The organism is Rhizobium sp. SG741, assembly GCF_012275435.1.
GTDB lineage: Bacteria > Pseudomonadota > Alphaproteobacteria > Rhizobiales > Rhizobiaceae > Rhizobium > Rhizobium lusitanum.
The window spans coordinates 1-115343 of record NZ_JAAZQP010000006.1; the positions used below are offsets into that span (position 1 = coordinate 1).

The window sequence follows — 115343 nt, forward strand, 5'->3', positions numbered from 1 at the left end:
TCCATATGTGAAACACCGTCTATATTGCCGTCTATATAGACAGAGCATCCACACTCTCACTCACTGCACAATGCGGCCCAACTCGGATGCGTACGTTCGATCATACAAGCGTAGGCTTGATGGCGTGTGTTGCGACCATTCACGGCCCTCGATCTCAAGACATATGGTTTGACCTCAGACGAGGTGGCGATACGCCGCCAGACAACAGCAAGTGCGGACGTCGACAGGATCACCGTGCCTCAACAACCTTGTGTTCAGTCAATACGGGCCATCCGTCGCCGATCTGAATGCTATCGCCGGCCTCGCACCTCATTGAGACATGTCAAAGTGTCCGTTCAAGCGCCTTGCTAAGCATGACATGTGCAACCATTCCGGTGGGATTTGCCCGCCCTTGCGTGGTTGCTGGTGTTATCGCGCTGTGGAGACTATGCGCTATGAAATGGCATACATCGCATCAGTTTCCCGCACTGAGGCTTATCGTGCGCTCCGGTGAGAAATGCAGGGTCGTCAAAACCGTTTGGGATGCGGCGGTAACTTTGATCTCGGACTGGCCAACCGACGATGGCGAGGAATATGTCGTGGCGATCAGGGCATGCCTAGATGCCTTGCATGACGTCATCCCCCCGGAAGCGGTCAGGGAAGCTCTCATCCGCGCCGCTGCAGAAGAGCGGATCTTGTATATTTCGGTCATCGAATGACGAGGCTTGGCGCACACGAGGCTTACTCGCTTCACCCAACGACGCCGAACTTTGACCTGTTGATGTATATCAAGGCCCCAAGTCCCAAGAGCGCCTATCAATTAGTGACGAATGCTCAGCGGAAATCTCATTGTTTGCTGTGGCTTCAGGACGATAGATTCGTGACAAGGAGAAGAACATGCGTGCAGCTTTGCTGATCGCTGTGATAGCCGGTGCTATCTTCGGTGCCTACGCGTACCAATCCAGCGGCTCCGACAAACCAAAAGAACCGAGCCAACAGTCGTCGACCAATACGGGTAACGGTGCTGCCAAGCCCAAGCTCGGCTACCCCGATCCCTATATTCCCCCGACAAAGGGTAATGGCTTTTGACTTCTGACGACATTCAAGGGATTGGATAATGTCAATACGTAGCCCGATCATTGTGGTCAAGCGTCGGCGCCCCCGCGCGCCGAGATTGGCCAGGAGCCTATCCGAGACTTTGAACTCCCGGCCACCAGATGGTTCTCCCTCGAATACGCAAAATCTGCGAACTCGTCGGGTGCTCCATCTGTCGGCCGTTCCTTCCAACGATGTGACAGCTCGTTTGCCGTGGCTAAATGCCCGAGCCCAGGCTTCTGACGAAGCCTGACGCCCTATCGATCTTCAGGTCATCCACATCAGGCACTGCAATTTTCACAGCCATCGGCCGAATTTCTAAGACACACAGGCGGGGAATACGCTCCCTATCGATATCGGGGACCTCCTCAGGCACGCTGTCGCTGTGCACTGGTCGGACGCGAGATCCCTGATCAACATCGGCGAGAAGTGCAGTTTGCAGCACGGCTGCTCGACCGATCAATCCAGATACAGGTTTGCCACTTTCCGCAACATCCTGATCCCGGTGTTCGAGATCACCTGCGGAGGCAATGAGCCATTTTCAAGTCTCAGGAGCGAGCCGCTGGAAATGGGGCAGAGCCTGGTAATTCGCCCGCTATAGCGGTGCCAACCTGAGCGGAATTGTATATGAGGCCATACTTCACCTGTGTCACACGCAGATCGCGATACCAGTTGACGAGATCGCCCCATGGGTCGTTTATTTTTGACAGGCCGGATACGAAGGCGACGACAGTCCCGATTTCGGTCTTCCCGCTGACCACGAAATACCCGCCCATCGCGAAGATTCCTGCGTAACCCATCTGGGTCATCAGGTTCATCATGAAATTCATCGTGAACTTGATTTTGTAGATGCTCATGTTGATCCGGAAGACACCTCCGATACGCGACGCCTGAAGGCCGTTTGTGTCAATTGCTTGCCCCATTTGGACGATATCCTCGCTGACGTTGCGCATGATGCCGATCCTTTTCCCGACGCGCCGGTTGATCGCTGCCTGCATGATCGGGACGAAGCCACTTTGCGGAAGAAAGATCGTGACGACGATGATCGTCATGAGTGGCTGCAGATAAACCAGATAGCCGCAAACAGCTGTTAATATGCCGATCTGCAACAAAGGCTCCGAGACACTCGTGCCAACGAAGCCACCGACAGGCTCGGCTTCGGCCAGGATGATCGAGAGCTGGACACCTTCGCTGGCCATCATGGTGCCGTCCGTCAACGATGTTTGTGATGCCTCGAATACTTGGAGACGGAGCCATCGGACGGCCGCTTCTCCGATCCAACTGCTGTAGATATTGAGCCCAAGTTTCACGGCTCCCTCGATCAGAGCTAAAAGGACGTATATCAGCACCAGAATGGCGATCGTTCGATAGGAACCATTCTCCGTTGCTGCATTCACGATCCGTCGCTGTATCTCCAGCGGTATGGTTCCTGCCGTAAAGAGCACGATGGACAGCATTGCGACGGCCAGCTGATGCCATCCCGATACTCGAAAGACGAAACCGTAGAGCGTCCGGGGCAGAACTATTTCTTTCGGGATCTGGCGCGATGTCGCCGCCTTCGAACCTCGAAATTTTTTCAGGATGGTCATTGCGTCGCCGATTTCTCAAGCGCCGCCTGTCGCCCGGTACCGGCGATCGGCTCCACCCACAAAATGCCGATGATCGTGGCGATCATGACGATCAATATGATCAGCAATAGCTTTTGCACCGATGCCCTCCTGGCGTGCCATACAATTTGCCCTGTCTTTGGACGTTTTCACGTTCTTGCTATGCGCGCGTTGATCCGGGTCAAAGCCGAGGCAGCATTTGTGTGGGAGGAGAAGGGTGGTAGATCAAACTGCTCGCCGGAGTGATCCAGTGGCGGAAAAGGTTGCTTGAAACGCAGATGGGCGCGCCGTTTCCTGGCTTCTTCTTCCGACATTGAGCTTCGAAACGAGCCCCAATTTGGATGGGCTTCAGCCATGAAAGCGATGGTTCTTCGACAAATCGGGAAACCGCTGGTATTTGTCGAACGTGATGATCCAAGGCCTAGCCCAGGCGAGCTGAGGATCAAGGTTGAGGCCTGCGCTGTCTGTCGTACTGATCTTCATGTTGTAGACGGTGACCTCGACAATCCAACGCTTCCGCTCGTACCGGGTCATGAGATCGTGGGTATTGTCGATGCTGTGGGCTCCGGCATCGAAAGCGCCAAACTTGGTCGCCGCGTCGGCGTTCCCTGGCTTGGCCACACATGCGGAACATGTTCTTTCTGTCAAATGAAGGCTGAGAACCTATGTGACCGGCCGCAATTCACCGGCTACACCCGCGACGGCGGTTTCGCGACGCATGTCGTGGCCGACGCGGCCTTTGCGTTTGATCTCGATGCAGACGCCGATCCGGTATCGCTCGCGCCACTTCTGTGTGCCGGATTGATTGGCTGGCGTTCGCTCAAGAAGGCCGGCAATGGCAAGAGCATCGGTCTCTTCGGCTTCGGCGCCGCCGCGCATATCCTGACCCAGATCTGCATCTGGCAGGGGCGCGACGTCTATGCGTTCACGCGCAGCGGCGACCATGCAGCGCAGCAGTTTGCGCTGGAGCTTGGCGCGGTATGGGCCGGCTCGTCGGAAGAGAACGCTCCAATTCTGCTCGACGCAGCCATCATCTTTGCGCCCGCAGGCGATCTGGTGCCGGCAGCGCTCAAGGCGGTTCGCAAGGGCGGGGTAGTTGTGTGCGGCGGAATTCACATGAGCGACATACCGTCCATGCCCTACGCTGTTCTATGGGGGGAACGCGAGCTTGTCTCCGTCGCCAATTTGACACGCGCGGACGCAGCTGAGTTTTTCCCGATTGCCAAGAGCGCCGGCGTGCGAACCCACACCACGGCCTATCCACTCGAGAGGGCCAATGAGGCGCTCGCAGATCTGCGCGCCGGGCGTCTTGTCGGTGCAGCTGTATTGGTGCCCAAGGCAAGCTGAACGGATATGAAAATGGGCTTTATCATACTGCCGACACCATCATCCCCGGCGGAAATAAATTCGTTTCACCAGCTCGAGCGTCGCCGCGTAGATTGCCGAGATCGCGATCAGCCCTCCCATCAACGGAATTGGGAGCGGTGTGAAATCGAATATGCTCGCAACCGGCGAAAAATAGGGCAACACGAGGGCGATGAGGGTGATAAGCGCCGTCGACCAAAGGAGTAGGGGACCGGGCCTATCCTTCCATGCCGCCATGGTCGTGCGAACGATTAGCATGGTCACGAGCTGCGTAATGAGTGATTCGACAAACCAGGCCGTGCGGAACTGATTGGTCGTCACGTGCACGACAAACAACAGAAATCCGAACGTCACGAAATCGAACAACGAGCTGACTGGGCCAAAGAAGATCATAAATCGTTGGATGCCGCGAATGTCCCATCGCCTCGGACGCTGCACTTGCTGTCGATCGACCCTATCCGTGGCGATTGCCATAGATGGAATGTCGGCAAGCAGGTTGTTGAGCAAGATCTGTTTGGCGAGCAGCGGCAGGAACGGGAGGAACAGAGAGGCGATCGCCATGCTGATCATGTTGCCGAAGTTCGCGCTCGTCGCGATCGATATATATTTCATGGTGTTGGCGAAGGTTCGCCGACCGTCGTCCACGCCGCGAATCAGCACGTTGAGGTCCTGTTGCAACAGCACGAGATCAGCAGCCTCCCGGGCGACATCGACTGCGCCGTCGACAGAAATGCCGACGTCGGCGTCATGGAGGGCTGGAGCGTCGTTGATACCGTCACCCATATAACCGACCACATGACCGGAACGCCGCAGCGCTTTGATAATGCGCTCTTTCTGGTTGGGATCAATCTCGACAAACAGATCTGTTTTTGGCGCACGGGCGAACAATGCGTCGCTGCTCATCGATGCCAGCTCTCCGCCGGTCAAAACATGTTTCGTTCTCAGCCCGATCGTGTCGGCCAGGTGTTTGACGATGTAGCGATTGTCGCCGGATATGATCTTGATGCCGATGCCGCGATGTTTCAGTCCTGCCAGCGCATCCTTGATGCCTGCCTTCGGCGGATCAAGAAACAGGAGAAAGCCCTCGAGGCAGAGCTCGCGCTCGTCGCCAACGTCATAAGATCCCTTGTCTTGAGCGAAGCGCCGAGTGGCGATTGCGATCACGCGAATGCCATCCTCGCCCCATTTGCGATAAAGCGCGTCGACGGCCGCACGTGACCGGTCATCGAGAGGCCCGACAGCGTCGCCTGTCCTGACGGAGGTACAGACGGAAAGGATATTGGCGACGGCGCCTTTGCAGACCATCATCGTATCCTGGCCGGCGCTATTGACGATGACCGATAACCGTTTGCGCATGAAATCGTATGGAATCTCGTCTTTCTTCACGAAGGCTTTCAGATCTGCGCCAATCTCGCCGGATGCCAGTATAGCATCGTCGAGCGGGTTTTTGAGGCCGGCCTGCAGCGATGCGTTCAAAACGGCGAGTAAGTGGACCTGCTGCGAGCGCTTGCCGCCCGGATCGACGAAATCGTCGAGTTTTATGATGCCTTCCGTCAGCGTGCCGGTCTTGTCGGTGCACAGAAGGTTCATGCTCCCAAGATTTTCAATAGCGTCGAGCCGACGAATGATGACGCCGCCGGCAGCCATGGCGCGCGCGCCGCGGGCGAGCGTCATGCTGATAATCGCCGGCAGAAGCTCGGGAGTCAGCCCGACGGCCAACGCCAGAGAAAATAGCAGTGAGTCGATCAGCGGCCGGTGCAGGAGCAGGTTGGCAACAAAGACGGTAATGACGATCACCAACATGATGCGCGTCATCAAATAGCCGAAGCGACGTATACCTCGTGAAAAATCCGTTTCGGGTATCTGTTTCGCGATTGCGCCGGCGATGGTCGCGTACTCGGTGCGTCCACCTGTTTCGACAGCGATGACAGTTGCCGTGCCGCTGCGAACCGACGTGCCGGTGAAAACGCAATTGGACCTGGCGGCGATCGGAGCGTCGGGTGGACAGACACCGGCAAGCTTGCCGACCGGGAAGGTCTCACCCGTCAGGGTGGCCTCGCTGACGTTCAAGTCACGTGACGAAAGGATCACACCATCGGCCGGCACAAGACTGCCAGCTGCAAGCTTGATGATGTCACCGGGGACGATGGTGTTTGCCGGCACGAGGGATTCTATTCCGCCCCTTACAACTGTTGCGGACAACGAAATGCTTTTCTTCAGCGCCTCCAACGCCTTCGTCGCTCCGTACTCTTGAGAAAAGCCGAGCAGACAGCTCGCAAGGACGATGAGGCTTATGATGATGGCATCATGCATCTCCCCGACCAGCGAAGATACCGTCGCGGCAAAGATGAGAATGAGAACGAGGGGATTCAGAAATTGCCGTGCCAGAATATGAAGCGCATTCGTGTGCGTCATAGCGACGACGGTGTTCGGGCCGTAGCTCCTTAACCGGTACGCTGCCTCCTCGGGGGAAAGACCTCTTGTCTGTGAGCCGAGATCGTGCAGCAGAAGGTCTTCGGCCTTCGACCAATAGGGCGAGGTCGACGTCGTTGCATCTTGGCTTGCGGAAGCCCGATCTTTAAGCGGAGCGTTCATGTCAATTGACCCCTTGAGTGTAACTGACGTTAGCCGGTCCATCCCCAGCGCTTCATTGACGCTCATCAAAACTCGCGGTTCATAGCGTTCGACGTCTTCCCGTTCAGAGACGTCGCGCGGGAGAAAACGCCGAATAGGTCGAAGCGGGCGTCAATCGAGCGACTTGCGAAACCGCATCACACTCAGTGTCAGCATTCCAGTTCCGAGGATTGCCATCGCGGCGAAATCGGGCCAGAGAACATCGATACCGGCTCCTTTGAGGAACACGGCGCGGATGACGACCAGGAAATAGCGCAGCGGATTGATGATGGTCAGCCATTGCAGGACTTTCGGCATGGCTGAGATCGGAAATGCAAATCCTGAGAGAATGAACAATGGATTGAGCAGAAAGAAATTCAACGCGAAGGCTTGCTGTTGCGTCCGCGAAAAAGCCGACAACAGAAGGCCGAGGCCGAGTGCGGCCAAGAGGAAGAGACAGGCGCCCAGAAGCATGATCCAGGGACTTCCGACAAATGGCACGCGAAACCAGAGCACCCCGATCGTCGCCACGAGAGCGATGTCGCCGAGGCCGATCAGGAAAAACGGCAAGGTTTTGCCCAGGATGAATTCGAAGGGGCGAATGGGGCTGACCATGACCTGTTCGAGTGTTCCCACTTCCCGTTCACGCACGATCGCAAACGCCGTGAGGCTCATCACCTGCATCAATGTCAACGTGCCGATAACGCCGGGAATGAAGAACCAGCGATCGTCCAGGCTCTCGTTGAACCAGGGGCGCTCTTGCAGCGACACGGTGACCGTGCGAGGTGCCACTTGGGTGTCCGGGCGCCTGTCGTCTGTGGAATTTTCTGCTTCGAACTGGGCAACGATCTGACTGACATAGCCGGCTGCGATCAGTGCCGTGTTGGAATTGGTGCCGTCCACCACGACTTCGAGGGCTGCGGAGCGTCCATTGTTCAGGTCCTGCTCGAATCCGGGATGGATCAAAACCGCGACGGTTGCTTGATCCGTGTCGATATCATGGGTGATCTTGCGTTCATCGTCCGTGCGGTCGACGATGTCAAAACGCCCCGCAGCCGCGAAATGGGAGATGAGATTGCGGCTCGCCTGGCTTCGATCCAGATCGAGTACGGCGGTCGCCACATGATTGACGGTAAACGTTGCGGCATATCCATAGATGACCACCTGGAGGACCAGCGGGACGACCAGCCGGAAGATTGCCCAACGATCGCGCTTGAGTTCGATGAACTCCTTCATCAGCATGACGTACAGGCGCTCGAACATGGCTAATCCAACCGTTTGCGAAAGGCGATGGCGGCCAGATAGGCAATCACGGTTGCAAAGATCACCAGCCCGAGAAGCGGGCCTGCCAGATCCGCTAGGGAGCTGCCCTTCAGAAATATGGAACGAAGGATGCTGACATAGTACCGGGCATAAACGAGGAACGTCACGGCGCGGACGGGTGCGGGCATCTGGTCGATCGGGAAAGTGTAACCGGACAACATGGTGGTCGGCAGCATTGTAAGGATTAATGCAATCTGGCTGGCGCCGAGCTGGCTGCGAATGCGAACCGACAACAGGTATCCGATCCCCAGCACCACGACGGCAAACAGCGCGGTCGTCATCACCAAGGTCGTGACGCTGCCCCTGAACGGTACCTGAAACCAGAAAATCGTAACCAGAAGACAGAAGGCGGCATCGATCAGTGCAATCACAAAATAGGGAACCAATTTCCCGAGCATGACTTCGAATGCAGTGACAGGGGTGGAGATAAGCTGTTCCATCGTACCCCTTTCCCACTCGCGCGAAATGGTGAGCGAGGTCAGCCGAGCGCCGACGGCGGCAAGGATGACAGCAACCACGCCGGGAATGATAAAATTACGACTTTCCAGGCCGGCATTGAACCAGACACGCAGTTGCAGATCGATCTGGCCGATGGCGTCAGGCTGTAGGCCGTGCGCTTGCGCCCATCGGTTTTTGAAATCGGTCAAGGCCTCGGCAATCACCCCTTTTGCATAACCCGTCGCTATATTCGTGGTATTAGCATCGGTGCCGTCGAATATCGTCTGGATGTTGGCCTTGCCGGCGGAACTCATGCTCTTCGTGAAGGTTACGGGAATGACCAGCGCGCCGATGCAGGTGCCGCGGTCGATGGCCTGTCGAATCGCGCGGTCGCTGTCGAGCGCGTGGACCGCTTCAAACCATCCCGATGCTACGAAACGGCTGGTGAGATCACGGCTGGTCTGACTGTTTTCCTGATCGTAGACGCAAAGGGAGACGTTTTTGATGTCCAGGCTGACGCCGTAGCCGAGCAGCGCCATCTGCAACAGCGGCATCAACAACGCTATCGCAAGACTGCGTGGATCGCGGCAGACTTGCAGTGTCTCCTTGTAGGCAATGGCGAACAATCGACGTCCATTCATGGATGAGCGCCTTCGACGTGGCCGCGGGAGACAAGCTGGACGAAAACGTCCTCCAGACTTGCCGAGATGCGGTTGGGGGAGCCGGCGATGATGCCGCCTTGGCTAAGCAATAGGGGAAGACCTATCGCGGTGGCGCTATCGCGAAGCAAAACATGCAATTTGTCTCCAAAAATTGCTGCATCGATCACGCCTGGGGCCCGCCGCAGCTTTGCAAGGCCGGCTCCCAACATGTTGCAGGAGATCTCGAACAATTCGCCACCGAGTTCGCGCCCTCGCAGTTCGCCCGGGCTTCCGAGAGCAACCAGTTTGCCCGCATTGATCAGCGCAATTCGGTTGCAATACTCGGCCTCGTCCATGTAGTGCGTCGACACGAGGATGGTTACGCCGCTACCGGCCAGATTGTGGATCATGTCCCAAAAATGACGCCGTGCTTCAGGCTCGACGCCCGAGGTGGGCTCGTCGAGAAACAGGACTGGCGGACGGTGCAGAATGGCGCAGCCGAGCGCCAGCCGCTGCTTCCAGCCACCAGCCAACGTTGCGACGAGAGCGTCTTCACGGCCTTCTAGGCCGGCGGTCGCTATCGCCTGCGCCATTCGCGAGGCCATTTCCCGGCGGGGAACGTGATACATCCCACCGAAGAATTGCAGGTTTTCCCTGACCGTAAGATCGGAATAAAGAGAGAATTTCTGCGACATGTAACCTATATGCGCGCGAACATCCTCAGGATGGCGTGCAACGTCAAAACCCGCGACGAATGCCGATCCGGCGCTCGGCCGTAGCAGGCCGCAAAGCATGCGCAGCGTCGTGGATTTGCCTGCGCCGTTCGGACCGATGAATCCGACGATTTCACCCTTGGTGATGGTAAGATCAAGGTCGTCGACGGCCACAAATGTGCCGAACCGTTTGGTAAGTCCCTGCATCTGGACGGTTGGTGCCGATGGTGTCGGATCGAGGTTATCCATCCCGCCGCTCCTTGCCCAGAAGTGCGACGAAGACATCCTCGATCGCCGGCTCGACCGGCGTGATGGCCATCACGGGGATAGCGCGCCCGGCGAGCCGCTCACGCAGTTCGGGTTCTCGCATGTCGGCGTCGTCTACCCGGACATTGACCCTGTCTCCCATCAGAAGCAGGCCAAGAACGCCAGGAGCGCCCACCAAGGCATCGCGAGCGGCGCGAGGATTGTCGGCAGAGACGGCGAGAAGGGCACCCGGCATCGCTTGTTTCAATTTCGCGGGCGTGTCGCAATGGTGTATTTCGCCGCCACTGACAAGCGCCAGGCGCGAACAGCGCTCGGCTTCATCCATGTATGCCGTTGAAAGGATGATGGTGACGCCTTCTTCGCGCAGGCCATAAAGGATCGCCCAAAAGTCCCGGCGTGAGACAGGATCGACTCCAGTTGTGGGCTCGTCGAGGAGCAGGACTTTCGGGGTGTGTATGAGTGCGCATATGAGCCCCAGCTTCTGTTTCATGCCGCCGGAGAGCTGACCGGCAAGACGGCGTTCGAAGCCACGAAGGCCGGCTGCATCCACAAGTGCCTCGGTACGTTCTCGGCGGATCGCCCGCGGAACGGAAAACAGCTCCCCATAGAAGAAGATGTTTTCGGCAACGGTCAGATCCTCATAAAGCCCGAAGCGCTGCGGCATATAGCTGATCTGCGATTTGGCCAGCTCCGGCATTGAAACGACGTCGATACCCTCGATGGTGACTGTGCCGGCATTCGGACGCAGCACACCGGCGAGCACGCGCATGATGGTGGTCTTGCCGGCACCGTCCGGCCCAACCAGCCCGAATATCTCGCCACGCGCGATGTCGAGGTTGACGTTACTCACAGCCGACAGCGAGCCAAAACGGCGAATGAGGCCCTGCACGTGGACAGCGATGTCGGTTGCCGCGCCGATCATTGGCCTGACGCCAGGAGAGAAATGGTCGCATCGGCCGGCATGCCTGGCAGCAATTCATGTGTCGGGTTGTCGATCTCGATGCGGATCCGGTAGACAAGCGTGATGCGTTCGGCGTGGGTCTCGACGGTTTTCGGCGTGAACTCAGCCTGAGGGGAGATGAAGCTAATTCGGCCCTTATAGATTTTGGCAGGATAGGTATCGGTGACGACGTCTACCGCTTCACCCAGCCGCACCTTGCCAATATCGGGACCGTTCACATAAGCGCGAAGCCAGATGTGATCGAGGTCATCAAGTGTGAGGATGGCGACGCCCGGAGCGGCAAGTTGACCGAGTTCGGCTTCGCGAACGGCGACAACTCCGGTGAAAGGGGCGCGAAGCGTGGCGTAGGCTAGAGTCATTTCGTCCAGCTTGATCCTCGCTTCAGCTGTCGCGACGCTTTCCGTAGCGAGCCGGACGTTGGCTTCTGCCACACCGACCAGGGCTTGATCGTGCGAAAGAAGCGCTGAAGATTGCTGTTGCGCGGTCAATGCGAGATCTCGTGTCTGCTGCGAGACAACGTCACTCTTTGCCAGAGTTTCCGCGCGAGCGAAGTCGCGCTGTTTCTCGGCAAGATCGAATGTGTCGCTCACAACGCTATGCTGGGCAGCCGAGAGATTACTTTGGTTGACACTGACCTGGGCAATCGCGACGTTGAGATTGGTGTGGTCTATTGCCAGCTGCTGTCGATAAAGACGGTCATCGATCCGTGCGAGCACCGTGCCAGCCTCGACACGCGCCCCTTCGTCGAAAGGAAGCTCAATGATCGGAGCCTGTACTTGGGTAAAACTCAGGACGCTCTGATGTGCTTCGATATTGCCGGAGATCGTGATGTGGTCAACTGCGAGGGAGGGACCGAATAGGGCATTTTGGAGCGGCTGCCGATACCAGAAGCCTAAACCGGCCATTGCAACGATGATCGCGACACCCACAGCCAAGCGACGGTTTCGACGCATTCGCTCTCCAGCCCTATGATCTGCAGCTCGTCCAGTGATTGGATCATGCGGTGATCCATCGGGGGCGGGTGCGATCTTCATTGTCGCGATATCCCTCTGTCGATCGATCCCCTCCGCTTTGTTGACGGCGGTTTCAATCGATTTCTCCGCGGAGTTTTTGGTGGTTTCGTCAGTTTCAGTGGGCATCAGCGTTCACCTCTGATGCTTTGCTAACCATTGCCCGGCGCGCGCGCCTTGACCTTTGTCAACAGGCGATCGTCTGAACGCGTTGGCTGCGGGGAATGGGTTGAGTGCCAAGCGTCAAGCCGGCATGGAGGAGTAAACGCCTTACCGACCTTCCATTTGCTTGATCAGTGAGCGACAAGAACCGGCATTTCGAGATCGGCCAGCAATGATCGGGTGACGCCGCCAAGGACCAATTCACGCATTTTGGAATGCCCGTAGGCACCGGCGACAAGCAGATCCGCGTGAAGGGCTCTGGCGGCCGATTGGATAGCAACGGCCACCTCTTCGCCATTTGCACGAGCAACGACAACTTCGACATCCAGGCCGCTGTTGCGAAGGACATTCGCGTATCGGTCCCGAGCCTTCTCGTTCATTGGAGCCTCGTTGGTGATCGAGATCAAGATGATCTTCGAAGCACTTTCCAGGAATAATCGGGCCCCGGTCAACGCAGTTGACAGCGGCGCGCTCCCATCCCAGGCGATTGCTACTATATCGATCCGGCTACAAACATGGTTTGCAGGGAACAGGACGAGAGGTCGGCCGCTTTCGAACAGAAGGTTCTCAAGCAAAGGCATCATGGTCTCGGACGCTTCGACGATTGAGAGATCATAAGCGCGCGAGATTTCCACCAGAGTATCCGGGATCAGCGGCTCCGACGCTTCGAATGTCTGAATGACGGCCCTTATGTCTGCTTTGTTGGCGTAGTCGCACACTGCTTCGCTCAATGCGACACCGCTGTCGCGGCTGAAGCGCTTTGCCTGCGAACTCAATCGTTCAACGTCGTCCACCCATGGGGATGATTGTCCGACGAGCGGCGTCTTGATCTGCAGAACGCTCGCGGTGAGATCTGCTTTTTGATGTCGCGCCAAGTCGACTGCGTTTTGAACCACGGAAAGCGAACTGGCACTGGGATAGGTGATCAATGGCAGATGGAATTGCGGTTTCATGTCAGTGTCCTCCAACAGGCTGACATAATGATCGCGTCGCTGCCCCACCGCCGCTTTGATGAAGATCAAGGTTGTCCGGCCCCGAAGGGGGCCCCGATCGATTTCATGACCGGCAAGATGACGATCGCGATCGCCTCGGGACGCGCGACAGCGCGCCATTTTGATGCTGATCAATGAACAACGTCGCAACACTGTCTTTGATGATATCGCGTCTTACGAAGACGATTTGGAAAAGGGCCGGGGCAAGGTCGTCCTCCAATGGTCCTCGCAACGAAGAGGAGAAATGATATGGCCGATATGGCAAGGAAGCTCCCCGTGAGCACGGAGAAGAAGGCGGCGCCCGCTATGGAGCGCTGGGCGCCATTCGAGAGCCTGCGATCGGAAATTGATCGCGTCTTCAATGACTTAACCCCTGGCTTTTTCGATCGCACACTCGCGCGTTTCCCGAATGCTTTCGCGCGTGGCATGCCGGCCGTCGACTTCGTCGAGTCCGATAAGGCCTATGAGCTCACGGCAGAGCTTCCAGGTATCAATGCGAAGGACGTGGAACTGACGCTCGCGGACGGCATCCTGACGGTCAAAGGCGAAAAGCATGAAAGCAAGGAGGAAAAGGAGAAGGAATACTACCTCTCCGAACGGCGCTATGGATCGTTCCAGCGCAGCCTCCAGCTTCCCGACGGCGTCGATGCCGAGAAGATCGATGCCTCCTTCGCAAATGGTGTTTTGAAGGTCGTTCTGCCGAAGACAGCCAATGCGCAGAAGAATGACCGGAAAATTGCGATCAAGGCAGGCTAACCCATCTGGCCTCAATCCCGTGTCCGTCGCGGCTCAGCTGTGGGTTATCAAGGGGGCCGGCGGCACAGGAAGGGAGGGGCTCGCCCCTCCCTTTGGCGTCAACCCACATGAAGGTGATTTTCAACGATGGCGACGCCCGGAACCGACCACGCGGCCTGCTCTGCCGCCTGCCGCTCATTCCAGGCATGTACGTCGCCTTCGAGGACGACTTTATTTCCTCCTTGAAGACAATCGATTGAGGCTCACACTCCCGACCAAATCTCCTCATTCCATCATGCAGCGTCATTGCGTTGGGTCGACGACGAGGCTCGTCTCCCTCCAAGTCTGGCGGGGCTCCGTCATGACTGGCGGGCGAGTCCGAATCGTCTGGATCCAGGCCCCGTGCGCCGGGACTAGGGGAGATGGGTTGTCGCACTTCTGCCGACGGTCGATCGCTACCGGGTCTCTTGCAGTCTATCGGTCGGAGAGGTCGCTGGCGATTGAGAAATACCGGGCAAGCATCGAAGAAAGCCGTCGGCGCCTGTCGCTAATGCGCAAGAAACAGCGGAATGTCCGAGTCTTCCAGCATCGATCGCGTCACTCCGCCGAAAAGGCGCTCCCGCAGTCGTAGATGGCTGTAGGCTCCCATGACGATTATGTCGGCGCCGATATCGACCGCGTGTTGTCGCAGCGTTTCATCGACCAGTCGGCCGCCGCTCGCAATGCAATCGACACCGACGTTTACGCCATGCCGGGCGAGGAAGACGGCGATATCCGCGCCGGGCTGCTTGCCGTTGACAGACTGTGGGGCAAGCGGATCGACGATCGTGACATGCACCTTTCCGGCGGCTTGCAGCAAATCGATCGACTGCCGCGCGGCGCGCGCTGCCTCCTCGCTCGAATCCCAAGCCAGCAAGATTACTTTTGACGCAAACTGAAGCGTTTTGCCGCTCGCGTTGACAAGTACAGGCGTCGGCGACTGGAACAATGCCCCATCGATTACCCTTTGCTGAAGCTCCTCGTTACGGGCCGCCTGCGGACCGATGAGGACGAGATCGGCATAAAGGGCGCGGTCCGCGATATCCTCGTCAGCCCAGGGAAATTCCGTATAGACTTCCTGCACGTCATAAGATGCGATGTTCCCGCTGAGCTGGGATCTGATATCGGATGCCTTCTCGGTCAGACTATCTATTTCACGTTGTCGCTCGTTGAGCTTGGTGATGGAGAGAGCATCGTATGCGCTGTGGGGCGGCGTGCCACCCATTGAAACGATCAGCGCGGTTAGGTGCGCACCATGTGTCTGGCAAAAGTCAACGGCGCCCTTCAAGTCATTTTTAAATTGATTGACGTCGAGGATACACAAGACGGTTTTGATGGACATGGTCTAATCGCCTTTCTCATTCGGAGGTCGGCAAAGATAGTCACCATCGCATCCCCGTTTCCTTGATCCTCATCAAAGCGAAGGCGATCCGGCATGCATTAAAGTCGAGACGCATACGAGGAAAACCGATGACGGACCCCATATTACATTTCTACGGTGCAGCCGGATCGGTCACCGGATCGTGTTTCGTGCTTGAGCACGCCGGCGCTCGCACCATGATCGATTGTGGCATGTTTCAGGGTTCGAAGACCGAAAAGGAGTTGAATTACCGGCCTTTCCCGTTCGAACCGGCTCTGATTGACTCCGTCATCCTGACCCATGCCCACATCGATCACTCGGGCCTCATCCCGAAACTGGTCAAAGCCGGTTTCGAGGGGGCCGTCCATTGTACGCCGGCTACCTTGGATCTGTGTTCGATCATGCTGCAAGATTCGGGACATATTCAGGAATCGGAAGTCGAGCAGCTGAACCGCCGCAACCGGCACCGATCGCGTGACATGTTGCAACCCATTTACACAGCAGAAGACGCGCGCGCCGCGATGACGCAGTTTCGAACGGTTGCCTATAAAGAATGGCAAAGATTGGAAGGTGGTCTGCGGTTTCGGCTTTGGGACGCCGGACATCTGCTCGGTTCGGCCTCGGTCGAGATCGAGTTGGCGACCGAAACCGGACCGATCCGCATTCTGTTTTCTGGAGATGTCGGTCCGCAGCACAAGTTGTTGGAGGGCCGGCCAGATGCTCCGCAGGACTTTGACTATGTCATCTGTGAAAGCACGTATGGGGATCGGGAACGAGACGAAGTCTCGGACGTCGCCCGTCGCGGGCAACTTCGGGAGATCCTTCTCAATGCCTATCATTCCAACGGCGCCCTGCTGATCCCATCATTTGCGGTGGAACGCACGCAGGAATTGCTCGCCGATCTCAACGTACTCATGGATGCGGGCGAGATATCGCGCTGTCCGATAGTCATCGATTCTCCACTAGCATCCCGCGCAACCGCGATCTTCAAGCAGCACGCACATTCCATCCCCAATGGCGACCTGCTGATCAAAGCGCTGAATGCGAAAAACGTGCGTTTCACGGAAACGGCCGAGCAATCAAAAGCAATCGATTTCATTCGCGGCTTCCATATCATCATTGCTGCCAGCGGCATGTGTGAAGCCGGTCGCATTCGTCATCGTCTCAAGAATTGGCTCTGGCGGGATGAAGGCACCGTATTGCTGGTCGGATTCCAGGCAGCGGGCACGCTTGGGAGAATTCTTGAAGAGGGTGCGCGCACCGTAAAAATCCAGGGTGAGGAAATCATCGTCCGCGCGACTGTGCGATCACTAGATGCCTATAGCGGTCACGCCGACGCTAGCGAATTGAGAGCTTGGATAGAAGCCAGAGAGCCGATTCGATCAGGACTGTTTCTGGTTCACGGCGAGCCTGGCGCACGCGACAGTTTGAAATCCCGTCTGTTAGTCGGGAAGCCGGACACGACCATCATCGTACCATCGCTCGACGACAGCTATAGCCTGACGAAAACAGCCGCCGTATCGCTCGCACGCGTCGCGCCGCCGCCGCGCCTGGTGCCCCAGGATGTCGGCCATTCGGATTGGCACAATGACTATCAATCGATCGTCCTCGATCTGGAGGAGCGGTTGCGTAAAACCGCCGACAGGAAGGCGCGCTCCGTTATTCTTCGGCGCGTTAAAAGAGCTCTTGAGGAAGACGGACGTGGAAGCTAGCAGCAAAGGAGTAAGACCATGCTGACGACGGATCGCGATTGCAGAAGGGGAGGGCAGCGATTTGCCATTCCGACACTCGGAGAGGTCGAGGGCAAGCTTATCGCCTCGGAGATTGTCGCCACAAGTTGCCTCCACGAGCTTTTGGCCTATTCCAGTAGCAACGGAATGCTCTCGCTCAAGAGCAGGATCAGACAGGCCCTTGATGCGCGCTGCACAAACGCAAGCCTTTGTCGCGAGGATACCGATGCGGCGGTAGCATATGCCTTGGAGCTGCTTGATGCAGCAGCCGAGGTCGCAGGCAACCAAGCTGGAAACTCTGCGAAGTCCGGTGGCTGCGAGACGGTCCGCCGATTGCGTCGCCTGGCGAGCATGAGATGACAGCGCACGGCCGTAATCGGCCGGAATAAAGGGAGCGCGGCAAGCCTATTCGGTTCTCACATCGCCGTTTGCCGGTGTTCTTCTTTTTAAGCTACGCGGCGCTATTCGATTGCTGCGGGCGCTCGGGCCAGAGCGTTCCGAGAGAAGGATTCATCGCCAGTTTGACTCTTTTAATTACAGGCAGGCTCAAGTGATGATCCAGCAACTTGAAGACATTCTGTGCTGCCTGCTCGACGCCAATGTCGTTCAGCTTCACTGACCGCCTGCCTATGCTTGCAAAGAAGTCCATTCTATCTGAGCACGGCTGGGCGTGTTGAGGCTGCCAGTTTTCGTAGAATATTCCCCGGATCAATGGCGGCAGATGCGATGAAAAATCGGCCATCGCCTTCAGATCCATTGAATCTCGAAGCGCGTGCAGGACGGACCGCAGGCAATCGTAGGCCTCATTCCGTTCACAATGGAGATACTCTGACAACTCTACGACCCAGATTTCGGCTTGGTGCGCAGAATCCGAGAAGGTCTGGGAAGGGATAAAGCTCATGGTAGGCCTCCTTGATGAAGGGTATCCTCACCGAATTCCCGCTGATGCGCATTGTCTTGGGTCAACATCACGATTCTATTCGCATAGAACGTTGGGACGATGTCCCTCAAAGCTGGTTTCTATCTTTGCAATCGCGGGCATCCTGGGGTCAACCTTTCAACCTTTGCTCAATTTCCGGAATGGGAAGCATGGTGAAATCATTTGCTACCTCGCCTTTGACGACGGAGTGCACCGTCGGTGTCAAATGCGCTCGAAGGACGCCCAGGACTTTCGGCGGAGCGATGATGATCAAATGCTTGACTGTGCGGTTGCGGACCAGTTGATCAAGTCTGCGGGCGACATCGCTCACAAACGCCTCTTCGCTCTGCCATTTCAGATCGACCGCCTCAACGGAGCTGCGCGATCGGCCTTGTGATTGATAAATCCGACCGGGGCGATCCGAGGCGGGCGCCTGAAAAGCTGTTTTGTCACCGTAGATCTCAACTGGAATCAGATTGATGAGTTCGGCGTCGCCATCGTTGCGCAGAAACAGCGCCTTGACGCCGTCACAAACCAATACCCAACTGTCTCTCGGGATTCTGTGCTTTTCCATCTTTCGCTCCTGTTGGCACGATGTCGAATGCTACGACCAGACTGACCGTCTTCACGCATCGGCGGGTTGGTGTCTTGCGGTCGCGCCTGCCGCCGCTTGGACGGCCGCAGATTTCTTTCGTCGCTTTGAAGCTTCATCTGCGCCTGTCGCCACTGAATTGAAGGAGCAAGACGAAAAGGTTAATGAAATCAAGGTAAAGTGTGAGGGCGCCCATTAGCGCCATCTTCACAGTTGGCTCCGACGGATAACAGGCCTGATAGATCTGTTTGAGGCGCTGTGTGTCGTAGGCAGTCAGCCCGACGAAGAGAACGGCGGCCACTGCCGAGACGGCAATTTGCAGAATGGTCGAGGCCAGCAAAATGTTTGCGAAGCTGACAACAATGGTTGCAAGGAGTGCCATTGTCAAAATGGAACCAAAGCGCGAAAGATCGGCTTTCGTGGCGTAGCCGTAAAGGCTCGTGGCGGCGAAGATCGCTGCGCTGATGAAAAAGGTCCGCACAATGCTTTCATTGGTGTAGATCAGGAAAATGCCGGCGAACGATAGTCCCATCAGGCAAGCATAGATCCAGAACAGCGCCATGACTGAGGCGAGGGGCATCTTCTCCAGCCGGATGGTCAAAAACAGCAGTGCCACCAGCGGAGCGAAAATAACCAACCAGATGAAGCCAGTCCCGGCGATCTTTTGATAGAAGCCGGTCTCGATTGCCAGATATGCGGTAAGGCCGCTCAGGCACAGCGCTCCGGCCATATAATTATAGACTTGCAGCAGAAATTGCCGCAGCCCGAGATCGACATTGTCATTTGCGGACCGGTCGTGGCGAAGTGATGTTGCGGGGACGAAGCGATCTTGGGCCATAGTCATCTCGTGAACTGGGGTTTTCCGAAGGGGCCATGACGCTGGGCAAGCTGATGGCCAATAAGGCCGCACGCCATGGAAAGCGTCTTGAGAGAGCTACCACCAGGCGCCAAGCCGGTCTTTGATCCGTGTCAAGGACGTGGCTGCGGCCGCATGAAACCAATGAGGTGTCGATACGCTACGCCCGGAGGCACCCATGGACCGGAAACACACCTTCAGCATCGGTTATTTTCTCGTGGCGTTCCTGCTGCTCAGCCTTTTCCAGCTATGGTTCGCCTATCGCGACACGGCCGAGATATCCTACAGCGACCTGATGCACATGGTGGCCGACGGCAAGGTGCAATCGGTCACGCTGACTGAGACGATGGTCCAAGGTGTCTTCAAGGTTCCCCAAGATGGCAAAACGCTCTTCATATCCAACCGCGTGGACCCAGCCGCTGCTGCGACCTTCGAAAAGGCCGGGGTTCAAGTCTCCGGCGGCACCGACAGCAATTGGCTGACAACCATCCTCTCCTGGACGCTGCCCACGCTCTTCTTCCTTGGAATTTGGGTCTTCTTCTTTCGCGGCATGATCGACCGACAAGGCGTGGGTGGCTTGATCAACATCGGAAAATCAAAGGCGAAGGTCTATCTGGAGCGCAAGACCGGAGTCACGTTCGACGACGTGGCAGGCGCGGACGAGGCCAAGGCCGAACTGCAGGAAATCGTTTCCTTTCTGAAGGAGCAGGATAATTATGGTCGGCTCGGCGCGCGGATTCCCAAGGGTGTGCTGTTGGTCGGCCCACCCGGTACAGGCAAGACGCTTCTGGCGCGAGCTATCGCCGGGGAAGCGAACGTGCCGTTCTTTTCCATCTCCGGCGCTGAATTCGTCGAGATGTTTGTCGGCGTCGGCGCCGCCCGCGTCCGCGATCTGTTCGAACAAGCACGCAAGGCTGCTCCTTGCATAATTTTCATCGATGAACTGGATGCCCTCGGCCGTGCTCGCAGCCCGCTTGCAGGTTATGGCGGCGGCGACGAGAAGGAGCAGACGCTCAATCAGCTGCTGTCGGAACTTGACGGATTCGACCCGCGCGTCGGTATCGTGCTGCTCGCCGCAACCAATCGCCCCGAAGTTCTCGATGCAGCCTTGCTGAGAGCGGGCCGGTTCGACCGCCAGATCGTCATCGATCGTCCCGACCGAAAAGGTCGCGCCGACATTCTCAAGGTTCATATCAAGAAGATCGCGGTTGCCGCCGACTTCGACATAAACGACGTCGCCGCACTAACGCCGGGTTTTACCGGCGCAGATCTCGCAAACCTCGTCAATGAAGCTGCCATTATCGCCACCAGGCGTCACGGCGATACCGTCACCACCGAGGACTTTGTGCAGGCAACGGAGCGTGTCGTTGCGGGGTCGGAGCGCCGAAGCCGGCTGCTCAATGCAAACGAGAGGGAACGCGTTGCCTATCACGAGATGGGGCATGCGCTGGTCGCGACTTCGCTTGCCAAGACGGATCCCGTTCAAAAGGTCTCGATCATTCCGCGGTCGATCGGTGCGCTCGGATATACCTTGCAGAGGCCGACGGAGGATCGCTTTCTCATCACGTCGAGTGAATTGAAGGAACGCATGATCGCCTTGCTGGCCGGTCGGGCGGCAGAGGAGGTGGTCTTTGGAGAGGTATCGACCGGTGCCGCCGACGATCTTGGCAAGGCCACCGATATCGCGCGTGAAAGCATCACTCGATTCGGGATGAATGCCTCGGTCGGCCAGGCGGTCCTTGAACCCCAAAGAGCACAGTGGCTCGACGACAATCAGCTCGGCGTCCATCCGCGCGACTATTCCGAAGCAACCGCTCGGGAAGTCGATCTGGCGATAAGGGGGATGATCGACGAAGCATACCAGATGGCGAAGGAGATGCTTTCGGCCAACATCGAGAATCTGAAAGCCGGCGCAAAACTTCTGCTTGAAAGGGAGACCATCACGCCCGCAGATTTCGCACCGCTTCAGCGCCAGCCAAAATTGCCGGACACAGGTATTTCGCCTCGCCTTGCCGTTAGAGGGATTTGAGGGCGATCCAGCCCTTTTACATCATGGCCAAGTCAGCGAGCCGATCGGGCATTTGCCGACAGATGCGGATCGAACAAGGTTCCCTTTTCGCCGCGGACGATGGCGCTGGCGTCCTCGAGCTTGCCGATGCCAGCCGGTCTGTCCATTTCCACCGCGAACTGGATTGCGGCAGCGACTTTCGGCGCCATCGAGCCTGGTGGAAACCTCGCGCCGGATAACATCTCCGGAGCAATACGACCCAAGCTTCGAGCCTTCGGTGTCCCGTAATCCAGATAGACTGCGTCGACATCAGTTAGAAGCAGCAACATGTCGGCATTCAGCTGTCGCGCCAGGAGCGCACTGGCGGCATCCTTATCGATGACGGCCTCGATCCCGGTAAGTCCGCCGTCCGCCTGTTCGATCACAGGAATGCCGCCGCCACCGGTGCAGATGACGGTCACGCCGTGATTGACGAGCAAGGCGATGGTTTTGGCCTCGATGATTGCCAAGGGTTTTGGCGACGCGACGACACGCCGCCAGCTTTCACCGTCGGGCGCGATTCTCCAGCCGCGCTCTCTGCCAAGCCGGCGGGCGGTCGGCGCGTCGTAAACCGGGCCGATGAACTTGGTCGGATGTGAAAAGGCGGGATCGCCTGCCTCCACCCGTGCCATCGTCAGCAAGGTTGCAATTGGATGGTTCTTCAGGACATTTCCGAGCTCCTGTTCGATCATATAGCCGATCATCCCCTCTGTTTCGGCACCGAGAACATCCAACGGAATACCATTGCCGTTGGAGGCTTCTGCCTGCAAGGCAAGGAGCCCAACCTGAGGGCCGTTGCCATGGGTGATGACCAGAGAGTGACCGGCAAGGATGAGTTCGGCCAAGGCAGCGACGGCAAGCCGGACATTCGCCCGCTGGTGTTCAGCCGTCATCGGCTCGCCGCGACGCAAAAGCGCGTTTCCTCCCAATGCTGCGACGATCAACATCTCAACTTCCGATCGTCGCAACGAGCAGCGCCTTGATCGTATGCATTCTGTTTTCGGCCTGATCGAAGACAATGGAGGCGTGGGACTCGAAAACCTGGTCCGTCACCTCCATGCAATCGATGCCGTATTCCTTGGCGATGCGGGCACCGACTTCCGTCTCGGTGTTGTGAAACGCCGGAAGACAATGCATGAATTTCGCATAGGGATTTTCGGTCGCCTCGATCACCTGGGCGGTGACCCGGAAGGGAGAAAGAAGCCGGATGCGCTCCGCCCAAGCCGATTCATTCTCGCCCATTGAAAGCCAGACATCCGTGTAGATAAAATCAGCTCCCAGCACTCCGGAGCCGACATGTTCCATCAAAGCGAACTTGCCACCGCTTTTCCAGGCTTGCGACTTCACATGATCGACAAAAGCTTGGTCTGGCCACAGGGCGGTCGGCGACACGAGACGAAAATCTATTCCGACCTTGGCAGCGCCGAGCGCCAGCGACATCGCCACATTGTCGCGCCCGTCGCCAAGGAAGGTCACGACCATGTCCGACAGGTGCTTGTGGGTGAATTCGCGCATCGTCATGAGATCCGCGAGAATTTGCGTCGGATGAGAAACGTCGGTGAGCCCATTATAGACCGGCACGCCGGAATAGGTTTTCAGGGTCTCGACCGCACTCTGCGCGAAACCGCGATATTCGATGGCATCATAAATGCGGCCGAGAACACGCGCGGTATCCTTCATCGATTCCTTGTGGCCGATATGACTGCCGGTGGGACCCATGTAGGTGACGTGTGCACCCTGATCATAGGCTGCCACCTCGAACCCGGTTCGGGTGCGGGTCGAATCCTTTTCGAAGATCAGTGCGATATTCTTTCGCGTCAGGCGCGGCACCTCGTATCCGCCTAGTTTTGCGACCTTGAGATCGGCCGCAAGGCGCAGCAGATGGCGGATCTCCTCGGCTTCCAGATCATCGAGGGACAGAACGCTGCGACCATGGAGATTGATAGGCATGACAAATTCCTCTGTAGCTAAAGGGGGGCGCGATCAATCGGGCACGTCATGCAGTGTCCGCCACCACGGCCACGGCTGAGTTCTGCCCCTTCGATGGTGATCACCTCGACGCCTGCGCGGCGCAGCAGCGTATTGGTGTAGACGTTGCGGTCGTAGGCGATGACGACGCCGGGCTCGACGGCGATCACATTGTTGCCGTCATCCCACTGCTCGCGCTCGGCTTCGTAGCGGTCGCCGCCAGTCGCAATGATACGCAAGCTCTTCAATCCAAGCGCTTGCGCAACCACGTCCGTAAATGGAGATGTCTCCTCCCGGGTGTCCACCGAACCTTCGACATCACCTGGTCGCAGCGAGAAGCTCCGCAACCGATCGACGACGGGAGGATACATCGTCACCAGATCCCGGTCGCAAAAGGTAAAGACGGTATCCAGATGCATGAAGCTGCGATCGCGCGGCATCAGCGCCGCGATAATGCGTTTTGCGATACCAGCCGCAAAAAGACTTCGGGCCAGCGCGCCGACCGCCTGCGGGGTGGTGCGTTCACCCATGCCGATCAGGACGACCCCGTCGCCAACTGGCATGACGTCCCCACCTTCAAGACTGGTTCCGGTGACCGGGTTCTCAGGCGAGACGAATGTGAAGTCGGCGGCGTCGAAGCGAGGATGAAAACGATAGATCGCCTCGACATTTGCAGCCTCTGGCCGTCGCGCCTGCCAATACATGGCATTGACCGAAACGCCACCATAGATCCAGCAGGAACTGTCGCGGGTAAAGAGCTGGTTCGGCAGCGGCGGTAGCACGAAATCCTGCGGTGCCAGCGTGCGTCCGGTCAGCCCGAGGGGTTCGAATGGCAATTCGGCACGAGCAATGCCGCCGACGAGGTAGGTCGCCAGATGATCCGCCGGCATCTCGTTCAGCCAGCCGCGCAGTTCATCGACCATGTCACCTCCGACAACCGCGGATTCGACGCGGCGATCAAGTAGCCAGCGGCGCGCCTTGGGCAAAGCCATCGTTTCCGTGAGCAATTCGCCCAACGACTGCACAATCACGCCGCGTTCGCGCAAGGCATCAACGAAGATGTCGTGCTCCTGCCGGGCACGCTTGACCCACAGCACGTCGTCGAAAAGCAAGGCCTTGCAATTGTCCGGTGTCAGGCGCTGCAGGCTTAGGTCAGGGCGGTGAACCATGACTTCGCGAAGACGACCAACTTCCGAATGAACCCCAAGAATATTCATGACGCTGATCCCTGTTAAAACGGGCTGACAATGCCGGCCCACATTTCGTAGGCAGCAAGGAAGGCTACCGCGACAAGCGCGACGGCCAGGAGCGCCTCGAACGGCTGGAAGGGTCTTTGCCCCGCTTCTCGACGCGCAAGAAAAAAGAACAGAATGCCCGGCGCATAGAGGATCGCACACATGAACAGGTAAGCCGGGCCGGCGGCATAGACGAGCCACAGCCCGTAAAGCGTTGCCAGAAGCCCGACCAGCATCGGAGCTATTCGCTGTTCGTCCGGTGCATAGCCTTCTCCGGTTATGGCCAGCTTTGCGGCATAGGCGCCCGAGAAGATGTAGGGCACGAGGATCGCGGTCGATGCGATGGAAAACAACGCCTGATAGGTGCTGTGGGCGTAGAGGGTAACGACAAGGAACGCCTGGACGAGAAGATTGGTGATCAGGAGCGAGGCCCATGGGACGCCCCGTTCACTTTCCGAGGCGAGGAATTTCGGCATGGTCCCGTCCTTCGCCGCCGCGAAGGGAATCTCGGCTGCCAGAAGCGTCCAACTCAGAAAGGCACCGATCACCGAGATGACAAGCGCGATGTTGATGAGAGCCGCACCCCAGGGACCGACCACCACCTCAAGTACCCCAGCCATGGAAGGATTTTTCAGGGCAGCAAGTTCAGGTTGGTTCAGAATGCCGAGCGAAAGCAGGGACACGAGCGCGTAGAAAGCAAGGCAGGTGAAAAAGCCAAGGACCGTTGCCGTCGCAATGTCGCGCCGGCGCTCGGCGCGGGCGGAGAACACGCTGGCGCCTTCTATGCCGATGAACACCCAGAGCGTGACCAGCATGGTGCTCTTGACCTGCGTGGTGATCGAGCCGAGGCTTGCGTTGCCCAGACCGGTAAAATCGAGCGAGAAGACGTTCAGCTTGAAGGCGACGACGCCGACGCCGATGAACAATAGAATCGGTGCGATTTTTGCGACGGTGACGATAAGGTTCACGACCGCCGCTTCACGAATGCCCGCCAGCACAATAGCATGAATCAACCACAGCAAGATGGACGCACCAAGCACGGCCTGCCAGGTGTTTCCGTCGCCGAAGGACGGAAAGAAATAGGATAGCGCGCTGAAGACGATAACCGCATAGGAGACATTGCCGATCCATGCGCTCAGCCAGTAGCCCCATGCACTGTTGAAGCCGATAAATGGACCGAATCCGGCTTTTGCATAGGCATAGGGGCCGACGTTAAGGTCTGGTTTGCGGGTGGCCAGGGACTGATATACGAAGACCAGCGCCAGCATGCCGATCGCCGTAATCCCCCAGCCGATTGCGATGGCCAACGGGCCGGCGCCTGCCGCCATGTTCTGCGGCAGGCTGAAGACGCCGGAGCCGATCATCGAGCCGATGACTAACGCCGTTAACGAACCCAGCCGCAATTTCCTGCTAACCGCCACCGGCTCGGTCGAGGTGACAAGCTTTATGCCGATCGAAGTCATCGTCTTCTCCTAAGGATCGAAAATATCTATGGGAGACACTGGACACTGGGTGGCGGCGACAAACCTTGATCCTGGTCAAGACGGTTGTAATTTTTTGCAGGCTTGGAAACAGCACCGCTAGAATGTTGGCCAACGATCCCGGAGTTGGCCGCAGCTACAATGCGGCATCACCTGCCGTCCGTCTGGCTGACAGTACCTTGCGCGCCCGGGCAATGCAGTCTCTCCAGACGTTCCAGGAAGGGACGTTGACCGCCGACGATCTTTTGGCCCGCCTCGGAAAGGGTGAACCATTCGGCACGATCGATCTCGGGGAAGAACTCGAAGCGTCCGCTTCGTGGCGGCCACTCGATTTCAAACAGATTGCTGTGCAAGCAGGATGTGTCGAATACCCCCTCAAGGGCAAAGGCGGTGACGGTCTTTCCGCTCTTCTGGCGCAATTCGCCAAGAGGCTGCAGCGCACCTTCAGGCGCGGAACCTGTTTCCTCGGCGAATTCCCGTCGAGCGGCCGCTTCAGGTGCTTCAGCCTCGCCGTATTCGCCCTTGGGAATGGACCACGCGCCGTCATCACGTTTGCGCCAGAATGGGCCGCCTGGATGGACAAGCAGAACCAAAATACCGTCCTGCGCCTTTTTATACATTAGGATGCCGGCGCTCTTCTTCATGTCCGATCGTTCCTACGAATGGAACCCCATATGTCTTTGCCTTGTCTCCAAGATTTTGACCTCTCGACGGCGATCGAATGCAAGGAAAAAACGGATACGACACCAAAATTGGCCAACCGGCGACATGCCCCAGCTCGTGACTTCGGAAGCAAGTCGTGAAACGGTGGACAATCGCATTGTCATCTCTGGCCGGGATCAAGGCAAAGGGGCAAGCCCGCCGCTGTCTGAGCGGCACCTGTTCTCGAACATCCAATGACGGCGATCAACCATGTGTAGATGATGAACACCGACGGTCATCATCCGAAATCTCGCCGCAGCACGACGATCGTAGGATCGTCTTTGTCGTCATGGGCCTGGAAAGCCATGTCGCGCTCCAGCTCGATTGCGGCATGGTTTTCGCGGCTTTCTATGGATTCGATGCTTTTGAAATTATGTCGTTCCGCATAGCGGCAGATGTGCGCGAGCATTTCCCAACTTATACCCTGATGCTTGTAGTCTTCACGAATGGTCAGCGCGACCTCTCCGCGTTGAGCATCCTTGCCGACCGCCAGCATTGCCACCGCCAGCAAAGTCTGATCGGGTGAAAAGGCAAGGAAATTGACGCGCTTGGCATCGCCAGCGCTTGTCATTTCAACGAGCCTTTCATGAGAAACGGATTTCATTCCGGATAGGAAACGAAATCTGACGTCCTCTGGTGTCACATGATTGAAAAAATCAGCGACAATTGCTTCATCCTTCGGCTCGGCACCCCGAACGTGAAAGTGAAATCCGCTACGCGTGGTCAGGTCACCCTTGGTATCTTCGATTTCCATCATGCTTCTCCTTCAGGTTCGCGGAACAACTGCTCGCTGCGGCCGAGACGCAGGTAGTAATGCATTTATTATAGCAGTTAGGATTCATTGGCTTTGACTCAACTCAAGGCACGCGCATTTTCCGGAGGGGATGTAGCCTGACCGCCAGCGGTTTGGAGGCAGTGCGGATGATGATGCTGAACCAGGAAGCTATTACGGCTGCTGCAGTAGGCCAAACCGTCACAAGCAATCGTGGTAGGGTCCTCTGGAACGGTAGATGCCATGGTCCCCAATCTTCACGAAATCCAGGTTGCCCAAGCGCGTTTGTATTCGATTTTGGGAAATGGCGAGATGGCCGAGGACTACGGTCATGTCGGATTGACCCTGCGCAGCCATCCGCTTTCCTTCCTGAGCGCGGATCTGGGGAGGGGCCGTATCGTCACCTGTCGCAAGGCGATGCGGGCCAGCGATGGTACATGGCTCTCGAGGCTGCGGGGCCTTGTGCTCGTTCGCTAGCGGCCCGGTTCGGCCAAGGGTGTGATGTTCATCGCCATCGAGGACGAGACCGGCATTGCCAACCTCTTCGTCTGGCTAAAAACCTTCAAAAAATACCGCCGTGTGGTGCTCGGCGCCGGGATGATCCGCGTCCATGTACGCATCCGGCGGGCAGGGGAGGTCGTGCATCTTGTGGCACATCGGCTCGCCGATCTGCCGGCGGAGGTGGCAAGTGTCGGGGTGGCGTTTCCGTTGCCGCATGGACGAGGGGATGAGTTTCATCATGGATCGCCGGTGCCGGATCCGCGCGGGATTCCGAAGGGGTCGGAAATTCGGGCCGGCCTACGCAAAACAGCTCCGCCGCAAGCGACCTTCTTGCCGGGACATCTGGCACCTGGATGAGGTGGTGATTTCCATCGCCGGCCGAAAACACTGGCTTTGGCGCGCGCAGGCTGCCATTAACTACATGAATTTGCTGGCAAATCCATAACATGGGTGGGGTCATCATCGGGCGCCGATCGTGACCCCACCCAATTGTCATTTTCTGTCTGTAGATCAAAGCCTTAGACTCGTGTCACGAGGGGTCAGCCTCGGCTCCGACTCACAGTCTACCGGACGGTGAGAACAGAGACCGACATCTTTCCCTCCAGACGCCCATCGGAACCGTGTGATGTCTGAAGTGTTACCCCGCCATCGAAAGGAGTCGACCATGCCGTTTCCCTCGCCAACAACCGAAGACCCACGACAGCGCTTCGAAGAATTGAAGGTCGCCGCAAGGGCTGTATTGGAAGAGATCATCGCCTCCGCAAACGAAGCTGGATGGGGCACTCAGGAGATCGCTGTCGCGCTAAGCGAGGCAGCTCAGTCTCTCAAGGATGACAACACCGTCGATCCCGATCCGGCCGACGAACCGCCAGTGCCAGACGCCGTTCGCGGGCAGATCGGCCATGGCGAGCAGTTTGACTAGATTTGCCGCTCTCATTACACCAATTCGTTGGCTTGAACCGAGGAGCTCAGGGACAGAACGCGCGGAACACTCCGCGATCGTTGAGGTCAATGTGAGGCATCGAGCGGTTTTTCAATTGAACTTACAAGAATGCTGAAGCCGCCTGTGAGACGTGTCAAGGAGGCAGCCAGGTGTTCATGTGCGCCTCTGAACGGGCCAAAGCTCAATGTCGATCAGCGATTAGCAATCGCAGGGTGGAGCTTTTAGGAGGCCTGTGTAATCGATTTTGGCTCGGAGACACGCAATGCACGCGGCCGCTCCAATAATGTCAAGTTTGTTCAACTTGTTACGCTATAAAGCTCATTACTCACGAGCAAGCTTCCAGGGAAAAGTACGTTGGATTTTCCAAACTATCTTTCCCAGCGAGGGGATGGGGAATCATTTTGTTGGACGCGACAGGCAAGTCGCACTTCATTCTTGAACCCACCCGGCTACAGCATAATATCAGATAATCTATCTTATGGAACTAAATCCGATGCCGGCTTTGTGCCGCTTTTGCGGCTCTTCGTCATGCCAGTACGTTCATAGAGACGCGGATGACCAACACAACTCCATTCTGCCGCCCTAGCGTTTCTTTATAGCGAAAGCGGCTGCAACGATGCGAGTCTTGCAAAGACGGCATGCCTCATGTGCAGGCGTATGCATTTTATTTGGGCTAAGAACTGACTATCTGGCAGGCATAGTCAAAGGAGATGACGATGAGAGTGTTTGATAAAATTAAGCGGTTCGCTGAAAATCGCCGAGCCATCCGCGAGCTCGGAACGTTGGACGATCATGTTCTCAATGATCTCGGCTTATCGCGTTCGCATATCCGTTCGGCCGTCTTGGGCAACTCCCGTTCCTAAGTTTGCACGGCGCTGTTACGTTGTTTCGAAATGATGTGTTGGGAAAGCTGATGGTCCCCTCAAAACCAAAACTGCTGCATCGGCAGAAGCAGAGAGTCTAGCTGCCCATAAAGTGCAGGAAGCATCAACTTCCGCCCGCCGTCACCTCAGAACAGACCTTACTGTCCAAGGTTGCTTCAGCGCTCTCCAACGCCGGTCGCGAAGGTGACATGATCCGGAAACCGTTCCTGCCTGCCGATTTTACCTCGTATAAGACACGGTCCGCTTTCGCAAATATGTCTTTGGGCGATTGACCAGGTAGGATTATGGCAGCTCCAACGGACGCAGCGATCCGAATGTTCTGCGTTGGAGTTGAGATCGTCCAATTCATGCCTTTTACGACCCGGGCCGCGATCTTTGCGAGATCTTCGACCGATGAACATGGGTGGATGACAGCAAATTCATCCCCGCCTATGCGAGCGATCATGTCAGCCTGAGGTGCCGCCCGCGAGAGCCTGCGGCTTGCAACTTTGAGGCACTCGTCCCCGGCCTGATGCCCGAAAGTATCATTTACAGACTTAAAACCGTCGAGATCCGCCAAGAGCAAGGCTCGCGCCCCTTGGCCCTCGGCTCCGCATATCTCACTAAGGAAGGTTTCAAACCTGGTCCGGGAACTCAATCCGGTGAGCGCATCGCGTTCCGCCAAGTGACGAAGCTGCTCGACCACAGCCTTCTCGGCAGTGATGTCCTGTTTCACCCCGAATATTCTTGCGGCAGTGCCGTTCGCAAACTCGACACAAGCGGTTATTCTTATCCATCGGTTGTTACCTTTTGCGGTAACTATCTGAGCGTCCAGGGTAAAGCCTTCACCTGTGCGAATTGCCCTATCGCGGGCCTCGTTAAGCAGCTTGCGGGTTTCTGGCGTGTAGAGTTTGACGATTTCGTCCCGCGCCAATGGCGCTTGCGGAACAAGATCAAAGAATTCATAGACCGTATCCGTCCAACTTAGCGTTTGATCCGGCAAGCTGCATTCCCATACACCTATCCGAGCCGCCTTGAACGAGCGATCAAACAGCTCCCGCAAACGTATGAACTCCTCGGAGCCGATCGCGTGAGGCTGCGGTATTTCATATACATTGCAAGACATTTGGCTCCCTCGCCAGCTGAACGAAGATTGTTGCCAGTTTCATCAATATGCCCCAGACCACCATCCCAAACAGAGGATTACACATATTGCTTGCGTTCGGGTTTCTAAAATACGGACCGCACGAATTTCGTTCAATCAAGAATCGCATTCAAGCCCCCGTTCCGAAACTAATCTACAACCCGGCAGATCGCGACGCCCGCGCTCAAAGCGCGGCCAGGCTTTCGCCTGACACAATCAACCAAGACATTCGTTTGGAAATTTCGGAGCACTGGACATCGGTATTCGAACCGAAGAACAAACTCCTGCGCGGATTCATGACAATCCAGTTTCGCTTGACGCACAGACGAAGCAACTGGGCCGGTACTCAATGTGTGAAAATCGAACGCCTTGAGAGGACTCTAACCGGCGATACTTCCTCGCCAGTGCATGCTTGCGACGAAAACCGGTGTCGTTTGCAGCAGAATTCTAGCGGGTGATCTGATCTGGAATGCAGAATAGCGCAGGTATTCCGCCCGAAATTATCAGCCGGCAGTTCTGGTCCAGAGGTCGCGTGCCTCCTGCATGAGCATCAGGGATTCCGCCCACCGATCGGTCGTGTCCTCCCCGTCCCTCCCCGTGATCGCATAGGGTTTTGGCCCCAGCTCGCAAGTAAAGGCGAGAGTGTCGTTGCTGCCGGCGCGCTTTCGCCAGCTTCTGAAGCCGTATTCCCACCAGCCGAGGAAGAGATCGACCCAGGGCCGATGATGCGCAAAGGAGATTTCGATCTGGACCTGCTCGCGCGAAGCGACCCGGCCGTGAAAGGCCCATGAATTGTCGAGTATCTGATGGATGAGCGCATGATTTTCATCCGATACCGGCCAGGCGAATTCCCGGCCGACGAGGAAATGCGAGATATCGCCCAGCAGCCGCAAATCCGGCAGGCGATCGAGCAGATCGAGCGTGAAGAACAGATCGGTGGTCATCCGGTCGCGATGCGTCTCGATGAGGACGTCGATGCCGGCCTCCTCCCCAAGACGTTGCCAGCCCTCGAGCAGGGGGACGCAATCCTCCAGGCGGCGCAATCGCACATCGGGTTGCAGACAGATGTGATGCACATTGTATTCGGCGGCGATCTCGAGCGCTGGCTTAAGATCGTCGATGGTCTTGGGAAAGCATTGTCCTTCCGCCTGCAAACCGTGCTGCTTGAGCAGCCCTGCGACCCGGCGAACATAACTGCGGTCGTACCAATGGGTGCTGATGCCGTCGAAGCCGGCGACGGCGATCCTCTCCAGGTTCTCTTCGAGAGTCTGCTCCGGATAAACAGCGCTGCGTCGCTCCATGGCCCAGAGCGACTGAAAGATGAGCATGTTCTGCATGATGCCTCCCGTACCAGTGGACTGCACAGATCATGAATTCGCTGTCTTTGCGAGACCGTTTGGTGATGGGTTTTGATCATCGATGCGTTTCATTGCAAAGCGGATGCATTTACGCGCCGGCAGTCACCGGCATGATGGTTTTTCATCAAAATACTCTCGGAAGCCAACCGGCTCCATTAGCCCGCCCGGAGCTGCAGGCCATGATCAATTCTCATCAAATCTCTGCTGTCGTTCCGCACCTGTGTCGGAGACATTGAATGCATGATTTCGGGCAATTGGGAGGCAACACCATGGACGACACACTTTACGGCACGCGCGACAAGCGAGGAGACTGGAAACCCAACAAGCTCCTCAAATATCCGCCGGTTTTCGTTTGGCCGGCTCAGCCCATGGCCTTCCTGAAATGGTTCTTCGGCTATCCTGGCTATCTGATGCCCTGGAATACCGTCTATGCGATCGTCGGCACGCTGCTATGGCTCTATGCCACGCCCTCGATGGAAACGATGAAGACCTTCGCGCCGGGTTGGATTGCCTATCTTCTCCTTCGCAACGCCGCCCTCGTCTTCCTGTTCTTCGGCGCCTTTCATCTGCGCCTGTACATGCAAAAGAAGCAGGGAACGACCTTCAAATATAACGCCAAGTGGCCGTCGACGGGCAATTCCGCATTTCTCTTCGGCAATCAGACCGTCGACAACGTGATCTGGACATTCGCAAGTGCCGTGCCGATCTGGACAGCCTTCGAAGTCCTGACCCTCTGGGCTTTCGCCAACGGCATCATTCCCTATGTCGATTTTGCCGAACATCCGGTCTATTGCGCGGCGATCATGCTGCTGATCCCGGCATTCCGCGATCTGCATTTCTACCTCGTTCACCGCCTGATCCACTGGCCGCCACTCTATCATGCCGTTCACAAGCTGCATCATAACAACGTCAATCCCGGGCCATGGTCGGGTCTGGCGATGCATCCCATCGAGCATCTCCTCTATTTCTCCGGCGTGCTCATCCATTGGATCGTGCCCTCCAGTCCGATCCATGTCCTCTTCCATCTGACGCATACAGCTCTTGCGCCAGCGCCGGGCCATGCGGGGTTCGACAAGATCGTGATCGCGGACGACACCGCCATCGACACGCATGCTTACGACCACTACCTGCATCACAAGTTCTTCGAGTGCAATTACGCCGACGGCGTCATCCCGCTCGACAAATGGTTCGGCACCTTCCACGACGGCTCGAAGGAGGCAGAGGACCGCATGAACAAGCGTTTCATGGAACGGGCGAAGAAATATGCCGACAAGCAGGCGCGTCGTTCAGGGTCGGCGAACTAGGCCAAGCCCGGCCGGAATAGTCAGGCCGGGCAACGACCTCAAGGACTTGCCAAGAGCGTGGTGTGCTCCATATGCGACATTAGGTTCTCCCCCCGCCGCCGATCTTCAGGTCGTCGATGGCGGGAAATGCCGGAGCCTGCTGGCCCTCCTTTCGCAGGCTCCGGCATGACCAATCATGTCAGCCAAGATAAGGCTCTGGATCAGCCGCTTGGCCGCCGGCACTACGTTCTCAGCCGCCTGTGGTTTGACGTTTCCCCTTTCGTTGAAAACGCGCGACGGCCACAAGGCCGACCAAGCGAGGTTTCTTCATTCTGCTTCTCCTTGATGAAAAATGATCATGATCGGCGTGGAATGTGAAGGGTCATATCGCGCATGATCGAAATTGCTCGGGGGAGGAGAAAGCTGAGCGCGATCAAGGTTCAAGGCCGGAATGTTCCTCCAGCGAGACGATATCTTTTGTGCATGGCGGCAAGCCGCCGACGGACAGCAACGAGGAGGCAGAAAATGACGACATGGATCGATGCGTGTGCAGCCGAGGAGATCGATCAGGAGGACGTCGTCCGCTTCGATCACGCCGGGCGAACCTTTGCGATCTATCGAAGCCCGGATGACGAATATTTCGCGACCGATGGGCTTTGCACCCATGAAAAGATCCACCTGGCCGAGGGGCTTGTCATGGACGACACCATCGAATGTCCAAAGCACAACGGCCGTTTCAGCTATAAGACCGGCGAGGCTCGCGGCGCGCCGGTCTGCGTCGGCCTGAAAACCTATCCAGTGAAGCTGGAGGGCGATCGCGTCATGATCGGGATCGGAGCATGAGCAACGATGCGGGCATCATCATCGTCGGCGCGGGCGAATGCGGCGCGCGTGCCGCTCTGAGCTTGCGAGAAAACGGCTACCCGCATGCCATTACCCTCATTGGCGACGAGGCTCACCTCCCCTATGAGCGGCCGCCGCTTTCCAAGCAGATGCTGCTCGCCGAGGCAACGCCGCAGGCGCCGACCGTTCTCAACGATATCATGTTGGGCGAACGGGCGATCCGGCATATCGGCAGCGCGTCGGCAAGCGCTATCGACGCCACCGGCAAGCAGGTGATCCTGTCGGACGGCCGTGCGTTGGCCTATGACAGATTGTTGTTGACGACGGGCGCCGCGCCCAGGCGATTGCCGAATGTGCGAGCCAATGCGCGCATACTCTATCTCAGGACGATCAACGACGCGCTTGCGCTTCGCCCCTGGATCAGCGCCGACATGCATGTGGCGGTGCTCGGAGGAGGCTTCATTGGTCTGGAGGTCGCCGCATCGGCGCGCAACCGTGGCGCAAGGGTCACGGTGATCGAATCCCAGGAGCGCATTCTCAAGCGCGGCGTACCCGAACAGATCGCGGAGACGATCAGTTCGCTGCATCGTCGCAACGGGGTCGTGGTGAAATGCGGCCTAACGGTCAGCGAGATCGACGCAGACGACCGGCGCGTGAGCGTCCGTCTGGCCGATGGCACCGAGGTGACCGCGGATGTGCTCGTGGTCGGCATCGGCGCGCAGCCGCGCACTGAGCTCGCCGCACAGGCGGGCATAGCCGTCGACAACGGGATCTCGGTCAACGAGCGCCTCGAGACTTCGGTGGCGGATATCTATGCTGCGGGCGACTGCTGCTCGTTTCCGCACCCGCTGTATGGGGGACGCCGGCTTCGGCTGGAGGCATGGCGCAATGCGCAGGATCAGGGCATTCTTGCCGCGGCGAACTTGGCGGGCGCTGCGCGTGGCTATGATGCCGTTCCCTATTTCTGGTCCGATCAGTTCGATCATACCCTTCAGATCGCTGGACTTGTCGATGAAGGACGCACCGTAGTCCGAAGAGACCTGGGCGATGGCGCCTTCATCCTGTTCCATCTCGATGACGGACAGAGACTGGTCGCCGCAAGCGGCGTGGGTTACGGCAATAGGGTCGCCAGGGACATGAAGTTGAGCGAGATGCTGATCGCAAGGCAGGTCGTGCCGCCACTCGATGCGCTGGCGGCCGACGCTAACCTGAAATCTTTGTTGCCAAGAGCGGCGTAAAAGGCCGCTGCTGTTTGCCAACTCTAGCAAAAGACGTGAGCAGCGCCCGGGTCGAATTCCAGATTGACATGATCACCACGGCTGAGGCCCGAGATGGCCTCATGCCCGAAAGGCAAGCGAACGGACAAGGTCTCGTTGGCTGAAATCTGTGTCGTCACGTGCACGTTGTTGCCAAGAAAGGTTATGTCGTTGACGGTGGCGCTGAGGCCCTTGCCCGCCCCGTTGCTGCGCCCGAGCCGGATGCGCTCGGGCCTCAGCATCAGCGCGGCCTTGCCGCCCGTGGCCGCCCGGCCATGGACCGGGATGCGCTCGAAGATCGCCTTGTCGCCGAGTGAAATGGTCGCCTGTCCATTGTCCGATGACAACAGATGACAGGAGATGAAATCGCTGTCACCGATGAATTCGGCGACGAAGCGGGTGCGCGGATTGGCGTAGAGTTCCGGCCCGGTGCCGATCTGGTCGATCACGCCCTTGGAGAACACGGCGATGCGATCGGAGAGCCGCAGCGCCTCTTCCTGATCGTGGGTCACGTAGAGGATCGTCACTTCGGTCTGCTGGTGGATCCGTCTTATCTCGTGCTGGATTTCCTCGCGAAGCTTCTTGTCGAGCGCCGACAGCGGTTCGTCCATCAGAAGCACCGGCGGATCATAGGCGAGCGCCCTGGCAAGCGCGACACGCTGCTGCTGGCCGCCGGACATCTGTGCCGGCTTGCGATCCTCGAAGCCCTCGAGCCTGACGAGACGCAGCATTTCCTTCACCCGGCTGTCGACTTCGGCCTTCGACTTGCGGCGAACCTTCAGCGGAAAAGCGATATTTTCGCCCACGGTCAGGTGCGGAAACAGCGTATAGCGCTGGAAGACCATGCCGATATTGCGCTTGTGCGAAGGCGTCGACAGCAGCGTCCGGCCGTTCAGCAGGATGTCGCCCTTGGTGGGGTTCTCGAAGCCGGCCAATATGTAGAGCGTCGTGCTTTTGCCCGAGCCGGAAGGTCCGAGAAAGGTCAGAAATTCGCCGCGCCGGACGTCGAGATTGACATCATGCACGGCGACGACCGGGCCGTACTCCTTGCGGATGCCTTTGATTTTCAGGAAGGATTCGCTCATGATTTCAAAACCTTGCGTACGATCGCGGCCAGCGCCATCAAAGTGACCGTCAACAGAATGAGAAGCGTGGAGGCGGCAGCCACGACCGGGGTGAGGTCCTGCCGCAGCGTCGTCCAGACCTTGACCGGCAATGTCTGCAACGTCGGGCTCGCCATGAAGATTGCCACGACCACCTCATCCCAGGATGTCAGGAACGAGAAGACTGCCGCGGAGAAGAGCCCGTGGCTTATGGCAGGCAGCGTTACCCTGATCTTTGCCTCGAGCGGCGAAGCACCGCAGAGCACCGCCGCATCCTCGATGGACTTGTCGAAGCCTTCGAGCGCGCTTGAGATGGACAGGATGGAAAAAGGCAAGGCCAGGACGAGGTGGGAAAGGACGAAGCCGATCAGGGTTCCCCCGAGCCCGATCCGTAGGAAGAAGGCATAGAGCGCAACGGCGAAGACGACGACCGGAAGGATCATCGGCGTCAGGAACAGCGCCTTCAGCGCATCGCGAAACAGGAACTTGCCGCGCACGAGGCCGAACGACGTCACGAGCCCGAGCACGACCGAAAGCACCGTGACGATCGCCGCGATCCTGAAGCTCGTCCAGGCGGACTCCAGCCATTGCGGATCGGAAAACAGTTCGCCGTACCAGCGCAGGGTCCAGCCCGGCGGCGGAAAGATCAACCATTGCGACGAGCCGAATGACAGTGCCGCGATGAACAGGATCGGCAGCAGCAGGAAGGCAGCTGTCAGAACAGTGATGGTGAGAAGCACATACTTCCACCAGCCGAGCTGGCCGAAATTCAGGAGCATCTCAGCGCCCTCCCGTATTCTGTACGCCGAACAGCCGCAGTTGGACGGCGTAGAGCGACAGCGTGACGACAAGCAGGACAAAGGCCGCCGCTCCGCCCATGCCCCAATTGACGAGGGATTGCACGAACTGGGCGATAAGTTCCGCCAGCATCATGTTCGCCGTGCCGCCGAGCAGCGACGGGGTGACGTAGTAGCCGAGCGACATGACGAAAACCATCAGCGCACCCGCCATCATGCCGGGAGCAGCTAAGGGGAGCAGAACACGGGTGAGGCATTGCCAGCGGTTCGCACCGCAGAGAGCAGCTGCCTGCAGCACCGCCGGGTCGATCTTCTTGATGACGCCATAGAGCGGCAGGACGATGAAGGGCAGCATGATATAGGTCATGCCGATCGTGACGCCGGTCAGGTTGTTGACGAGCGCCAGGGGCTTGTCGATAAGCCCCATACCAACAAGCATCTTATTGATCAGCCCCGTCCGCTGCAGCAGCACCATCCAGGCATAGGTACGGGCAAGCAGATTGGTCCACATCGACAGCAGCAGGATCGCAAATACCAGCGAGGCCAGTCTCGCAGGCATGATCGCCAGCGTCCAGGCGACGGGAAAGCCGATCAGCAACGATATGATGGTGACCAGACCGGAGACGATGAAAGTATTGGCGAAGATCTTCAGATAGGTTGCGGATCCGAGCAACTCGGCATAATTGCCGAGCCCGAGCGTCGGCTCCATCACGCTGCGCAGAAGAAGCGCTACGACTGGAAAGGCGAAAAAGATCGCGATGAAGATCAGTGCCGGCGCCACCTGTCCAAAGCCGGTAGGCCTCGCCGCCTTGCGCGTCGGTGCGGTCCCGTCCGCAACGTCCATATATGTCGACATGGCAATCCTTTCCCACCGTGGGCACCGCCAGGCAGCCATAGCTGCCATGCAGGCCCGCACCTCGTATTGCCGCACCGCGGACATCGGTCCGCGGTGCTGTTGACAGCTCCCTGGAGCTTACTGTGCCTGCCAGGCGTACCACTTCTTGCCGATGGCATCCCGGTTTTCGGCCCAGTAATTCATATCGGCATTGACCTGGCTGGCGGTCTGCTGGTCCGGCAAGGTCTTGGCCGTTTCCGGATCCATCAGCTTCGCCGAACCGACATTGATCGGGGCATATCCCGTCGCCTTCGCCATATCGGCCTGCGCTTGTGCGGACGTCGCAAGCGCGATGAACTTCATCGCCGCTTCCAGGTTCGGAGCGCCCTTGGGAATGACGAGGGAATCGGCTGCCGTGATGTTCTGGCTCCACGACGTCTCGGTCTTGACACCGCTATTGGCGAGCGCGGTCATACGGCCGTTCCACAGGCTGCCGAACGGCGCTTCCGCCGATGCGACCAGCTGCTGCGACTGCGCGCCGCTCGACCACCAGACGATATCAGACTTGATCGTATCGAGCTTCTTGAAGGCGCGATCGAGATCGAGCGGATAGAGCTTGTCCGCGGGAACGCCGTCGGCCAGCAAGGCGGCTTCGATCACGCCGGGCGCCGACCACTTGTAGAAAGTGCGTTTGCCCGGAAACTTCTTCGTGTCGAAGAGATCGGCCCAGGTCTTCGGGCAGGCACTGACGGCATCCGCATTGCAGCCGATCACGAAGGAATAGTAGAAGCTGCCGACCGAATAGTCGCTGACGAAGCGCGGATCGAGCTTGGATTTGTCGATGACGGAGAAGTCCAGTTTCTCCAGCAGACCATTCTTGCCGGCCTGTGCGGCGTAATCGCCCTCGACGTCGACCACGTCCCAGGTCACGCGAGCCGCCTCGACCATGGCTTTCAGCTTGCCGTAATCTGTCGGGCCGTCCTGCATGACGCCGGTGCCGGTCTTTTCGGTGAATTGGTTCGCCCAGGCGACCTTCTGCGCATCCTGCGTCGTCCCTCCCCAGCTCGTGAAGACCATGGTATCGGCCTTGGCGGGCAAGCATGCGGCCATCATTGCGGCAAAGGCCGCGAGTGCAATTTTTGCTTTCATGTTCCCTTGTCCTTGTTTTTGCAGTCTTTCAGGTCATGCCTTATGCGGCCGCCCGCTCATCCCGCGGGAGAAAAGCTGGCCGGCTTCATAATCTTGTTCTCCGCCACCTCGATCAGATCGCGAATCCTGGGCAGGAAGGCTTGCCACTCAGGGTCGGCAGCCAGTCGCTGGCGTCGCGCCTCGCGGTCGTCGAGGCTCGCATAGGCCCAGATGTGGACGATCTCGTTGATCGTGCCGATCTCCGAATAGAAATAGCCGACCAGATTGCCGAGATGGGCTTTCTGGATGGCAATCCCCTCCTCCCCGACGACCTTGAGATATTCTGGGATCGTGCCGTTCTTCAGCCTGTAGGTGCGGATCTCGTAGAACATCGGCGTCACCTCATGACGAAAGGATCGGGGATCGGATCATCTGACGTGCGCAGCCAGATCGTCTTGGTGCGCGTGTAGTCGAGCGCCGCCGCCAGCCCGCCTTCCCTGCCCTGCCCGGAAAGACCGAAGCCGCCGAAAGGCGCGATCGGCGATACCGCGCGATAGGTGTTGACCCAGACAACACCGGCGCGAATGCCTTTCATCAGGCGATGGGCGCGGGTGAGATTCTGGGTGAAGACGCCGGAGGCCAGTCCATAGCGGGTGTCGTTGGCAAGCTTCAGCGCCTCGGCCTCGGTGTCGAAGGAGACGACCGAGAGAACCGGGCCGAAGAATTCCTCGGCGAGCGACGGCGAAGCGACGGCGTCGCAATCGAGGATCGTCGGCGGGAAATAATAGCCCTCGCCGTCTGGCCTCTGCCCGCCGGTGACGAGACGCGCGCCGCTCTGGACGGATTTTTCGACAAGGGCTGCCACATGATCCTGCTGCCGCTTCGTGGCGAGCGGGCCGACTTCGGTCGCCATTTCGAGCGGCGAGCCGATGCGGATCGCTTCCGCCTTGCGCTTGAGAATGGACAGGAAAGCATCCTTGACGCTGCGCTCGACGATCAGGCGGGAACCGGCAACGCAGCTTTGTCCTGTTGCTGCGAAAATACCGGCAACCTGGGCATTGGCGGCGCTTTCAAGATCGGCATCGGCGAAGACGATGAAGGGCGATTTTCCGCCGAGCTCCAGGGATGTCGAGGCAAGGTTCTCGGCAGAGTTGCGCACGACATGGCGCGCCGTCTCCGGGCCGCCGGTAAAGGCAACGTGCGCGACTTTCAGATGCCTCCCGAGAGCCGCGCCGCAGGACGGGCCGAAACCGGTGATGATGTTGACGACGCCGGCCGGAAAGCCTGCTTCATGAACGAGACGGGCGAATTCCAGAAGCGGCGCCGGCCCATCCTCCGATGCCTTGACGACCATGGTGCAGCCGGCCGCCAATGCCGGGCCGATCTTGACGGCGGAAAGAAAGAGCTGGCTGTTCCACGGCACCATCATAGCGACGACGCCGATCGGCTCGCGGCGGAGCCAGACATCCATGTCGGGCTTGTCGATCGGCAGGTAGGATCCCTCGATCTTGTCGGCGAGCCCGGCATAGTAGCGATAGTAATCGGCGACATAAGCGATCTGCGCCGAAGTCTCGCGAATGATCTTGCCGGTATCGCGGGTTTCCAGTTCGGCGAGCTTTTGGGCATTGGCCGCGACGAGATCGGCGAGCTTATAGAGCAGCTTACCGCGCTGGGTTGCCGTGGTCTTGGCCCAGGGTCCGTCATAAAGCGCCGTTTCGGCGGCATTGACGGCGCGATCGACATCGCTTTCGCGCGCCTCCGGCATCTCGGCCCAGATCAGGCCGGTGGCCGGATCGACGCTTGGATAGCGGGCCTCCCCGTCCAGAAATTCGCCATCGATATAATACTGGAAGCGCTGCATGGGGTTCACTCCGCAAATGCCGGCATGACCTCGGCGATGAAACGTTCGAGCGAGGCTTTCTTGCGCTCGAACGGCATGCCGGTGTCGATCCAGAAGGAATATTCGTCATAGCCCATCGCCTGGTAGGCCTTCAGCCGCGCAATCACCGTCGCGGCGTCGCCGACGACATTGTTGCTGCGCATGACCGCATCCGACAGCATGGCATTCGCGCGAATATCCTCATCGGGAATGCGCTCGATCAGGCCCTGATGGACCGGCTTCTCGTTCTTGAACCAGGCGAAGAAGTAATTGTAGTAAACGCTGAGCTCGTGGGCGGCCTCAGCGATATCGGCTTCCGAGGAGCCGACATAGGTGTGGCGTAGCAGCATGATCTTCGGCCTGTCGATATCAGGGTTCTTAGCGCAGGCGTCGTTGAAACGGCCCATCAGCGCCTCGACTTCGTCATCTCCTTGCCAGAGCGGCGTCACCTGAACATTGCAGCCGTTGGCGACGGCAAATTCATGCGAGTTCGGATCGCGTGCGGCGACCCAGATCGGAGGATTGGGCTCCTGTAGCGGCTTCGGCGCCGAGGTGGTCGCGGGGAATTTGAAGAATTCTCCGTCATGGGCATAGTCGCCCTTCCAGATGCCTTTGATCGCAGGGATCAGCTCGCGCATGCGCTGGCCGGCGCCCCAGGCGTCGAGCCCCGGCAAAAGACGCTCATATTCGAAGGAATAGGCGCCGCGGGCGATGCCGATATCGAGCCTGCCGTCGCAGATGATGTCGACCATGGCCGCTTCGCCGGCAAGCTTGATCGGATGCCAGAAAGGCGCGATCACCGTTCCCGTGCCTAGTCTCGCCCGCGACGTGCGGCGGGCCAGATCGGCGATCGTCACGAAAGGATTGGGAGCGATGGTGAAATCCATCCCGTGATGCTCGCCCGTCCAGATGGCGTGCATGCCACCCTTGTCGGCAATTTCGCAGAGCGCGACGAACTCGTCGTAGAGGCTCTTATGGCTCTGGCTCGCATCGAGGCGCTCCATGTGAACGAAGAGAGAGAATTTCATGCTCGTGCCACCTTCGTCGAGACCGGGCGGACCGTACCGGAGGTCTCGTCTCCAAAATAAACGCCGAAATTGCCGATCTGGCTTTCCAGTGCGAAACGAGCGACGATATCGGCTGTCGCACTCGTCTTGAAGCGGGTTTTGGTCAAAGCGTCCGGCTTGAAGAACCTGCCCTCGCGCGGCTCGCCTTGCGACGTGAAGGCGCGGTAGACGATATGATGCTTGCCATCGCTCTTGCCTTCATAGACCGAATAGAGAAAGCCGATCGTCACTGAAAGCCCGGTCAGCTCTTGCAGGTAGTCGCATAGAATTTCGGTCGGGCTCCCTTCCCTTCCCTCGCAGCTCGGCAGTGCGAAGATGTCTTCTCCGAGCAGCAGGATCTCGCCATCGCGCTCCAGAACGGCACCGAGCTCGATATTGCCCTCGGTTGCGGCCGAAACTGCCTTGCTCGCGAGGATCGGCGTGAAATAACCGCCGCGGGCATAGCCCAAACCGTTGCGGCCGCTGTTGTGGAAGGAGGCGATGCGTCCCATGAGGATGACATGGTCGCCGGCATCGATGACCTGCTCCATACCGCATTCGAACCAGGCGGCAACATCGGCAAGGATCGGACAGCCGTCGGCGGCGGCATTCCATTCGACAGTTGCGAACCTGTCTTCAACCGGACGCGCGAAGGTGTTGGAGATATCTTTCTGCGCTTCCGACAGAACATTGATAGCGAAATGCTTCGCGCTCGTCATGGTCGCGAAGTTGCGTGAGGTCTTCGCCAGGCAGACCAGAAGCAACGGCGGATCGAGCGAGACTGAGGTGAAGGAGTTGGCCGTGAAGCCGATCGGCAGACCGGCGTGATCTTGCGCGGTCACGACCGTGACGCCGGTCGGAAATGCGCCAAAGGCGTCGCGCAGCGCCCTTGCATCGATATTTTGCGCCGTCATCTTGCGTCCTCCCCGCATGAAAGCCACTCAGCAAGCAATTCGTTGACGATCTCAGGTGCCGTCAGGTTCACCATATGACGATGCCCTTCGACGATCCGGACCCAGCCTCTCGGGGTGGCAGCCGCCATCTGCTCGGCCATCTGCGGCGTCGAGTTGGGATCGTCCGAACCAGTCAGGAATAGTGCCGGCACCCGCACCTGCGGCCACCGATCGGCGTAGGTTTCGTCGCCGCCGGCAAATGCCGCATAGGCTGTCGCATATCCCTGCGGATCGACGAGGCCCAACCAGTTGCGGGTCAACTCCCGGGCGGTCGCACTTTGCGCATCGTCACCGAACCAGCGCAGAAGCGGCCCTTCCTTGTCGACGCCGGTCACCGGGATTGCCGCTGCGCGTGCCAGGACCGCCGCCTTTGCTTCCGCATCACGGCGATAGACGCCGTTGAGATAGGCGACGCGCCTGATCCTCTCACCGAAGGTTGCCGCGGCACCACCGGCGACAAGCGCACCCATCGAATGCCCGGCAACATTGGCAGCGTCGAGCGCCATCTCATCAAGGAAGCCGCCGAACCAGTCGACGAAGGCTTCCAGGCGGCTGCCGGCAGGCAGCGATCTGCTTTCGCCATGGCCAGGCATGTCGACGGCGATGACGCGATGGCTCCCGGAAAAGGCAGCGATCTGCGGCAGCCAGGCTTCGAGGCGCATGCCGACGCCGTGAATGAGAACAAGGGGCTCGCCTATGCCCACCTCGTGGTAGGCCGTCCCGCCTGCCGTGATCTTACGCGGCAATCCTTCTGCCTCGGGGACATTGGCTTTGCTCTGCGCTATGGTGTCCATCGTCGACATCTCCGCGCCCAATCCGTCAGACGCCGGCAGGATTTGAGACGTCCTGCCCCAGGTCCTTGAGGTCCTGATAGCGGTCGCCGATACGATGATGCGGCCGGCCGCCGACGGAAGCGCCGAGTGCGACGACAATCTCGTCGGCAGCGGGAGCATCGGCGATCGACGTCTGGATCGTCAGATAATGCGAACGGCGCCCCTCGTCATTCTTGTCCATCAGCGGGATCATGATCGGCGCGTTGGCCGGGCCACGCGTATTGCAGAAGGCGAGATAGGACTTGGCGCCGACGGCATGGCGATAATGATTGCCGAAACGCAGCGTATGGATCAGTGCAGACGCATGTTCGATCTCGCCGTCTAGGCCGACCACTGCCGATTTTCCATAGGCTTCGACGGCCTCGCCCGATCCGACCGCCTCGATGATCATGCTGGTGAGCAACTCACCGAGAACCGGCGCTGCGGCATGGATCTCGGGCTTCAGATCCTCGACAAAGCCGCGACCGGCCCAAGGGTTCTTCACGATCGCACAGGCCGAAAAGAGCTTCAGAGGCGTGGGCGCTGCTTTGCCCCCTTCAACCAAGGTGGTTTCGATCTGCAGGACGGTTTTACGGATTTGAAAGGTCATGGCTGCGCTCGTTTTTCTAGGTTATGTATGATGGTATGCCATAATACAAAACTGTCAAGCGGCTTCGCGCAAACGAGCGGAAAACTTAAGTGAACAGAAAGAAAATGTAATTATAACAGATGCTTATTCATCAAAGCGAAAGTGATTGATCATGGCATGCTAACCATCATCTTCATGCCAATATTCTGGGTGAGCCTGCAGGCTGCGACTGCATTCCCAGTTTTTTTGATGTTCCAATTTTGTATTATTGATTATGGCATACCGTCACATCGAACGCCGCGGAGAGTCAAGCCCGCATCGTGAGGGTGCCTTTAATTTGGTGAGGTCGCCGAGATGGCATTAGGTGCGATGCCGCCGTACATCGGCAAGGAGCGGCGTACCGGATCAATCGATCGGTTGGCGTCCTGAGAGAACCGCCTGTGCGATTGCGCTGGCGCTGGCGACATGCTCCATGGCTGCCTGGAAGGCGCCCTCGCCGTCTCCGCGCCGGATGGCATCGACGATCCGCGCCATCTGCACTGGCCCCTGAACATCGCGATTTTGCGTCTTGATCGTCATCGAGCGCAGATGATTGATGCGCACGGTCAGAAGATTGACGACGCCCCACGCGATGTGGCGGTCGACCATGCTGAAAAGCGTCTGATAGAAGGATGAGGTATGGGCGAGTACACCAGCCATATCCTTGTCCCGGTAGCTGTTTCTGATGTCCTCAAGGGATTTGTCCAGAGCATCGGCAATGGCGGGATTGCGCTGCTCGGCGCAAAGACGCGCGGCCATGCCTTCCAATGCGCCGCGGATCTCATAGATCTGCTTCGCCTCGTCATGGTTGAGCTGGGCGACGATCGGCCCCTTGTTCGGCAGATTGGCGACGAGGCCTTCGGATTCGAGGTGGCGCAGAACCTCGCGTACGATCGTGCGGCTTACACCAAGCTGGGCGCAGAGATCACGCTCCACCAGACGATCCCCCGGGCGGAAATAGCCATTGAGGATCGCCTCCCGCACTTTGTCGAGCGCCAGTTCGCGCAACGTCTTGGCCGGACGCTCCACGCGAATTGCCGTGCCGTGCGCATCATCATTCATTCCAACACCTCTGTTTCAGACGTCAACTTCCGTCCCTTGCCGCAGGGACGGTCAAGTTTCGGATACCATATTATGGCCTACCAAGATTATGCAATGGCGAGATGGAGTCAATGCAACTGGATAGACCGTTGCGAACAACCCCTACTCCAATGTCACCGACAAGGATATCAGGAACTTTTTCGCGACGGGCGGGGCGCGGAAGTCTGATTGGGAATATGAGTGGGGAGCTGATCCAGGCTCGACAAATTCCACTCCGCAGTCTTCCGACCACGGAGTTCTGCCCTTTTCTGCCAGGCATCAGTACGCAGCAACGGCGCCTCGGAACTGCAGGTCAGTTCAATCTGGCGAGCGGCCTGCCATCGGTATCGAAGAGGTGGCAAGCGGCAGGTTCCATGTCGAGAGACAGAGCTGTGTGCAGCGGAGTCGTATCCGTACCTTCCGTCTGCACGACAAGCGACTGGTTCGATCCGATATCCACATGCAGGATCGTGAGGCCGCCCAGCCGCTCCGCCAGCATTGCTTGGCCGGGGAAGCGTCCATTCGGGTCGATGCGGATATGTTCAGGGCGGATGCCAAGTGTCAGGTTGGCTCCTACCGTTCCGCCGAAGGCCGGCACAGTGATCCTGTGTCCGCCCGGCAGCGCGACGGATATGCCTTGAGGTCCGGTCGATTCGACCACAGCCGGAAGAAGGTTCATCTTCGGCGAGCCGATGAAGCCGGCCACGAAGATATTTGCCGGTCGGTTGTAAAGCTCAAGCGGCGAACCGACCTGCTCGATGCGACCGGAGTTCAGGACCACGATCTTGTCGGCCATGGTCATCGCCTCGATCTGATCGTGGGTAACGTAGATCATCGTTGCCGCCAGCCGCTCATGCAGCCGCATCAGCTCCAGCCGCATGTTGACGCGCAAAGCGGCATCGAGATTGGACAAGGGTTCGTCGAAGAGGAAGATCTTCGGATTGCGTACGATCGCCCGGCCGATGGCCACACGTTGCCGCTGACCGCCCGACAGGTCCTTCGGCCGACGGTCGAGCAGATGCGCGAGCTCAAGAACCTCGGCAGCTTCCCTGACCTTGCGATCACGGTCGGCCGGGGAAACGCCTGCGATCTTCAGCGCAAAACCCATGTTCTCGGCGACCGTCATGTGCGGATAGAGCGCATAGGACTGGAAGACCATCGCCAGGCCGCGTTGCGACGGGTCCACGTCGTTGGCGCGAGTGCCATCGATCATCAAATCACCGCCGGTGATCTTCTCCAGACCGGCGATCATACGCAAGAGCGTGGACTTGCCGCAGCCGGACGGGCCGACAAAGACCACGAATTCACGGTCGTCCACATCCAGGTCGATGCCCTTGATGACTTCGAGCGCGCCATAGGTCTTGCGGGCGTCACGCAGCTTGAGATTAGCCATTGCTGGCCTCCTTTCTTTCGATGGATGGACTGGCGCCAATGTCTGTCTCCTGCCCGAGGATGAGGCTGGCCGCGCCGATCAGGCCGGCGTGACGCCCGAGCTGGGCGGCAACAATGGGGACCCCGCGATAAGCCGGCATGGCGCGTTCGCGAACGGTCGCCACCACAACTTCCTGCAGAAGATCGAAGCCATGCGAGATACCGCCACCCATTACCAATATGTCTGGCGAATAGAGATGCAGCAGATTGGTAAAGCCGATGCCGAGCCAGCGCGCTTCCGCATCCAGCAATTCCATCGCCAGCACATCGCCCTTTCGTGCAGCCTCAACGACATGCCGCCCGCTGACGTCGCCATCGCTGGCAATCGCACGCATCAGCGAGCCGTCGAATTTCCGGGTCCGTGCCGTTGCATGACGCCCCAAAGCCGTTCCCGAGGCAACGGCCTCGAAACAACCGATCGCGCCACAAAAGCACCGCTCCCCTTCATTCGTGATGGTCATATGCCCGATCTCGGCCGCCAGGCCGCGCCGGCCGTGCAAAGTCCGGCCGTTGGCGATCACGCCGCCGCCGATACCCGTGGAGACCGTCACGAAAACCATCGAATCCGCGCCGCGACCCGCTCCGTAGTGCCATTCGCCGAGGGCTGCCGCATTCGCGTCGTTCTCCAGCCGGACCGGCAGTTCGAAGCGATCGGAGAGAATGGTCGCCAGCGGCACCTCATGCCAGCCGATAAGCGTCGGCGGCCCGATGACGATACCGGCCTCGGGGTCGAGCGGTCCCGGTGCGCCGACACCTATGCCGATGGGAGAAAGGTCGGGCGTTTGCGCCAGCACCTCGGCTGCGAGCTGTTCCATCTGCCGCGTCACCGCCGCAGGTCCATCGGCGGCCGCCGTCGGCATGGCCGAGAAGGCCAGAAGGCTTCCTGCCTCGTCGACGAGTGCGGCGCGAAGCTCCGTTCCGCCGAGATCAAAGGCGAGGGCAACCTTGTTCACGCAACCCCGCTTTCCAAGCCATGGAGCCAGGCGATGCGGCCGGCTAGATCCTTGTCGCCGAAGGCGAGCGAACCGAGAACAACCGTCTGCGCGCCGGCCTTGCGCAGGAGCGGCACAGTCTGCTCGCGGATGCCGCCATCGGCCGCAAGGATGATCTGGTCCTCACGACCGGATTGCTTGAGCAAGTCACGCGCTTCCAAGAGCCGGTCGCATGCCCTATCGGAAAGGCTCTGCCCCTTGACGCCGATGGATGTGCCAAGCAGCGTCACGAAGGCAACATGATCGATGAACGGCTTGATCGCCGAAACCGGCGTTTCCAGCCGCAGCACCACCCCTGCTTCGGCGCCAAGCTTTCTTGCGAGCCCTACAGCACGCAACCCCGCCTCGCCATTCTCGGCGTGGACGCTGATCAGATCGGCTCCCGCCTCGATGAATTGGCGCGTCTGTTCCTCGACGATTTCACCTTCGACCATCAGATGCACATGGATGGGCTTGGCGGTCGCTTTGGCGATGCGGGCGACGAAATCCGGAAAGAACAGGAAGCCCGGGGTAAAGCGGGCGTCGGCGACATCGATATGGTGCAGGTCGACAAGGGGCTCGATCCGCTTCAGATCGGTTTCCATATTGGCAAGATCCGCCGACCAGAGCGAGAACTCGCCGAGCAATCGGTTACGGGGCAGTGCGGCGATGGCAGCCGAGCCGGAAAGAGGTTTGGATGTCATGATCGAAAGAGGCTCCGGATTGAACTGGATGCAAGGAAATCGGTGATGGCGCCTTGGATTTCGGCGAAATGCCGCGCCTTGTCGGCGGTCTTGGCAGTGACTTCGATGTAGCGTGCGCCAGGAACGGTTTCGGCAAGCGTGAGGGCGCAGGAGAGCGGATGGATCGCATCCTGTTCGTTTCCGATGACCAGCGTCGGAACTTTGATGGCTGCCGTGTCGGCCTTCGATACGCCAGGCCCATCGGCGGCGATGTCGCCAAGGACGGATGCGAAATCGAAGGCGTCCGGCCGCTCGAAATAGCCGAGCAGCGAAGAGAAATTGTCGGGCGCCTCGGACGCGATCCGACGCCCGATTTCCGAGGCGATAAAGCGTTCCCTGGCTTCCGCAACCGGATGTGAACGGATCAGGGCCGCAACGGCGCGACCAGGCTCGAGATTGTCCGGTGATGCCTCGAATATCCAGGCGGGACGCACGAGAACGAGTCCCGCGACACGGTCGGGGTGATGATGGGCAAGATGCAGCGCAATGGCCGCTCCCATCGAAATGCCGCCGACAACGAAACGGTCAAAGCCGTATTCGGTGGCCGCTGCCAACACGTCCTCGGCGAACATATGGATCGAAAAAGGTCGCGCGCTGCCAAGCGACGAGGCGCCATGCCCGCGGCACTCCAGCGTCAGTCGATGGATATCCGCGGAGGTTGGAACATTCTGTGCTACCTGTGCCTCGTCAGCGCCAAGACCGTGCTGAAAGACGACCGGAAGCCCCTGCCCTTCGCGATAGACGGCAAGGCTTGCATCGGCACGCATGAATGACGTCTTTCCCATCAGATCAGCCCCTTAAGGAACGCTGCAACGCCGCGGGCCTCGGGCGCCGAGAGGCCATGCGTGACGAGTGGGCCGTCGAAGCCCACGGCCCGCAGCCGTGCAATGAAATCAGGAAAATCGACGACGCCCTGCCCCGCGATTGCGAAGCGACCATCGACTTGACGATCCTTGGCATGCGCGAGAGCTATATGGCCCGCCGCGGTTTCGACCGCCTTCTCGACGATCACCCGCGCCTGCTCCGGCGTCGCCTGCTCGAACAGATTGGCGGGATCGAGCACGATGCGCAGCCGTCGCGATCCCATTTCCTCGATCAGCCGCCTGGCGTCCTCAGCCGACGTGACAATATTGGCTTGCTCCGGCTCGATGCCGAGATCCACACCATGCCGCTCCGCCAGTTCCAGAGCTTTCGACATTTCAGCCGCCATGTCGGCCCAGGCGGCGGGATCGCCGTTGTCGGGATGATGGGCCCATTGGTCGTTCGGGTCGCGCGTACCGGTGCAAAGCGTCACGAGCGGAATGGAGAGTGCCGCTGCCGTCTCGACGACGACGGCGAGTTGGGCCATGCCCGTTCGACGCACGGATATGTCCGGATGGGCCATGTTGTAGGTGCCGGAGAGAGCTGCAAGCGAGATCCCGGTGGCGCGCACTGCCGTTCGGATTTCCGCAAGCGTCGTCTCAGCGACGGCATCGGGCATCGAGGGCAGTCCGCAGCAGGCGAGATTGAACTGCACACATGCGTAGCCGCTGTCGCGCACGGCCGAGAGAACACCGAGCGGCTCGGTCCCCGGAAAGGTCTTGGCGAAGATCCCGATCTGCATCAGACCGCTCCCGTGACCAATGCAAGTTCGACGCGCTCGCCCAGTTCTACCGATCGGGCGATCGCCACCATCGCGCGGATCGAAGCCAGGCCGTCCTCGACGTCGGCCCCGCGCATCGGCGTACCATTCAACGCCGTATCAGCGAGGCCTTCGAGCTGCCGGCGGAAGAAATGGCCGTCGGCACCGAGCGGCTTCCTAGTGGTCGCATCCTTCTCATGGAAAATCTCGACCTCGCTCGAGCGGAAGTACCAAGGATTGAAGGTCTTGGCGAGGATCGAGCCGTTTTCACCATAGAGCTGGAAGCCCTCATGCCAATCCATGCGCACGGCAACGGTCAGATCCAGATGGCCGAGCGCGCCACTGGCGAATTCGGTTTCCACGAACCAGCAGTAAGCACCGGCTCGTTCTAGAAGCCGAGCGCGCACTGCAACGATATCGCCGCAGAAGAAACGCGCGGTGTCGACCAGATGCGAGCCATGCGCCAGCATGAAATATTGCCGCAGGTCGGCCTTCGGATTACCGACCGGCTTGCGCGCAAGCTTGCTGGTGACAGGCAAGGGCTGCACCGCATCCGTATTGGTATAGCGATGGGTGGAATCGCAATACCAAGCCTTCATCGCAAAGATCTGGCCGATATCGTCGCGGACGAAATCACGCGCCGCCTCCAGCGCAGGATCGAAGCGCTTCATGTGCCCGACCTGCAGAATCCTGCCGGAGCAGCGCACGGCCTCGGCAAGTTGCAGGCCCTCCTCGATCGACACGCCAATGGGTTTCTCGCAGAGCACATGCTTTCCGGCTTCCAGCGCCTTGATGGACATCGGCACGTGATAGGCGTCGGATGTCGCGACGATCACGGCCTCGAGATCGGGATCGGCGAGCATTTCATCATAGTTGTCATACATCTTCTGCGGCTCGTAGGTCGCGCCCATGCGTGCCAGGAGATCGGGCGCCGCATCGCAGATCGCATAGAGATCGGCATTCCTGGCCTTCACGCAGGATTCCAGGTGCGCGAACTGGGCGATCGGCCCGCAGCCGAGCACTCCGACGCGAAGACGGCGATTTTCCTTTTCGATCATGGTTCTCTTCCTTATGCGCCGTAGCCGCGCATGGTTTCGCGGTTGGCTCTGACCGCGGCGGCAGGGTCGGCGGCTGCGGTTTCGGATTCTTCCTCCAACACCAGCCAGCCATTGAAACGCGGCGCTGTGGAGACGAGATCGATCACGGCAGGCGTGTCGAGAATACCCTTGCCGAGCATCGCCCATCGGTCATTGGCGTCGACGTCCTTGAGGTGCAGGTAGCGGATGCGATCCTGGTAGGCGCGCATCGTATCGAGCATGTCAGCATGTCCGCGCAGGATATGGCCGGTATCCGGCACCCAGCCGACCAGGCTCGGGTCGAGCAAGGCGAAGATGCGGTCATAATCGGCGCGGTCGAACAGCAGAGTATTGTGATGCGAACTCGGATGTACGGCGACATCGACGCCGCTGGCTTTGCCGAGTTCTCCGGCGCGATTGTAGAAGTCGCCGGCGATGGCGAACTTGTCATCGCGCGGGCCGTCTGAGACGACGGTGGCCGAGCCGATGGAGACGAGTGCGCCCGGAAAATGGGCGGCGTAGTCGATCCAGCGCCGCGCCGTCGCAAGATCGTCCTTAGTCGCATCGGCGACCGTGAAGCCGCTCTTCGAGCCGAAGGCGAAGGAAACGAGCGTCAAGCCGTGGCTTTTCAACGCGCTCGCGAAAGCATGGGGGTCTGCCGCGTAGCGGCCGATCATCGTATCGGTGATTTCGATGCCGAGATAACCGCCGGCGGATATGGCCGACAACAGATCGTCGGCCGTTCCTCGCCAGGCATCGCCGAGCATTTCCCACGTAAATGTCTGGCAGCCGACTTTTATGTCCTTGCTCATTCCCGCTATTCCTTGATTCCGCCTTGGGTCAGGCCTTCGATGATGTGTCGTTGGAAGAAGAGCACCAAGACAATGAGCGGCACGGTGACGACAGCCGATGCGGCGGCGATGTCTCCCCAGGGCACGTAATATTGATTGGTGAAATTGGCGATGCCGACCGGGATCGTCTGGCTGTCGCTATCCGAGGTGAAGGCCAGCGCGAAAAGGAACTCGTTCCAGGCGGTGATGAAAGCAAGCAGGCCTGTCGTGACCAGGCTCGGCAGCGACATCGGCAGGATGATATGCCAGAGCAGGCCGACCGGACCGACGCCGTCCATGCGGGCCGCCTCGTCGATCTCGCGCGGCAATGTCTCGAAGTAGCCGAACAGGACCCAGGTCACCAACGGCAGTCCGAGTGCGAGATAGGTGATGATCAACGCCGTATAGGTATCGAGCAACCCGAGATCGGACGCAATGAGATAGAGCGGGCCGACCAGCGCGATCTGCGGAAACATCGACACCGAAAGAATGACCGTGAGGATGCCGAAGCGCCCCCTCACATCGAGGCGCGACAGCGAAAAGGCGGCGAGCGAGCCGACGATCAGGCAGAGAGCCGTGGTCGACAACGCGACGATGAGCGAGTTCATCACATAGTGATGCAGGCCTTTTTCGATGAAGGCGTTATAGTAATGCTCCAGCGTGAACGGGTTCGGAATGAGCGAGGGCGTTCCCTCGGTCAGTGCCTTGTCGAGCTGGAACGAGGTTGAGAACTGCCAAAGGAACGGGCCGGCGGACCAGATGAGGATAAGCAGTGCGCCGAAGTAGATGACGAGGCTTTGAAAGACGGAGCGGCTTTCGTTCATGTCGTCTTCCTTATCTGCCGCACGAGGAAGATGCAGAAGACAACGGCGATCAGCCCCTCCGTGATGAACATGGCGGTCGAGACGGCCGAGCCATAGCCGAACTGAAGCGTCGAAAAGAGCACCTTGTAGGACAGCGTCGAAAGCGTCTCGGTGGAATCGGCCGGGCCTCCGCCCGTCAGCACATAGACCAGATCGAAGACACGGAACGCATCGAGCGCGCGAAAGAGGCCGGCAATCAGCAGCGTCGGCATCAAGAGCGGCAGCCGGATATGCCAGAAGATCGTCCAGGCTCGCGCGCCGTCCATGCGGGCGGCCTCGACCAGGGATTTCGGAACGGTTTGCAGCCCTGTCAGCAGCAGAAGCGCCATGAACGGCGTGGTTTTCCAGACGTCGGCAAGGATGATCGTCGTCAGGGCCGTATCGGGCGAGCCGTACCAGTTGACGTTCTGGTCGATCAGCCCCGCATGCAGCAGGATGAAATTGATGATGCCGTGCTGACCATCGAAGAGCCAGCCGAACATCTTCGATGTCACGACGGTCGGCATGGCCCAGGGCACGAGCATGGCGGCGCGGATCATGCCGCGGCCGGCGAAGGTCTCGCAAAGGATCAGCGCCATCGCAAGGCCGATGAACGTCTCAAGCCCGGTCGAGATCACGGTGAACCAGATGGTGTGCCACCAGGCATTCCAGAAAGGCGGATCGGCCAGCAATTGCACATAGTTGGCGATGCCGATGAAATCATTGTCCTGAGTGATCAGCGAGCGATTGGTGAAGGACAGATAGAGGCCGTTGAAGATCGGATAGAAGGATACCGATGCGAGCGAGATGAAAGCCGGTAACAGCAGCAGCCAGGGCCAGAGGGCGCTTGGCAGCGCCCTCGATTTGCCTGGGGTTCGCTCGGACGCGGGAACCGTCATCGTTACGGCCATTTCAGCCAACGATCTTGTTGATCTGGGTAGCCGCCGCCTGCAGTTCCGCCTTGACGTTGCCGCTGACCAGCGCCTTCGAGATGCTGGACTGCAATGCCAGCGTCACCTTGGCATATTGCGGCGTGATCGGCCGCGGTGTGGCGCCGGTGAAGACGCTCTGGAGGCTCGCCATGAACGGCTGCTCGGCCTTCAGCTTTGCATCCTGGAATATCGCCGGACGCGAGGGTGCAAGACCGAAATTAAGGGCCAGCCGGGTTTGGGTTTCCGGCGACGACATCCAGGTCAAGAATTCGATCGCCGCTTCCCGCTTCTTGGAATTGGCATTGATGCCCAGCTGGTAGCCGCCGAGGCACGCGGCACTCTTGCCGCCGGCAAAATGCGGCAGCGGAGCGACGGCAACCTTGTCGACGACATGCGAGGCCTTTGGATCCTGCGCGATCGGATAGACATAGGACCAGTTGCGCATGAACATCGCCTCGCCCGACGTAAACGGCTGGCGAGAAGGCTCCTCATCCCAGGACAGGACGTTCTGAGGGCTGACCTTCGTCTTGTTGATGGTGTCATAGAGGAACTGGATCGCTTCGACGGCAGCATCATCGCCGATGACCGAGGATTTACCGTCGGCGGAAAGGATGGAACCTCCGTTGGACGCGATGATTTCGACGGCGTCGCAGATCAGGACTTCCGCCTGTTTGCCCTGCCAGAGATAGCCGAACTTGGCGTCGCCGGCCTTCTGTGCCTCAGCCGCGATCGTTGCCATGTCGGCCCAGGTTTCCGGCACCTTGCCGCCATGCTTCTCCACCAGATCCTTGCGATAGTAGAACATGCCGGAATCGACGAACCACGGCAGCGCGGTGAGTTTGCCGCCATAGGTGCAGGCGGCGACCGTACCGGGGAAGTATTCGGCGCGCTTGTCCTTCGGGAAATATTCGTCGAGCGGCAAGGCCCAGCCCGCGGCCGCAAAGCCTGCGATCCAGATGACATCCTGGCTGAAGACATCAGGCGTCCCATTGCGGCGTGCCAGCTGCTGGACGAGCCCCTGATAGACTTCTGTCGACGAGCTTGGCGGCGGCAGCTCGATGAACTTGACGGTCACCCGGCTTTGCGACTCGTTGAAAGCCTTGACGAGATCGCCAAGCCCTTCCTTGCCGAAGAAGCTGGCACTGGCAAAGCTGATTTCCGTCCGGTCGGCGGCGCGCGCCGGGCGGATGCCAAAGCCGGACGCAACGCTAAGTGTCGCCGCGCCCGCCGCACCGAGCAGCAGCTGGCGGCGGTCGAGCATCATCGATTGGCTGATCATCTTGGAGTCAGCCGGCGTCTTCTTGAAACCTGTCATGTTTCCCTCCCAGGAAGACTGGCGACCTCCGTATCTCCGCGCCAGTATTCGCACATGTTTCATAAAAAATTGTCGCGCGTCAAGAAATAAGATGCTTTAAATCACATCTGGAATCGTCGTTCGGGTGCGTCGACGCGCCGCGAACGAATGAAGTGCATCAGGGAGGATTGAAAATATGACAGGAAATTCAAAGGAAAAGCTCGGCGTCGGAGTCATTGGCTGCGGCAATATCTCCATGACTTATCTGCGCAATGCGGCGCTGTTTGCCGGCGTCGAATTGCGCGCCTGCGCCGATATATCGGCCGATGCGGCCGCACTGCGCGCTCGTGAATATGGCATTCGCGCCTTGAGCGTCGACCAGCTGCTCGCCGATCCAGAGGTCGATCTGGTCCTGAACCTCACGGTTCCCGCCGTGCATTTCGACGTGACCATGTCGGCCCTTTCTGCCGGCAAGCATGTCTTCACCGAGAAGCCGCTCGCGACATCGGCGGCCGACGGCCGCCTCCTTGTGAAGGAAGCCAGGCGCCGCGGCTTGCGGCTGGGCTCGGCCCCCGACACATTCCTCGGCGCGGCGGGCCGTCGGGCACGGCGCTTGATGGAGGAAGGCGCGATCGGTCGTCCGGTCAGCGGTACGGCCTTCATGATGGGGCGCGGCATGGAGCACTGGCACCCCAATCCGCACTTCTACTACCAGCCGGGCGGCGGTCCTGTCTTCGACATGGGCCCCTACTATCTGACTATGATGGTGAACCTGCTCGGGCCGGTCGTGCGCGTCATGGCGATGGCGACGAAGGGCCAGGAAGAACGCCTCATCACCGCCGATGGCCCTTTCAAGAACACGAGCTTTAAGGTCGGCACACCGACCAATGTTCTCTCGCTGCTGGAATTCGCATCCGGCGCCACGGTCAATTTCGGCGCCTCGTGGGACGTCTTCCGCCACTCCAATCATCCGATCGAACTGCATGGCACCGAGGGGTCGCTGCGCCTGCCCGACCCCGACACGTTCGGCGGAACGGTATCCCTGTCCGAGCGTGGCGCCGATTGGCGTGATTTCGATAGTGACGGCGAGCTCTATGGCAAGAGGAATTGGCCATATGCGGCGCCGGATCGGGCAAATTACCGCATGCTTGGCGTTGCCGACCTCGCGCGCTCGCTTGAGGAGAACCGGCCGCCACGGGCATCCGGCGAGCTTGCGCTGCATGTACTCGAAATCATGGAGGCCATTCTGGCTTCAGGAGAAAGTGGACAATCCGTCAGGATTGCGGGCGATCTTACGCAGCCGCCATTGCTCGGCGAGGACGAAGCGCGCAGTCTTCTCGCCTGACGCCAGCCAGGGGACGCTGATATGACCAAACAGCCCGATGAAAACGCCCGACAGCTTCTCGATCTTGGCAAGAGATCGAAGCCTCGCGTATTCGAAGATGGTACGCCCGAACAAGCCCGCCTCGATTACAATGCCGGCTTCCTCTCGGTTCAAGGCGCCAAGGAGACCGTAACCTCGTTAGAGGACAGGCAGATCGACGGTCCGAACGGCCGGATCAATCTGCGCCTCTATCGTGGCATCGATACGCCATCGCGGGATGCCGCCGCCCTGCTCTATCTCCACGGCGGCGGCTGGATGCTTGGCAATCTCGATTCGCATGATGAGATTTGCCGATGGTTCGCCAATATCGCGCGGTGCGTCGTCATCTGCCCGGACTACCGTCTGGCGCCCGAACACAGGTTTCCAGTCGGCTTGGCGGACTGCGCGGCGACATTGACCTACATGGCTCGGAATGCGGCCGAACTCGGCATCGATCCCCTGCGCATAGCGGTCGCCGGAGATAGCGCCGGCGGCAATCTTGCGGCGGTTCTGGCGCTGATGGCGCGCTCTGGCGAAGTGCCGACGCTTGTGGCGCAGCTACTGATCTATCCCAATACCGATGCCGCACAGACGGCGGACAGCTATCGTCGCCATGGCGAAGGTTTTGGCCTGACGTTGTCAACGATGCGATGGTTTCGCGATCACTATGTCCGCAGCAGTGCGGATATCCTCGATTGGCGAGTTTCGCCGCTGCGCGCGGAAAGTCTGGCGGATGTCGCCCCCGCCTTCGTCCTCCTTGCGGAGTACGACATCCTTGCCGACGAGGGCCTCGCCTATGCCGAGCGTCTGCGAGAAGACGGTGTCCCCGTGGTACTTCGCCAATGGCCCGGGCAGATCCACGGCTTCGTCTCGATGGGCAAGTACATTCCCGTCGCACGCCAGGCGGTCGAGGAAGCGGTTGCGGCATGGCGCGGCTTCGAAGAGGTTTCCGATCAAACGAAGCCTTGAGGCAGCGTCAGGCCGATTGCCTCATGACCAGCGTGCCGTTCAGGCGGACCATGGGCGCGACCGCCTGAGCCGGCTCATCCGTATCGCCAAGAAGCGCCAGCAGCGAATCGACGCTGTTTGCCGTCATGGCGGCGAAATCCTGTGCCATCGTCGTCAGCGGCGGGCAGGTATAGCGGCTCAGCGGATGATCGTCATGCGCGGCTATCCGCAGATCATCGCCCTTCTTACGTCCGACTTTCAGCCCATGCGCGAAAGCGGCGGCCATGACGCCGAAGGCGAGACGATCGTTGGCGCACAGAATGGTCCGGCGCGGCAGGGTGTTCGCATTCAGGATGTCGTCCATCTGATGGTAACCGACATGCTCGAACTCCCAGGTGTAGGAGGCCGTCGTCTTGATCACCAACGGCTCATGGCCGGAGGCCTCCATCGTGGCGATGTAGCTCGCCAGTCTCTCCGGCGAGTTGTGATTGACATGAGGAATATCAAGATAGGCCGGCGCTTCGCCGGACCGGCAGAGATATTCGACGATCGTCGCGACGCTCTGCCTGTTGTCATTGCCGATGAAAGGCGTATTCCCCTCGATGTAGGTGTCGAAATAGACGATCGGCACATTTTGCGCCAACCTCTCGAACGCCCGCGGATGGGACGTCTGTCCGAGCGGCGCGGCCACGGCACCTGCGACCTTCAAGGAGAGCATCGTGTTGACGGCTTCCCTCTCCAGTTCCGGCAGACCATGCGAGGAAAACACGATCGGCCAATAGCCTTCGTCGCGCAGCCTCAACTCGAGACGATTGACCATCTCCGCATAGAATGGATCGGTCAACGCCGGAACGAGAATGCCGATATTGCGGGTTCTCTTCCGGTTGAGATTTCGTGCATAGATGTTCGGCTGATAGTTGGACGAACGGAGAGCAGCTTCGATCAGAGCACGCGTTACCGGCTTCACACTGGTCGGATCGTCGAAATATTTGGAAAGCGTGGGACGGGAGACGCCGCAGGACTTTGCGAAATCCTCCATTGTCTTATGCGTCATTTTTTCCATCGAATGCCGACCATCCTGCCTGAGCCGAACCGCTCGCTTTTCCCGTTATGCGTCCACCCGAAAGCAAGCGCAATCGACGACACAAATTCCGGTAAAGTTTTCCGGAACTTACGTCATGCAAAAATATTACGTGCGCAAATTTATTAATTGACGCACAAAAGTTCAAGTCTTAGAAACTTGGCCGGTTCAAAGGCTTCGCGCCGCCAAAATTGAAACCACCACGAAGTGAGTTCAGCCTGCATGAAAAAGCTCGTCAGTGCCGGAGAGATCGTCGTCGAAATCATGGCGGATCGGGTCGATCAAAGCCTTGCCGAGCCCGGACTGCTGCACGGTCCCTTTCCTTCCGGTGCGCCGGCGATCTTTATCGCCCAGGCTGCACGCCTTGGCCAGCCGGCTGGCCTGATCAGCGCGGTGGGCGATGACGATTTCGGCCATCTCAATATCGATCGATTGCGGGACTGGGGCGCGGATGTCTCCGCCATTGCCGTCCACAAGGGACAGGCGACGGGCACGGCCTTCGTTTCCTATCGGGCCGACGGTAGCCGCCACTTCGTCTTCAACATCAAGAACAGCGCGGCCGGATCGATCGAGATCGACGAAGCGGCCGTGGCACTTCTGGCCGGTGCCGATCATTTCCACGTCATGGGCTCCTCGCTATTTTCCGAGAGGGCGACGTCAGTCATTCTCTCGGGTATCGAAATGGTCAAGCGCAAGGGCGGCACGGTCTCCTTCGATCCAAACATCCGCAAGGAGATGATCGAGCTGCCCGGCATGCGCGAGGCGCTGACCAAGGTTCTGATGTTGACCGATATTTTCCTGCCGAGCGGCGAGGAACTGTTCATCTTCACCGATGCCGCCGACGAGGCTTCGGCGGTAACCGAAATGCTGGCGTGCGGCATTTCGGCGGTGATCGTCAAAAAAGGCTCTGCGGGTGCCGTCTATTACGACCGGCATCGTCAGGTCACGGCCCAGGGCTTTCCTGTCACAGAGGTTGATCCAACTGGTGCAGGTGATTGTTTTGGCGCGGGATTCGTCTCGCTCTGGCTCCGTGGCGCTCATCCCGAAGACGCTTTGCGCATAGCCTGCGCGTGTGGGGCGCTGGCCGTCACGCGCAAGGGGCCGATGGAAGGAATCGCAACGCTCGCCGAGGTGCAGGCATTCCTTGATGACGCAATCGGGAGGCCTTCGCCATGAATGCGACGCGACGGCTGGCAAGAATGCCGCAACGCCGCGCCGAGGGATTGACAACCGGTATCACCTCCGTCTGCTCTGCACACCCGCTTGTCATCGAGGCAGCGTTGACGCATGGCAAAGCCAGAAATGCCGATGTGCTCATCGAGGCGACCTGCAATCAGGTCAATCAGGATGGCGGCTACACCGGCATGACGCCTGCCGATTTCCGGACCTTCGTCGAGGCGATTGCCGCAAAGGTCGGGTTCGCTCCGGACAGGCTCATTCTGGGCGGCGATCATCTCGGTCCCAATCCATGGAAGCATTTGCGCGCCGATGAGGCGATGTCGAAGGCGAAGACAATGATCGACGCCTTTGCCGCTGCCGGCTTTACCAAGCTCCATCTCGATACCAGCATGGCCTGCGCCGACGATCCGCAGGCACTGCCCGATGCGACGATCGCGGCCAGGGCCGCGCAATTGGCCGAGGTATCGGAAGCCCGGGTCCGTCAATCCGGAACGCAGGCTCCAAGCTACATCGTCGGCACCGAAGTCCCTGTTCCCGGCGGCGCGGTCGAGGCGCTGGACCATATGCACATAACCACGCCGGACGATGCGCTCGCGACGGTGGAACTGCATCGCCAAGCCTTTGCTCAATTGGGTCTCGACGAGGCCTTTGCGCGGGCGATCGGCGTTGTCGTCCAGCCCGGTGTTGAATTCGGCAATGCCGAGGTGATTGGCTATCAGCGCCGGCCAGCCGCCAGCCTGGCCGCCACCTTGAACGACATGCCGCAATTCGTGTTCGAGGCGCATTCGACCGACTACCAGAGCGCCGAGGCGCTTCGAGATCTTGTCAGCGACGGCTTTGCGATCCTCAAAGTCGGCCCCTGGCTGACCTTCGCCCTTCGCGAAGCCCTGTATGGCTTGAACTCGATCGCCGAAGTGCTTGCTCCGCGCGCGATTGGCCAAACGCTGCCGGCAGCGATGGAACAGATCATGTTATCCTCACCCGAACACTGGCAAAAATACTATCCGGGCGATGCGCGCGAGCAGTTTATCCAGCGGCACTACTCTTTCAGCGACCGCATTCGTTATTACTGGGCTATGCCTGCTGCACAGGGGGCGGTGGATGAGCTGATGTCGGCCCTCGAAGGGCGCATCATCCCGCGCCCCTTGATAAGCCAATATCTCGGCCATCTGGAGCCCATGATTGCCGATGGATCGGTCATGCCGGAGGCGCGGGCTCTCGTGCTTGCCAACGTCGTCCGTGTGCTCGACATCTATGCCGGTGCGATCGACGGCGCGACCCGGCAATAGCGCAGCGTTGAACGGCTCATGCAAGCTTTCTCGAGATGAGAAGAGGCCCAGACGAGGCAATCTCCAGCGCCAGATGGTCATAGTTTTCGATGCTTGGATGCCGCGTGATGAGCGGCGCGCGGTGGGTCGCGCTGATCACGAGTACGGAAGCGCCGGCCGTTTCGGCGGCTTCGACGCCGGCGGGAGCGTCCTCGAAAACGAGACATTCCTCAATGGGTTGCGCCAATGTCTTCGCAGCCAGCAGAAAGCAATCAGGCGCCGGTTTGCCGTTCTGCACGTCCTCGCCGGCGATCAGCACCGGCGGCCAGGGAAGGCCGGCTGCCTCGAGGCGGACCCTGGCCAGTTCCCGTGGAGCGGAGGTGACGATCGCCCAGCGATCCCGAGGCAGGCTTTCCAGGAAATCAAGTGCACCCGTAATCGGCTCAACGCCGACCACATCGTCGATCTCAGCCTGTGTCAGAAACCTGACCTCCTCGGCCGGATCAATCCCCGACAGGCCGAGCCGGTTGATCGTTTCAATCGCCTTTCTGCCGTGAACGGTGGCCAACAGGCTTTCTGCATCGACACCTCGCCGCTCCGCCCACGCTGTCCAGACCCGCTCGGCAACCGCAATGGAGTTCAGGATGGTTCCATCCATATCGAACAGGAAGGCGCCGAAGGAGCGGCCGGAAAAAAGCGTCACGGCTGATCCTCGGTTTTCTGATTGGACGACAGTCGGTCAAGGATCGCCTGCGCGGTATTGGCATCGGTGACCAGCGCGTTGATCATCCCGGACCGCGCCGCTCCGATAATGCCGGGCGCCTTGCTCGGAGTGGCGGCAACGGCAATGCACAGGGGCACCTTTCGCAACTGTTCCGGCGAGGCCGCGATCATCCGTTCCTCGCCGTCCCAATGCAGGATCTCGCCGGCTTCGGTGACATAGTGGCGCAATACGTCGCCTGCGGCATGGCTCAGCGCCCTTTCTCCCGGCAGCGCTGCCGTCGCCTCGGATGGGTTCGACGCGTGCGTCAAACCGACGCCGACGATCGCCGCATCCAGCCTGTCCCAGAGCGACGTCACCTGCTGCACCGTGGGATCGGCGAGGAAAGCGTCCCTGAGTTCGGTGGAGGAGACATAGGGGGCATGCAGGAAATGCGGCATGCCGCCCATCTGGGCGGCCGCCTGACGCACGAATTCATTGATCTGGAAGTGTGCCGCTGCCTGCTGCATGCCGCCATTGAGGGCGACGGTAATAATTCCGGGCAATTGCGGCAAGCCGGCAAGCGTCACCTCCCGCACCGCCCTTCCCCAGCCGATGCCGAGCGTCGAGCCCGAGCGCAGCCCCGCCTGCTGCATGAGCGAGCCGACCGGAGCAGCAAGCGCGCTCAAGACGTTGGACGACGGCGTGTCGATCACCGCGGCCGTGCGCAATTTCAGACCATCGATCAGTGCGGCGCTCAGATCTTCCGACGGCGAATGATCGATTACCTCGATCCTGACGATCCCGACCGAGCGAGCCCGCTGCAGCAGCCGCGAGACCGTGGCCGTCGATAGGCCAAGCTTCTTGGCGATATCCACCTGCGACATGTCGGACTGGTAATGCAGCTTGGCGACGGTATGCAGCAAAGCACGATTTGCTGCAGCCTCCTGCGACTGAGATGAATTCAGGTTGAAATTCCTTTCTGCAATGTGTTACACATTTCCTGCTTGAGGAGTTATCGCTCAAAACAGCCGATTTCGCAACGCTTATGCGGCGGCACATGCGCACCCTCAATATCAGAGGTTTGGCCTCTCCTGGGAGTGGAGAAGTCAAACCGGCATCATTGCCGTTTCGCACGGCCGGAGGAAGGATCAGATGACGAGATTGACCACAGCGGAAATGCGCGGCTATCAGCAGATTTGTGGTAGCGATGGCGCCATGATGGTGATTGCCTGCGATCAACGCGGCGGCATGCGCAGCCTGTTGGCCAAGGACCCGGCGGAACAGGCCGCCATCTCCGACAAGGTATTGGGCGACACCAAGGCCGATATCGCCCGTTTCCTGGCAAGCAAGGCGTCCTGCGTTCTGGTCGACCCGATCTGCGCGGTGCCTGCACTGGTCGATGATCGGATCATCCAGCGCGATACCGCGCTCCTGATCGGCCTCGATGCCTCTGGTTGGGATACTTCGCCCGAAGGCTATCGTTTGTCGAAGCTGGTTCCCGGCATTTCCGCCCGCCGCGTGCGCCAGCTGGGTGCCACTGGCGGCAAGATCATGGTCTATCTCCGCTCGGATCGCGATGAGGCGAATGTCCGCAACATCGAGATTCTGCGCCAATGCATCGAGGATTTCGCGCGCGAGGATCTGCTGCTCGTCGTCGAGTTCCTCACTTACAAATTCGAAGATGAGGACGAAGCAGACTACAAGGCCAAGCTGCCCTCACTGATCGTCGGCGGCAGCCGGATCTGCCTGGATTGCGGCGCGAAGGTCTTGAAGATCCCCTATCCGGGCTCGACGGAAGCCTGCGCCGAGGTGACGCGCCTCGCGGGCGATGTCCCTTGGGCTGTCCTGTCCGCGGGCGTCGATCACGCAACTTTCCTCTCGCAGGTCGAGGATGCCATGCGCAACGGCGCCTCCGGCGTCATCGCCGGCCGCTCGCTCTGGAAGGACTGCATTTCCCTGGACCGCACGGTGACGAAGGATCGGCTTGAAACGGTTGCCGTACCGCGGCTTCGCGAAATTCAGGCTCTTATCGCCACACACTTCAAAGGCGCTGGCTCGAAGAGCGCCAATCAGGGGCAGCGCGCCAATGCCTGATATCGCCATCGGCGTGGACATTGGCGGCACGAATATTCGCGCCGCTCTCGTCTCCGATCGCGGCGAGATCCTCACGAAACTGTCGGAGCGGACACCGACCGATCCCCTTCAAGTCCTCGAACGCGTGATCGCCATGGCACGCCAGCTCGACCGACCGGACGTTGCTGGCATCGGTCTCGGCATCCCCGGCCGCGTCGATGTCGCCAACCGCGAGATCCTGTCGGGCGGCATCCTCAATCTTGCCGGTCTCAACTTTGCGGAGCGGATCGAGGCGGCTATCGGGAAGAGAGTGGTCGTTGAGAATGATTGCAGCATGGCGCTGATCGCCGAGATGCGCATTGGCGGCGCGAAAGGTTACAGAAACGTCGCCATGCTGACGATCGGAACGGGCATCGGCGGCGCTGTCGCCCATGCCGGCAGCATCTATCACGGCCACAGGGCGGCCGGACAGCTTGGCCATATCTGCGTTTCGCAGGATGGCCCGCCTTGCCCGTGCGGCAGACGCGGTTGTGTGGAGACGTTCAGTTCGGGAACCGCACTGCGCCGTCACATAGCCGAAGCCGGCCTGTCGGCCGCCACCGTCGGCGAGGTTTTCGATTTGGCCGCCGCAGGAAACGACGATGCCAGGCGTGTCTTGCACCAGTGGGCTGCACCGTTGCGCGCGGCCCTCGACAACATCGCAGCGACGATGGATCCGGAAGTCATCCTGCTCGGTGGTGGTCTCGGCTGCGACGCCGCGCGTGCGCTTGCCGACCTCCCGGCGGTCGCTCCATGGTTTTGCCCGGCAATATTGCCGGCCAAGCTCGCCGATGATGCAGGCGTCATCGGCGCCGGCCTGTCGATCTTCGGCAACGCCGGCGGGACGGCCGAAAAGCATGTCGTGCTGGTCAACGGCGTGCCGGCCTCGGGAAAGAGCCGGCTTGCCAAGGCGCTGTCCGAGCGCACCGGCTGGCCGATTCTCTCCCTCGACGGCATCAAGAATCCGTTCCTGCAGCATATCGGCCCCGTCGACCGCGACTTCAATCGCACCTTGGGAAAAGCGAGCTACCAGGCGATCTGGTCCTTCATTGCCGATGCGCCGGCCAGTTCGACATTTATCGTCGATGCCTGGTTCGGCTTTCAGCCGAAAGCACAGCTCGAGGCCTATATAGCGGATGCAAAGATCGCGCGGGTAGCCGAACTCTGGTGCAAGGTTCCCGGGACTGTTGCCGGCGAGCGCTATGCCAGCCGCCTGAAAGATCGATTGCCGGGCCATCCGGGCGCCGAATATGTACAGGAACTGATTGCGCTTGCCGATCGTGCCGAGCCCATGGGTTGCGGGGCCGTGATGACGATCGATCAGACGAAGGAGCTGGATATGGACGCTGTCGTGGCGTGGGTTTCGCAGGTGTTCGGCGGCAGCTAATGCGGCCGCCGTCTAGGCGGCCGGTACAGGGTTAGAACAATGTTTGACTGCCGCTCGACGCGATGTCTGCGGCAGATCGTAACGTTGCGGATAGCTTTAAATTGCCTAAACATATCAACCAGATGAACGAAATTCCTTGCAGAAAAAAATTACTTGACGAGCCGCAGTAAGCCACTGATTATCGCTTTGCCGGACGGGGAGGTTCGGCTTCAAGAGGAGGAAGTTATGGAGCGCCGCTCATTTCTAAAGGCTTCGGCCGTGGCATCGCTTGCCACCGGTGTTGCCGCAATCGCCGGCAGTGCCAAAGCCCAGGATAAGAAGTTTACGATTGCCCTCATTCCGGGCCTGACGACCGATGCCTTCTACATCACCATGCGCAAGGGCGCCGAAGCCGCCGCCAAGGCTGTTGGTGCAACCCTCGTGTTCCAGGGCGCACCCGACTTCAACCCGGTGACCCAGGTGCCGGTTCTTGACGCCGTAATCGCCAAGAAGCCCGACGCGATCCTGATCGCGCCGACCGACAAGGACCAGCTGATCCAGCCGCTGAAAAAGGCTGCTGACGCCGGCATTCCGGTCATCACCGTCGATACCTTCATCGGCACCGGCGTCTATCAGACCGGAAAGGGAGACGCGGATTTTCCGCTGGCCTACATCGCCTCCGACAACCTGCTCGGCGGCGCGATCGCCGCGCGTGCGCTGGCAAAGGCAGTGGGCGAGAAGGGCAAGGTCTACGTTTCCAACGTCAAACCCGGCATCTCGACCACGGACCAGCGCGAGCAGGGCTTCAAGGACGAGATGAAGAAATATCCGAACATCACCGTTCTGGATACGCAGTATAATGACGACGACGCCAACAAGGCGGCCTCGCAACTCCAGGCCGTCTATGCCCGCAACTCCGATCTCGACGGAGTCTTCGGCGCCAATCTGTTCTCGGCCCTTGGCGCAGCCAACGGCGTGCAGCAGGCAGGCCAGACGGGCAAGATCCGCGTGGTCGCCTTCGATGCGCCGACGACGATCGTCGACAACATCAACTCCGGCCTCGTCGATCTGGCGATTGCACAACATCCGGCTGAAATCGGCTATTTCGGCGTCATGGCGGCCTATGCGCATCTGACCGGCAACTCGATCCCGACAGCGATCGGCACCGGCTTCACGGTCATCGACAAATCGAACGTCGCCGACAAGAACGTCGCGAAGTTCATCTACTCCGACTAATCGGTTGAACTCTGTGCCTCGTCCATGGGGCGGGGCACGTCTCTGATCATAATGGAGGGAATGGCGTGACGACTTCTGTACGTCCTCGCTCGAGTTTGGATTCATCCATGAGTATCGAAGATACCGAGGCCCGCAAGGCGGACCAGCATGTGGCGCCGCAGGCGGACCACGGCGACCAAGCAAAAACCGTCATCAATTATATCGCGCAGTTGCGCGCGTGGCTCTTTCTTGCCGCGCTGATCGTGACTTTCGAGATCTGGGCCCGTATCGATTTCGGCGGCACCTTCATCGGCTCGAGTTTCAACTGGCAGTCCGTGGCGGTCTTCGCCGTGGCGCCGCTGCTTCTGGCGATAGGGCAGACCTTCGTCATCATATCGGGCGGCATCGACCTTTCGACCGGCTTCATCATGGGGCTCGCGGCCGTCGTTGCTGCCCATATCACCAATGTCGCCGGCCTCTACATGCCCCTGCCCGTGGCAATGGTATTTGGCGTTCTCGTCGCCATGCTGGCCGCGACCGTGCCCGGCTACATCAACGGACTGCTGATCTCGCGTCTTAAGGTCCCGCCCTTCATCGGTACGCTCGGCATGTTCGGCGTTGCCCGCGGCACGGCCTTCCTGCTTGCGGGCGGCACCACCGTGCCTGTCAAGAACTCCTATTTCGCCGAGCTCGGCAACGGCCGCTTCTACGGCGTGCCCTATCTTGTCATCGTCACGCTCGTCTTCGTCCTCATCATGCATTACCTGCTGAGCCAGACGCGCTTCGGCCAACATAATTATGCCATCGGCGCCAATGCGCAGGCCGCGCGCCGCGCCGGCATCGATATCAAATCGCACCTGCTGCGGCTCTATGTGCTCTCCGCTGCTTGCGCCGGCCTCGGCGGCGCGCTCTACGCGGCCCGCTTTACCGCAGGTGCCGCGCAGGCGGGCGAACCGCTGCTGCTCGATAGCGTCGCTGCCGTCGTCATCGGCGGAGCCAGCCTCTTCGGCGGCTCGGGCACCATCATCGGAACCGTCGCCGGAGCGCTCGTCATCGCCGTCATCCAGTATGGCCTCGTCTTCATGAACGTCGAGCCGTTCTGGCAGTTCATCGCCGTCGGCGTCGTCATCATCATTTCGGTGCTCATCGATCAGGCGCAGCGCCGGTTCAGCGGAGCAAAACAGGATGAATAGCGCAACACCTCTTCTCGAAGTCCGCAACCTCTCGCGCTATTTCGGCGCCGTCCACGCACTCGACAATTGCTCCATGGTCGTCCGTCCCGGCGAAGTCGTCGCCCTCGCCGGCGACAACGGTGCCGGGAAGACGACAATGATCAAGGCGATCTCGGGCGTCTATCCGCCGACGTCGGGCGAGATCCTGATCGAGGGCAAGCCTGTCACCTTCTCTTCGCCGCAGGACGCGCGCGAGAAAGGCATAGAGACGATCTATCAGGATCTGGCACTTGCCGACAATCTGACGATCGGTGCCAACATCTTTCTCGGCCGCGAACCGATGAAGAAGCTCTTCGGCTTTCTGCCTGTCCTCGACCGGAAGGCCATGGCGGAGGCGGCGCGCACGACGATGGCGCAGCTCGATTTCCATGTGAAAAGGCTCGACGCGCCGGTCAGTAACTTTTCCGGCGGCCAGCGTCAGGCTGTCGCGATCGGCCGTGCGGTCTACTGGAACGCCCGCATCCTGATCATGGACGAGCCGACCGCAGCGCTCGGGGTCCCGGAACAGCGCAAGGTCGTCGCCCTGATCAAATCATTGAAGGCGCAAGGGCGCGGCGTCATCTTCATCTCGCACAATCTGCAGGATATTTTCGCGGTCTCCGACCGGATCGTCGTCCTGCGGCGCGGCATCGTCGCCGGCGAGCGCAATATTGCCGACACCAATCATGAGGAAGTCGTCAGGCTTATGATCGGCGGTTAGTGTAGCAGCGGCACAATCTCGGATCGCGAATGGGAGCGGCGACGGCGGTGGCATGCTGTCGCCGCTCTGACTATTTGGGCACTTTCGGTGCTTGGTCGCCGTCCCATGAAATTGCATTCATAGGCTGGCCAGAGGGCCGGAAAGTCAATGATCGGCGGATAAACGACGCGGCCGGGAGCTGTCGAATTACCGCCCGACACCACGAACTGCATCCGTTTTAAGCAGCACTGATTATTGCCTTGCAAACACGCATTGGCTGTGCCTGTATATACAGCCAACGGCGGCTGGGTTGACTATGCAGATTATCACTTCCAATGATGCGGCAGCGCTTTTGAAGGATGGCATGACCGTCGCCGCCTCGGCTTTTGGCGGGTGCTGCCATCCCGAAGCCATCTCGGCCGCGGTGGAGGAACGTTTTCTGGCGGAAGGCGGTCCCCGCGGTCTCACGCTGCTGTTTGCGGCGAGCGCCGGTGATCGCAAGACGCGCGGCATGGGCCACTTCGGGCATGAGGGCCTCGCGAAGCGCGTCATTGCCGGTGGATGGCGCGGCACGCCACGGCTCGGGGAACTGGCGCTTGCGGAAAAGATCGATGCCTATTGCTGGCCGCAGGGCGTGATCGCGCAGCTCTATCGCGCCATTGCTGCCGGCCAGCCCGGCGTCGTGACTCATATCGGTCTTGGCTCCTTCATGGACCCGCGCAATGGCGGCGGTCGCATGAATGAGAGCACCACCGAAGAGCTGGTGGAGCGCATCAGCCTGCGCGGCCGCGACTGGCTGCTCTATCCTTCCATGCCCCTCGATTGCGTACTTTTGCGCGGCACGACGGCCGATGAAGACGGCAATATCACGCTGGAGGACGAGGCCTTTCCGGTCGATGTCCTCGCCATGGCCCAGGCCGGCCGCAACTCCGGCGGCATCGTCATCGTCCAGGTCAAGCGCATAGCCGAGCGCGGCTCGCTGCCGGCCGCCGATGTCCGCATTCCGAGCATGCTTGTCGACTATGTCGTCGTTTGCGACGATCCAACCCAGCACGGCATAAGTTTCGGTGAAGCCGATAACATAGCCTATACCGGCCGGCTGCGCTCCGCCGTCAGCCAGTTGCCGCCCCTGCCCTTGACTGTCGACAACGTCATCCAGCGCCGCGCCTTTCAGGAGCTGCTCGGCCGGAAGGGCGCCACGATCAATCTCGGTATCGGCATTGCCGCCGGCATCGGCCGCATCGCCAGCGAAGAAGCCTTCGACGACTATACGGTCACGATCGAATCCGGTGTTATCGGTGGCATCCCGGCCGAGGAGCTTTCGTTCGGGGCGGCCGTCAATCCGAGCGCGATCATCGCGCAAGCGTCTCAGTTCGATTTCTATGATGGCGGAGGCCTCGATCTCGCCTTTCTCGGCATGGCCGAGGTCGATATCCGGGGTGCAGTCAATGTCAGCCGCTTCGGCAAGACCGTCGTCGGCGTCGGTGGCTTTACGAACATCGCGCAGACCGCCGGCTCGGTCGTCTATATGGGCTCCTTCTCCCATGGCGGCGCCGATATTCGTGTTGCCGACGGAAAGCTTTCTATCGTTGCGGACGGGCGCAGCTGCAAGATCGTCGATAAGGTGGCGCAAGTGAGCTCCGATCCTCATGCGGCACCTGTTGGGCAGCGGCAGATTGTCGTGACCGAGCGCGCCGTCTTCCATGTCATCGACGGCAGGCTGACGCTGACGGAAGTCGCGCCGGGCATCGATGCGAGAACGGATGTCATCGAGCGTCTGCCCGCGGGCGTCGCCATCGCCGACAGGCTGGTGCTGATGGATACACATCTTTTCCATCCGTCCCCGATGAAGGATTTCGCCCATGAAGATTGAAGGTGCCGTCGTCATCGTCACGGGGTCGGCGACCGGCGTCGGCGCATCCTGCGCCCGGATATTTGCCGAGAAGGGTGCAAGGGTCGTCGTCAACTACAGCCGCAGCCGCGACGAGGCGGAGGAAACAGCGTCTGTCTGCAGGGCAGCCGGGGCGGAGGTCGAACTTGTCCAGGCCGACGTGTCGGATGATGTCGCCTGCCGAATGATGGTCGCAAAGGCCGTTGACCGCTGGGGGCGGCTCGATGCGCTCGTCAACAATGCCGCCGTGACAGTCAAATCCGATCCCTTCGATCTCGAGACCCTTTCGGCCGGCGATTTCCAAACGGTCTTCGGCGTCAACGTGGTCGGCGCCTACCAGATGTGCCGAGCCGCCCTCCCCGCCATGCGGGCAAACGAAGCCGGCGCGATCGTCAACGTCTCTTCGAACGTTGCGTTTACCGGTGGCGGCTCCTCGCTTGCCTATACCGCCTCCAAGGGCGCGCTCAACGCGCTTACGCTGGCGCTTGCCCGCACCTGCGGACCGGAGATTCGCGTCAATGCCGTCTGCCCCGGTGTTATCGATACGCGGTGGATGCGCCAGACGCTCGGCCCGGATGCCTATGAAGCGCTCGCGGCGCGGTTTTCCAGCACGGCGCCGCTCGGGCGGGTCGCGACACCGGAAGATGTCGCCGGAGCGGTCGTCTGGTTGGTCGAGGGTGCCGACTTCATCACAGGCGAATTGCTGCCGGTCGATGGCGGCATCCGGCTCGCCGGCGGCACCCGCAAGCCGGCCACCAAGGCTGAGGATTGATCATGGCGATATCCGCTCGATCGTTGATGGAGTTTCCGATCCCCGAGGCGCGGCAGACGGTGAGCGCGCGTGATGCCATCCTCTATGCACTCTCAGTCGGATACGGAACAGAACCGCTCGACACGGCGCATTTGCGCCGGGTGCTGGAACGGGATCTCTTGGTAGTGCCGACCTTGGCAAATGTGGTCGCCCATGCCGGTCCGTGGATGCAGGATGCGGGTGTCAACTGGCAGCAGCTGGTCCATGCCGAGCAGCGGCTGACGATCCATCGACCCCTGCCCCTCGATGGGCCCCTGCTCTCGCGGTCGCGCATGCTCTCGATCGTTGATCGCGGTGTTGATAAGGGCATGTTCGCGACCTTCGAGCGGTCGATCGTGACATTGCCCGAGGAGACACCCGTCGCAAGCATCGTTCAGACGAATGCTTGCCGGGGCGATGGCGGATGCGGATCGGCTGGAGTGCCGCTTGACCCGCTAACGCCTGTTCCGGAGCGCGTCGCCGATGCGATGTTTTCGATCAGGGTCCCTCGGGACGCAGCCCTTCTCTATCGTCTGAACGGCGATCTCAACGCTCTCCACGTCGATCCAGCCTATGCCGCGCAAGCCGGGTTCCCGCGTCCAATCCTTCATGGCCTCTGCACCTTCGGTTATGCGGGCTACGCCATTGGTCGCGCGCTGGGGGCCGAGGGTATCGCGGATGTCGGCTTCATCGCCGCTCGCTTTACATCAGTGGTATTTCCCGGCGACAGGCTGGAGGTCGATATCTGGCACGAAGATCGCGAGGTTTATTTCCGGGCACGTGTGCCGGAGCGCGGGGTGACGGCGCTCGACTATGGAAATGCGAGGCTGTCATGACGGGACCCAAGCCAAAACCGCCTGGCGACGCGCCGCATTATCTGCGGATCAAGGAACGGATCATGGGTTTGATTGCCGAAGGCAAGTTCAAGCCCGGCGACCGCGTCTTTTCCGAAAGCGAACTGGTATCCTCTTTCGGCGTCAGCCGCATGACCGCCAATCGAGCTTTGCGCGAGCTGATGTTCGAAGGCGTGCTGACACGCTCCGCCGGTCTTGGAACCTTTGTGTCCTCGCAGCGTCACGATATCGACCTGCTGCAGATCAAGAACATCGCTGACGAAATCTCCGGCCGGGGCCACCGCCACGCCACCAATGTACTGATCGCCGACCGCATCAAGGCGGATGCGAATGTGGCGCAGTCGCTCGATCTTAAGCCCGGCATCGAAGTCATGCACACCCTCATCGTGCATCTGGAAGACAACCAGCCGATTCAGGTCGAGGAACGCTATGTCAATCCGATCGTCGCGCCGGATTATCTTGCCAATGATTTCCGCTCGATTACCCCGAACGAATATCTGACGCGCGTCGCACCGATCACCGAATTCGAGCATTTCGTCGAAGCTATCAAGCCCGATGCCGCAGTCAGAAAGCTGCTGGGCGTCAAGCCTGACCAGCCCTGCCTGCGCGTCTTCCGCCGCACCTGGTCCGGCGACGCAGTCGTGACCTGTGCGTTGCTGACCTATCCCGGCGACAAGTATCGGCTGGAGGCCCGCTCCGGCAAAGATCGCAGGAAACCCATCGCACTTCTTGGAGGCAAACAGGAATGAGCAAGACCGGCAGCATCGTATCCTTCGCCGGAACTCCCCCGGCGGTGAGCGACATTGTCGCCATCGCGCGCCGTAATGCCAGGATCGCGATCTCACCTGATGTCGAAGAGAAGATTCGCGCCGCGCGCACTGTCGTCGACCGCTATGTGGCGGCCGATCTGCCGGTCTACGGCCTGACGACCGGGCTCGGCGCCGGTGTCGATACCAAACTTGCCACGGATGATCTCATCGCCTTCCAGATGCGCGTACCGCTCGCGCGTGCGGTCGGTGTTGGGGTGGCACTGCCACGCGAGGCCGTGCGGGCAATGATGGCGGTGCGGGTCGCCGGCATGGCAGCCGGCGGCTCGGGTGTCTCGCTGCCGGTGTTCTCCGGTCTGGTCGCAGCGCTGAATGCAGGCTTCCATCCGGTCGTCCCCTCTCTCGGCTCGATCGGCGCCGCCGATCTTGCACCGTTGGCGCATATGGGCCGGGCGCTGTTGGGGGACGGCGAAGCTGAAGTCGGTGGCGTCGTGATGGCGGCCGGAGAAGCGCTTAAAAAGGCCGGGCTGGAACCGCTGCTCATCGCGCCGAAGGACGGCCACGCCCTCGTCGTCGCCAACAGCCTGTCGGTCGGCAAAGCCTGCCTCTGCCTGGAGGATGTCGAGCGGCTGTTCGACTGGTCGCTTGCGGCCGTGGCGCTGAATTTCGAAGCATTCCGCGCCAATGTCACTGCCTTCGACGACCGGGCAATGGCGGCAAGGCCGGCTTTCGGCCAATGCGCGGCCGCAGCCAGGCTGCGCGACCTGCTTTCCGGAAGCTCGCTGCTTGTCGAAGGCGCGGCGCGACGCCTGCAGGATCCCTTAAGCTATCGTTGCGCCCCTCAGGTCTGGGGCGCGCTTCTTCATGCAATCGGCGAAGCCCGTGAGGTGACCGAGATCGAAATTGCCAGTTCGGGTGACAATCCGGTCGTGCTCACCGACGAAGGTCTCATCCTGTCGCACGGCAATTTCGACATGACCGCCTTCGTGTTGGCCTGGGAGCGCCTCGGCCAGGCGCTGGCGCATTGCGCGGCCGCGACGGCCTACCGAACCATGAAGATCATGTCGGCTGCCATGTCCGAGCTGCCACGGTTCCTCACGCCGTTCGGCCAGAGCCGCACCGGTTTCGCCACGGTGCAGAAAACCGTCTCGGCGCTCGAAGCCGAGATACGCCATCTCGCCGCGCCGATCTCGCTCACGCCGATCCCGGTGGCCGATGGCGTCGAGGATCAGGCATCGATGGCACCGAGCGTTCTGACGAAGACGGAAGCCATCATCGAGCGGCTGCGCTATCTCGTTGCCATCGAGCTCATCGCGTCGGCGCAGGCCATCGAGCTGCGTGGCGTGCAGGGGGAACTGGGCGCGGGTACGCAGCAGGCCTATCGGCAGGTCCGCGAGCTTGTGCCGCCGCTCGACGAGGACCGCGCCCAGGGGCCGGATTTCCTGAGACTATCGGAATTCATAGGAAGCACCCCTCAGAAGGAGGGCATCGCCCTTCATCAATGACAAAGAGCCAAAAGGCCGCAACCGATTTGAATATAGACCAACGAATCCAGAGGGAAAAATGAGACTATCGATCCTGTCCACCATAGCCGCCGCCGTGATGGTTGCCTCCGCAGTCAGACCCGCCGCAGCCGAGCCGATCAAGGTCGGCAGCAAGAACTTCACCGAGCAATATATTCTTGCCGAAATGTATGCGGCGCTGCTTGAGAAAGCGGGCTTCCAGGTCGAGCGAAAGATCAATCTCGGCGGCACGCTGATCGCCCATCAGGCCCTGACCACGGGCCAGATCGATCTTTATCCGGAGTATACGGGCACAGCGCTCTCCTCCGTCGTCAAGGGAACCATGTCCACCGATCCGGACAAGGTCTATAACGAGGTCAAGGACTTCTACGCCAAGAACTATAATCTCACCTGGCTGAAGCCCACCGGCATCAACAACGGCTATGTGATCGTCGTCCGCAACGAAACTGCGGATGCCAACAATCTCAAGAGCTTGTCCGATCTTGCTAAAGTGGCAAATACGCTCGTCTTCGGCGGCGGCGCTGAATTTCCCGATCGTGCCGACGGCCTGCCCGGCCTGAAGCGCGTCTACAATGCGGAATTCAAGGAGTTCAAGCAATTCGCCAAGCTTGGCCTGCGCTATGACGCGCTTTCGCAAAAGGATATCGACGTCGCCAATGGTGCCGCCACCGACTGGCAGATCGGCGCCCAGGGCCTCACGGCACTTGACGACGACAAGGGCCTCTTTCCGCCCTACTATGTCGCCCCGGTCGTTCGCCAACAAGTTCTGGACGCAAATCCCAAGCTGAAGGACGTGCTGGAATCGCTCGGATCCCATCTCGACAACGCAACCATGCGCGTCCTCAACGCCAAGGTCGAGACCGATCACGAAGAGCCCAAGGATGTCGCGGAGGCATTCCTGAAGGAAAAGGGCTTGCTGCCCTGATCATCATCGAAGCGGCGGGCTGGTTCGTACCTGCCGCTTCGCTTTCCGCAGACCCGCGCGGCCTGCACCCCTCGATAACCCGGCGCAGCCGGCAACTGGCCTGGAGAACGGCAATGCAGGAAATCTGGATCGACTATCTGAACGCCATCGATACGAAAGCCCTGGCGCTTTCCAACGATGAAATTCTTGACGCCGTGACCAAGGCACTCGATGCGCAGGGACGCGGTGAGACGGTGATCGAGCCTCGTGTCCACCTCGTTCCCGAGAGCTCCGACAAGGGCCACTTCAATGTGTTGCGCGGCTATGTGAAGCCGCTCGATTACGCGGGCGTCAAAGTCGTCGGCGATTTCGTCGACAATTACAAGCAGGGCCTGCCCTCGGAACTGGCCGTGCTCAGCCTGTTCGATCCGCGCACCGGGGTGCCGAAGGCGATTATCGACGCGACTGCAATCACCGATATGCGCACGGGTGCCGTCACGGCCATCGGCGCTCGCCATCTCGCCCGCAAGGACAGCAAGATACTCGGTCATATCGGCGCGCGCGGCACATCCTATTGGAATGTGCGCCTGCTCGATCATCTCTTCGATTTCGACGAGATCCGCGTGCATTCGCGCCGTCCGGAAAGCCGTAATGCCTTCGCCGCACGACTGGAGAAAGACCTCGGCAAGAAGATCATCGTCACGGACAATTGGGAAGACTGCCTCAAGGGTGCCGACATCATGATCGAGGCAAGTCGCCTGCCCGAGCCGACGCCGCTCTTCAAGACTGCCTGGGTGAAGAAGGGCGCCTTCGTCGTTCCCTACGGCACGATGAGCGCGCTCGAATTCGACCTGACCGACATCATGGACAAGGTCGTGGTCGACGATTGGGGCCAGTGCGGCCCCGGCCGTCCGTTCGGCGCGCTGCGCCGCCATGTCGATGAAGGCAAGGTGACGGCCGAGACGCTGCATGCCGAGATTGGCCAGATCGTCTGCGGCGCCAAGCCCGGCCGCGAAAGCGACGACGAGACCATTCTCTTCTGGCATCGTGGCCTCAGCACCACCGATGTCGCGCTGGGTGCCGCGATGGTCGACAAGGCCAAGCGGATGAACATCGGCCAGCGCCTTCGTTTTGCGTGACTGCCATGACACGCCCTTCTTCAGCCATTGCCTGCTCGCGAATGTACAATCTCAGTCCGAAAATATCCGGGCTGTGGGATCGCCTGTTCGGCTGGCTTTCCAGCCACTCCGGCGTCGATCTTGAGGTCATCGCCCATGCGGCGCCTGCGCCGTTGTCGGCGCTATGGGCACGGCCGGACATGGGCGCCGTCTTCATGTGCGGCTTTCCGTTTTCAAGGCTCGCAGCCGCGGAGCGTCCCGTGCCGCTGGCAGCACCTGTTTCCCTGGCGGATTGGGGAGAAGGGCGGCCGGTCTATGCAAGCCATATCGTCGCCGCTCACGACAAACCGCTCACGGAATCTGACCTTTCGGCCGTGCGCTGGGGCTGGACCGTGCGGGACTCGCAGTCCGGCTATAACGCACCACGAGAGTTCGTCGCCGCGCTTGGGAACGGACGTTCGGTGCGCGAGACCGTCGGCCCGCTCCTCAATCCGCGCGGCGTGGTCGAGGCGATCGGCGCGGGTACGATCGATGTCGGAGCGATCGACGCCTATGCCTATCAGCTGCTTGAGATGCACGAACCCGACATGATCGCGCCGCTGCGGGTCGTTGCAACGACAAGGCCTGCGCCCTTCCCGCTTCTCGTCGCCGCCAGGCAACAGTCTCCCGAGACGATCGCCGCGCTTCAAGGCGCACTTCTTGGTGCGCATCGAAACCCGGAAGGGCGGGATATTCTCCGCTCGCTCGGCCTTGCCGCCTTCGCCGAGCCGGATATCGCGGCCTATGAGCAGCTTCCGGCAAGAGCCCGCGCTATCGACGTAGCTCTCGGAGGGGCATGGTGAAGCTCCGATACACTTGTTGCCGCCGCGAGGGAGCTCGCCCATGAAGTGGGTTCCGAAGAATTTCGGCCGTTTGGCCGAAGCCCTGCTGGAACATCTCTACCTCGTCTTCTCCTCAGTCGGGATTGCTCTGGTGATCTCCCTGATCGTCGGCATATGGGCCGCGCGCAGGCCGCGAACCTTCGGTGCCATCGTCATCGTGACCGGTGTTCTGTTCGCCGTCCCGAGCCTCGCGCTTTTTGCTCTCCTCATCCCCGTGCTCGGCATCGGCGCCGCGCCCGCCATCACCGGCCTTGCCGCCTATTCGTTGATGATCCTCATCCGCAATATCGGGCTCGGCTTTCAGGCCATTCCGCGCGACGTGCTCGATGCGGCCAACGGCATGGGATATGACACGCCAAGGCGCATCTGGGAGATAGAGCTGCCGCTCGCCATGCCCTTCATCGTTGGCGGCATTCGCATCGCGATCGTGACAGTCATCGGTATCGCCACTGTGGCCGCCTACATCAATGCCGGCGGTCTCGGCGTCATCATCTTCGAGGGTATCGACCAGCGTTTTCCGGAAAAGATTCTTGCCGGCGGCCTGCTCACTTCGGCATTGGCGCTTTTTGCCGATTACCTTTTCGCGTCGCTCGAAAAATACCTGCGCCGCCGCAACGGAAGGCAGGCGGCATGATGCTGATCGATGCCATCAACTGGATTTCCCAGAACCAGAACACCTTCTTCAGCGCCTTTAACCGCCATGTGCTGATGTGCGCCATATCGCTCGGCATTGCCCTCGTCATTGCGATACCGCTCGGCTTTCTCGTCGCGCGGGCGCCGCGCGCCGCCTTCGTCGCCGTCAATATCGCCGGCTCGCTGCGTTCCATTCCGAGTCTTGCCATTCTGTCGGCGGCGATGCCCTTTCTCGGCATCGGGCTTTTGCCCTCGGTCATCGCGCTGATCGTGCTGGCGATACCGCCCCTGCTGCTCAACACCATCATCGGCATAAGGGAAATCGATCCGGCGCTTCTCGATGCCGCCAACGGCATGGGCATGGGGCGACGCGATATTCTCTGGCAGATCGAGTTTCCGCTTTCGGTGCCTTCGATCCTTGCCGGCGTGCGCACCAGCGCCATTCAGGTGATCGGCGGTGCGGCACTCGCTTCCTTCATCGGCGGTGGCGGGCTCGGTGATTTCATCAATGCCGGCATCGCCATCATGAACATGCCGCGCCTTCTGGTCGGCGCCCTTCCGATCGCGCTTCTCGCCATCGCGGCCGAACTCGTCTTCGGCCGGCTGGTGCGATTTTTCACTCAAAGACGATGACCGCAAAGGGCGCTTGATATGATCAGACTGGACAAGGTCTCGAAGAACTACGAGGGAAGCGGGCGCCACGCCGTCGACAGTCTCGATCTCATCATCGAAACGGGCACGACCGTCGCGTTGATCGGCCCTTCCGGCTGCGGCAAGACCACCACCATGCGCATGATCAACAGGTTGGAAACACCGACCGCCGGCCGTGTGCTGGTCAATGATCGCGACGTGGCCGCGACCGATCCGAAGGAGCTTCGCCGCAGCATCGGCTATGTCATCCAGCAGGTCGGCCTGTTCCCGCATATGACGATCGAGCGCAACGTCGCGACCGTGCCGCGCCTGCTCGGCTGGGGCAAGGCAAGGACGGACCGCCGCATCGACGAACTTCTCGAACTGGTCGGCCTCGATCCCTCGATCATGCGCAGGCGCCTGCCGCATGAACTTTCCGGCGGCCAGCGCCAGCGCGTCGGCTTTGCCCGGGCACTGGCTGCCGATCCCGCCATCATGCTGATGGACGAGCCCTTCGGCGCGATCGATCCGATTACCCGCGTGCGTCTGCAGGACGAGTTCCGGCAGATCCTGAAAAAGGTCAGCAAGACGGTCGTCATCGTCACCCACGATATCGACGAGGCGATCAAGATGGGCGACCGCATCGCCATCATGCGCGATGGACGCCTGCTGCAATATGATACGCCGGAAGCGATCCTGGCGCGGCCGGCCGACGAGTTCGTCGAGAGTTTCCTCGGTCCGGACAGGGCGATCAAGCGCCTGCGCCTGATTGCGGTCGCGAGCGTCATGGCGCCGCCCGCGCCTCAGGCTTCCGCCGTATCCATCAAGCCCGACGCCAGTCTTCATGATGCGCTGGCGCTGATCCTGGCAGGGGATCTGCCCGGTCTTGATGTCAGAGCGGAGAGTGGCGAAACGGTGGGGTATCTCTCCCGCGAGACGGTGCTTTCCGCGCATAGGTAGGGCAGTCAAGTCCGCTTTGAGGGCCGTGATTGGCATGGAGTCTTGGAAACGAGTGCGCGCATAATCTACGTTGAAATCAAAGTCCATCTACATGGATGGTGGCCGTGGCCATTAACGTCAATGATCCGGAGGCGGATGCGCTAACGCGCAAGTTTGCGCACATGGCTGGCGTCGCCATTTCCGAAGCGATCGTTATCGCTACGAAGGAGGCGATCGCATCGGCTAAAAACCCTATGACCTCGCCGATCGCCGTGCTGGAAGCAGCGCGTGGCCTTGCCCGTCCGGATAAATTCGATCTCTCGGTGGAGGCAGTAGAGTCCCTGCTTCTGGAATTCATGGACGAGCGCGGTATTGAAATCTGTGATCTGCCGCCGGCGGGAAACAACCCGTCTAGCGCTTGCGGCGGCGCATCGCTATCGCTCTGAACGTCATGGGCTCAATCTCGGCGATTGCTTGCATTACGCCTGCGCCAAATACTATGGCGTACCGATCCTAGCGCAGGCAGAGGAATTCCGGCGAACCGACGTTGAAACCGTCCTCTATCGGGAATGATGCTAGCCACGATTGGAATCTTGCTCCCCGTGGGCGGCGCGCAATAACGCCAACGGGAAATAGTAAAAGCAAATCCCCGCCGTGGCTCACACAGCGGGGACCGTCGATATCACCAGGCTCTTTATTATGCCGGCAGCTGGAATACCCAGTTGGCTATCAGTACGATAGCGAGACCGCCGACCAACGCTAGGTAAGGCAGAATACCCGCTTTTTTCACGCCGAGATCCTGACCGACAAGACCCAGATCATCCATGGCGCCGGCCGGGAACTTGCCGCCGTCGCGCACATAGTGCCTGTAGGCGAAAACCGGCAGGATCAACGCGGCGAACGCAAAGCCGATCCAGAGTGCGTTCGCATAGCCCCAGACCTTGGCGCCGGCACCGAGGAAGAGCGCATTGACGAAGGCAAGAACGGTGTTGAGGCCGATGAGCCAGGCCGGTGCCTTCCAGGGACGCTCGATATGGCCGGAATCCATGCGATGGATCCAACCGGAGTTGAGATTGAGGAAGTTGAAGATGATGTATCCGACGTTGGAGACGGCGAGCACGAAGAAATAGCCGCTGGTATCCGACGCTATGGCGAGAAGGGCGAGGTTGAAGGCGAAGTCCGTCCACATCGCTCTGGTCGGCGCGCCATTCTCGTTCACGTGGTCGAGATATTTCGGTAGCCAGCCATCCTTCGAGCCCTGATAGAGCGTGCGCGACGAACCGGCCATGGCGGTCATGATGGCAAGGAAGAGCGCCATGATCATCAGGATGACGAGCAGCTGTGTGACGATACCGCCGGCGCCGATCAGGCCACCGAGCGCTTCGCCGACACCCGTGCCATCGACGATGCCGGGCGCCAGCATGCCGGAATGGCCGAGCACACCCTGAAAGGCGAAGGGCACGAGGAAGAAGAAGACGCAGCAGGCGAGACCGGAATAGAAGATCGCCTTGAACGTATCCGTCTTCGGGTTCTTGAGCTCACGCGTATAGCAGACGGCTGTTTCGAAGCCGTAGGTCGACCAGGCCGCGATATAGAGGCCGCCGAGGAAGAGCGTCCAGCCGCCATTGCTCCAGGTGCCATCGGTCGCGGCATAGGCCGCCGTCGGCGGCACGAGGCCGGTGACGTTGGTGGAGAGAATCTGGCCGCTGACGATCGGATAGACGCCGATGATCAGCAACGGCACGAGAACGATGATCGCCAGCCACTTCTGCACGCTTGCCGTCTCGGAGATGCCACGATGCTGGATCGCGAAAATGATCAGCATCAGGATACCGCCGATGAAGAAAGTGGCGTTGATGTTGGCCGTTGCGAGGAAGGGAATGTTGAAGCTGACGAGAGACCAGTTGCGAACGGCAGGCGTCAGCGCGGCAACGCCATCGGCGCTGAGCAGCGCTGTTACGGCATCCTGCGGCGACGTGCCGGCGTGAGCCGCAATATATTCGGCAATCCGCGGGCTATCGGCCGTAATGGATGTTGCATGGGCGCTGATCCAGCTGAGCACGGCCTGCGAATCTGCCGCCGGGATCGGGTAGAAGGCATTGAGAATATAGCCCGCGGCGATGGCGCAGCCGAGCGATAGCACCGGCGACCAGGCGAACCAGTTGCACCAGACGGAAAGCGGCGCGATGAACTTCGAATAACGCAGCCAGGCGGTTGCGCCGTAGACCGAAGCACCACCGGACTTGTTGCCGAACATGCCGGCGATTTCCGCATAGGTGAAGGATTGCAGGAACCCCATGATCATCGAGATGATCCAGACGACGAAGGCGAGCTTGCCCGTCGTGCCGGCGATACCGCCGATGGAAAAGAGAACGAGCGGCGGCACGCCCGCAGCCACCCAGAACGCGCCCTTCCAATCGAGCGCGCGTATAAGCTTACCTTCGGTGCCGACAGAAGCGCCGGCGTCCACAATATCCGTCATTGGTGATGTTCCCCATCTTTGTTCCGGACGTATCTCTCCTACGTCTCCCCGAACGTGCCTCCCATGGCATTTTTGGCTTGCTGGAGGTTTTCGCGAGCCGCGTCTGTGCGCGGATTTCCAATTACCAAGCCTTTATACATAGTGAAGATATTTTCTTTCTAGTCAATATCCCTTTACTTTCCGATGGCATTTTGTCAGCATGATTCCGGTGCCGTAGCGCACCTCGTTTTCCCGAGAGGGCCACATGCGAGAACTCCATCCGCCGATCGCCGGGATACGGCCCGTTTCGGCGAGCATTGTCCGTTATCCGGGCATTCCGGCGCTGCCGTCTGACACCGAACGCTATCGCTGTAAGGGCGGCGGCACACTCGTCGTGCGTGTCGAGGCGGGCGATCGAATCACGCTGACCGACTGCGAAGGCGGCCAGACCTGCGAGCTGTCATTCCTCGATGAGAAGGGCCGCTTCCAGTCCGCCGGATTGGGTGCCGCCTTCACCGGTGCCGCCGAAGGATTGAAGTCTATCCTGTCCTCCAAAGACGCAAGCGCTTCGCGCGTGCGCGCGGCGCTCGAGCGCCGCGGTGCCGATCTCGCGTCGGCCGGCGCTCTCAGCATCTTCGGAGAAACCTCACCGCCCGGCAGCACGGCTGAATTCACCATCGCTCTGAAAGGTCTGCTCATCGCCTGCGCCCCGGGCGCGGCCATGTCGCCGGAGGCACAGGATACGGCAACGCCGGTGGAGATCAGGATCCGGCGCGCGACGATCCTCCGCGACTATGCCTCCGCCCTGCCCGAACCCCTGGCCGATCCGATCGAGGATATCCGCATCAAGGCGGCCACAGCCTCCGCCTATTTCGTTCGCGCCGGCGAATTCATCCAGATCATCGACGTCTATGGGCGGCAGTGCACCGACTTTCAGGCGTTTGCTGCCCGCAAGGTGGACAAGGGGCTGGATCTCGCGCTCGATTCCACCGTCACGCGCACCCTGCTCGGCCGCAGCTATCCGACGCCCGGCCTGCCCTCCAAGGCCTTCGACCGGGATTTCGAGCCGCTTATAGAAATCGTCCAGGATACGGTCGGCCGCCACGATGCCTTCGCCACCGCCTGCAATTCACGTTACTATGACGATATGGGCTATCCCGGCCACGTGAACTGCACCGACAATTTCAACGCAGTGCTCGCGCCTTACGGCATCGCCGGCCGCAAGGGCTGGGAGGCGCTCAACTACTTCTACAACACCAATATCGACCACAATAATCAGCTCTATCTCGACGAACCCTGGTCGCGACCGGGCGACTATGTACTGATGCGGGCGCTGACCGATCTCGTCTGCGTCTCCTCCTCCTGTCCGGACGATATCGACGCGGCCAATGGCTGGGACCCGACCGATATCCATGTCCGCACCTTTTCCGGCAAAGAAAAATTCACACGAGCGGTAGCCTATCGCATGACCCCTGACGCTGACGCCGAACTCACGCGGGAAACCGCGTTTCACCCCCGCCTCTCCGCACTGACGCGGGATTACACCGAATATCGCGGCTTCTGGCTGCCGAACCGCTTCTCTTCGGAGGGACCTGTCGAGGAATATTGGGCCTGCCGCGAGAGAGCCGTGGTCATTGACCTCTCGCCGCTGCGCAAGTTCGAGGTGACGGGACCGGATGCGGAGGAGTTGCTGCAATATTGCCTGACCCGCGACGTCCGCAAGCTATCGACCGGCCAGGTCGTCTACTCCGCCATGTGCTACGAAAATGGCGGCATGATCGACGACGGCACGCTTTTCCGTCTCGGCGACAAGAATTTCCGCTGGATCGGCGGCGATGACTATAGCGGCATCTGGTTGCGCGAGCAGGCGGAGAAAAAAGGGTTCAAGGCCTGGGTCCGCTCGTCGACCGACCAGATGCACAATATCGCGCTGCAAGGCCCGAAGAGCCGCGATATCCTGAAGGAGATCATCTGGACGGCGCCACGCCAACCCGCGATCGGCGAACTTGAATGGTTCCGTTTCACTGTGGGCCGCATCGGTCACTTCGAAGGCGCGCCGGTCGTCGTCTCGCGCACCGGCTATACCGGTGAACTTGGCTATGAGATTTTCTGCCATCCGAAGGATGCGGCCACCGTTTTCGACGCCGTCTGGAAGGCCGGCGAGCCATACGGCTTGAAGCCCATGGGGCTGGAGGCGCTGGATATGGTCCGCATCGAGGCCGGCCTGATCTTCGCCCATCATGAATTCACCGACCAGACCGATCCTTTCGAGGCCGGCATCGGCTTCACCGTGCCGCTGAAGTCCAAGCAGGATGATTTCATTGGCCGTGAGGCGCTGATACGGCGAAAGGAAAATCCGCGTCATCTGATGGTCGGTCTCGACATCGAGGCCAACGAAGCGGTCGGACATGGAGACTGCATCCATATCGGCCGTGCTCAGGTCGGCGTGATCACCAGCGCGACCCGCTCGCCGATCCTCGGCAAGACGATCGCGCTTGCTCGCGTCGATGTCCTACACGCAGGCATCGGCACCAAGGTCGAGATCGGCAAGCTCGATGGCCATCAGAAGCGCCTGCCGGCTGTGATCGTGCCACTCTCGCATTACGATCCGCAGAAGACGCGACCGCGTTCATAAAGCGTTTTTACTCCGCTTTCCTCTGCGCATTCGAGATCGCCCGCGCCGCCTCCTCGGAGGAATTGGCGAGCGTGCGCATCTCTGCCGCCAGCACCGCAAACCCCGACCCCGCCGTTCCGGCTCTCGCTGCCTCGATGCCGGCATTGACCGCAAGCAGCTTCAGGTAGCGCAACGACTGCAGGATCTCGTTGGTCTTGGAGGCCGTAACCCGCATGCCCGATGTCTGTTCGTCGATACGCTGATAGAGCGACTCGATGTTGATGATGCTGCCCTCCAAGTAGAGCAATTCCCCGGCCTCGTCCCATACGCCGCCGCCGGTCTCCGTCACCCAGATGAGATGACCGTCGCGATGGCGTATCCGGTACTCCATCGTCCAGTCGGCGCGGCTTTCCAGCGCCTTGCCGACAACCTCGTCCATGAGTGGAACATCCTCCTCGTACATGATGGAGGTGAAGGTTCGCGTGCGGTTGCCGATAATCTCGTCGACGGGATAACCGAAGATGCGTTCGACGCCGTCGGTCATTTCCAGCATCGTATAGTTCTCGTCAGCGCGGCAGCGATAAAGGAAGCCGCTCATGCGGCCAAGAACGCTAGTTTGGAAATCCATGGAGGCCGTACCCGAAGAAAAAGTTGCTGATCAAATCGCTTCGTCTCAACTCAAATACGCCAGCAAGGGCGGCGCTGAGCCTCCCTTGCCGGTCACGCGGGAATATGGCGGGCGCGTCAGTTGCGCAGATATTCTTCCATCGAGTCATCAAGCGCTTCGACCCAGGGTGTATGATGCTTGGGCGACATATTGCCGGTCATCAGCGAACGATAAGCATGGTCGCGGAAGCCCATGATGTTCTCAGCCTTGTGATGCTCCCATTCCATGAAGGTCTTGTTCGTACCTTCGATATCGAAACTCGGATAATCGGTCTCGGCGAGCAACTCCTTCACATAGTCGCCCTGGTACCAGATCATCTGTTCGGCATCCTCGAGCGTTTCCTCGCGGGCGCGCCACATGTCGAAATTCGCCTGCAGCTCTTCTTCCGGCGGCAGCTTGATGCGGCCCATCATGACGTCGCGCGCCCACCAGGCCTGTACGTCGAACATGTTGAAGGTGTAGAACTGGTCCTGCATGCCGATGTAGAATAGCTGCGGATTCTTGTCGAAGATCACGCCCTTGTAGAGATGATCGGCCCAGAGACGGTTGGCCGTCTTCAGGCGCAGATCGTCCGGCAGGAAGGGGAAGTGGTGCTGGTATCCAGTGCAAAGGATCAGCGCATCGACCTCCTTGGAGGAGCCGTCGAGGAAATGGGCCGTCTTGTTCTCGAGCCGCGTCAGCAGCGGCCGCTCCTCGAAATTATCAGGCCATTTGAAGCCCATCGGCTTAGAGCGGTAGCTCGTCGTCACCGATTTCGCGCCGTATTTCCAGCATTGCGAGCCGATATCCTCGGCCGAATAGCTGCGGCCGACGATCAACACGTCCTTGCCCTTGAATTCCAGCGCATCGCGGAAGTCGTGGGCATGCAGCACGCGGCCGTTGAAGGTCTTCACCCCTTCGAAATAGGGGACGTTCGGCGTCGAGAAGTGGCCGCTCGCGACCACGACGTAATCGAACTCCTCGTCATACATGCGGTCCTGGGCACGGTCATGCGCAGTCACCGTGAACTTCTTCGTCTCCTCATCGAAACGCACCATGCGCACGGGCGTGCTGAAACGCACCCATTTGCGCACATCGGCCTTCTCGACGCGACCCTTGATATAGTCCCAGAGCACGGCGCGCGGCGGATAGGAGGCGATGGGCTTGCCGAAATGCTCTTCGAACGAATAGTCGGCGAATTCCAGGCATTCCTTGGGGCCGTTCGACCATAGGTATCGATACATGCTGCCGTGGACGGGTTCACCATATTCGTCCAGGCCGGTGCGCCAGGTGTAATTCCAAAGCCCGCCCCAGTCGGACTGTTTTTCGTAGCAGACGACTTCCGGGATCTCAGCGCCTTTCTGCGCTGCCGATTGGAAGGCCCGCAACTGGGCCAGTCCCGAAGGACCGGCGCCGATAACGGCAACTCTTGTCATGAAGCATTCCCCTTCTCGATTGTATCGAAATTCTTATCGTATGCAGTCGTTTGGCACTGGGACGGGATCAATCCGGGAAGATGCCGGGGCTGGTCGGCGCCCCGTCGTCATAGGTCGAAAGCCAGTCGATGGTGGTCTCGCGGAAGCGTGTCAGGCCCTTGTAGTCGATGAGTTCCGGCGGCAAGGTTCGCAGCACGCGCGGGAAGCGGCGTGCCCATTTTGGCACCGTCACGAGTTCGTCCATGTTCATCAGATAGCAGCGGATCACGAAGAGGATGGCATTCGAACGCGGCAGGCGCCACAGGCTCTGCAATTCCACGCGCAGATGTACTTTCTCGCCGACATTCTCCGGTGTCACCGTTGTACGGTCCGGCCCCCATTTCGGATAGTTCTCGGGACTGGTGTCGAGGCGGGGATTGATCGTCATCGTCCAGTTGAACCGGCGCGTCGGCTTGCCCTGCTGCAGGTTCAGCAGGAACTTCAAAGCGCGGTCGAAGACGCCGATCTGGTGGGCGAGCGGCACCGGTCCGTGCCATTCCATGAAATTCATGCCGATGTCGAAGTCGAGCGACCAGTCGGCCTGGGTCGTGACCATGCCGGCATCCATCCAGAGATTGCCGTCCCGCTGGTCGACGATGCAGAAATCGCCCTGTGCCTGGCGGGTGATGTATTCGAAGGGCTCGTAGGGCAGCGTGGATGTATCGCCGAAGGTGAAGGTGTCGTCGATGCCGAGCGGCCGGTTGATCCAGCGCCACCGGTCGCCGTTCTTGGTGAGCGTAAAGTGCTCGGGATAGCCGGCAGCCTGCTCTTCCATCAGCAGTTCCAGCGTATCCCACTGCGCCGACATCATGTGCGGCAGCGCCTGATAGCGCAGCGGATCTTCCTTCAGAACCAGCGCCCGGTCGCGCATTTCGGCGACGTAGTGCTCGTCGACGTCGATCAGGCTTTCGTAGATCGTGTTCTTCTGACCCTTCACATGCGGTTCCATGTTGACGGAATACATGTACTCGTCGCGGTCGAAAGGAAACGGAAAGCGCCGGATGTTTTCCGGACTGTTGCGATAGCTGAAATCGTCCCGGAAGGTTTCCTGCTTGAAGGCGATTGCCATGTCCGTTCTCCTGAGTATCGGTCCGGTGCCTAAAGATCGAGATGCAGCGCGCTTCCCTCGAAACGGGAAACGCAGATCATCACCTTTCGGCCGGACGCCTTTTCTTCGTCGGTCAGATAGACGTCGTGGTGCAGAAGCTTGCCATCGCAGACGGCAACACCAGTCTCGCATTGTCCGCAGGCACCACCGCGACAGAGGAAAGGCGCGTCGACGCCGGCAGCCTCTATCGCCTCCAGCATGCTCTCGTGATGGCCGACATGAACCGTCTTGCCGGAGCGCGTCAGCTCGATCGAGAAGGGCTTGCCGGGTTGCGAGGACAGGAAGCGTTCGGAATGCAGGTTCTGCTCGGGCCAGCCGGCCTCCAGACCCGTTTTCAGCACGCCGTCAATCATCCCCGAGGGGCCACAGACATAGAGATGCGTGCCGAGCGGCTGGCTTTCGAGGAGACGGGCGACGGGGATGAAATTGCCGTCGGCGTCACAATAGATCTTCACCCGCTGCGAGCCATATTGTTCGACAAGTTCTCGGCAATAGGCACCGCGATCCACCGAGCGCACGGCATAATGCAGTTCGAAATTGGCGCCCTCGCGCGAAAACTGCTGCATCATCGCAATGAAGGGCGTGATGCCGATACCACCGGCAATCAGCAGATGCTTGCGGCCACGCCAATCCGGCTGGAAGAGATTGACCGGATAGCTGACCTTGAGCTCGTCGCCTTCGCTCACCTTCTCATGCATGAAGGCGGAACCACCGCGCGAATCCTCGACGCGCAGCACGCTGATCTCATAGGCCGAACAATCATGCGGCGGCGACATCAGCGAATAGGCGTTGCGCCGCATATGTCCTTCGTCGTTCATCGAAACGATCACATGGGCGCCGCCGGAAAAGTAAGGCATCGGCTTGCCGTCGAGACGCTCGAAGCGGAAACGCTTGATGCGATCGGCGACCGGTGTGACCTTCGCAACGCGGACCGGAATTTCTGTACCACCGCTCACAGGAACAACTCCTCGGGATCGGGCGCACTGCCGGGCTCTTCCGCATCGATATTGACGCCCTGGAAGGCGCCGAGACGGCGCGAATAATGATCACGCACCAGAAGCGGAAGCCCGCAATGGCTGCAGGTGAAGGGACTATGCGTGACATCCTCGGTGATGCCCTTGCAATGGACGCATTGCACGCGACGCGCCAGCGAGCCGCGATGTTCCGTGATGATCGAGGCATGGTCCATGCCGTAGTCGAGCGCTACCATCATCGCCTGGCCGATGAAGCCCTCGGTGCCGGCAATATAAAGCCGCGTGCCCATATGGGCGGTCGCAAGCGACCCTTTCAGGCGAAAGAGCAGCGTTGCGATCGTCGGCGCCGCGAAGAACATGTCGGCGCCTAGCTTGCGCAGGGCTTCGTCATGGCCCTTGCCCTGCGAGCCGCGCGCGACATAGAGGATTTCGCTGCGCGACAGGATCGTGTCGTCAAGCGCGGCCATCTGGTCGAGGAGAGCATTTGCCCCCTCGCCTTCCAACACAAAGATGTGCCGCCGGGCGTGCGGCTGGATGATGAGGCCTTTATAGACCGGTCGGCTCTTGATGCCTTCGACAAGCATGAGCGCCTCCTAACCGATGGCCGTCCTCTTCTTCTTTTCCGGATCATCGAAGGGCAGCGTGTGAGCAATGGCACTTGCCTTCAGGCTCTTGCCGCGCACTTCGAGCTTCGTGCCCTGAACCGCCTTGTCGACGTCGAGACGGGCGATCGCCATGGATTTCTTCGTCAGCGCGGAATAGCACGGGCAGGTAATGACGCCGACTTTTTTGCCGTCGGCAAAGACCTCGTCGCCGAGATCGGCCGGGCCATCGGCATCGATGAGCATGCCGAAGATCTTGAAGCGCTCCCTGCCCTTGAGGCGGGCATGTTCCTCGGCCCCCCTGAAGCCGGTCTTGCCGGGGCTGACGGTAAAGTCGAGGCCGAGTTCCCAGAGGCTGTCGCCGGGCGGCTGATCGGCGAAGGGATACATCTGCGAGTTATCATAGGGGTAGAAAAGCAGATAGCTTTCGACGCGCAGCATGTCGAGGACGCTGAAGCAGCAGGGAATGATCCCCATCTCCTTACCCTCAGCGACGATGCGATCCCAGACCATCGGGGCATCCTGACCACGCACGAAGATTTCATAGCCGCGCTCGCCGGTATAGCCGGTACGCGAGATCATCACGGGCGCGCCGAACAGCGTCGTCTGCATGTGATGGAAATATTTGAGGTCGCGGATGCCGGGCACGTATTTGGCGAGATAATCGACAGCGACCGGACCCTGCAGCGACAGATCATGCAGATCGTCGTCGAAGAGGACGGCGCAGTTGCGCCCTGCTGCCTGCTTGACGAGTTCCTCATGGCCGGAGCCTGAACCATGCACCAGCATCCAGGAATTCGGTCCGGTGCGATAGACAATGCAGTCGTCGGTGAAATAGCCGCGATCGTTCAGCATCGCGGCATAGACCGAGCGACCGGGGTAGATCTTCGACATGTCGCGTGTGGTGATATAGTCGAGCACGGCGATGGCGTGCGGGCCGACCAGGTGCACCTTCTTGAGGCCGGAAACATCCATGATGCCGGCCTTGGTGCGGATCGCGACATGCTCGTCCGACATGTCCTTCTCATAGGTCCAGGCGGTTCCCATGCCGCTCCAGTCTTCGAGTTTCGATCCGAGAGCACGGTGCCGGTCCGCCAAGGCGGAGAAACGCCATGATAATGCCATTTCGTTCCCTCATTTTCTTCTATGGAATATTTATTTCCTGACTATAATCGTCTTTCGTGTCTTGGCAAGCCGATCCGAGTGGTTTTTTGTCGCCACCCGGAAGGCATTTTCCTCAAAACTTCGGCGGCTGCTTTCCGGCGGCCCGATGGGCGGCAATGACGGTATTGGCCATCAGCATGGCGATCGTCATCGGCCCGACACCACCCGGAACCGGCGTGATGGCACCGGCGACGTCGGAGGCTTCCGCATAGGCAACATCGCCGACCAGCCGGCTCTTGCCCTCGCCGCGCTCCGGTGCGGCAATGCGGTTGATGCCGACATCGATGACCGTCGCGCCCGGCTTGATCCAATCGGCCTTGACCATCTCGGGCCGACCGACAGCCGCCACCAGGATATCGGCGGTGCGAGCCACAGATGCCAGATCCTTGGTGCGCGAATGCGCCGTCGTGACAGTCGCATTGGCATTGAGCAGCAATTGCGCCATCGGCTTGCCGAACAGATTGGAGCGGCCGATGACGACGGCGTTCATCCCCGACAGGTCCTCGCCATGAATGCGCCGCACCAACAGCATGGCGCCGGCCGGCGTGCAGGAGATCAGCCCGGTTGAGAGATCGCCGGTCGCAAGCTTGCCGGCATTGACCACATGCAACCCATCGACATCCTTCTCCGGCCGGATCGACTGGATGATCGCATCGGAATCCAGATGCTTCGGCAGCGGCAGCTGCACCAGAATGCCGTGAATGGACGGATCCTCGTTCAGGGACTGTACCAAACCAGCGAGTTCTTTCTGCGTCGTTTCCGCCGGCAGCGTGTGCTGGATGGAGTTGAAGCCGCATTCCTTGGCCATCTTGCTCTTGGAGTTCACATAAGCGTGGCTGGCCGGATCGTCGCCGACGATGACGACGGCAAGCCCGGTCCGAACACCGGTCTCCGTCTCTAGCCCGCCGGCGGCAACCTTCACCGCCTCGATCACCGAAGCCGCCGCAATCTTTCCGTCGATCACTGAAGCCAGCGCCATCCCTCAGCCCATCCGTTCGGATGCATAGCTTCCCGGGCTTGCCGGGAAGACGATGGTGCGGTTGCCGTTGAGGAAGGTGCGGTAGTGGATATGCGCATGGATGGCGCGGGCCAGCACCTGGCTCTCGACATCGCGGCCGATCGACACGTAATCGTCGGCCGACTGCGCATGCGTGATGCGGGCCGTGTCCTGCTCGATGATCGGGCCTTCGTCGAGATCGGCGGTGACATAATGCGCCGTCGCCCCGATCAGCTTCACGCCGCGCTCATAGGCCTGCTTGTAGGGGTTCGCCCCCTTGAAGGACGGCAGGAAGGAATGATGGATGTTGATGATGCGGCCAGACATCTTCTGGCACATGGAATCCGACAGAATCTGCATGTAGCGGGCCAGCACGATCAGTTCGGTGCCGGTCTGCTCGACCACCTCCATGATCCGTGCTTCCGCCTGCGGCTTGTTGGCCTTCGTCACCGGAATATGGTGGAAGGGGATGTCGTGGTTGACCACCACCTTCTGGTAGTCGAAATGGTTGGAGACGACGCCGACGATGTCGATCGGCAGCGCGCCGATCTTCCAGCGGTAGAGCAGGTCATTGAGACAATGGCCGAAGCGCGAGACCATCAAGAGCACCTTCATGCGCTTCTTGCCATCGTGGATCTCGGCCTCCATCTCGAACTTGGCAGCGACCGGCTTGAAGCCCTCGACCAGCGCCTCCAGGCCGACCCCTTGCTCGGAGATGAAGGAGACGCGCATGAAGAACTTGCCGGTGTCGAGATCGTCGAACTGGCTGGAATCGACGATGTTGCAGCCCTGGTCGGCCAGATAATTGGCTATCGCCGCAACGATCCCGCGCGTCGACTGGCACGATACAGTCAGTACATAGTTCTTCATGGTGATCTTCCTCCGCCGTCCCGGCCAAAAATCCGCGCCCGCGCCGGAGCTTGATACTCCAGCGCATGCGCTTATTCGGGCAATCGTCCGCTCCGCACTCAGATATCGAGCGTGCTGTCGCGCTCCCACTGCGTGAAATGCGAGCAGTAGGCGTTCCATTCCTGATGCTTGAGCTTCAGATAGGCAGCGGAAAACTCGGAGCCGATCGCCTCCTTCAGGCCCTCGTCCTCATCATAGGCCCGCAGCGCATCGAGCAGATTGAGCGGCAGGCGCGGCGCATCCTTCACCAAGTAACCCTCCGCATACATGTCGATATTGTGATGCGGGCCGGGATCGGCCTTGTTGCGCAAACCGTCGAGGCCGGCCGCGATGATGATCGCCTGGAGCAGATAGGGATTGACCGCCCCATCGGGCAGGCGCAGTTCGAAACGGCCGGGACCGGGCACACGCACCATGTGAGTGCGGTTGTTGCCGGTCCAGGTCACCGTATTCGGCGACCATGTAGCGCCCGATGTCGTGCGCGGCGCGTTGATGCGCTTGTAGGAATTGACTGTCGGATTAGTGATCGCCGCCAGCGACGAGGCGTGCTTCATGATGCCGCCTAGGAAGTGCCTGCCTTCGGCCGAAAGACCGAATTCCGCCTCCCTGTCGGCGAAGACGTTGGTCTTGCCGTCATTGCTCCACACGGAAATATGGCAGTGGCAGCCATTGCCTGTGAGACCTTTGAAGGGCTTCGGCATGAAGGTAGCGCGCAGTCCGTGCTTCTCGGCGACCGACTTGACCATGAACTTGAAGAAGGAGTGCTTGTCGGCGGTCTTCAAGGCATCGTCGAACTCCCAGTTCATCTCGAACTGGCCGTTGGCGTCCTCGTGGTCGTTTTGATAAGCACCCCAGCCGAGTTCCAGCATGTAGTCGCAGATCTCGGCGATGACGTCGTAACGGCGCATGACGGCCTGCTGGTCGTAGCAGGGCTTTTCGGCGGTGTCGTATTCATCCGAAATCTTCGAGCCATCGGCGGTGATCAGGAAGAATTCGGCTTCGACGCCGGTCTTGACCCGCTTGCCTTCGGCTTCAGCCTGCTTGACGAGCTTCTTCAGCACGTTGCGCGGCGCCTGGGCGACCAACTCGCCTTCCATCATGCAATCGGCCGCGACCCAGGCAACATCCTTCTTCCATGGGAGCTGGATAACAGAGGACGCGTCCGGCACGGCGAAAAGATCGGGATGGGCAGGCGTCATATCGAGCCAGGTGGCGAAGCCGGCAAAACCAGCGCCCTCTTCCTGCATGCCGGCAATCGCCTGCGCCGGCACCAGCTTGGCACGTTGGCCGGAAAAAAGATCGGTATAGCTGATCATGAAATATTTGATGCCTTTGTCTTTCGCAAAAGCAGCAAGGTCCAGTGTCATTCTCGTTCCCCTTTGGATTTCTCAGAGACACTTCGGTTTATGCGTGAAGCCGCCGGGCTCTTCGGCCCGGTCGGAAATTCAATAGCCTCCCTTGCCCGGATACCAATTCGTGCCGGCAAGTGGAATCTGCGCCATGGCGGCCGCTTCCATCGTCAACGCACACAGATCTTCCGGTTCCAGATTATGCAGATGGTTCTTGCCGCAGGCGCGCGCGATCGTCTGCGCTTCGAGCGTCATGACCTTGAGATAATTGGCAAGACGACGGCCCGCCGCGACCGGGTCGAGCCGCGCGGCGAGCTCCGGATCCTGGGTAGTAATGCCGGCCGGATCCTTGCCTTCATGCCAGTCGTCATAGGCACCGGCAGTCGTGCCGAGCTTCTGATATTCTTCCTCCCAGCGCGGATCGTTATCGCCGAGCGCAACCAGCGCTGCCGTGCCGATGGCAACCGCATCGGCGCCAAGCGCCAGTGCTTTCGCGACGTCCGCGCCGGAGCGAATACCGCCGGAGATGATCAGTTGCACCTTGCGGTGCATGCCAAGATCCTGCAGTGCCTGGACGGCCGGGCGAATGCAGGCAAGCGTCGGCATGCCGACATTTTCGATGAAGACGTCCTGGGTCGCGGCCGTGCCGCCCTGCATGCCGTCAAGGACGACGACGTCGGCGCCGGCCTTCACGGCCAAAGCCGTATCGTAATAGGGACGCGCACCACCAACCTTCACATAGATCGGCTTTTCCCAGTCGGTGATCTCGCGCAGCTCCATGAGCTTGATTTCAAGATCGTCAGGACCGGTCCAGTCCGGATGACGGCAGGCCGAGCGCTGGTCGATGCCCTTCGGCAGATTGCGCATGTGAGCGACGCGGTCCGAAATCTTCTGGCCGAGCAGCATGCCGCCGCCGCCGGGCTTTGCGCCCTGGCCAACCACCACTTCGATCGCATCGGCGCGGCGCAAATCCTTCGGATTCATGCCGTAGCGCGAAGGGAGATATTGATAGACGAGGGTTTGCGAATGGCCGCGTTCCTCATCAGTCATGCCGCCATCGCCGGTCGTGGTCGACGTGCCCGCAAGCGTGGCGCCGCGGCCGAGCGCTTCCTTGGCGTTGCCGGACAAGGCGCCGAAGCTCATGCCTGCAATGGTGATCGGGGTCTTGAGAGTGATGGGCTTCTTGGCAAAGCGGCTGCCGAGAACGACTGTCGTATCGCATTTCTCGCGATAGCCTTCGAGCGGATAGCGGGAGATCGACGCACCGAGGAAGAGAAGATCGTCGAAATGCGGCACCTTGCGCTTCGTGCCGGCGCCGCGAATGTCGTAGATGCCGGTCGCCGCCGCACGGCGGATTTCGGCCAGGGTATGGTCGTCGAAGGTTGCTGATTTGCGTGGCGGCGTAAAAGGATTGTGATAGCTCATGATGTCTCTTTCGCCTCAATACGCGTCGGCATTGTCGATGTTGAAATTATAGAGTTTGCGCGCCGATCCGTAACGCTTGAACTCTTCCGGCCTGACACCGCTGACGCCTGCCTTGTCGAGAAGCTCGGCAAGCTTCTCGAGATGCTCCTGGCGCATTTCCTTTTCGATGCAGTCCGAGCCGAGGCTCTTGACCGAGCCGCGAACGAAAAGTTTTGCCTCATAGAGGCTGTCGCCCAACGCATCGCCCGCATCGCCGAGCACGACCAGATGGCCTGATTGACCCATGAAGGCGGACATATGGCCGATATTGCCGTGCACGACGATATCGATGCCCTTCATCGAGATGCCGCAACGCGACGCCGCGTTGCCCTTGATGACCAGGAGGCCTCCCTGGCCGGTCGCCCCTGCATATTGGCTCGCATCGCCTTCGATGACAACGGTGCCCGACATCATGTTCTCAGCGACACCCGGTCCGGCGGAGCCATGCACCGTGACGTTGCCGCCATCGTTCATGCCGGCGCAATAATAGCCGACGGAACCCTTGATATCGACGGTGACGGGAGCATCGATGCCGACGGCCACCGCGTGATGGCCACGCGGATTGACGACTTCGAAGGCAGTATCATTGGCACCGGCTGCAAGGCTGTGAAGCATGCTGTTAAATTCGCGCAGCGAGGTAACGGATAGATCGAAAACTGGCATGAAAGAACTCTCTCGATTGCGCCAAGACTGGATTAGGCGGCCTTTTCGTGATCCCAGAAATAGACGGTGGCCGGTTCGGGTTCCCAGATGCGGGCATCCTCGATGCCAGGCAGGTTTACGAGCGCACGATATTCGGAGCCGAAAGCAACATACCGATCGGTTTCGGCCATGACGGCCGGCTTGCAGGCGATGGGATCGCGAACGACGCCGAAGCCGGACTTTGTGCCGACGACGAAGGTGAAGAAACCGTCGAGATCGCTGAGCGCGCCGGTCAGCGCCTCGCCGAGATCCTTGCCCTTGGCCATCTCGGCCGTCAGATAAGCGGCGGCGACTTCGGTGTCGTTCTGCGTCTCGAAGGTCATGCCCTCACGCACGAGTTCGCGGCGCAGGTTATTGTGGTTCGACAGCGACCCGTTGTGGACCAGGCATTGATCGGAGCCGGTCGAGAACGGATGGGCGCCCAGCGTCGTAACCGCCGATTCCGTCGCCATACGGGTATGGCCGATGCCATGCGTTCCGGACATGGAGGAGACGCCGAAACGGGAGATGACGTCCTTCGGCAGGCCGGTCTCCTTGTAGATCTCGATGGCATCGCCGCTGCTCATCACCCGGACATCGGGGCGCAGCGTCGCGAGCGCCGCCCGGCCCTCGTCGAGCTTATCCTTCGCGAGCGTGATGACAGCATGAGTGCTTTTGACCTCGACCGACACCGGCGCATCCAGCGCGCGCCTCAGATCATGCTCGAGGCCGTCGAAGTCCTTTGCCGGGCTGGCCGATTGGATCGTAATCTTCGCCTTGTTGCCGTTGGCGCCGCCGTAAATCGCGATGCCAGCGCTATCCGGCCCGCGATCGGTCATCGTGACAAGCATGGACGAAAGAAGCGAGCCGAGCTCCGGCTCGAGGCTTTTGTCTTTCAGGAAGAGACCCACAATTCCGCACATGATCAGACCCTCCATTTCGCGTCTGCAAAATGGCTATCAGGTCTGTTTTCAGATTTCAACCCAAAAGAATATTTTTTTCTTTTAAGGCAAGTTATTCGGTCTTGCCGCGCTGTGGATAGCTGATGATCGACAGGTATTTGCTCGGCAATTTCACCAGGACTTCAGGGCCGTGCGGCGCGTCGGCGTCAAAGAACAAGCTATCGCCGGGCTGCATCGGGAAGAGTTGGTCGCCATGGCGATAGATCACCTCGCCTTCGAGCATATAGAGGAACTCCATGCCCTCGTGCTGGAAGGTCGGGAAGACATCGGAATCGGCCGTCAGCGTGATGAGATAGGGCTCGACGATGACGCCGCTGGAATTGTTGTCGATATGGCCGAGCAGATTATATTGATGGCCGGCGCGCGTGCCGCGTCGTTCAAGCTCTATGCCCTGCCCCGCCTTGACGAAGACCGCATTGCGCGGCTCCTCGTAGCGGCGGAAGAAGGCCGTCAGCGGCACACCAAGCGCACGCGACAGCGATTGCAGTGTCGTCAGCGATGGCGAGATGTTGCCGTTTTCGATCTTCGAGAGCATGCCGAGCGAAATACCGGTGGCCGCAGCCAGGTCCGTCACCGTGATGCCGAGCTTCTTACGATAGGCGCGCACCTCGTGGCCGATCGCCATTTCGAGATTGTTGACCTTCGGCTCGCGAACCGCATGCGGATCCTGCACGAACGCTGGCCGCGTGCCATGCGGATGGTCCTCGCTCGACGTCTTGTTCGGCTTGGTCTTCATTCACGATCCTTTTCGGTGATGCTCTCTTGCAGCAACTCTATCTTCCCAGTGAAATTTTCTCAACTACGACGAAAGCTACGACCGGCGCGTTTCGCTTGGGGCCATATCGTAAAGGTTGCGATAGGCCCGCGAGAAGTGAGCACCGCTTGAGAAGCCGGTGGCAACAGCGATTTCGGAAATGGATAACGGGCTTTGCTCGAGCAACCGCCGGGCATGCTGCAACCTGATACGGCGATATTGATCGAGGAATGTCGAGCCCAGATGCGCGGCAAACAATCGATCGAGATGGCGTGGCGTCACGCCGGCGATCCGCGCCATGGCTGCGCGATCCAACGGCATCTCGATCGTCTCCTCCATCTTCTCGAGCACGCTTAGAAGACCGGGATGGTGGACACCATAGCGCTCGGCGAGTGAACCGCGTTGCGGCGCTGTTGGTTCGCCGACTTCCGTGTGGAGAAACCAGTCGCTCACACGGCGGGCGAAGTCCGGTCCCATGCGCTCGGAGATCAGCACATGCATCATATCGAGCGGCGCGACGCCACCGCCGCAGGTAATGCGGTTGCCGTCGACGACGAAGCGGGCCTGGCGCGGCGACAGCGTCGGAAAAGACTCGAGCAGCGCCGGCGCATGCTCCCAATGGATGGTGAAGTCGCGGTCCGCCAAAAGCCCGGCTGCGGCGAGCAAATAGGGGCCGCCGGATATACCGCCGATACGCACTCCTTCGCGCGCCAATTGCCTTAGACAGGCCAAAACCGTCGGGTAATGCCAATCTCGCGGCGATCCACCCGCGCAGACAAAGACTGTCCCAAGCCCGGAGCCACGGCCTGGAAGCGGTGCGGCTGGTACGGGCACGCTGGCTGACGACAATGCCGGCGCACCATCCGGCGAGAAAGTCGACAGCCGATAGATCTCGCGTCCGGCCAGCAGATTGGCGGCGCGCAGCGGTTCGCTCGCCGAGGCATAGGACATCAGCGCGAATCCCGGGATCAGGATGAAGCCGATATGCTGGACGTTTTTTGCGTCGATCGAAGACATGTCCTATTTCTATCGAAATATGTCCCGAATGGGCAAGTCACCATTTCCCGCTCTGTCATCATGAGCGCAATTCCACTTGGATCCATCCATGCGCTATTCCGCTCTCTCCATTTTCCTCAACGGTCTTCGCGGCAATGCCGGCTGGGCTCCAGCCTGGCGTCAGCCCGAACCCAAGCCGCATTATGACGTCATCATCGTCGGTGGTGGCGGCCATGGGCTGGCTACGGCCTATTACCTTGCCAAGACCTTCGGCATCACCAATGTCGCCGTGCTGGAAAAGGGCTATCTCGGCTCCGGCAATATCGGCCGCAACACGACGATCATCCGGTCCAACTACCTGCTGCCCGGCAACAACCCCTTCTACGAACTGTCGATGAAGCTCTGGGAAGGGCTGGAGCAGGATTTCAATTTCAACGCGATGGTTTCGCAGCGCGGTGTGCTGAATCTCTTTCATTCTGACGCGCAGCGGGATGCCTATACGCGGCGCGGCAACGCCATGCGCCTGCATGGCGTCGATGCCGAATTCCTCGATCGGGAGGCCGTGCGCAAGAAGCTGCCGTTCCTCGATTTCGACAATGCCCGCTTTCCGATCATGGGCGGCCTGCTGCAACCACGCGGCGGTACAGTGCGCCACGACGCCGTCGCCTGGGGTTATGCTCGCGGCGCCGATAGCCGTGGGGTCGACATCATCACCGGCTGCGAGGTGACCGGCATCCGCAGCGAGAACGGCCGCATCACCGGCGTCGAAACCACCAAGGGCTTCATCGGCTGCGGCAAGCTGGCGCTGGCGGCGGCCGGCAACTCCACTGTCGTCGCCGACATGGCCGGCCTGCGCCTGCCCATCGAAAGCCATGTGCTTCAGGCTTTCGTCTCCGAAGGCTTGAAGCCGTTCATCGACACGGTCGTCACCTTCGGTGCGGGGCATTTCTACGTATCGCAGTCGGACAAGGGCGGCCTCGTCTTCGGCGGCGATATCGACGGTTACAATTCCTATGCGCAGCGCGGCAATCTCGCGACTGTCGAGCATGTCGCGGAGGCGGGCGTCGCCTTGATACCGTCGCTGACGCGCGTGCGCTACCTGCGCACATGGGGCGGCGTCATGGACATGAGCATGGACGGCTCGCCGATCATCGACCGCACCCATATCGACAATCTCTATCTGAACGCCGGCTGGTGCTATGGCGGCTTCAAGGCCACACCGGCCTCCGGCTACTGCTACGCCCATCTGATCGCCCGCAACGAGCCGCATGAAACGGCGCGGGAACTGCGGCTCGACCGTTTCCGGCGCGGCTATCAGCTCGATGAAAAGGGCGTTGGCGCCCAGCCCAACTTGCATTGAGGACATGACGAGATGGCAAGCCTGATTTCCTGCCCTCACTGCGGCATTCGCCCCAAAGAGGAATTTACCATCAAGGGTGATGCGAACCTCGGTCGTCCCGCGCCGGATGCCGGTTCCGACGCCTGGTACGACTACGTCTATCTGCGTGACAACCCGAAAGGATTACACAAGGAATATTGGCACCATTCCTCCGGCTGCCGCCGCTGGTTGATCGTCGAGCGCGACACGGTCACGCACAAGGTCCACGGCGTGAACGACGCAGCGCTCGCCAAGCTCGGAGATCCGGCATGACCAGCTTCCGCCTTTCTTCCGGCGGCCGGATCGACCGCTCCAAGAGCGTCCGTTTCGGCTTCGACGGCACGGAGCTGACGGGCCACCCCGGCGATACGCTTGCCTCCGCCCTGCTCGCCAACGGCATTCAACTCGTGGGCCGCAGCTTTAAATATCATCGGCCGCGCGGCATCCTGACGGCGGGCGCGGCCGAGCCTAACGCCCTTGTGACAACAGGCACGGGCGGGCGCACGGAAGCCAATAGCCGTGCCACGATGGTCGAGCTCCATGATGGGCTGATCGCGCGCAGCCAGAACCGCTGGCCCTCGCTCGGCTTCGATATCGGCGCCGTCAACGGGCTGCTGTCGCCCTTCCTAAGCGCCGGCTTCTACTACAAGACATTCATGTGGCCCGCTGCCTTCTGGGAGAAGGTCTACGAACCATTGATCCGCAAGGCCGCCGGCCTCGGCAAGGCTTCCTACGAAACCGACCCTGATTCCTATGAGAAATGCTGGGCGCATTGCGACCTGCTGGTTATCGGCGCAGGTCCGGCAGGGCTTGCCGCCGCATTGACGGCGGGGCGTGCCGGCGCACGCGTGTTGCTGGCCGACGAAGGCTTTGCCCTCGGCGGCAGCCTGCTTGCCGATCAAGAGTCGCCACTAGGTGACTTTCTGACGGAACTCGAAAGCCTTCCGAATGTCCAATGCCTGCCGCGCACGACCGTCATCGGCTGGTACGACGACAACGTCTTCGGCGCCGTGGAGCGCGTGCAGAAGCACGTCGCAGCGCCCGATGCGCGCCGGCCGGTCGAACGCTTTTGGCGCATCATCGCCAAACAGGCCATTCTTGCTACCGGCGCGGAAGAGCGGCCGCTCGTCTTCGGCGGCAACGACATTCCGGGTGTCATGATGGCAGGCGCCATGCGCAGCTATCTGAACCGTCAGGCGGTCGCGCCTGGCAACCGGACCGTTGTCTTCACCACGAACCGGTCAGGCTACCAGACGGCGGCCGATCTTGAGGCCGCCGGCGTCGAGGTTGCCGCCATCGTCGACAGTCGCTCCAAAGCCAGCGAAACTTGGAACGGCAAAGCTCCGATAGTCCCCGGCGCCCGCATCATCGATGCGCATGGCGGCAGGCTGCTGCGTCGGGTCACCGTCGCGACAGCCTCGGGCACACGACATATCGAGGCCGATGCACTTGCCATGTCGGGCGGCTGGAGCCCGATCATTCATCTCGCCTGCCATCGTGGCGAAAGACCGGTATGGTCCGACAGGCATGCAGCCTTCCTTGCCCCGGAAAGGCAGGAAGGACTGCTCATTGCGGGCTCGGCTGCCGGTCTTGCCTCGACCGAGGCTTGCCTTGGTGATGGTGCGCGCAAGGCAACTGAGGCGCTCGAGGCGATCGGCTTTGCCAAGGCGGAGCCGGCCTTCAAGCTTGGGGAAGATGTACAGGCAGCCGCCTCGCCGCTGTGGTCCGTCAAAGGTGCCAAGGGCAAGGCCTTCGTCGATTACCAGAACGACGTACACCTTCAAGATCTCGGCCTTGCGGTGCGCGAGGGTTATGGGCATGTCGAGCTTGCCAAACGCTATACGACCAACGGCATGGCGACCGACCAGGGCAAGCTTTCCAATATCAATGCCATCGGCATCCTTGCCGAGGCCCGCGGGGTTTCACCCGCCGAGGTCGGCACCACGACATTCCGGCCCTTCTACACGCCGGTTTCCTTCGGCGCGCTCACCGGCGCATCGCGCGGCAAGCACTTCCAGCCCGCGCGCAAATCGCCACTGCATGGCTGGGCAAAGAAGAATGGCGCCGTCTTTGTCGAGACCGGGCTCTGGTATCGCTCCTCCTGGTTCCCCCGCGCGGGTGAAAAGACCTGGCGCGCGAGCGTCGACCGCGAGGTGCTGAATATCCGGAAGAATGCCGGCATCTGCGATGTCTCGACGCTCGGCAAGATCGAGATCTTCGGCAAGGACGCGGCGGCCTTCCTCGACCGCATCTATTGCAACGGTTTTGCCAAGCTGCCCGTCGGCAAGGCGCGCTATGGCATCATGCTGCGCGAAGACGGCATGATCTATGACGATGGCACCACCAGCCGCCTCGGCGACGAGCATTTCTTCATGACGACGACGACGGCGCTTGCCGCCGGCGTGCTGGCCCATCTGGAATTCTGCGCCCAGACGCTTTGGCCCGAGCTTGAGGTCCACTTTGCCTCCTCGACGGATCAATGGGCGCAGATGGCGGTCGCAGGCCCGAAATCCCGTGCGGTCCTCGCCGAGATCGTTGATGAAGACATTTCGGACGCAGCCTTACCTTTCATGAGTGCGCGCGCAGTCACGCTGTTCGGCGGCAAGCTCGAAGGCCGGCTTTTTCGCATCTCGTTTTCGGGCGAGCTCGCCTATGAGCTCGCTGTGCCTGCGGCCTACGGCGAGTTTGTCGCCGATGCCGTCATGCAGGCCGGGCAGCAATACGATATCTGCCCCTATGGTGCCGAGGCGCTCGGCGTCATGCGCATCGAAAAGGGTCATGTCACCCATGCCGAGATCAACGGCACGGTTACGCCGGGGGATCTCGGTTTTGCCCGCATGGTTTCGCCGACGAAGGCCGATTTCATCGGCAAGGCCATGCTCGCACGCGAGGGCCTGCAGGCGGCCGATCGGCCCCGCCTCGTCGGCGTCAAGCCGCTCAATCCGGCGACAAGCTTCCGCACCGGCGCCCATATCTTGGCGGAGGGCGCGGCCGCAACGCTGGAAAACGATCAGGGCTATGTCACGTCGAGCGCCTTTTCGCCGAGCCTCGGCCATACGATCGGCCTCGCGCTGGTCAAGAACGGACCGGAGCGGATCGGCGAAAAGGTCTTGGTCTGGAACGGCCTTCGAAACGAATTCACCGAAGGGCAGCTCTGCAGCCCGGTCTTCATCGATCCTGAAAACGAGAAGCTTCATGCCTGACCTTCCCCAAAAAAAGCCGGTTCTTGCCGGCAAGGCCGCCTTGCAAGGTTCGGACATCCGGCTCGAAGCCCTGCCTGAGGGTCATCTGCTGCATGTGATGGGAGCAACGACGACCGAAGATCTCGAGGCACATCTTTCTGCTGCAGGCATCAAGGACAGCGCTGTGCGTCCGGCCGGATATCGACAATGGTTCATTGCCGGCAACAACGTGCTTCCCAACGCCCTTGTACGGGATTTTTCCAATGCCCTTGCCGGTAGCGCCTTCGTCTCGGACCAGAGCCATGGCCGCGTCCGCATCGTCGTCTCCGGTCTGCGTGCCGCCGAATTGCTGAGCAAAGGCACGGCCGTAGACCTTCATCCGGCCACCTTCCCGCAAGGGCGGACGGCCATGACGCTCTTCGGCCATATATCGCTGCAGGTCGCACGTACCGGTGCCGACGAGTTCGAGCTGACGGTGCTGCGCAGCTTTGCGGAGTCTCTCTACGAAGAGCTTGAGGCGCTGGCACTATCGCTGGGTGCCGCGCGCGTTGCATCCTGAACCATCGGGTATCGAAAACGCACCGGCTTATACGCCAGAGACATCAGGCGCTGGCGGCCGTTTTCAGCAATCTTTCGGCGGCCAGGTTCAGGCATTCTTCAAACGCAGTTAGATCGAGAAAGAGCCGATCCGGCGCCACCTTCCGCGTAATGACCGCACCGTTGCGCGCCGCGATGCCACCATCAAGCATCAGATTGTCGGCCATATCGAAATTTTCCAGCGCGAAGCCATCAGGCCCGCGATGGCGGCCGTCGGGACCGAGGCGGACTTCCCCGCCATAGAGGCCGCTGACCCGCTCGAAATGATTCTCGGTGCAGTTGGAAAAGGCAAATGCCGGGCAGCCGCGGGCGCACATGAAGCCCAACTCGAACGCGGTGCCGATGTCAGCCGCAACGCCGCGAAACGGCGTCAGATTGGCAATGATCAGATCGGCGCTCGACATCAGGCTCTCGTTGATGGCGCTGATGGCGAGACCGCGTTGATGCCTCGTTTCGGTTTCGGGGACGGCCAGATCGCCGGGCGAGACAGGGGTGAAGCCATAGCTGCGCGCTAAGGCAATCTTGTGGTCGAGGACTTCCCGCGCATTGGGGAGGAACACCTCAGGACCTGCCAAATATGCTCTCAATGCTTTGCCTTTCCGACAAAATGTTGCACCACGGAAGCTGCGGAACCATATGAGGCATATGACCGATTCAACGCTCTTGCGCCATAGCGAAACGCGCGGCTTGCAAAATCGCGAAATGCGCGCGAGTGCCGTTCCCGACCAATGGCAAGGCGCGTATATTCGCACTTCGAAGCGGGGCGTTGAGACAGCCGATGACAGGCGACAGAATTTGTGGGGTAAAAGAAATGCAATCTTCCATTGCGGCAATTGCCGGCTCGGAAAATGACGACCGTGGCAGCTGGCCGACGAAACAAAGCAAAATCCTCGATTGGTTGATGAATGACGTTCGTGAGCAGCGCTTCATCGACAATATTCTCGTCGAGCTGTGCGAGAAGATGCGGGCAATCGGGATTCCGGTTGCGCGATCGACGATGCATTTCAGAACGATGCATCCGCAATGGCTCGGCGCGCGGATCCTCTGGCGCACCGGCATGAAAGAAGGCGATATCGCCACGTTCAGCTACGGTGTCGAGAATACGCCGCAGTTTCTGGCAAGCCCCATCAACGAGATCTTCAACGGCGCAACCGAGGTCCGGCAAAATCTCGAGGTTTCCGACAAGGATCAGTTCGTCTACCCGCTGTATAAGGAGCTATATGCGGAAAGGTTGACCGACTATATTGCCTGGCCGATCTATCACACGCTCGGCAAGCGCCATATCGTCACTTTCGCCTCGGATGCACCGGGCGGCTTCACCGATGAGCACATCACCTTCCTGAAGGATTTACTCCCTGCGCTGACGATGGTGACCGAGATCCGGCTGAAGAACATCATGGCCCGCACGCTTTTGCGGACCTATGTCGGCCCGCATGCCAGCGAGCAGATCCTAGCCGGCGCAACGACGCGCGGCAGCGGCGCCACGGTCGGAGCGGCCATTCTGATCTGCGATCTTCGCGACTTCACGACCATTTCGGACATGTGGCCGCGAGACGACGTCATCGAGCTGCTCAACGGCTATTTCGACGCTATGGTCGAGCCGATCGAAAAACACGGCGGCGAGATCCTCAAATTCATGGGCGACGGGCTGCTGGCCATATTCCCGCTGAGCGACCCCAACGCCTGCCACAATCTCCTCCTGTCAATCCGCGAGGCGCAGGAAGCGGTGACAACCCTCAACGAGGAAAACCGCAAGCAGGGCCGCGAGGTGCTCCGCTACGGCGTCGGCGTGCATGTCGGCGACGTGATGTATGGCAATATCGGCTCGCGCACCCGCCTCGATTTCACGGTCATCGGCCCGGCCGTGAACATCGCTTCGCGCCTGGAAACGCTGACCAAGGAAGTGAAGCGGCCGGTGCTTCTGTCCAAGGCATTCGTCGAGATGGCCGGCTGCCAGCGCGATATGGAAAGCCTCGGCGCCTTCCCGCTCAAGGGCCTCGGCGAACCGGTCGATGTCTTCGCCTTCACCGCAAAAGAGAAGTTGCTGCAGGATGCATGATCGACGGAGAGCCGGGGTTCTTCCCTCTCACGCGGCCGATTTGATGCGGCGCGATTCAGTCGGTTGCAAAACGTGAAAGGTCAAAGGGCTGCCGCTGCCGATACAGTTCCCTATATTGTGAAACGGATCATGACGATAGCCGCCTTATTTTTGGGATCGTTCTGCGATTACAAACGTTAAGTAAGGGTTGATTCTATCGGCTCGACCGGAGGGTGCTTGTCACCCATAAATACTCTGACAAGGAGAAAACAGATGAGAAAAATTCTGACACTGGCGTTTTCAGCCGCATCGTTGATCGTCGCCGGCGCGGCGGTAGCGCGCGCGGCAGACCTGCCGACGAGCTATCGCGAGGAGGAACCCGATCAGCGCAATGGCGTCAAGATCGGCTATCTCGATTGCGAAATCGGCGGCGGCGTCGGTTATGTGCTCGGCTCGGCCAAGGAGGTGGATTGCACCTTCCACTCGACCGTCGGAAGTAAGGGCGTGGAGCATTACAGCGGTGCGATCAGGAAGATGGGGGTCGACCTTGGTTTCACGACTCGCAGCCGGCTCGTCTGGCTCGTCTTCGCTCCGACAGCCGGCTATCATCACGGCTCTCTGAGCGGCCTTTATCAGGGTGCCACCGTTGAAGCGACCCTCGGCGCCGGCGTCGGCACGAACATCCTTGTTGGTGGTACTTCCGGCTCGATCCATCTTCAGACGGTGAGCGTGACGGGCCAGCTCGGCCTGAACGTCGCCGCTACCGGGACTTCGGTAACGCTGACCTCGACCGAGTGAGGTTTTAGGCCGCTGCGAAGCGGCACGAGTTCTATGGCCGCCCTTCCATAATGTTAGGGCGGCCTCTTTTTGTTGATGACCTTGCCGCCAAAGCAATTGCTCGTTGGCTCGTCTGTCGACAGCCATCGTCAACGCTCAATCAACAAAGCCCGTTTCTTTTCAAGGGCCTCTGCCCTTATCTTCCTGTTATCTGGCGTCACCGTTCTGGCCCGAAATGAATTAACGGCGATCCGGTATATGGCTATAGCTATTCAATGCAGAAGAACAATTGGAGCCAAGCTCATGACCGATACTGTCACCGATCGCTTCCTTCGCTACGTCGTCATCGACACGCAATCGGACCCGATTTCGAGCACCCAGCCCTCGACTGAGAAGCAGAAAAACCTCGGGCGTATCCTTGTCGAGGAATTGCTGGCGATCGGCCTCGGTGACGCGCATCTGAACGAGCACGGCTATGTCTATGCGACCATTCCGTCCAATGTCGACAAGCCGGTTCCGGTGATCTGCTTCTGCTCCCACATGGATACCGCGCCCGATTTCACCGGCACCAACGTCAAGCCTCAGATCCTGCGGAATTATAGCGGCGGCGATATTCGGCTCGCGGGCGATCCGCAGCAAATCATCCGTGTCGACGACCACCCTGCCTTGCGCGATCAGGTCGGCAACGACATCATAACCTCGGATGGCACGACCCTGCTTGGCGCCGACGACAAGGCCGGCCTCGCCGAGATCGTGGCGGCAGCTCAATATCTCGTCGACAACCCTGATGTGCGCCACGGCACCATCAAGCTCCTGTTCACGACCGACGAGGAGATCGGCCGCGGCGTCGACAAGGTGGATCTCAAGAAGCTCGGGGCACAGTTTGCCTATACGGTCGATGGCGAAACCGCTGGGCATATAGAGGACGAAACCTTTTCGGCGGATGGCGTCGAAGTCACCATCCAGGGTGTTGCCATCCATCCGGGCTTTGCCAAGGGAAAGATGGAGAATGCCATCAAGATTGCCGGCGCGATCATCGACAGGCTGCCGAAGGACGTAGCGCCTGAAACGACGGCGGGCCGAGAGGGCTTCATTCACCCGACAGGCGTGACCGGCTCGATGGAGAAAGCCTCACTCGGTTTCATCATCCGTGATTTCGATGATGCCGGTCTGGCCGTGAAAGAGGCGATGCTGGAACAGATCGTCAAGGACGTGATGACAGCCTTTCCCGGCTCCTCCCACACATTCACGGTCAAGCATCAATACCGCAACATGAAGACGATTCTCGATCGGCACCCGCAGATCGTCGACAATGCCGTGGAAGCGATCCGCCGGGCCGGGATGACCCCGGTGCGCGGCAGTATTCGCGGCGGCACGGACGGTTCAAGGCTCTCGTTCATGGGGTTGCCTTGCGCCAATATCTTCGCCGGCGGCCATGCCTTTCATTCCCCGCTTGAATGGGTCAGCCGGCAGGACATGGAAAAAGGCGCAAAGACGCTTGTCGAACTGGCTAAAGTCTGGGCGGAGCGTAGCTAAGCCGGTTCAGGCAGGTAAAGTCAGCTCAGAAGAGCGCCCGTTGCCTCAGAAACAAGGCCCCGGGCGCTGGCATTTGTCGCAGACGATCGTGAGATTCACCAGCCGATGCTGGCGACATCATCGATTGCCCGCCTACCTCGGCGAAGCACGGCGCCAGGCGCGTCGGCGGCCTGGCTCAGCAGGTAGCGCGCGCCAGCCAGCGGACGAAACCCGACCCTCTCCTCCACAACAGGAGGCCGCTCATCGTTCACCAGCGGCTGTTCGGCCTGGGCGTATTCCGGCTCTCCCGCGATCAACGGATCTCGCGTTTCGCATTGCGGCAAGCAACGGTCGAAACGCTCGACGCCGCCCGACGATGCGACCTTGGTCTTCGCAATACCGGCGTGGGATGCGACCCGCTTTGCCGTAACGGCAGCTTTTTCCGTCGAGGCAAGCGGCGACGGCGATGGGATCGGTACCGACATCGTTTGTCGTGCCGGGCTCGCATCGACCACGACCTGCGGCCCGCTCATCGCGACGTGTTCCAGGGGTTTGGCGCTGCTGATCGCGATCACGCCGCTATCGTCGACGAACCGCATGGCTCGATCGGCCGGAGCGGTTTGAACGATGAGGTAGAGGGCACCGACCACCGTGCCGCATACAGCAAGCCCGGAGCCTAGTCTCCGCGTCATCTCGCTTTGGCCATTCCACCAACTTGCAGGCTGCGTACCCATCGACAGCTCCTTTGGACAGAGATTCCAGAGGCCAATTCACACGAGAACTGTGGCGCAGCTTTTGTCGAAACATGGCTAATTGCGGACCTTTTGCAAAGAAATGTTGACGGACCAGGACCTTCGTTCATCAGGAGACGCGGTTTGTCGGTGGACCGAAAGAAGATGATGATGCAAGGCTGCATCATTAAGCTTTATCTTTAAAGTTAATCGGGAATGTCGCAAGACAAGCAAATGGTCTTGTGATTTTAATAATTCGTGGCTGGGCTGAGCCACGATTCCATCTCGAATTCGAAGATAAGATATTATTGTGCGCATGGTATTTACCGCAAAAGAACTTGGTCGCGATGAGCATTTTCTGTCGGCCATATTGCAGAGCGCACACGAGCTCATGGCCATTTACAGCGAGAATCCCCGGATAGCGTCGATTATGGCTGCGCAACAACGATGGCTCATGGCTCATTCGGGCTTTTCGCTTTCTCTCGGCTATCCGGATGAACCGACGCCTGGGCTATATGGCAGCCGGTTCGTCGACTTTGCCGTGAAGCACGGCATTGCCAGCCGCAATACTGCCGCGGCCTTCCTCAAGGAGATGCTGGCCTATAAATTCATCCAGCCGGTGCCGCAGAGTTCGGACCGCCGCATCACGCTGCTGGAGCCGACGGAGCTGACGCGCGAATATATGATGCGATGGATCCATACCCATCTCGTCGTGCTGGATACGCTCGACGGCGGGGACCGGATGGCCCAGGTCGCTATCAATCCGGAGGCCATATGGCGCATGCATCCGATCATCGCCAAGCGGATCATGGATAGTGACATTCTCCGCAATCCCGGCGTTACGTTCAGCCTGTTCAACTGGGCGACATCGGGCGGCGTCGTGATGGACTATCTCATCTCGCGCATCACCTCGGTCGATTTTGCGGCCGACAAGATCCTCATCGGTCCCCTTTCCATGAAGGTGATGCAGAGCCAGTTCATGATTTCCAGAACTCACCTGAAGCGCCTGTTCAAACGGGCGGCGGAATTCGGCAGCGTTGGATGGGCCGGCGCGCCGGGAAAGAGCAGCTTCTGGCTGTCCCACACCTTCGTGTCGGAATATTGGAACTATCAGGCCGAGAAATATGCGATGATCGATGCGGTGAGCGCGGCGGTGCTCAATACACCCGACCGTCTCGACGAAAGATCGCATGCAACCTCGACGCTGACCGCCTGACGCAGGCCTCCAGGGTGCACGTTGCCGGCCGCAGCGGTAACCGCCGACCTGCCCGCCGGGACACGTGACGTCTACTTTGAGGTATTCATCAACACAGCTCAAGCTCTGACTGTCTATGGTCGCGTGCCGCCCCCGACAACGCCGTTACCGGGAACCTATACCGACACAGTGGTCGTCACACTCACCTACTGATACGAAATGCGATATGTCGACGGACCCTCGCGGCTCCCTCATGCAGCATCTGCGCCGCCTGCGCTGCGCCGGCTGGTTCCAACCGTCGATACGGCCGCCGCCGTCTCAGGCATATCGGAGGAACAAACCATATTGCGGCCGCTTCGCTTGGCTTGATAGAGTCGCCTGTCCGCCACGCCCGCCAGTTCCTCCCAAGCCCCTAAAGCGCATTCTGCTCGCCAGCCGACGCCAAAGCTGGCGGTGGCGCGCAACCCATGCTCTTCGCTGATGACAGCGTGGGCTAAGGCCGCGCGCAACCGCTCCGCGGTTGCCTGAGCGACTGCCTCGGTCGCGTCGCCCAATATAATGATGAATTCCTCGCCGCCATAGCGCGCAAACAGATCCCCGGGCCGCAGACATGGGCTCAATATCTGAGCCGTCCTTTGAAGCACGACGTCGCCGACGGCATGGCCGTACCGATCATTGATCGACTTGAAATGGTCGATGTCGAACATGACGATGCCGAAACCACGGAATCCGGATCGCGGAGCAGCGAGCAATTCCTCGACTGCTTCACTGAGCGCTCTGCGATTAAGCAGACCGGTCAGCGCATCCGTCTGAGAGAGACGCTTCAATTCCTCCGTCATCGATTTGCGCTCCATCTCCAGATGTCGCTTGAAACACTGCTGCTCCCGCAGAATGTTCAGCCGCAGGAACATCTCGCGCACTTCCCGACCGGCGTGCGGCATCGCTTCGGGCTCCGATAGGTCGCCGGCAGCGATATCGTCGATCTGCCGTATGGCGGCAAGCATCGGCTGGAACAGGGATCGCCTGAGCGCATAGGCCAATCCGGCAACCACCGATATCGCCGTTACGGCCAGGAGCGCCGATATCAGCATGGCTCTCAAGGCCTTCTGCTGTGATTCCTCCAACGACGTCAGCGCGGTCTCTTCGATGAGTTCACGCAACGTCTCCGTCGATTTCATCCCCGGAACATATTTTTGAGTGAACTCCCCCGCCGTTGGCGGCTTGCCTCCATTCAGCTCAAAAGCAACCTGCTGCGCATAGGGCAAGGATCCGGCGAAGTAATTCACCGTCACTTGATCCAGCAGTTGCGCGATAGCCTGGGAATGCAGCGTTGATGGAGCATAGGTCTTCAACAGCGCATTCACTTCGAAAAGGCGGTTCAACTCATTGTCGAACGCCGCCCGGTAGTGCGAGCGGGCCTGCCCTTGCGAGGCGAGCATCATGACCACATACGATCCCAATCTTCCGGCGCGTTCTCTGAGCGTTCCGGCCATCGAAGTCAGCATGACTTCGGCCCCGGTCTGCGGCGCCTGAGCGATAATCGAACGTCCCGCTACGTCACGGTAATCCTGCGCCCGGTCCGCCGCCCGGAACATCGTCTGTATCGCCTCGGCTATTTGTGTCCCACTCCGCTCGTCGCGCGGAATGGCCGCGACCGCATCGACGGCTTTTCGGCCTGCTTCCAATTGCGCCTTGACGGCCATGAATGCGCTGCTCATTTCCGGCGACGCATCTATCTCCGTCCGGAAGATCGTCTCGATCTTGGCGATATCAACGTCGGTGTCGCCACGGCTCGCTTTCAACGCGGCGGCAAATTGCGGCTGCTGTTCCTCGGAGGCGCCCATAAGGCTGTTCGCCGGCCCCCGCTCCTTCGATATCGTGGCAGCCGCACGCAAGGCGGCATCGAAGCGCTTGAACTCCGTCACCCCGCGCTTGTAGTGGATGTAATCCGACAAGCTAAAGGCAATCGTCGAGCCGGCCATCATCAAGCAAACCATGATAACGGCTATGGCGCCGTTCCACTGTAGCTGTTGAATTCTAAGCCGCGACAATAAGTGCACTCCACCGAGAACCGTTTGATCGAGAATAAACTGCAACTGGTAGAATTTTCGTTTAAGGCACAGAAATGAAATATTTCTCACGAGCTGATGACGAGGTTACGCAAATTGTCAGCCAGTCACGATAGCCTTATGTTTATGCACAACAAAGAGAGGTTTTCGGCGTCATTGGCGCGGCGAAGAACGGCCAAAAAAAGTAGTCGACACCGACAAGGCGATGCGGGCAATCGTACAAAGCGCGAGCGTTCGCCGCTGCTTTGTACGACGTGAGTTTTGCCGGGCGTCTCTCCCATAGAAGGGAGTTCGCCCGCCTATGGGCCTCCCTTATCGCCCCAGAACTGGGTCGGTGGCTCGAATGCTTATTTGCTGGCGAGCAGGTTCAGCTTGTAGATCTGCGGCGGCTCCGCAAAGAGATCTCCCGCCTGTACTTTTGCCATCAAAGCGGCCGCTACTTTGCCGTCGAGATGGGCCTGCCGGCCCGCTTCATTGTCGAACGTGTCGAAAATGGCGAACTTTCCGGGGCCTTCTTCGATCGCATACCAGCTTGCCGTACCGGGTTCCGCGAGGACCAAAGGCAATGCCGATCGCAGAAAATCGGCAACCTCGGCCTCCTTGCCGGGCTTGGCCTTCAGCGGAACATACAGTGCAAGTTTGCTCATGACCCACCACCTTTCATGTGCGGATGATGTCAACCAACGTCGGGCGATAGGAACTGTTCCCGATCAGGCAGACCAGAAAGCGATCATCTCTTCAAAGGAAAGGTGACCGAAACCGATATCGCGGAGATAAAACTAGTTCTGCACGAATGCCGCCGGCATGAGATTTGCGCGGGCCGAGTAATGTGGCTGTCCGACGACATGCGATATCACCAGCGCGTAGACCAGAATAGAACCGATGACGATGGCAATGCCGTTCACGGGCAGGTTCTTCTTCGACGCCGCGCAGGGCGGGATATCCGGGACATTCGCGCGAGAAGGTCGTCTCCCAGATGTTTCCGCCGTCGTGAAGGGAAGCATCAACTCCTTTTCTATGCGGGCCTGCGCATCGATTTGCTTGCCATATCTCGTCGTGGGCCTGAACTGGATGACTTCGCCCATTTTTCACGCGGTCCCTTTTGCCGCTTGCGGCTATTGGCCATTATTCTCCTGGTTATCGTCAGTATCGCATAGTCGACGCGCACGATGACCTTTTCAGGTCGCTGCTCGCCGTGCGGAACAATCATGCTGAACCTGCAACCGAGATTCCGACGACGCATGTTGCGATCCTGATCATGGGTAAGGTATACTCCAACAGAACCATGGAAGCGACATCGTTGCGCAAAAAAGCCAGCCTCTTTGCGCCATCCTTTCGCAATGCGTGATTAAATCGCCTTGCCGCCTGACGATGGAAAAGATCGGCATGCTGCGCGTGGAAGATGGGGATTTTGACGACATCACCGTGCCGGAAGGACATATCCTGCGGCCGTATGTGCTCTACCGCATCGATCATCCTGTCAGCCTGAGCCCCTGATCGGCACCCGCTGCACAAAAGCGGGCGCCGAAAGACTGGGCTTAGCGAAGCTCGATAATAGCGCAGCCATAGGCCTCGAGCGACAGAGCGCCGGATACCGACTTGCCGTCATCGAGAAGATTGATCCCGGCCGGGACTTCACTCAGCTCAGCGCGCTGATCGAGGTAATTCTGCAGGAAGAGCAGCCGCCGGTCGTCGTTCTGGCGCATCGTCACCTCGACTCCCTCGGGCAGATCGCCGACGAGCGGCCCGATACCGGCTTCCGCAAAGGTCCTGTCGGCCAGGGCATCGGTCAGCTCCAGCGTCAGATAGGTGCCGAGATAGAGCACCCTGCCCTTGCCGACCCGACGCAAGCTCGCCATCGGCTGGCCTTCGGCATAACGGTTCGACCATGTCGCCACGACCTCGACATCGTCGGCGACCGTCAGGTTCTCATAGAAATGAGCCGCATCGATCTCACGATTGCCGAAGGTGAAGCGACGAACGCGCCGATGGGATTCCGCCGGGCGATTAGGCGGGATGACCAGGCCGCCCGACCGGGACATGACGTCGAAAAGACCCTTGGCACCGGGCGCTGCCAGCCGGCCGAAATCCTCCACCTTGACGCCCGTCAGCCGTGTCAGCGACGAACCCGGTGCTGTCTCACGGATGACATGGTTGTTTTCGTCGCGCGTGCCGGTGCGCGCGCCGATGACGACCGTGCCGCCATCTCGGGCAAAGGCTTCGAGCCGCCCGGTCCAGCCGTCTTTCCACATTACCCAATGCGGCACATAGAGCAGCTTCAGCCGAGAGAGATCATCCTCCGGGTGAATGAAGCCGCAGGCAATGCCGCGGTCATAGCAATATTGATGCAACTGAATTGCATCGTCCTGCGGGCTGGGCAGGCCGATCGAATAGGTCTTGTGCGCCTCCTGATTGTCGAAATCCGAGCCGGCGATGCCGACATCCATGCGCACATGGGTTCCGAGGATCTTGTCCTTGAGAGCGGTCATCTCGGTCGCGAAGCGTTTTGCCTCGTCGTAACGGTGGCGCGGCACATCATCGTGGTCGATGAGGCCCATCCAGTAGATTTCCGCGCCGAAATGCGCAGGCCGCCAGCGGAAGAACAGCAGGCCATCGGCGCCGCGCGCAACCGACGACATGGCCATGCGCCGCATTTCGCCAGGCTCCGGCGTCAGCGTGCAGAAACCGGGCTGGCTTCCGAAGCCGGATTGCTGTTCAGGAACGATGTAATTGCCGGAGAATCCGCGGCAGATATCGAGGTGGAGCGCCTGCACCTTGGCGTGGTTGCCGATGCGCTGAAACTCATCGTAGAGCATCGGATAGATGTCATAGCCG

At 59.9% G+C, this 115343-nt stretch carries 110 protein-coding genes and 4 pseudogenes (1 of these 114 running past the window's edge); 47 read left to right on the plus strand and 67 right to left on the minus strand.

Going from position 1 to position 115343, the window contains the following annotated elements; genetic code table 11:
- The first annotated feature begins 434 nt into the window (after positions 1-434).
- Positions 435-698, plus strand: coding sequence for a DUF982 domain-containing protein (locus tag FHT29_RS16455; RefSeq protein WP_168599859.1), 264 nt, complete (start codon positions 435-437; stop codon positions 696-698).
- A gap of 178 nt (positions 699-876) precedes the next feature.
- Complete coding sequence (locus FHT29_RS16460) at positions 877-1068, plus strand: hypothetical protein (protein WP_112442891.1); 192 nt, start codon at positions 877-879, stop codon at positions 1066-1068.
- 554 nt (positions 1069-1622) lie between these two features.
- On the opposite strand, the gene FHT29_RS16465 is transcribed toward FHT29_RS16460, so the two are convergent.
- Together FHT29_RS16465 and FHT29_RS34930 are read right to left on the minus strand one after the other, a co-directional pair.
- Positions 1623-2663 (minus strand): ABC transporter transmembrane domain-containing protein, encoded by a 1041-nt coding sequence (locus FHT29_RS16465; RefSeq protein WP_312865287.1) that lies wholly within the window; start codon positions 2661-2663, stop codon positions 1623-1625.
- Positions 2660-2782, minus strand: a complete 123-nt coding sequence (locus FHT29_RS34930) for a hypothetical protein (RefSeq protein WP_280518139.1) — start codon at positions 2780-2782, stop codon at positions 2660-2662. The genes FHT29_RS16465 and FHT29_RS34930 overlap by 4 nt, the downstream gene beginning before the upstream one ends.
- Positions 2783-3035: 253 nt before the next feature.
- Here FHT29_RS34930 and FHT29_RS16470 point away from each other — a divergent pair, with 253 nt between their 5' ends.
- Positions 3036-4028 carry a zinc-dependent alcohol dehydrogenase family protein gene (locus FHT29_RS16470; RefSeq protein WP_168599860.1) on the plus strand — a complete coding sequence of 331 codons (993 nt, stop codon included), beginning with the start codon at positions 3036-3038 and terminating at the stop codon, positions 4026-4028.
- Between the two features lie 39 nt (positions 4029-4067).
- Here the strand turns inward: FHT29_RS16470 and mgtA are convergent, their stop codons facing one another.
- The 7 genes from mgtA to FHT29_RS16505 form a co-directional block, all read right to left on the minus strand.
- Positions 4068-6641, minus strand: a complete 2574-nt coding sequence (mgtA, locus tag FHT29_RS16475; RefSeq protein ID WP_113084988.1) for a magnesium-translocating P-type ATPase — start codon at positions 6639-6641, stop codon at positions 4068-4070.
- Between the two features lie 150 nt (positions 6642-6791).
- Positions 6792-7922 carry an ABC transporter permease gene (locus FHT29_RS16480; RefSeq protein ID WP_168599861.1) on the minus strand — a complete coding sequence of 377 codons (1131 nt, stop codon included), beginning with the start codon at positions 7920-7922 and terminating at the stop codon, positions 6792-6794.
- A gap of 2 nt (positions 7923-7924) precedes the next feature.
- Positions 7925-9061: an ABC transporter permease gene (locus FHT29_RS16485; protein ID WP_168599862.1), complete on the minus strand. Its 1137-nt coding sequence runs from the start codon at positions 9059-9061 to the stop codon at positions 7925-7927.
- Entirely contained in the window at positions 9058-10023 is a 966-nt protein-coding gene (locus FHT29_RS16490) for an ABC transporter ATP-binding protein (protein WP_168599863.1), read from the minus strand. The genes FHT29_RS16485 and FHT29_RS16490 overlap by 4 nt, the downstream gene beginning before the upstream one ends.
- On the minus strand, positions 10016-10963 hold the full coding sequence (locus tag FHT29_RS16495) for an ABC transporter ATP-binding protein (protein ID WP_168599864.1): 948 nt from the start codon (positions 10961-10963) through the stop codon (positions 10016-10018). The genes FHT29_RS16490 and FHT29_RS16495 overlap by 8 nt, the downstream gene beginning before the upstream one ends.
- A complete protein-coding gene (locus tag FHT29_RS16500; protein WP_210255478.1) occupies positions 10960-12141 on the minus strand; it encodes an efflux RND transporter periplasmic adaptor subunit in 1182 nt (393 codons plus the stop codon). The genes FHT29_RS16495 and FHT29_RS16500 overlap by 4 nt, the downstream gene beginning before the upstream one ends.
- A 164-nt stretch (positions 12142-12305) precedes the next feature.
- Entirely contained in the window at positions 12306-13127 is an 822-nt protein-coding gene (locus tag FHT29_RS16505) for a universal stress protein (RefSeq protein WP_168599865.1), read from the minus strand.
- 27 nt (positions 13128-13154) lie between these two features.
- On the opposite strand from FHT29_RS16505, the gene FHT29_RS16510 reads away from it, so the two are divergent.
- Both FHT29_RS16510 and FHT29_RS16515 read left to right on the plus strand, forming a co-directional pair.
- Positions 13155-13304, plus strand: a complete 150-nt coding sequence (locus FHT29_RS16510; RefSeq protein ID WP_167669629.1) for a hypothetical protein — start codon at positions 13155-13157, stop codon at positions 13302-13304.
- 111 nt (positions 13305-13415) lie between these two features.
- Positions 13416-13922 (plus strand): Hsp20/alpha crystallin family protein, encoded by a 507-nt coding sequence (locus tag FHT29_RS16515; RefSeq protein ID WP_168599866.1) that lies wholly within the window; start codon positions 13416-13418, stop codon positions 13920-13922.
- 98 nt (positions 13923-14020) lie between these two features.
- Here FHT29_RS16515 and FHT29_RS16520 read toward each other — a convergent pair.
- Both FHT29_RS16520 and FHT29_RS16525 read right to left on the minus strand, forming a co-directional pair.
- Positions 14021-14137, minus strand: a pseudogene (locus FHT29_RS16520) (BON domain-containing protein); the annotation flags it as partial.
- Between the two features lie 311 nt (positions 14138-14448).
- Complete coding sequence (locus FHT29_RS16525) at positions 14449-15282, minus strand: universal stress protein (RefSeq protein ID WP_037200772.1); 834 nt, start codon at positions 15280-15282, stop codon at positions 14449-14451.
- Between the two features lie 128 nt (positions 15283-15410).
- Between FHT29_RS16525 and FHT29_RS16530 the strand changes: the two genes are divergently transcribed.
- Positions 15411-17012 (plus strand): MBL fold metallo-hydrolase, encoded by a 1602-nt coding sequence (locus FHT29_RS16530; protein WP_168599867.1) that lies wholly within the window; start codon positions 15411-15413, stop codon positions 17010-17012.
- Between the two features lie 469 nt (positions 17013-17481).
- On the opposite strand, the gene FHT29_RS16535 is transcribed toward FHT29_RS16530, so the two are convergent.
- The 3 genes from FHT29_RS16535 to FHT29_RS16545 form a co-directional block, all read right to left on the minus strand.
- On the minus strand, positions 17482-17931 hold the full coding sequence (locus FHT29_RS16535; protein WP_168599868.1) for a DUF2267 domain-containing protein: 450 nt from the start codon (positions 17929-17931) through the stop codon (positions 17482-17484).
- Positions 17932-18079: 148 nt separating this feature from the next.
- Complete coding sequence (locus FHT29_RS16540) at positions 18080-18523, minus strand: host attachment family protein (protein ID WP_037200766.1); 444 nt, start codon at positions 18521-18523, stop codon at positions 18080-18082.
- A 133-nt stretch (positions 18524-18656) separates the two neighbouring features.
- Complete coding sequence (locus FHT29_RS16545) at positions 18657-19379, minus strand: Bax inhibitor-1/YccA family protein (RefSeq protein ID WP_168599869.1); 723 nt, start codon at positions 19377-19379, stop codon at positions 18657-18659.
- Positions 19380-19575: 196 nt separating this feature from the next.
- Here FHT29_RS16545 and ftsH point away from each other — a divergent pair, with 196 nt between their 5' ends.
- Positions 19576-21426 (plus strand): ATP-dependent zinc metalloprotease FtsH, encoded by a 1851-nt coding sequence (gene ftsH, locus FHT29_RS16550; protein WP_168599870.1) that lies wholly within the window; start codon positions 19576-19578, stop codon positions 21424-21426.
- A gap of 32 nt (positions 21427-21458) precedes the next feature.
- Here the strand turns inward: ftsH and arcC are convergent, their stop codons facing one another.
- From arcC to FHT29_RS16580, 6 genes are all read right to left on the minus strand, one after another.
- Positions 21459-22391 (minus strand): carbamate kinase, encoded by a 933-nt coding sequence (arcC, locus tag FHT29_RS16555; RefSeq protein ID WP_037200760.1) that lies wholly within the window; start codon positions 22389-22391, stop codon positions 21459-21461.
- A gap of 1 nt (position 22392) precedes the next feature.
- A complete protein-coding gene (argF, locus tag FHT29_RS16560) occupies positions 22393-23394 on the minus strand; it encodes an ornithine carbamoyltransferase (protein WP_047640478.1) in 1002 nt (333 codons plus the stop codon).
- A 17-nt stretch (positions 23395-23411) separates the two neighbouring features.
- Entirely contained in the window at positions 23412-24629 is a 1218-nt protein-coding gene (locus FHT29_RS16565; RefSeq protein ID WP_168599871.1) for an arginine deiminase, read from the minus strand.
- Between the two features lie 14 nt (positions 24630-24643).
- Complete coding sequence (gene arcD, locus FHT29_RS16570; RefSeq protein ID WP_168599872.1) at positions 24644-26110, minus strand: arginine-ornithine antiporter; 1467 nt, start codon at positions 26108-26110, stop codon at positions 24644-24646.
- 167 nt (positions 26111-26277) lie between these two features.
- Positions 26278-26772 carry an NUDIX domain-containing protein gene (locus tag FHT29_RS16575; protein ID WP_168599873.1) on the minus strand — a complete coding sequence of 165 codons (495 nt, stop codon included), beginning with the start codon at positions 26770-26772 and terminating at the stop codon, positions 26278-26280.
- Positions 26773-27068: 296 nt separating this feature from the next.
- Entirely contained in the window at positions 27069-27584 is a 516-nt protein-coding gene (locus FHT29_RS16580; RefSeq protein WP_047561983.1) for a GNAT family N-acetyltransferase, read from the minus strand.
- A gap of 324 nt (positions 27585-27908) precedes the next feature.
- Between FHT29_RS16580 and FHT29_RS34475 the strand changes: the two are divergent.
- From FHT29_RS34475 to FHT29_RS16605, 4 genes and pseudogenes are all read left to right on the plus strand, one after another.
- A pseudogene (locus tag FHT29_RS34475) lies at positions 27909-28352 on the plus strand (DNA polymerase-like protein); the annotation flags it as partial.
- A gap of 22 nt (positions 28353-28374) precedes the next feature.
- Positions 28375-28506: pseudogene (locus tag FHT29_RS16595) on the plus strand (IS6 family transposase); the annotation flags it as partial.
- A gap of 261 nt (positions 28507-28767) precedes the next feature.
- The gene (locus FHT29_RS16600; protein WP_047561957.1) at positions 28768-29025 is read left to right on the plus strand and encodes a hypothetical protein; all 258 of its coding nucleotides are present in this window, start codon (positions 28768-28770) and stop codon (positions 29023-29025) included.
- 737 nt (positions 29026-29762) lie between these two features.
- Positions 29763-29909: a DUF1127 domain-containing protein gene (locus FHT29_RS16605; RefSeq protein ID WP_080760647.1), complete on the plus strand. Its 147-nt coding sequence runs from the start codon at positions 29763-29765 to the stop codon at positions 29907-29909.
- Positions 29910-30033: 124 nt separating this feature from the next.
- Here the strand turns inward: FHT29_RS16605 and FHT29_RS16610 are convergent, their stop codons facing one another.
- Together FHT29_RS16610 and FHT29_RS16615 are read right to left on the minus strand one after the other, a co-directional pair.
- Positions 30034-30972 carry a diguanylate cyclase gene (locus tag FHT29_RS16610; protein ID WP_234903948.1) on the minus strand — a complete coding sequence of 313 codons (939 nt, stop codon included), beginning with the start codon at positions 30970-30972 and terminating at the stop codon, positions 30034-30036.
- A gap of 584 nt (positions 30973-31556) precedes the next feature.
- Positions 31557-32390, minus strand: coding sequence for a TIM barrel protein (locus FHT29_RS16615; RefSeq protein ID WP_047561634.1), 834 nt, complete (start codon positions 32388-32390; stop codon positions 31557-31559).
- Between the two features lie 290 nt (positions 32391-32680).
- Between FHT29_RS16615 and FHT29_RS16620 the strand changes: the two genes are divergently transcribed.
- The 3 genes from FHT29_RS16620 to FHT29_RS16630 all read left to right on the plus strand — a co-directional run bounded on the left by FHT29_RS16620 (position 32681) and on the right by FHT29_RS16630 (position 35775).
- A complete protein-coding gene (locus FHT29_RS16620) occupies positions 32681-33715 on the plus strand; it encodes a sterol desaturase family protein (RefSeq protein WP_037200267.1) in 1035 nt (344 codons plus the stop codon).
- A gap of 504 nt (positions 33716-34219) precedes the next feature.
- Positions 34220-34537 (plus strand): MocE family 2Fe-2S type ferredoxin, encoded by a 318-nt coding sequence (locus FHT29_RS16625; protein WP_037200259.1) that lies wholly within the window; start codon positions 34220-34222, stop codon positions 34535-34537.
- The gene (locus FHT29_RS16630) at positions 34534-35775 is read left to right on the plus strand and encodes an FAD-dependent oxidoreductase (protein WP_168599875.1); all 1242 of its coding nucleotides are present in this window, start codon (positions 34534-34536) and stop codon (positions 35773-35775) included. The genes FHT29_RS16625 and FHT29_RS16630 overlap by 4 nt, the downstream gene beginning before the upstream one ends.
- A gap of 23 nt (positions 35776-35798) precedes the next feature.
- Here the strand turns inward: FHT29_RS16630 and FHT29_RS16635 are convergent, their stop codons facing one another.
- The 21 genes from FHT29_RS16635 to FHT29_RS16735 all read right to left on the minus strand — a co-directional run bounded on the left by FHT29_RS16635 (position 35799) and on the right by FHT29_RS16735 (position 55815).
- The gene (locus FHT29_RS16635) at positions 35799-36878 is read right to left on the minus strand and encodes an ABC transporter ATP-binding protein (RefSeq protein WP_168599876.1); all 1080 of its coding nucleotides are present in this window, start codon (positions 36876-36878) and stop codon (positions 35799-35801) included.
- Complete coding sequence (locus FHT29_RS16640) at positions 36875-37675, minus strand: ABC transporter permease (RefSeq protein ID WP_037200255.1); 801 nt, start codon at positions 37673-37675, stop codon at positions 36875-36877. Before FHT29_RS16640 ends, FHT29_RS16635 begins: the two co-directional genes overlap by 4 nt.
- A gap of 1 nt (position 37676) precedes the next feature.
- Positions 37677-38549 carry an ABC transporter permease gene (locus FHT29_RS16645; protein ID WP_168599877.1) on the minus strand — a complete coding sequence of 291 codons (873 nt, stop codon included), beginning with the start codon at positions 38547-38549 and terminating at the stop codon, positions 37677-37679.
- A 117-nt stretch (positions 38550-38666) separates the two neighbouring features.
- Positions 38667-39677, minus strand: coding sequence for an ABC transporter substrate-binding protein (locus tag FHT29_RS16650; protein ID WP_037200253.1), 1011 nt, complete (start codon positions 39675-39677; stop codon positions 38667-38669).
- Between the two features lie 56 nt (positions 39678-39733).
- Positions 39734-40048: an NIPSNAP family protein gene (locus tag FHT29_RS16655; protein WP_168599878.1), complete on the minus strand. Its 315-nt coding sequence runs from the start codon at positions 40046-40048 to the stop codon at positions 39734-39736.
- Positions 40049-40053: 5 nt separating this feature from the next.
- A complete protein-coding gene (locus tag FHT29_RS16660; protein ID WP_168599879.1) occupies positions 40054-41517 on the minus strand; it encodes an aldehyde dehydrogenase in 1464 nt (487 codons plus the stop codon).
- Positions 41518-41522: 5 nt separating this feature from the next.
- A complete protein-coding gene (locus FHT29_RS16665; RefSeq protein WP_047561616.1) occupies positions 41523-42563 on the minus strand; it encodes an LLM class flavin-dependent oxidoreductase in 1041 nt (346 codons plus the stop codon).
- On the minus strand, positions 42560-43495 hold the full coding sequence (locus FHT29_RS16670) for a flavin reductase family protein (RefSeq protein ID WP_047561615.1): 936 nt from the start codon (positions 43493-43495) through the stop codon (positions 42560-42562). The genes FHT29_RS16665 and FHT29_RS16670 overlap by 4 nt, the downstream gene beginning before the upstream one ends.
- Positions 43492-44337, minus strand: coding sequence for an alpha/beta hydrolase (locus FHT29_RS16675; protein WP_037200247.1), 846 nt, complete (start codon positions 44335-44337; stop codon positions 43492-43494). The genes FHT29_RS16670 and FHT29_RS16675 overlap by 4 nt, the downstream gene beginning before the upstream one ends.
- Before the next feature lie 16 nt (positions 44338-44353).
- Entirely contained in the window at positions 44354-44956 is a 603-nt protein-coding gene (locus FHT29_RS16680) for an amino acid synthesis family protein (protein WP_047561610.1), read from the minus strand.
- Positions 44957-45340: 384 nt separating this feature from the next.
- A complete protein-coding gene (locus tag FHT29_RS16685) occupies positions 45341-46036 on the minus strand; it encodes a GntR family transcriptional regulator (protein ID WP_037200244.1) in 696 nt (231 codons plus the stop codon).
- A 331-nt stretch (positions 46037-46367) separates the two neighbouring features.
- Complete coding sequence (ugpC, locus tag FHT29_RS16690; RefSeq protein ID WP_037200243.1) at positions 46368-47447, minus strand: sn-glycerol-3-phosphate ABC transporter ATP-binding protein UgpC; 1080 nt, start codon at positions 47445-47447, stop codon at positions 46368-46370.
- Entirely contained in the window at positions 47440-48438 is a 999-nt protein-coding gene (locus FHT29_RS16695; RefSeq protein ID WP_037200241.1) for an ROK family protein, read from the minus strand. Before FHT29_RS16695 ends, ugpC begins: the two co-directional genes overlap by 8 nt.
- Complete coding sequence (locus tag FHT29_RS16700) at positions 48435-49160, minus strand: ribulose-phosphate 3-epimerase (RefSeq protein ID WP_047561608.1); 726 nt, start codon at positions 49158-49160, stop codon at positions 48435-48437. Before FHT29_RS16700 ends, FHT29_RS16695 begins: the two co-directional genes overlap by 4 nt.
- Entirely contained in the window at positions 49157-49984 is an 828-nt protein-coding gene (locus FHT29_RS16705) for an alpha/beta hydrolase (RefSeq protein WP_047561606.1), read from the minus strand. Before FHT29_RS16705 ends, FHT29_RS16700 begins: the two co-directional genes overlap by 4 nt.
- The gene (locus FHT29_RS16710; RefSeq protein WP_047561604.1) at positions 49984-50802 is read right to left on the minus strand and encodes a sugar phosphate isomerase/epimerase; all 819 of its coding nucleotides are present in this window, start codon (positions 50800-50802) and stop codon (positions 49984-49986) included. Before FHT29_RS16710 ends, FHT29_RS16705 begins: the two co-directional genes overlap by 1 nt.
- Positions 50802-51878, minus strand: a complete 1077-nt coding sequence (locus FHT29_RS16715) for a Gfo/Idh/MocA family oxidoreductase (RefSeq protein ID WP_168599880.1) — start codon at positions 51876-51878, stop codon at positions 50802-50804. Before FHT29_RS16715 ends, FHT29_RS16710 begins: the two co-directional genes overlap by 1 nt.
- 11 nt (positions 51879-51889) lie before the next feature.
- Positions 51890-52708: a sugar phosphate isomerase/epimerase gene (locus FHT29_RS16720; protein ID WP_047640501.1), complete on the minus strand. Its 819-nt coding sequence runs from the start codon at positions 52706-52708 to the stop codon at positions 51890-51892.
- Positions 52709-52713: 5 nt separating this feature from the next.
- The gene (locus FHT29_RS16725; RefSeq protein ID WP_047640502.1) at positions 52714-53550 is read right to left on the minus strand and encodes a carbohydrate ABC transporter permease; all 837 of its coding nucleotides are present in this window, start codon (positions 53548-53550) and stop codon (positions 52714-52716) included.
- Positions 53547-54467: a sugar ABC transporter permease gene (locus FHT29_RS16730; protein ID WP_234903949.1), complete on the minus strand. Its 921-nt coding sequence runs from the start codon at positions 54465-54467 to the stop codon at positions 53547-53549. Before FHT29_RS16730 ends, FHT29_RS16725 begins: the two co-directional genes overlap by 4 nt.
- A 13-nt stretch (positions 54468-54480) precedes the next feature.
- Entirely contained in the window at positions 54481-55815 is a 1335-nt protein-coding gene (locus FHT29_RS16735) for an ABC transporter substrate-binding protein (RefSeq protein ID WP_168599881.1), read from the minus strand.
- A 175-nt stretch (positions 55816-55990) separates the two neighbouring features.
- Here FHT29_RS16735 and FHT29_RS16740 point away from each other — a divergent pair, with 175 nt between their 5' ends.
- Positions 55991-57139: a Gfo/Idh/MocA family oxidoreductase gene (locus tag FHT29_RS16740; RefSeq protein WP_047640504.1), complete on the plus strand. Its 1149-nt coding sequence runs from the start codon at positions 55991-55993 to the stop codon at positions 57137-57139.
- 21 nt (positions 57140-57160) lie between these two features.
- Positions 57161-58126 carry an alpha/beta hydrolase gene (locus FHT29_RS16745; protein WP_168597716.1) on the plus strand — a complete coding sequence of 322 codons (966 nt, stop codon included), beginning with the start codon at positions 57161-57163 and terminating at the stop codon, positions 58124-58126.
- 7 nt (positions 58127-58133) lie between these two features.
- Here the strand turns inward: FHT29_RS16745 and FHT29_RS16750 are convergent, their stop codons facing one another.
- A complete protein-coding gene (locus tag FHT29_RS16750) occupies positions 58134-59168 on the minus strand; it encodes a LacI family DNA-binding transcriptional regulator (RefSeq protein WP_168597717.1) in 1035 nt (344 codons plus the stop codon).
- A 240-nt stretch (positions 59169-59408) separates the two neighbouring features.
- Between FHT29_RS16750 and FHT29_RS16755 the strand changes: the two genes are divergently transcribed.
- Both FHT29_RS16755 and FHT29_RS16760 read left to right on the plus strand, forming a co-directional pair.
- Entirely contained in the window at positions 59409-60362 is a 954-nt protein-coding gene (locus tag FHT29_RS16755) for a sugar kinase (protein ID WP_168597718.1), read from the plus strand.
- The gene (locus tag FHT29_RS16760; RefSeq protein WP_168599882.1) at positions 60359-61654 is read left to right on the plus strand and encodes a D-tagatose-bisphosphate aldolase, class II, non-catalytic subunit; all 1296 of its coding nucleotides are present in this window, start codon (positions 60359-60361) and stop codon (positions 61652-61654) included. Before FHT29_RS16755 ends, FHT29_RS16760 begins: the two co-directional genes overlap by 4 nt.
- A 16-nt stretch (positions 61655-61670) precedes the next feature.
- Here the strand turns inward: FHT29_RS16760 and FHT29_RS16765 are convergent, their stop codons facing one another.
- Positions 61671-62336 (minus strand): HAD-IA family hydrolase, encoded by a 666-nt coding sequence (locus FHT29_RS16765; RefSeq protein WP_348644866.1) that lies wholly within the window; start codon positions 62334-62336, stop codon positions 61671-61673.
- Positions 62333-63259, minus strand: coding sequence for a sugar-binding domain-containing protein (locus tag FHT29_RS16770; RefSeq protein WP_210255479.1), 927 nt, complete (start codon positions 63257-63259; stop codon positions 62333-62335). Before FHT29_RS16770 ends, FHT29_RS16765 begins: the two co-directional genes overlap by 4 nt.
- Before the next feature lie 229 nt (positions 63260-63488).
- Here FHT29_RS16770 and FHT29_RS16775 point away from each other — a divergent pair, with 229 nt between their 5' ends.
- From FHT29_RS16775 to FHT29_RS34485, 18 genes and pseudogenes are all read left to right on the plus strand, one after another.
- The gene (locus FHT29_RS16775; protein WP_037200221.1) at positions 63489-64430 is read left to right on the plus strand and encodes a tagatose-bisphosphate aldolase; all 942 of its coding nucleotides are present in this window, start codon (positions 63489-63491) and stop codon (positions 64428-64430) included.
- Entirely contained in the window at positions 64423-65835 is a 1413-nt protein-coding gene (locus tag FHT29_RS16780; protein ID WP_047561582.1) for an ROK family protein, read from the plus strand. The genes FHT29_RS16775 and FHT29_RS16780 overlap by 8 nt, the downstream gene beginning before the upstream one ends.
- Before the next feature lie 225 nt (positions 65836-66060).
- Positions 66061-67050 (plus strand): substrate-binding domain-containing protein, encoded by a 990-nt coding sequence (locus FHT29_RS16785; RefSeq protein ID WP_037200218.1) that lies wholly within the window; start codon positions 66061-66063, stop codon positions 67048-67050.
- Between the two features lie 107 nt (positions 67051-67157).
- Positions 67158-68222: a ribose ABC transporter gene (locus FHT29_RS16790; protein WP_037200216.1), complete on the plus strand. Its 1065-nt coding sequence runs from the start codon at positions 67158-67160 to the stop codon at positions 68220-68222.
- The gene (locus FHT29_RS16795; protein ID WP_047561580.1) at positions 68215-68961 is read left to right on the plus strand and encodes an ATP-binding cassette domain-containing protein; all 747 of its coding nucleotides are present in this window, start codon (positions 68215-68217) and stop codon (positions 68959-68961) included. The genes FHT29_RS16790 and FHT29_RS16795 overlap by 8 nt, the downstream gene beginning before the upstream one ends.
- 295 nt (positions 68962-69256) lie before the next feature.
- A complete protein-coding gene (locus FHT29_RS16800) occupies positions 69257-70813 on the plus strand; it encodes a CoA-transferase (RefSeq protein WP_168599883.1) in 1557 nt (518 codons plus the stop codon).
- A complete protein-coding gene (locus FHT29_RS16805; RefSeq protein ID WP_047561576.1) occupies positions 70803-71603 on the plus strand; it encodes an SDR family oxidoreductase in 801 nt (266 codons plus the stop codon). Before FHT29_RS16800 ends, FHT29_RS16805 begins: the two co-directional genes overlap by 11 nt.
- Before the next feature lie 2 nt (positions 71604-71605).
- Positions 71606-72457, plus strand: a complete 852-nt coding sequence (locus tag FHT29_RS16810; protein ID WP_047561574.1) for a MaoC/PaaZ C-terminal domain-containing protein — start codon at positions 71606-71608, stop codon at positions 72455-72457.
- Positions 72454-73224, plus strand: a complete 771-nt coding sequence (gene hutC, locus FHT29_RS16815) for a histidine utilization repressor (RefSeq protein ID WP_037200205.1) — start codon at positions 72454-72456, stop codon at positions 73222-73224. Before FHT29_RS16810 ends, hutC begins: the two co-directional genes overlap by 4 nt.
- Positions 73221-74747, plus strand: coding sequence for a histidine ammonia-lyase (hutH, locus tag FHT29_RS16820; protein WP_168599884.1), 1527 nt, complete (start codon positions 73221-73223; stop codon positions 74745-74747). The genes hutC and hutH overlap by 4 nt, the downstream gene beginning before the upstream one ends.
- 58 nt (positions 74748-74805) lie before the next feature.
- Positions 74806-75690, plus strand: a complete 885-nt coding sequence (locus FHT29_RS16825) for a glycine betaine ABC transporter substrate-binding protein (protein ID WP_047561570.1) — start codon at positions 74806-74808, stop codon at positions 75688-75690.
- A gap of 113 nt (positions 75691-75803) precedes the next feature.
- A complete protein-coding gene (locus FHT29_RS16830) occupies positions 75804-76808 on the plus strand; it encodes an ornithine cyclodeaminase family protein (RefSeq protein ID WP_047561568.1) in 1005 nt (334 codons plus the stop codon).
- 5 nt (positions 76809-76813) lie between these two features.
- Entirely contained in the window at positions 76814-77629 is an 816-nt protein-coding gene (locus FHT29_RS16835; RefSeq protein WP_047561566.1) for a PhnD/SsuA/transferrin family substrate-binding protein, read from the plus strand.
- Between the two features lie 40 nt (positions 77630-77669).
- Complete coding sequence (locus tag FHT29_RS16840; protein ID WP_047561564.1) at positions 77670-78302, plus strand: ABC transporter permease; 633 nt, start codon at positions 77670-77672, stop codon at positions 78300-78302.
- On the plus strand, positions 78299-78934 hold the full coding sequence (locus tag FHT29_RS16845; RefSeq protein ID WP_047561562.1) for an ABC transporter permease: 636 nt from the start codon (positions 78299-78301) through the stop codon (positions 78932-78934). The genes FHT29_RS16840 and FHT29_RS16845 overlap by 4 nt, the downstream gene beginning before the upstream one ends.
- Before the next feature lie 18 nt (positions 78935-78952).
- Positions 78953-79891, plus strand: a complete 939-nt coding sequence (locus tag FHT29_RS16850) for an ABC transporter ATP-binding protein (RefSeq protein WP_047561559.1) — start codon at positions 78953-78955, stop codon at positions 79889-79891.
- 104 nt (positions 79892-79995) lie between these two features.
- Positions 79996-80106 (plus strand): annotated as a pseudogene (locus tag FHT29_RS35065) (type II toxin-antitoxin system VapB family antitoxin); the annotation flags it as partial.
- Positions 80107-80251: 145 nt separating this feature from the next.
- Positions 80252-80443, plus strand: a complete 192-nt coding sequence (locus FHT29_RS34485) for a type II toxin-antitoxin system VapC family toxin (RefSeq protein WP_348644868.1) — start codon at positions 80252-80254, stop codon at positions 80441-80443.
- Between the two features lie 124 nt (positions 80444-80567).
- Here FHT29_RS34485 and FHT29_RS16860 read toward each other — a convergent pair whose 3' ends face one another.
- Entirely contained in the window at positions 80568-82352 is a 1785-nt protein-coding gene (locus tag FHT29_RS16860) for an APC family permease (protein WP_047561557.1), read from the minus strand.
- Positions 82353-82596: 244 nt separating this feature from the next.
- Here FHT29_RS16860 and FHT29_RS16865 point away from each other — a divergent pair, with 244 nt between their 5' ends.
- Entirely contained in the window at positions 82597-84966 is a 2370-nt protein-coding gene (locus FHT29_RS16865; protein ID WP_168599885.1) for a DUF1989 domain-containing protein, read from the plus strand.
- Positions 84967-84973: 7 nt separating this feature from the next.
- Here FHT29_RS16865 and FHT29_RS16870 read toward each other — a convergent pair whose 3' ends face one another.
- From FHT29_RS16870 to FHT29_RS16935, 14 genes are all read right to left on the minus strand, one after another.
- Positions 84974-85573: a PAS domain-containing protein gene (locus FHT29_RS16870; RefSeq protein ID WP_037200188.1), complete on the minus strand. Its 600-nt coding sequence runs from the start codon at positions 85571-85573 to the stop codon at positions 84974-84976.
- Between the two features lie 116 nt (positions 85574-85689).
- Entirely contained in the window at positions 85690-87027 is a 1338-nt protein-coding gene (locus FHT29_RS16875; RefSeq protein ID WP_037200186.1) for an NAD(P)/FAD-dependent oxidoreductase, read from the minus strand.
- A 67-nt stretch (positions 87028-87094) separates the two neighbouring features.
- Positions 87095-88135, minus strand: coding sequence for a DUF3445 domain-containing protein (locus FHT29_RS16880; RefSeq protein ID WP_168599886.1), 1041 nt, complete (start codon positions 88133-88135; stop codon positions 87095-87097).
- Between the two features lie 29 nt (positions 88136-88164).
- Positions 88165-89130, minus strand: a complete 966-nt coding sequence (locus tag FHT29_RS16885) for a PDR/VanB family oxidoreductase (RefSeq protein WP_047561553.1) — start codon at positions 89128-89130, stop codon at positions 88165-88167.
- Positions 89127-89732, minus strand: a complete 606-nt coding sequence (locus FHT29_RS16890) for a dimethylamine monooxygenase subunit DmmA family protein (RefSeq protein WP_168599887.1) — start codon at positions 89730-89732, stop codon at positions 89127-89129. Before FHT29_RS16890 ends, FHT29_RS16885 begins: the two co-directional genes overlap by 4 nt.
- Before the next feature lie 9 nt (positions 89733-89741).
- A complete protein-coding gene (locus FHT29_RS16895; protein WP_168599888.1) occupies positions 89742-90875 on the minus strand; it encodes an aminomethyltransferase family protein in 1134 nt (377 codons plus the stop codon).
- A gap of 112 nt (positions 90876-90987) precedes the next feature.
- Positions 90988-91893, minus strand: a complete 906-nt coding sequence (folD, locus tag FHT29_RS16900) for a bifunctional methylenetetrahydrofolate dehydrogenase/methenyltetrahydrofolate cyclohydrolase FolD (protein WP_210255480.1) — start codon at positions 91891-91893, stop codon at positions 90988-90990.
- 3 nt (positions 91894-91896) lie between these two features.
- Entirely contained in the window at positions 91897-92781 is an 885-nt protein-coding gene (gene purU / locus FHT29_RS16905; RefSeq protein ID WP_092575736.1) for a formyltetrahydrofolate deformylase, read from the minus strand.
- Positions 92782-92879: 98 nt separating this feature from the next.
- On the minus strand, positions 92880-94187 hold the full coding sequence (glnT, locus tag FHT29_RS16910; RefSeq protein ID WP_168599889.1) for a type III glutamate--ammonia ligase: 1308 nt from the start codon (positions 94185-94187) through the stop codon (positions 92880-92882).
- 78 nt (positions 94188-94265) lie between these two features.
- The gene (locus FHT29_RS16915; protein ID WP_037197545.1) at positions 94266-95594 is read right to left on the minus strand and encodes an FMN-binding glutamate synthase family protein; all 1329 of its coding nucleotides are present in this window, start codon (positions 95592-95594) and stop codon (positions 94266-94268) included.
- A gap of 15 nt (positions 95595-95609) precedes the next feature.
- Entirely contained in the window at positions 95610-96296 is a 687-nt protein-coding gene (locus tag FHT29_RS16920; protein WP_037197544.1) for a GXGXG domain-containing protein, read from the minus strand.
- A 32-nt stretch (positions 96297-96328) separates the two neighbouring features.
- Entirely contained in the window at positions 96329-97237 is a 909-nt protein-coding gene (locus FHT29_RS16925) for a glutamine amidotransferase family protein (RefSeq protein ID WP_047560266.1), read from the minus strand.
- A gap of 91 nt (positions 97238-97328) precedes the next feature.
- Positions 97329-98012, minus strand: a complete 684-nt coding sequence (locus FHT29_RS16930; protein ID WP_037197542.1) for a helix-turn-helix domain-containing protein — start codon at positions 98010-98012, stop codon at positions 97329-97331.
- Between the two features lie 75 nt (positions 98013-98087).
- Positions 98088-99047 (minus strand): GlxA family transcriptional regulator, encoded by a 960-nt coding sequence (locus tag FHT29_RS16935; RefSeq protein WP_168599890.1) that lies wholly within the window; start codon positions 99045-99047, stop codon positions 98088-98090.
- Positions 99048-99135: 88 nt separating this feature from the next.
- Here FHT29_RS16935 and FHT29_RS16940 point away from each other — a divergent pair, with 88 nt between their 5' ends.
- Genes FHT29_RS16940 through FHT29_RS16955 form a run of 4 tightly spaced genes read left to right on the plus strand, consistent with a single transcriptional unit; the run spans position 99136 to position 104145 of the window.
- Positions 99136-100386 carry a sarcosine oxidase subunit beta family protein gene (locus FHT29_RS16940; protein WP_168599891.1) on the plus strand — a complete coding sequence of 417 codons (1251 nt, stop codon included), beginning with the start codon at positions 99136-99138 and terminating at the stop codon, positions 100384-100386.
- Between the two features lie 12 nt (positions 100387-100398).
- Positions 100399-100677, plus strand: coding sequence for a sarcosine oxidase subunit delta (locus FHT29_RS16945; RefSeq protein WP_168599892.1), 279 nt, complete (start codon positions 100399-100401; stop codon positions 100675-100677).
- Positions 100674-103607 carry a sarcosine oxidase subunit alpha family protein gene (locus FHT29_RS16950; RefSeq protein WP_168599893.1) on the plus strand — a complete coding sequence of 978 codons (2934 nt, stop codon included), beginning with the start codon at positions 100674-100676 and terminating at the stop codon, positions 103605-103607. Before FHT29_RS16945 ends, FHT29_RS16950 begins: the two co-directional genes overlap by 4 nt.
- Positions 103600-104145 carry a sarcosine oxidase subunit gamma family protein gene (locus FHT29_RS16955; RefSeq protein ID WP_168599894.1) on the plus strand — a complete coding sequence of 182 codons (546 nt, stop codon included), beginning with the start codon at positions 103600-103602 and terminating at the stop codon, positions 104143-104145. The genes FHT29_RS16950 and FHT29_RS16955 overlap by 8 nt, the downstream gene beginning before the upstream one ends.
- Positions 104146-104188: 43 nt before the next feature.
- On the opposite strand, the gene FHT29_RS16960 is transcribed toward FHT29_RS16955, so the two are convergent.
- Positions 104189-104770: a nucleoside 2-deoxyribosyltransferase gene (locus FHT29_RS16960; protein ID WP_037197530.1), complete on the minus strand. Its 582-nt coding sequence runs from the start codon at positions 104768-104770 to the stop codon at positions 104189-104191.
- Positions 104771-104994: 224 nt separating this feature from the next.
- On the opposite strand from FHT29_RS16960, the gene FHT29_RS16965 reads away from it, so the two are divergent.
- From FHT29_RS16965 to pepT, 3 genes are all read left to right on the plus strand, one after another.
- Positions 104995-106242 (plus strand): adenylate/guanylate cyclase domain-containing protein, encoded by a 1248-nt coding sequence (locus FHT29_RS16965; protein WP_168599895.1) that lies wholly within the window; start codon positions 104995-104997, stop codon positions 106240-106242.
- Between the two features lie 252 nt (positions 106243-106494).
- Positions 106495-107019, plus strand: coding sequence for a DUF992 domain-containing protein (locus tag FHT29_RS16970; protein WP_168599896.1), 525 nt, complete (start codon positions 106495-106497; stop codon positions 107017-107019).
- A gap of 282 nt (positions 107020-107301) precedes the next feature.
- Positions 107302-108534 (plus strand): peptidase T, encoded by a 1233-nt coding sequence (pepT, locus tag FHT29_RS16975; protein ID WP_168599897.1) that lies wholly within the window; start codon positions 107302-107304, stop codon positions 108532-108534.
- 95 nt (positions 108535-108629) lie between these two features.
- On the opposite strand, the gene FHT29_RS16980 is transcribed toward pepT, so the two are convergent.
- Positions 108630-109247, minus strand: coding sequence for a hypothetical protein (locus tag FHT29_RS16980; RefSeq protein WP_037197524.1), 618 nt, complete (start codon positions 109245-109247; stop codon positions 108630-108632).
- A gap of 313 nt (positions 109248-109560) precedes the next feature.
- Between FHT29_RS16980 and FHT29_RS16985 the strand changes: the two genes are divergently transcribed.
- Together FHT29_RS16985 and FHT29_RS34935 are read left to right on the plus strand one after the other, a co-directional pair.
- Positions 109561-110460 (plus strand): hypothetical protein, encoded by a 900-nt coding sequence (locus FHT29_RS16985; protein WP_037197523.1) that lies wholly within the window; start codon positions 109561-109563, stop codon positions 110458-110460.
- A 21-nt stretch (positions 110461-110481) separates the two neighbouring features.
- Entirely contained in the window at positions 110482-110652 is a 171-nt protein-coding gene (locus FHT29_RS34935; protein WP_281408372.1) for a spore coat protein U domain-containing protein, read from the plus strand.
- 38 nt (positions 110653-110690) lie between these two features.
- Here the strand turns inward: FHT29_RS34935 and FHT29_RS16995 are convergent, their stop codons facing one another.
- The 3 genes from FHT29_RS16995 to FHT29_RS17005 all read right to left on the minus strand — a co-directional run bounded on the left by FHT29_RS16995 (position 110691) and on the right by FHT29_RS17005 (position 113593).
- A complete protein-coding gene (locus tag FHT29_RS16995) occupies positions 110691-112490 on the minus strand; it encodes a GGDEF domain-containing protein (RefSeq protein ID WP_168599898.1) in 1800 nt (599 codons plus the stop codon).
- Positions 112491-112855: 365 nt separating this feature from the next.
- Complete coding sequence (locus FHT29_RS17000) at positions 112856-113155, minus strand: antibiotic biosynthesis monooxygenase (RefSeq protein ID WP_168599899.1); 300 nt, start codon at positions 113153-113155, stop codon at positions 112856-112858.
- Between the two features lie 132 nt (positions 113156-113287).
- Entirely contained in the window at positions 113288-113593 is a 306-nt protein-coding gene (locus tag FHT29_RS17005; RefSeq protein WP_113102284.1) for a hypothetical protein, read from the minus strand.
- Between the two features lie 286 nt (positions 113594-113879).
- On the opposite strand from FHT29_RS17005, the gene FHT29_RS34940 reads away from it, so the two are divergent.
- Positions 113880-114005, plus strand: a complete 126-nt coding sequence (locus tag FHT29_RS34940; RefSeq protein WP_281408373.1) for a hypothetical protein — start codon at positions 113880-113882, stop codon at positions 114003-114005.
- A 41-nt stretch (positions 114006-114046) separates the two neighbouring features.
- Here the strand turns inward: FHT29_RS34940 and FHT29_RS17015 are convergent, their stop codons facing one another.
- A protein-coding gene (locus tag FHT29_RS17015) for a beta-galactosidase (RefSeq protein WP_348644867.1) crosses the window boundary here: on the minus strand, positions 114047-115343 show its 3' portion. The gene runs 845 nt beyond the window's last position; the window shows 1297 of its 2142 coding nt (coding positions 846-2142); its start codon lies off the right edge, out of view — the gene reads right to left on this strand; it ends in the stop codon at positions 114047-114049.

Coding starts and splice junctions, on each gene's coding strand:
- FHT29_RS16455 (WP_168599859.1), top strand. CDS start 435: ATGAAATGGCATACATCGCATCAGTTTCCCGCACTGAGGCTTATCGTG.
- FHT29_RS16460 (WP_112442891.1), top strand. CDS start 877: ATGCGTGCAGCTTTGCTGATCGCTGTGATAGCCGGTGCTATCTTCGGT.
- FHT29_RS16465 (WP_312865287.1), bottom strand. CDS start 2,663: ATGACCATCCTGAAAAAATTTCGAGGTTCGAAGGCGGCGACATCGCGC.
- FHT29_RS16470 (WP_168599860.1), top strand. CDS start 3,036: ATGAAAGCGATGGTTCTTCGACAAATCGGGAAACCGCTGGTATTTGTC.
- mgtA (WP_113084988.1), bottom strand. CDS start 6,641: ATGAACGCTCCGCTTAAAGATCGGGCTTCCGCAAGCCAAGATGCAACG.
- FHT29_RS16480 (WP_168599861.1), bottom strand. CDS start 7,922: ATGTTCGAGCGCCTGTACGTCATGCTGATGAAGGAGTTCATCGAACTC.
- FHT29_RS16485 (WP_168599862.1), bottom strand. CDS start 9,061: ATGAATGGACGTCGATTGTTCGCCATTGCCTACAAGGAGACACTGCAA.
- FHT29_RS16490 (WP_168599863.1), bottom strand. CDS start 10,023: ATGGATAACCTCGATCCGACACCATCGGCACCAACCGTCCAGATGCAG.
- FHT29_RS16495 (WP_168599864.1), bottom strand. CDS start 10,963: ATGATCGGCGCGGCAACCGACATCGCTGTCCACGTGCAGGGCCTCATT.
- FHT29_RS16500 (WP_210255478.1), bottom strand. CDS start 12,141: ATGCCCACTGAAACTGACGAAACCACCAAAAACTCCGCGGAGAAATCG.
- FHT29_RS16505 (WP_168599865.1), bottom strand. CDS start 13,127: ATGAAACCGCAATTCCATCTGCCATTGATCACCTATCCCAGTGCCAGT.
- FHT29_RS16510 (WP_167669629.1), top strand. CDS start 13,155: ATGATCGCGTCGCTGCCCCACCGCCGCTTTGATGAAGATCAAGGTTGT.
- FHT29_RS16515 (WP_168599866.1), top strand. CDS start 13,416: ATGGCCGATATGGCAAGGAAGCTCCCCGTGAGCACGGAGAAGAAGGCG.
- FHT29_RS16525 (WP_037200772.1), bottom strand. CDS start 15,282: ATGTCCATCAAAACCGTCTTGTGTATCCTCGACGTCAATCAATTTAAA.
- FHT29_RS16530 (WP_168599867.1), top strand. CDS start 15,411: ATGACGGACCCCATATTACATTTCTACGGTGCAGCCGGATCGGTCACC.
- FHT29_RS16535 (WP_168599868.1), bottom strand. CDS start 17,931: ATGAGCTTTATCCCTTCCCAGACCTTCTCGGATTCTGCGCACCAAGCC.
- FHT29_RS16540 (WP_037200766.1), bottom strand. CDS start 18,523: ATGGAAAAGCACAGAATCCCGAGAGACAGTTGGGTATTGGTTTGTGAC.
- FHT29_RS16545 (WP_168599869.1), bottom strand. CDS start 19,379: ATGGCCCAAGATCGCTTCGTCCCCGCAACATCACTTCGCCACGACCGG.
- ftsH (WP_168599870.1), top strand. CDS start 19,576: ATGGACCGGAAACACACCTTCAGCATCGGTTATTTTCTCGTGGCGTTC.
- arcC (WP_037200760.1), bottom strand. CDS start 22,391: ATGTTGATCGTCGCAGCATTGGGAGGAAACGCGCTTTTGCGTCGCGGC.
- argF (WP_047640478.1), bottom strand. CDS start 23,394: ATGCCTATCAATCTCCATGGTCGCAGCGTTCTGTCCCTCGATGATCTG.
- FHT29_RS16565 (WP_168599871.1), bottom strand. CDS start 24,629: ATGAATATTCTTGGGGTTCATTCGGAAGTTGGTCGTCTTCGCGAAGTC.
- arcD (WP_168599872.1), bottom strand. CDS start 26,110: ATGACTTCGATCGGCATAAAGCTTGTCACCTCGACCGAGCCGGTGGCG.
- FHT29_RS16575 (WP_168599873.1), bottom strand. CDS start 26,772: ATGAAGAAGAGCGCCGGCATCCTAATGTATAAAAAGGCGCAGGACGGT.
- FHT29_RS16580 (WP_047561983.1), bottom strand. CDS start 27,584: ATGGAAATCGAAGATACCAAGGGTGACCTGACCACGCGTAGCGGATTT.
- FHT29_RS16600 (WP_047561957.1), top strand. CDS start 28,768: ATGCCGTTTCCCTCGCCAACAACCGAAGACCCACGACAGCGCTTCGAA.
- FHT29_RS16605 (WP_080760647.1), top strand. CDS start 29,763: ATGAGAGTGTTTGATAAAATTAAGCGGTTCGCTGAAAATCGCCGAGCC.
- FHT29_RS16615 (WP_047561634.1), bottom strand. CDS start 32,390: ATGCAGAACATGCTCATCTTTCAGTCGCTCTGGGCCATGGAGCGACGC.
- FHT29_RS16620 (WP_037200267.1), top strand. CDS start 32,681: ATGGACGACACACTTTACGGCACGCGCGACAAGCGAGGAGACTGGAAA.
- FHT29_RS16625 (WP_037200259.1), top strand. CDS start 34,220: ATGACGACATGGATCGATGCGTGTGCAGCCGAGGAGATCGATCAGGAG.
- FHT29_RS16630 (WP_168599875.1), top strand. CDS start 34,534: ATGAGCAACGATGCGGGCATCATCATCGTCGGCGCGGGCGAATGCGGC.
- FHT29_RS16635 (WP_168599876.1), bottom strand. CDS start 36,878: ATGAGCGAATCCTTCCTGAAAATCAAAGGCATCCGCAAGGAGTACGGC.
- FHT29_RS16640 (WP_037200255.1), bottom strand. CDS start 37,675: ATGCTCCTGAATTTCGGCCAGCTCGGCTGGTGGAAGTATGTGCTTCTC.
- FHT29_RS16645 (WP_168599877.1), bottom strand. CDS start 38,549: ATGTCGACATATATGGACGTTGCGGACGGGACCGCACCGACGCGCAAG.
- FHT29_RS16650 (WP_037200253.1), bottom strand. CDS start 39,677: ATGAAAGCAAAAATTGCACTCGCGGCCTTTGCCGCAATGATGGCCGCA.
- FHT29_RS16655 (WP_168599878.1), bottom strand. CDS start 40,048: ATGTTCTACGAGATCCGCACCTACAGGCTGAAGAACGGCACGATCCCA.
- FHT29_RS16660 (WP_168599879.1), bottom strand. CDS start 41,517: ATGCAGCGCTTCCAGTATTATATCGATGGCGAATTTCTGGACGGGGAG.
- FHT29_RS16665 (WP_047561616.1), bottom strand. CDS start 42,563: ATGAAATTCTCTCTCTTCGTTCACATGGAGCGCCTCGATGCGAGCCAG.
- FHT29_RS16670 (WP_047561615.1), bottom strand. CDS start 43,495: ATGACGGCGCAAAATATCGATGCAAGGGCGCTGCGCGACGCCTTTGGC.
- FHT29_RS16675 (WP_037200247.1), bottom strand. CDS start 44,337: ATGTCGACGATGGACACCATAGCGCAGAGCAAAGCCAATGTCCCCGAG.
- FHT29_RS16680 (WP_047561610.1), bottom strand. CDS start 44,956: ATGACCTTTCAAATCCGTAAAACCGTCCTGCAGATCGAAACCACCTTG.
- FHT29_RS16685 (WP_037200244.1), bottom strand. CDS start 46,036: ATGAATGATGATGCGCACGGCACGGCAATTCGCGTGGAGCGTCCGGCC.
- ugpC (WP_037200243.1), bottom strand. CDS start 47,447: ATGGCTAATCTCAAGCTGCGTGACGCCCGCAAGACCTATGGCGCGCTC.
- FHT29_RS16700 (WP_047561608.1), bottom strand. CDS start 49,160: ATGACATCCAAACCTCTTTCCGGCTCGGCTGCCATCGCCGCACTGCCC.
- FHT29_RS16705 (WP_047561606.1), bottom strand. CDS start 49,984: ATGGGAAAGACGTCATTCATGCGTGCCGATGCAAGCCTTGCCGTCTAT.
- FHT29_RS16710 (WP_047561604.1), bottom strand. CDS start 50,802: ATGCAGATCGGGATCTTCGCCAAGACCTTTCCGGGGACCGAGCCGCTC.
- FHT29_RS16715 (WP_168599880.1), bottom strand. CDS start 51,878: ATGATCGAAAAGGAAAATCGCCGTCTTCGCGTCGGAGTGCTCGGCTGC.
- FHT29_RS16720 (WP_047640501.1), bottom strand. CDS start 52,708: ATGAGCAAGGACATAAAAGTCGGCTGCCAGACATTTACGTGGGAAATG.
- FHT29_RS16725 (WP_047640502.1), bottom strand. CDS start 53,550: ATGAACGAAAGCCGCTCCGTCTTTCAAAGCCTCGTCATCTACTTCGGC.
- FHT29_RS16730 (WP_234903949.1), bottom strand. CDS start 54,467: ATGACGGTTCCCGCGTCCGAGCGAACCCCAGGCAAATCGAGGGCGCTG.
- FHT29_RS16735 (WP_168599881.1), bottom strand. CDS start 55,815: ATGACAGGTTTCAAGAAGACGCCGGCTGACTCCAAGATGATCAGCCAA.
- FHT29_RS16740 (WP_047640504.1), top strand. CDS start 55,991: ATGACAGGAAATTCAAAGGAAAAGCTCGGCGTCGGAGTCATTGGCTGC.
- FHT29_RS16745 (WP_168597716.1), top strand. CDS start 57,161: ATGACCAAACAGCCCGATGAAAACGCCCGACAGCTTCTCGATCTTGGC.
- FHT29_RS16750 (WP_168597717.1), bottom strand. CDS start 59,168: ATGGAAAAAATGACGCATAAGACAATGGAGGATTTCGCAAAGTCCTGC.
- FHT29_RS16755 (WP_168597718.1), top strand. CDS start 59,409: ATGAAAAAGCTCGTCAGTGCCGGAGAGATCGTCGTCGAAATCATGGCG.
- FHT29_RS16760 (WP_168599882.1), top strand. CDS start 60,359: ATGAATGCGACGCGACGGCTGGCAAGAATGCCGCAACGCCGCGCCGAG.
- FHT29_RS16775 (WP_037200221.1), top strand. CDS start 63,489: ATGACGAGATTGACCACAGCGGAAATGCGCGGCTATCAGCAGATTTGT.
- FHT29_RS16780 (WP_047561582.1), top strand. CDS start 64,423: ATGCCTGATATCGCCATCGGCGTGGACATTGGCGGCACGAATATTCGC.
- FHT29_RS16785 (WP_037200218.1), top strand. CDS start 66,061: ATGGAGCGCCGCTCATTTCTAAAGGCTTCGGCCGTGGCATCGCTTGCC.
- FHT29_RS16790 (WP_037200216.1), top strand. CDS start 67,158: ATGAGTATCGAAGATACCGAGGCCCGCAAGGCGGACCAGCATGTGGCG.
- FHT29_RS16795 (WP_047561580.1), top strand. CDS start 68,215: ATGAATAGCGCAACACCTCTTCTCGAAGTCCGCAACCTCTCGCGCTAT.
- FHT29_RS16800 (WP_168599883.1), top strand. CDS start 69,257: ATGCAGATTATCACTTCCAATGATGCGGCAGCGCTTTTGAAGGATGGC.
- FHT29_RS16805 (WP_047561576.1), top strand. CDS start 70,803: ATGAAGATTGAAGGTGCCGTCGTCATCGTCACGGGGTCGGCGACCGGC.
- FHT29_RS16810 (WP_047561574.1), top strand. CDS start 71,606: ATGGCGATATCCGCTCGATCGTTGATGGAGTTTCCGATCCCCGAGGCG.
- hutC (WP_037200205.1), top strand. CDS start 72,454: ATGACGGGACCCAAGCCAAAACCGCCTGGCGACGCGCCGCATTATCTG.
- hutH (WP_168599884.1), top strand. CDS start 73,221: ATGAGCAAGACCGGCAGCATCGTATCCTTCGCCGGAACTCCCCCGGCG.
- FHT29_RS16825 (WP_047561570.1), top strand. CDS start 74,806: ATGAGACTATCGATCCTGTCCACCATAGCCGCCGCCGTGATGGTTGCC.
- FHT29_RS16830 (WP_047561568.1), top strand. CDS start 75,804: ATGCAGGAAATCTGGATCGACTATCTGAACGCCATCGATACGAAAGCC.
- FHT29_RS16835 (WP_047561566.1), top strand. CDS start 76,814: ATGACACGCCCTTCTTCAGCCATTGCCTGCTCGCGAATGTACAATCTC.
- FHT29_RS16840 (WP_047561564.1), top strand. CDS start 77,670: ATGAAGTGGGTTCCGAAGAATTTCGGCCGTTTGGCCGAAGCCCTGCTG.
- FHT29_RS16845 (WP_047561562.1), top strand. CDS start 78,299: ATGATGCTGATCGATGCCATCAACTGGATTTCCCAGAACCAGAACACC.
- FHT29_RS16850 (WP_047561559.1), top strand. CDS start 78,953: ATGATCAGACTGGACAAGGTCTCGAAGAACTACGAGGGAAGCGGGCGC.
- FHT29_RS16860 (WP_047561557.1), bottom strand. CDS start 82,352: ATGACGGATATTGTGGACGCCGGCGCTTCTGTCGGCACCGAAGGTAAG.
- FHT29_RS16865 (WP_168599885.1), top strand. CDS start 82,597: ATGCGAGAACTCCATCCGCCGATCGCCGGGATACGGCCCGTTTCGGCG.
- FHT29_RS16870 (WP_037200188.1), bottom strand. CDS start 85,573: ATGGATTTCCAAACTAGCGTTCTTGGCCGCATGAGCGGCTTCCTTTAT.
- FHT29_RS16875 (WP_037200186.1), bottom strand. CDS start 87,027: ATGACAAGAGTTGCCGTTATCGGCGCCGGTCCTTCGGGACTGGCCCAG.
- FHT29_RS16880 (WP_168599886.1), bottom strand. CDS start 88,135: ATGGCAATCGCCTTCAAGCAGGAAACCTTCCGGGACGATTTCAGCTAT.
- FHT29_RS16890 (WP_168599887.1), bottom strand. CDS start 89,732: ATGCTTGTCGAAGGCATCAAGAGCCGACCGGTCTATAAAGGCCTCATC.
- FHT29_RS16895 (WP_168599888.1), bottom strand. CDS start 90,875: ATGGCATTATCATGGCGTTTCTCCGCCTTGGCGGACCGGCACCGTGCT.
- folD (WP_210255480.1), bottom strand. CDS start 91,893: ATGGCGCTGGCTTCAGTGATCGACGGAAAGATTGCGGCGGCTTCGGTG.
- purU (WP_092575736.1), bottom strand. CDS start 92,781: ATGAAGAACTATGTACTGACTGTATCGTGCCAGTCGACGCGCGGGATC.
- glnT (WP_168599889.1), bottom strand. CDS start 94,187: ATGACACTGGACCTTGCTGCTTTTGCGAAAGACAAAGGCATCAAATAT.
- FHT29_RS16915 (WP_037197545.1), bottom strand. CDS start 95,594: ATGAGCTATCACAATCCTTTTACGCCGCCACGCAAATCAGCAACCTTC.
- FHT29_RS16920 (WP_037197544.1), bottom strand. CDS start 96,296: ATGCCAGTTTTCGATCTATCCGTTACCTCGCTGCGCGAATTTAACAGC.
- FHT29_RS16925 (WP_047560266.1), bottom strand. CDS start 97,237: ATGTGCGGAATTGTGGGTCTCTTCCTGAAAGACAAAAGCCTCGAGCCG.
- FHT29_RS16930 (WP_037197542.1), bottom strand. CDS start 98,012: ATGAAGACCAAGCCGAACAAGACGTCGAGCGAGGACCATCCGCATGGC.
- FHT29_RS16935 (WP_168599890.1), bottom strand. CDS start 99,047: ATGTCTTCGATCGACGCAAAAAACGTCCAGCATATCGGCTTCATCCTG.
- FHT29_RS16940 (WP_168599891.1), top strand. CDS start 99,136: ATGCGCTATTCCGCTCTCTCCATTTTCCTCAACGGTCTTCGCGGCAAT.
- FHT29_RS16945 (WP_168599892.1), top strand. CDS start 100,399: ATGGCAAGCCTGATTTCCTGCCCTCACTGCGGCATTCGCCCCAAAGAG.
- FHT29_RS16950 (WP_168599893.1), top strand. CDS start 100,674: ATGACCAGCTTCCGCCTTTCTTCCGGCGGCCGGATCGACCGCTCCAAG.
- FHT29_RS16955 (WP_168599894.1), top strand. CDS start 103,600: ATGCCTGACCTTCCCCAAAAAAAGCCGGTTCTTGCCGGCAAGGCCGCC.
- FHT29_RS16965 (WP_168599895.1), top strand. CDS start 104,995: ATGCAATCTTCCATTGCGGCAATTGCCGGCTCGGAAAATGACGACCGT.
- FHT29_RS16970 (WP_168599896.1), top strand. CDS start 106,495: ATGAGAAAAATTCTGACACTGGCGTTTTCAGCCGCATCGTTGATCGTC.
- pepT (WP_168599897.1), top strand. CDS start 107,302: ATGACCGATACTGTCACCGATCGCTTCCTTCGCTACGTCGTCATCGAC.
- FHT29_RS16980 (WP_037197524.1), bottom strand. CDS start 109,247: ATGGGTACGCAGCCTGCAAGTTGGTGGAATGGCCAAAGCGAGATGACG.
- FHT29_RS16985 (WP_037197523.1), top strand. CDS start 109,561: ATGGTATTTACCGCAAAAGAACTTGGTCGCGATGAGCATTTTCTGTCG.
- FHT29_RS17000 (WP_168599899.1), bottom strand. CDS start 113,155: ATGAGCAAACTTGCACTGTATGTTCCGCTGAAGGCCAAGCCCGGCAAG.
- FHT29_RS17005 (WP_113102284.1), bottom strand. CDS start 113,593: ATGGGCGAAGTCATCCAGTTCAGGCCCACGACGAGATATGGCAAGCAA.
- FHT29_RS34940 (WP_281408373.1), top strand. CDS start 113,880: ATGGAAAAGATCGGCATGCTGCGCGTGGAAGATGGGGATTTTGACGAC.